Source organism: Streptomyces doebereineriae, assembly GCF_031845645.1.
GTDB classification, from domain to species: Bacteria; Actinomycetota; Actinomycetes; order Streptomycetales; family Streptomycetaceae; genus Streptomyces; species Streptomyces canus.
The window spans coordinates 1-112,008 of sequence record NZ_JAVREZ010000012.1 but is presented as its reverse complement, the minus strand read 5'-3'; the positions used below and the strand labels follow the sequence as shown (position 1 = coordinate 112,008).

111 protein-coding genes, 2 tRNA genes and 12 pseudogenes (1 of these 125 only partly in view) are annotated in these 112,008 nt (G+C 69.0%); 34 read left to right on the top strand and 91 right to left on the bottom strand.

What is annotated here, in order from left to right; all coding sequences use genetic code 11:
* The 10 genes and pseudogenes from RNB18_RS30860 to RNB18_RS30815 all read right to left on the bottom strand — a co-directional run.
* Window positions 1-3,352: the 5' portion of a S8 family peptidase gene (locus tag RNB18_RS30860; protein WP_311717405.1), read on the bottom strand. It extends 35 nt beyond the left edge of the window; only the first 3,352 of its 3,387 coding nucleotides appear in the window; the start codon lies at window positions 3,350-3,352; its stop codon lies off the left edge, out of view.
* Window positions 3,352-4,416, bottom strand: coding sequence for a CU044_5270 family protein (locus RNB18_RS30855; RefSeq protein ID WP_311717404.1), 1,065 nt, complete (start codon window positions 4,414-4,416; stop codon window positions 3,352-3,354). Before RNB18_RS30855 ends, RNB18_RS30860 begins: the two co-directional genes overlap by 1 nt.
* Window positions 4,413-5,045: an RNA polymerase sigma factor gene (locus tag RNB18_RS30850; protein ID WP_394817704.1), complete on the bottom strand. Its 633-nt coding sequence runs from the start codon at window positions 5,043-5,045 to the stop codon at window positions 4,413-4,415. The genes RNB18_RS30855 and RNB18_RS30850 overlap by 4 nt, the downstream gene beginning before the upstream one ends.
* Window positions 5,046-5,516: 471 nt before the next feature.
* Window positions 5,517-5,833, bottom strand: a pseudogene (locus tag RNB18_RS30845) (transposase); the annotation flags it as partial.
* Window positions 5,834-5,924: 91 nt separating this feature from the next.
* A complete protein-coding gene (locus RNB18_RS30840) occupies window positions 5,925-6,824 on the bottom strand; it encodes an alpha/beta fold hydrolase (RefSeq protein WP_311717402.1) in 900 nt (299 codons plus the stop codon).
* Between the two features lie 307 nt (window positions 6,825-7,131).
* Window positions 7,132-8,010 carry an LLM class flavin-dependent oxidoreductase gene (locus RNB18_RS30835; RefSeq protein WP_311717400.1) on the bottom strand — a complete coding sequence of 293 codons (879 nt, stop codon included), beginning with the start codon at window positions 8,008-8,010 and terminating at the stop codon, window positions 7,132-7,134.
* A 381-nt stretch (window positions 8,011-8,391) separates the two neighbouring features.
* On the bottom strand, window positions 8,392-8,892 hold the full coding sequence (locus tag RNB18_RS30830) for a cupin domain-containing protein (RefSeq protein ID WP_311717399.1): 501 nt from the start codon (window positions 8,890-8,892) through the stop codon (window positions 8,392-8,394).
* Between the two features lie 252 nt (window positions 8,893-9,144).
* Window positions 9,145-10,095 carry an alpha/beta hydrolase gene (locus RNB18_RS30825; RefSeq protein ID WP_311717397.1) on the bottom strand — a complete coding sequence of 317 codons (951 nt, stop codon included), beginning with the start codon at window positions 10,093-10,095 and terminating at the stop codon, window positions 9,145-9,147.
* A gap of 35 nt (window positions 10,096-10,130) precedes the next feature.
* Entirely contained in the window at window positions 10,131-11,075 is a 945-nt protein-coding gene (locus RNB18_RS30820) for an NADP-dependent oxidoreductase (protein WP_311717396.1), read from the bottom strand.
* A 97-nt stretch (window positions 11,076-11,172) separates the two neighbouring features.
* Window positions 11,173-11,751: an NAD(P)H-dependent oxidoreductase gene (locus RNB18_RS30815; protein ID WP_311717395.1), complete on the bottom strand. Its 579-nt coding sequence runs from the start codon at window positions 11,749-11,751 to the stop codon at window positions 11,173-11,175.
* A 382-nt stretch (window positions 11,752-12,133) separates the two neighbouring features.
* Between RNB18_RS30815 and RNB18_RS30810 the strand changes: the two genes are divergently transcribed.
* The 3 genes and pseudogenes from RNB18_RS30810 (at window position 12,134) to RNB18_RS30800 (ending at window position 13,492) form a co-directional block, all read left to right on the top strand.
* Window positions 12,134-12,637 (top strand): MarR family winged helix-turn-helix transcriptional regulator, encoded by a 504-nt coding sequence (locus RNB18_RS30810; RefSeq protein WP_311717394.1) that lies wholly within the window; start codon window positions 12,134-12,136, stop codon window positions 12,635-12,637.
* Between the two features lie 90 nt (window positions 12,638-12,727).
* Window positions 12,728-13,180, top strand: a pseudogene (gene tpg, locus RNB18_RS30805) (telomere-protecting terminal protein Tpg); the annotation flags it as partial.
* 3 nt (window positions 13,181-13,183) lie between these two features.
* Entirely contained in the window at window positions 13,184-13,492 is a 309-nt protein-coding gene (locus tag RNB18_RS30800) for a hypothetical protein (protein ID WP_311717560.1), read from the top strand.
* 147 nt (window positions 13,493-13,639) lie between these two features.
* On the opposite strand, the gene RNB18_RS30795 is transcribed toward RNB18_RS30800, so the two are convergent.
* On the bottom strand, window positions 13,640-14,629 hold the full coding sequence (locus tag RNB18_RS30795) for a helix-turn-helix transcriptional regulator (protein WP_311717393.1): 990 nt from the start codon (window positions 14,627-14,629) through the stop codon (window positions 13,640-13,642).
* A 94-nt stretch (window positions 14,630-14,723) separates the two neighbouring features.
* On the opposite strand from RNB18_RS30795, the gene RNB18_RS30790 reads away from it, so the two are divergent.
* Window positions 14,724-15,122, top strand: coding sequence for a VOC family protein (locus tag RNB18_RS30790; protein ID WP_311717392.1), 399 nt, complete (start codon window positions 14,724-14,726; stop codon window positions 15,120-15,122).
* A gap of 233 nt (window positions 15,123-15,355) precedes the next feature.
* Here the strand turns inward: RNB18_RS30790 and RNB18_RS30785 are convergent, their stop codons facing one another.
* The 6 genes and pseudogenes from RNB18_RS30785 to RNB18_RS30760 form a co-directional block, all read right to left on the bottom strand.
* Window positions 15,356-18,337 (bottom strand): hypothetical protein, encoded by a 2,982-nt coding sequence (locus RNB18_RS30785; protein WP_311717391.1) that lies wholly within the window; start codon window positions 18,335-18,337, stop codon window positions 15,356-15,358.
* Between the two features lie 240 nt (window positions 18,338-18,577).
* Window positions 18,578-18,797, bottom strand: a pseudogene (locus RNB18_RS30780) (IS110 family transposase); the annotation flags it as partial.
* Between the two features lie 250 nt (window positions 18,798-19,047).
* Window positions 19,048-19,713 (bottom strand): annotated as a pseudogene (locus RNB18_RS30775) (HNH endonuclease family protein).
* Between the two features lie 226 nt (window positions 19,714-19,939).
* Complete coding sequence (locus RNB18_RS30770) at window positions 19,940-20,086, bottom strand: hypothetical protein (RefSeq protein ID WP_311717390.1); 147 nt, start codon at window positions 20,084-20,086, stop codon at window positions 19,940-19,942.
* 177 nt (window positions 20,087-20,263) lie between these two features.
* On the bottom strand, window positions 20,264-20,416 hold the full coding sequence (locus tag RNB18_RS30765; protein ID WP_311717568.1) for a hypothetical protein: 153 nt from the start codon (window positions 20,414-20,416) through the stop codon (window positions 20,264-20,266).
* An 85-nt stretch (window positions 20,417-20,501) separates the two neighbouring features.
* A pseudogene (locus tag RNB18_RS30760) lies at window positions 20,502-21,034 on the bottom strand (transposase); the annotation flags it as partial.
* 329 nt (window positions 21,035-21,363) lie between these two features.
* Here RNB18_RS30760 and RNB18_RS30755 point away from each other — a divergent pair.
* Together RNB18_RS30755 and RNB18_RS30750 are read left to right on the top strand one after the other, a co-directional pair.
* Window positions 21,364-24,075 carry a ricin-type beta-trefoil lectin domain protein gene (locus tag RNB18_RS30755; RefSeq protein WP_311717389.1) on the top strand — a complete coding sequence of 904 codons (2,712 nt, stop codon included), beginning with the start codon at window positions 21,364-21,366 and terminating at the stop codon, window positions 24,073-24,075.
* On the top strand, window positions 24,075-24,518 hold the full coding sequence (locus tag RNB18_RS30750) for an SUKH-3 domain-containing protein (RefSeq protein WP_311717388.1): 444 nt from the start codon (window positions 24,075-24,077) through the stop codon (window positions 24,516-24,518). The genes RNB18_RS30755 and RNB18_RS30750 overlap by 1 nt, the downstream gene beginning before the upstream one ends.
* A 153-nt stretch (window positions 24,519-24,671) precedes the next feature.
* Here the strand turns inward: RNB18_RS30750 and RNB18_RS30745 are convergent, their stop codons facing one another.
* The gene (locus RNB18_RS30745) at window positions 24,672-24,818 is read right to left on the bottom strand and encodes a hypothetical protein (RefSeq protein ID WP_311717387.1); all 147 of its coding nucleotides are present in this window, start codon (window positions 24,816-24,818) and stop codon (window positions 24,672-24,674) included.
* 834 nt (window positions 24,819-25,652) lie between these two features.
* Between RNB18_RS30745 and RNB18_RS30740 the strand changes: the two are divergent.
* Window positions 25,653-25,757, top strand: a pseudogene (locus tag RNB18_RS30740) (deoxyxylulose-5-phosphate synthase); the annotation flags it as partial.
* A 446-nt stretch (window positions 25,758-26,203) separates the two neighbouring features.
* Here the strand turns inward: RNB18_RS30740 and RNB18_RS30735 are convergent.
* A pseudogene (locus tag RNB18_RS30735) lies at window positions 26,204-26,949 on the bottom strand (vWA domain-containing protein).
* A 211-nt stretch (window positions 26,950-27,160) separates the two neighbouring features.
* Window positions 27,161-27,395: pseudogene (locus tag RNB18_RS30730) on the bottom strand (TerD family protein); the annotation flags it as partial.
* 171 nt (window positions 27,396-27,566) lie between these two features.
* Between RNB18_RS30730 and RNB18_RS30725 the strand changes: the two are divergent.
* The 4 genes and pseudogenes from RNB18_RS30725 (at window position 27,567) to RNB18_RS30710 (ending at window position 29,962) form a co-directional block, all read left to right on the top strand.
* Complete coding sequence (locus tag RNB18_RS30725) at window positions 27,567-28,358, top strand: polymorphic toxin type 28 domain-containing protein (RefSeq protein WP_311717559.1); 792 nt, start codon at window positions 27,567-27,569, stop codon at window positions 28,356-28,358.
* Between the two features lie 7 nt (window positions 28,359-28,365).
* Window positions 28,366-28,968, top strand: a complete 603-nt coding sequence (locus tag RNB18_RS30720) for a hypothetical protein (RefSeq protein WP_311717386.1) — start codon at window positions 28,366-28,368, stop codon at window positions 28,966-28,968.
* 59 nt (window positions 28,969-29,027) lie between these two features.
* Window positions 29,028-29,631: pseudogene (locus RNB18_RS30715) on the top strand (HNH endonuclease family protein).
* Window positions 29,615-29,962 carry a hypothetical protein gene (locus RNB18_RS30710; RefSeq protein ID WP_311717385.1) on the top strand — a complete coding sequence of 116 codons (348 nt, stop codon included), beginning with the start codon at window positions 29,615-29,617 and terminating at the stop codon, window positions 29,960-29,962. Before RNB18_RS30715 ends, RNB18_RS30710 begins: the two are co-directional and overlap by 17 nt.
* 38 nt (window positions 29,963-30,000) lie before the next feature.
* Here the strand turns inward: RNB18_RS30710 and RNB18_RS30705 are convergent.
* From RNB18_RS30705 to RNB18_RS30695, 3 genes and pseudogenes are all read right to left on the bottom strand, one after another.
* Window positions 30,001-30,814, bottom strand: a pseudogene (locus RNB18_RS30705) (IS5 family transposase).
* A 133-nt stretch (window positions 30,815-30,947) separates the two neighbouring features.
* Window positions 30,948-32,192, bottom strand: a complete 1,245-nt coding sequence (locus RNB18_RS30700; protein WP_311717384.1) for an IS701 family transposase — start codon at window positions 32,190-32,192, stop codon at window positions 30,948-30,950.
* A 61-nt stretch (window positions 32,193-32,253) separates the two neighbouring features.
* Window positions 32,254-33,243, bottom strand: coding sequence for an HD domain-containing protein (locus RNB18_RS30695; protein WP_311717382.1), 990 nt, complete (start codon window positions 33,241-33,243; stop codon window positions 32,254-32,256).
* A 1,013-nt stretch (window positions 33,244-34,256) separates the two neighbouring features.
* Between RNB18_RS30695 and RNB18_RS30690 the strand changes: the two genes are divergently transcribed.
* Both RNB18_RS30690 and RNB18_RS30685 read left to right on the top strand, forming a co-directional pair.
* A complete protein-coding gene (locus tag RNB18_RS30690) occupies window positions 34,257-34,787 on the top strand; it encodes a hypothetical protein (RefSeq protein ID WP_311717381.1) in 531 nt (176 codons plus the stop codon).
* A 35-nt stretch (window positions 34,788-34,822) separates the two neighbouring features.
* On the top strand, window positions 34,823-35,020 hold the full coding sequence (locus tag RNB18_RS30685; protein ID WP_311717380.1) for a hypothetical protein: 198 nt from the start codon (window positions 34,823-34,825) through the stop codon (window positions 35,018-35,020).
* Window positions 35,021-35,051: 31 nt separating this feature from the next.
* Here RNB18_RS30685 and RNB18_RS30680 read toward each other — a convergent pair whose 3' ends face one another.
* Both RNB18_RS30680 and RNB18_RS30675 read right to left on the bottom strand, forming a co-directional pair.
* Window positions 35,052-35,612 (bottom strand): GNAT family N-acetyltransferase, encoded by a 561-nt coding sequence (locus RNB18_RS30680; protein ID WP_311717379.1) that lies wholly within the window; start codon window positions 35,610-35,612, stop codon window positions 35,052-35,054.
* Between the two features lie 10 nt (window positions 35,613-35,622).
* Window positions 35,623-36,951, bottom strand: a complete 1,329-nt coding sequence (locus RNB18_RS30675) for a hypothetical protein (RefSeq protein ID WP_311717378.1) — start codon at window positions 36,949-36,951, stop codon at window positions 35,623-35,625.
* A gap of 265 nt (window positions 36,952-37,216) precedes the next feature.
* Between RNB18_RS30675 and RNB18_RS30670 the strand changes: the two genes are divergently transcribed.
* The 8 genes from RNB18_RS30670 to RNB18_RS30635 all read left to right on the top strand — a co-directional run bounded on the left by RNB18_RS30670 (window position 37,217) and on the right by RNB18_RS30635 (window position 44,125).
* Window positions 37,217-37,714 carry an ATP-binding protein gene (locus RNB18_RS30670; protein WP_311717377.1) on the top strand — a complete coding sequence of 166 codons (498 nt, stop codon included), beginning with the start codon at window positions 37,217-37,219 and terminating at the stop codon, window positions 37,712-37,714.
* A 142-nt stretch (window positions 37,715-37,856) separates the two neighbouring features.
* Window positions 37,857-38,858, top strand: a complete 1,002-nt coding sequence (locus RNB18_RS30665; protein WP_311717376.1) for a hypothetical protein — start codon at window positions 37,857-37,859, stop codon at window positions 38,856-38,858.
* 112 nt (window positions 38,859-38,970) lie between these two features.
* Window positions 38,971-40,464 carry an amino acid permease gene (locus RNB18_RS30660; RefSeq protein ID WP_311717374.1) on the top strand — a complete coding sequence of 498 codons (1,494 nt, stop codon included), beginning with the start codon at window positions 38,971-38,973 and terminating at the stop codon, window positions 40,462-40,464.
* Window positions 40,465-40,534: 70 nt separating this feature from the next.
* Window positions 40,535-41,824, top strand: a complete 1,290-nt coding sequence (locus RNB18_RS30655; protein ID WP_311717373.1) for a glutamine synthetase family protein — start codon at window positions 40,535-40,537, stop codon at window positions 41,822-41,824.
* Between the two features lie 153 nt (window positions 41,825-41,977).
* Entirely contained in the window at window positions 41,978-42,454 is a 477-nt protein-coding gene (locus tag RNB18_RS30650; protein ID WP_311717372.1) for a glycine-rich domain-containing protein, read from the top strand.
* An 83-nt stretch (window positions 42,455-42,537) separates the two neighbouring features.
* Window positions 42,538-43,356 carry a phosphotransferase gene (locus tag RNB18_RS30645; RefSeq protein ID WP_311717371.1) on the top strand — a complete coding sequence of 273 codons (819 nt, stop codon included), beginning with the start codon at window positions 42,538-42,540 and terminating at the stop codon, window positions 43,354-43,356.
* Window positions 43,357-43,444: 88 nt separating this feature from the next.
* A complete protein-coding gene (locus RNB18_RS30640) occupies window positions 43,445-43,846 on the top strand; it encodes a hypothetical protein (protein WP_311717370.1) in 402 nt (133 codons plus the stop codon).
* A 138-nt stretch (window positions 43,847-43,984) separates the two neighbouring features.
* Window positions 43,985-44,125: a hypothetical protein gene (locus tag RNB18_RS30635; protein WP_311717369.1), complete on the top strand. Its 141-nt coding sequence runs from the start codon at window positions 43,985-43,987 to the stop codon at window positions 44,123-44,125.
* A gap of 76 nt (window positions 44,126-44,201) precedes the next feature.
* Here RNB18_RS30635 and RNB18_RS30630 read toward each other — a convergent pair whose 3' ends face one another.
* Both RNB18_RS30630 and RNB18_RS30625 read right to left on the bottom strand, forming a co-directional pair.
* Window positions 44,202-44,513 (bottom strand): hypothetical protein, encoded by a 312-nt coding sequence (locus tag RNB18_RS30630; RefSeq protein ID WP_311717368.1) that lies wholly within the window; start codon window positions 44,511-44,513, stop codon window positions 44,202-44,204.
* 49 nt (window positions 44,514-44,562) lie between these two features.
* A pseudogene (locus tag RNB18_RS30625) lies at window positions 44,563-44,991 on the bottom strand (transposase); the annotation flags it as partial.
* 95 nt (window positions 44,992-45,086) lie between these two features.
* On the opposite strand from RNB18_RS30625, the gene RNB18_RS30620 reads away from it, so the two are divergent.
* Entirely contained in the window at window positions 45,087-45,515 is a 429-nt protein-coding gene (locus RNB18_RS30620) for a hypothetical protein (protein WP_266529053.1), read from the top strand.
* A 31-nt stretch (window positions 45,516-45,546) separates the two neighbouring features.
* Here RNB18_RS30620 and RNB18_RS30615 read toward each other — a convergent pair whose 3' ends face one another.
* The gene (locus RNB18_RS30615; RefSeq protein ID WP_311717558.1) at window positions 45,547-46,668 is read right to left on the bottom strand and encodes an IS630 family transposase; all 1,122 of its coding nucleotides are present in this window, start codon (window positions 46,666-46,668) and stop codon (window positions 45,547-45,549) included.
* A gap of 224 nt (window positions 46,669-46,892) precedes the next feature.
* Window positions 46,893-47,606, bottom strand: coding sequence for a TetR/AcrR family transcriptional regulator (locus RNB18_RS30610; RefSeq protein ID WP_311717367.1), 714 nt, complete (start codon window positions 47,604-47,606; stop codon window positions 46,893-46,895).
* Between the two features lie 691 nt (window positions 47,607-48,297).
* On the opposite strand from RNB18_RS30610, the gene RNB18_RS30605 reads away from it, so the two are divergent.
* From RNB18_RS30605 to RNB18_RS53810, 4 genes are all read left to right on the top strand, one after another.
* Complete coding sequence (locus tag RNB18_RS30605; RefSeq protein ID WP_311717366.1) at window positions 48,298-48,540, top strand: hypothetical protein; 243 nt, start codon at window positions 48,298-48,300, stop codon at window positions 48,538-48,540.
* Window positions 48,541-48,902: 362 nt separating this feature from the next.
* Window positions 48,903-50,717 carry a DUF2637 domain-containing protein gene (locus RNB18_RS30600; RefSeq protein ID WP_311717365.1) on the top strand — a complete coding sequence of 605 codons (1,815 nt, stop codon included), beginning with the start codon at window positions 48,903-48,905 and terminating at the stop codon, window positions 50,715-50,717.
* 295 nt (window positions 50,718-51,012) lie between these two features.
* Complete coding sequence (locus tag RNB18_RS30595) at window positions 51,013-51,345, top strand: YybH family protein (RefSeq protein ID WP_311717364.1); 333 nt, start codon at window positions 51,013-51,015, stop codon at window positions 51,343-51,345.
* Window positions 51,345-51,395 (top strand): hypothetical protein, encoded by a 51-nt coding sequence (locus RNB18_RS53810; RefSeq protein WP_394817703.1) that lies wholly within the window; start codon window positions 51,345-51,347, stop codon window positions 51,393-51,395. Before RNB18_RS30595 ends, RNB18_RS53810 begins: the two co-directional genes overlap by 1 nt.
* Window positions 51,396-51,410: 15 nt before the next feature.
* On the opposite strand, the pseudogene RNB18_RS30590 reads toward RNB18_RS53810, so the two are convergent.
* A pseudogene (locus RNB18_RS30590) lies at window positions 51,411-51,618 on the bottom strand (ATP-binding protein); the annotation flags it as partial.
* Between RNB18_RS30590 and RNB18_RS30585 the strand changes: the two are divergent.
* Window positions 51,584-52,012: an Imm53 family immunity protein gene (locus tag RNB18_RS30585; RefSeq protein WP_311717363.1), complete on the top strand. Its 429-nt coding sequence runs from the start codon at window positions 51,584-51,586 to the stop codon at window positions 52,010-52,012. The pseudogene RNB18_RS30590 and the gene RNB18_RS30585 overlap by 35 nt on opposite strands.
* A 37-nt stretch (window positions 52,013-52,049) precedes the next feature.
* Here RNB18_RS30585 and RNB18_RS30580 read toward each other — a convergent pair whose 3' ends face one another.
* A complete protein-coding gene (locus RNB18_RS30580; RefSeq protein ID WP_311717362.1) occupies window positions 52,050-55,511 on the bottom strand; it encodes a LysM peptidoglycan-binding domain-containing protein in 3,462 nt (1,153 codons plus the stop codon).
* Between the two features lie 562 nt (window positions 55,512-56,073).
* Between RNB18_RS30580 and RNB18_RS30575 the strand changes: the two genes are divergently transcribed.
* Window positions 56,074-57,315, top strand: coding sequence for an IS110 family RNA-guided transposase (locus RNB18_RS30575; protein WP_311717557.1), 1,242 nt, complete (start codon window positions 56,074-56,076; stop codon window positions 57,313-57,315).
* A 3-nt stretch (window positions 57,316-57,318) separates the two neighbouring features.
* On the opposite strand, the gene RNB18_RS30570 is transcribed toward RNB18_RS30575, so the two are convergent.
* The 20 genes from RNB18_RS30570 to RNB18_RS30475 form a co-directional block, all read right to left on the bottom strand.
* The gene (locus RNB18_RS30570) at window positions 57,319-57,780 is read right to left on the bottom strand and encodes a pilus assembly protein TadG-related protein (protein WP_311717361.1); all 462 of its coding nucleotides are present in this window, start codon (window positions 57,778-57,780) and stop codon (window positions 57,319-57,321) included.
* Window positions 57,780-58,241: a TadE/TadG family type IV pilus assembly protein gene (locus RNB18_RS30565; protein ID WP_311717360.1), complete on the bottom strand. Its 462-nt coding sequence runs from the start codon at window positions 58,239-58,241 to the stop codon at window positions 57,780-57,782. The genes RNB18_RS30570 and RNB18_RS30565 overlap by 1 nt, the downstream gene beginning before the upstream one ends.
* Complete coding sequence (locus RNB18_RS30560; RefSeq protein ID WP_311717359.1) at window positions 58,238-58,663, bottom strand: TadE family protein; 426 nt, start codon at window positions 58,661-58,663, stop codon at window positions 58,238-58,240. Before RNB18_RS30560 ends, RNB18_RS30565 begins: the two co-directional genes overlap by 4 nt.
* The gene (locus RNB18_RS30555; RefSeq protein ID WP_311717567.1) at window positions 58,663-58,977 is read right to left on the bottom strand and encodes a hypothetical protein; all 315 of its coding nucleotides are present in this window, start codon (window positions 58,975-58,977) and stop codon (window positions 58,663-58,665) included. The genes RNB18_RS30560 and RNB18_RS30555 overlap by 1 nt, the downstream gene beginning before the upstream one ends.
* A 39-nt stretch (window positions 58,978-59,016) precedes the next feature.
* The gene (locus RNB18_RS30550) at window positions 59,017-59,901 is read right to left on the bottom strand and encodes a type II secretion system F family protein (protein ID WP_311717358.1); all 885 of its coding nucleotides are present in this window, start codon (window positions 59,899-59,901) and stop codon (window positions 59,017-59,019) included.
* The gene (locus RNB18_RS30545; RefSeq protein WP_311717357.1) at window positions 59,898-60,839 is read right to left on the bottom strand and encodes a type II secretion system F family protein; all 942 of its coding nucleotides are present in this window, start codon (window positions 60,837-60,839) and stop codon (window positions 59,898-59,900) included. Before RNB18_RS30545 ends, RNB18_RS30550 begins: the two co-directional genes overlap by 4 nt.
* Entirely contained in the window at window positions 60,836-62,203 is a 1,368-nt protein-coding gene (locus RNB18_RS30540; RefSeq protein WP_311717356.1) for a CpaF family protein, read from the bottom strand. Before RNB18_RS30540 ends, RNB18_RS30545 begins: the two co-directional genes overlap by 4 nt.
* A gap of 109 nt (window positions 62,204-62,312) precedes the next feature.
* Complete coding sequence (locus RNB18_RS30535) at window positions 62,313-63,140, bottom strand: hypothetical protein (protein ID WP_311717355.1); 828 nt, start codon at window positions 63,138-63,140, stop codon at window positions 62,313-62,315.
* Window positions 63,140-63,784 (bottom strand): SAF domain-containing protein, encoded by a 645-nt coding sequence (locus RNB18_RS30530; RefSeq protein ID WP_311717556.1) that lies wholly within the window; start codon window positions 63,782-63,784, stop codon window positions 63,140-63,142. The genes RNB18_RS30535 and RNB18_RS30530 overlap by 1 nt, the downstream gene beginning before the upstream one ends.
* A gap of 71 nt (window positions 63,785-63,855) precedes the next feature.
* Window positions 63,856-64,731 (bottom strand): ATP/GTP-binding protein, encoded by an 876-nt coding sequence (locus RNB18_RS30525; RefSeq protein ID WP_311717353.1) that lies wholly within the window; start codon window positions 64,729-64,731, stop codon window positions 63,856-63,858.
* 47 nt (window positions 64,732-64,778) lie between these two features.
* The gene (locus RNB18_RS30520) at window positions 64,779-65,390 is read right to left on the bottom strand and encodes a hypothetical protein (RefSeq protein ID WP_311717352.1); all 612 of its coding nucleotides are present in this window, start codon (window positions 65,388-65,390) and stop codon (window positions 64,779-64,781) included.
* 316 nt (window positions 65,391-65,706) lie between these two features.
* On the bottom strand, window positions 65,707-68,337 hold the full coding sequence (locus RNB18_RS30515; RefSeq protein ID WP_311717351.1) for an ATP/GTP-binding protein: 2,631 nt from the start codon (window positions 68,335-68,337) through the stop codon (window positions 65,707-65,709).
* Window positions 68,313-68,933, bottom strand: coding sequence for a hypothetical protein (locus RNB18_RS30510; protein ID WP_311717350.1), 621 nt, complete (start codon window positions 68,931-68,933; stop codon window positions 68,313-68,315). The genes RNB18_RS30515 and RNB18_RS30510 overlap by 25 nt, the downstream gene beginning before the upstream one ends.
* Window positions 68,934-69,199: 266 nt before the next feature.
* Window positions 69,200-70,351 (bottom strand): C40 family peptidase, encoded by a 1,152-nt coding sequence (locus RNB18_RS30505; protein WP_311717349.1) that lies wholly within the window; start codon window positions 70,349-70,351, stop codon window positions 69,200-69,202.
* Complete coding sequence (locus RNB18_RS30500; protein WP_311717348.1) at window positions 70,348-73,122, bottom strand: hypothetical protein; 2,775 nt, start codon at window positions 73,120-73,122, stop codon at window positions 70,348-70,350. Before RNB18_RS30500 ends, RNB18_RS30505 begins: the two co-directional genes overlap by 4 nt.
* Window positions 73,123-73,503, bottom strand: a complete 381-nt coding sequence (locus RNB18_RS30495; protein ID WP_311717347.1) for a hypothetical protein — start codon at window positions 73,501-73,503, stop codon at window positions 73,123-73,125.
* The gene (locus RNB18_RS30490) at window positions 73,500-76,178 is read right to left on the bottom strand and encodes an ATP-binding protein (RefSeq protein WP_311717346.1); all 2,679 of its coding nucleotides are present in this window, start codon (window positions 76,176-76,178) and stop codon (window positions 73,500-73,502) included. Before RNB18_RS30490 ends, RNB18_RS30495 begins: the two co-directional genes overlap by 4 nt.
* Window positions 76,175-76,717, bottom strand: a complete 543-nt coding sequence (locus tag RNB18_RS30485; protein WP_394817702.1) for a hypothetical protein — start codon at window positions 76,715-76,717, stop codon at window positions 76,175-76,177. The genes RNB18_RS30490 and RNB18_RS30485 overlap by 4 nt, the downstream gene beginning before the upstream one ends.
* Before the next feature lie 26 nt (window positions 76,718-76,743).
* The gene (locus RNB18_RS30480; RefSeq protein ID WP_311717344.1) at window positions 76,744-77,076 is read right to left on the bottom strand and encodes a hypothetical protein; all 333 of its coding nucleotides are present in this window, start codon (window positions 77,074-77,076) and stop codon (window positions 76,744-76,746) included.
* Window positions 77,073-77,993 carry a conjugal transfer protein gene (locus RNB18_RS30475; RefSeq protein WP_311717343.1) on the bottom strand — a complete coding sequence of 307 codons (921 nt, stop codon included), beginning with the start codon at window positions 77,991-77,993 and terminating at the stop codon, window positions 77,073-77,075. Before RNB18_RS30475 ends, RNB18_RS30480 begins: the two co-directional genes overlap by 4 nt.
* Window positions 77,994-78,480: 487 nt before the next feature.
* Here RNB18_RS30475 and RNB18_RS30470 point away from each other — a divergent pair, with 487 nt between their 5' ends.
* The 4 genes from RNB18_RS30470 to RNB18_RS30455 all read left to right on the top strand — a co-directional run bounded on the left by RNB18_RS30470 (window position 78,481) and on the right by RNB18_RS30455 (window position 83,198).
* Complete coding sequence (locus RNB18_RS30470; protein WP_311717342.1) at window positions 78,481-78,609, top strand: hypothetical protein; 129 nt, start codon at window positions 78,481-78,483, stop codon at window positions 78,607-78,609.
* A 253-nt stretch (window positions 78,610-78,862) separates the two neighbouring features.
* Complete coding sequence (locus RNB18_RS30465; RefSeq protein ID WP_311717341.1) at window positions 78,863-80,296, top strand: hypothetical protein; 1,434 nt, start codon at window positions 78,863-78,865, stop codon at window positions 80,294-80,296.
* On the top strand, window positions 80,293-81,765 hold the full coding sequence (locus RNB18_RS30460) for a hypothetical protein (protein WP_311717340.1): 1,473 nt from the start codon (window positions 80,293-80,295) through the stop codon (window positions 81,763-81,765). The genes RNB18_RS30465 and RNB18_RS30460 overlap by 4 nt, the downstream gene beginning before the upstream one ends.
* A gap of 746 nt (window positions 81,766-82,511) precedes the next feature.
* Complete coding sequence (locus tag RNB18_RS30455) at window positions 82,512-83,198, top strand: hypothetical protein (RefSeq protein ID WP_311717339.1); 687 nt, start codon at window positions 82,512-82,514, stop codon at window positions 83,196-83,198.
* Window positions 83,199-83,330: 132 nt separating this feature from the next.
* Here RNB18_RS30455 and RNB18_RS30450 read toward each other — a convergent pair whose 3' ends face one another.
* The 20 genes from RNB18_RS30450 to RNB18_RS30355 form a co-directional block, all read right to left on the bottom strand.
* Entirely contained in the window at window positions 83,331-84,245 is a 915-nt protein-coding gene (locus RNB18_RS30450; protein ID WP_311717338.1) for a replication-relaxation family protein, read from the bottom strand.
* Between the two features lie 347 nt (window positions 84,246-84,592).
* Complete coding sequence (locus tag RNB18_RS30445) at window positions 84,593-85,309, bottom strand: hypothetical protein (RefSeq protein WP_311717337.1); 717 nt, start codon at window positions 85,307-85,309, stop codon at window positions 84,593-84,595.
* Between the two features lie 132 nt (window positions 85,310-85,441).
* A complete protein-coding gene (locus tag RNB18_RS30440; RefSeq protein ID WP_311717336.1) occupies window positions 85,442-85,786 on the bottom strand; it encodes a beta/alpha barrel domain-containing protein in 345 nt (114 codons plus the stop codon).
* A gap of 41 nt (window positions 85,787-85,827) precedes the next feature.
* A complete protein-coding gene (locus tag RNB18_RS30435) occupies window positions 85,828-86,862 on the bottom strand; it encodes a phosphoadenosine phosphosulfate reductase (protein WP_311717335.1) in 1,035 nt (344 codons plus the stop codon).
* Between the two features lie 86 nt (window positions 86,863-86,948).
* Window positions 86,949-87,851, bottom strand: a complete 903-nt coding sequence (locus tag RNB18_RS30430; RefSeq protein WP_311717334.1) for a Mom family adenine methylcarbamoylation protein — start codon at window positions 87,849-87,851, stop codon at window positions 86,949-86,951.
* Window positions 87,848-88,366, bottom strand: coding sequence for a DUF6248 family natural product biosynthesis protein (locus RNB18_RS30425; protein ID WP_311717333.1), 519 nt, complete (start codon window positions 88,364-88,366; stop codon window positions 87,848-87,850). The genes RNB18_RS30430 and RNB18_RS30425 overlap by 4 nt, the downstream gene beginning before the upstream one ends.
* Window positions 88,363-88,770: a hypothetical protein gene (locus tag RNB18_RS30420; protein ID WP_311717332.1), complete on the bottom strand. Its 408-nt coding sequence runs from the start codon at window positions 88,768-88,770 to the stop codon at window positions 88,363-88,365. Before RNB18_RS30420 ends, RNB18_RS30425 begins: the two co-directional genes overlap by 4 nt.
* Before the next feature lie 316 nt (window positions 88,771-89,086).
* Window positions 89,087-90,307 carry a hypothetical protein gene (locus RNB18_RS30415; RefSeq protein WP_311717331.1) on the bottom strand — a complete coding sequence of 407 codons (1,221 nt, stop codon included), beginning with the start codon at window positions 90,305-90,307 and terminating at the stop codon, window positions 89,087-89,089.
* An 8-nt stretch (window positions 90,308-90,315) separates the two neighbouring features.
* Window positions 90,316-91,434 carry a DNA-processing protein DprA gene (locus RNB18_RS30410; RefSeq protein WP_311717330.1) on the bottom strand — a complete coding sequence of 373 codons (1,119 nt, stop codon included), beginning with the start codon at window positions 91,432-91,434 and terminating at the stop codon, window positions 90,316-90,318.
* A 134-nt stretch (window positions 91,435-91,568) separates the two neighbouring features.
* Window positions 91,569-92,036, bottom strand: coding sequence for a single-stranded DNA-binding protein (locus RNB18_RS30405; protein ID WP_311717329.1), 468 nt, complete (start codon window positions 92,034-92,036; stop codon window positions 91,569-91,571).
* Between the two features lie 43 nt (window positions 92,037-92,079).
* Entirely contained in the window at window positions 92,080-92,889 is an 810-nt protein-coding gene (locus tag RNB18_RS30400; RefSeq protein ID WP_311717328.1) for a hypothetical protein, read from the bottom strand.
* Window positions 92,890-92,918: 29 nt separating this feature from the next.
* Window positions 92,919-93,530, bottom strand: coding sequence for a cell envelope biogenesis protein OmpA (locus RNB18_RS30395; RefSeq protein WP_311717327.1), 612 nt, complete (start codon window positions 93,528-93,530; stop codon window positions 92,919-92,921).
* Window positions 93,531-93,585: 55 nt separating this feature from the next.
* Window positions 93,586-93,972 (bottom strand): hypothetical protein, encoded by a 387-nt coding sequence (locus RNB18_RS30390; protein ID WP_311717326.1) that lies wholly within the window; start codon window positions 93,970-93,972, stop codon window positions 93,586-93,588.
* A gap of 162 nt (window positions 93,973-94,134) precedes the next feature.
* Window positions 94,135-94,470 (bottom strand): hypothetical protein, encoded by a 336-nt coding sequence (locus RNB18_RS30385; RefSeq protein ID WP_311717325.1) that lies wholly within the window; start codon window positions 94,468-94,470, stop codon window positions 94,135-94,137.
* A 100-nt stretch (window positions 94,471-94,570) separates the two neighbouring features.
* The gene (locus RNB18_RS30380) at window positions 94,571-94,963 is read right to left on the bottom strand and encodes a hypothetical protein (RefSeq protein WP_311717324.1); all 393 of its coding nucleotides are present in this window, start codon (window positions 94,961-94,963) and stop codon (window positions 94,571-94,573) included.
* A gap of 80 nt (window positions 94,964-95,043) precedes the next feature.
* Window positions 95,044-96,516: a ParB/RepB/Spo0J family partition protein gene (locus tag RNB18_RS30375; protein WP_311717323.1), complete on the bottom strand. Its 1,473-nt coding sequence runs from the start codon at window positions 96,514-96,516 to the stop codon at window positions 95,044-95,046.
* Between the two features lie 171 nt (window positions 96,517-96,687).
* Entirely contained in the window at window positions 96,688-97,017 is a 330-nt protein-coding gene (locus RNB18_RS30370) for a hypothetical protein (RefSeq protein ID WP_311717322.1), read from the bottom strand.
* A gap of 530 nt (window positions 97,018-97,547) precedes the next feature.
* Window positions 97,548-97,886, bottom strand: a complete 339-nt coding sequence (locus RNB18_RS30365; protein WP_311717321.1) for a hypothetical protein — start codon at window positions 97,884-97,886, stop codon at window positions 97,548-97,550.
* A gap of 148 nt (window positions 97,887-98,034) precedes the next feature.
* Entirely contained in the window at window positions 98,035-98,535 is a 501-nt protein-coding gene (locus RNB18_RS30360) for a hypothetical protein (RefSeq protein WP_311717320.1), read from the bottom strand.
* Between the two features lie 83 nt (window positions 98,536-98,618).
* On the bottom strand, window positions 98,619-98,972 hold the full coding sequence (locus tag RNB18_RS30355) for a hypothetical protein (protein ID WP_311717319.1): 354 nt from the start codon (window positions 98,970-98,972) through the stop codon (window positions 98,619-98,621).
* Between the two features lie 6 nt (window positions 98,973-98,978).
* Between RNB18_RS30355 and RNB18_RS30350 the strand changes: the two genes are divergently transcribed.
* Window positions 98,979-99,386 (top strand): hypothetical protein, encoded by a 408-nt coding sequence (locus RNB18_RS30350; protein WP_311717318.1) that lies wholly within the window; start codon window positions 98,979-98,981, stop codon window positions 99,384-99,386.
* Here RNB18_RS30350 and RNB18_RS30345 read toward each other — a convergent pair.
* The 20 genes from RNB18_RS30345 to RNB18_RS30250 form a co-directional block, all read right to left on the bottom strand.
* The gene (locus tag RNB18_RS30345) at window positions 99,372-99,611 is read right to left on the bottom strand and encodes a hypothetical protein (protein ID WP_311717317.1); all 240 of its coding nucleotides are present in this window, start codon (window positions 99,609-99,611) and stop codon (window positions 99,372-99,374) included. The two genes, RNB18_RS30350 and RNB18_RS30345, sit on opposite strands and share 15 nt — an antisense overlap.
* Window positions 99,612-99,672: 61 nt before the next feature.
* Entirely contained in the window at window positions 99,673-100,017 is a 345-nt protein-coding gene (locus tag RNB18_RS30340) for a hypothetical protein (protein WP_311717316.1), read from the bottom strand.
* 164 nt (window positions 100,018-100,181) lie between these two features.
* Window positions 100,182-100,880 carry a hypothetical protein gene (locus RNB18_RS30335; protein WP_311717315.1) on the bottom strand — a complete coding sequence of 233 codons (699 nt, stop codon included), beginning with the start codon at window positions 100,878-100,880 and terminating at the stop codon, window positions 100,182-100,184.
* 82 nt (window positions 100,881-100,962) lie between these two features.
* The gene (locus RNB18_RS30330) at window positions 100,963-101,292 is read right to left on the bottom strand and encodes a hypothetical protein (protein WP_311717314.1); all 330 of its coding nucleotides are present in this window, start codon (window positions 101,290-101,292) and stop codon (window positions 100,963-100,965) included.
* Window positions 101,289-101,588: a hypothetical protein gene (locus RNB18_RS30325; RefSeq protein WP_266569292.1), complete on the bottom strand. Its 300-nt coding sequence runs from the start codon at window positions 101,586-101,588 to the stop codon at window positions 101,289-101,291. Before RNB18_RS30325 ends, RNB18_RS30330 begins: the two co-directional genes overlap by 4 nt.
* A 41-nt stretch (window positions 101,589-101,629) precedes the next feature.
* Window positions 101,630-101,698, bottom strand: a tRNA-OTHER gene (locus RNB18_RS30320).
* Between the two features lie 100 nt (window positions 101,699-101,798).
* A tRNA-Ile gene (locus RNB18_RS30315) sits at window positions 101,799-101,871 on the bottom strand.
* Window positions 101,872-102,045: 174 nt separating this feature from the next.
* A complete protein-coding gene (locus RNB18_RS30310; RefSeq protein WP_311717313.1) occupies window positions 102,046-102,657 on the bottom strand; it encodes a hypothetical protein in 612 nt (203 codons plus the stop codon).
* A 10-nt stretch (window positions 102,658-102,667) separates the two neighbouring features.
* Window positions 102,668-102,868, bottom strand: a complete 201-nt coding sequence (locus tag RNB18_RS30305; protein ID WP_311717312.1) for a hypothetical protein — start codon at window positions 102,866-102,868, stop codon at window positions 102,668-102,670.
* Window positions 102,865-103,575 carry a hypothetical protein gene (locus RNB18_RS30300; protein ID WP_311717311.1) on the bottom strand — a complete coding sequence of 237 codons (711 nt, stop codon included), beginning with the start codon at window positions 103,573-103,575 and terminating at the stop codon, window positions 102,865-102,867. The genes RNB18_RS30305 and RNB18_RS30300 overlap by 4 nt, the downstream gene beginning before the upstream one ends.
* A 52-nt stretch (window positions 103,576-103,627) precedes the next feature.
* The gene (locus RNB18_RS30295) at window positions 103,628-103,999 is read right to left on the bottom strand and encodes a hypothetical protein (protein WP_311717310.1); all 372 of its coding nucleotides are present in this window, start codon (window positions 103,997-103,999) and stop codon (window positions 103,628-103,630) included.
* Window positions 104,000-104,051: 52 nt separating this feature from the next.
* Window positions 104,052-104,297: a hypothetical protein gene (locus RNB18_RS30290; protein WP_311717309.1), complete on the bottom strand. Its 246-nt coding sequence runs from the start codon at window positions 104,295-104,297 to the stop codon at window positions 104,052-104,054.
* 308 nt (window positions 104,298-104,605) lie between these two features.
* Complete coding sequence (locus tag RNB18_RS30285; protein WP_311717308.1) at window positions 104,606-105,271, bottom strand: hypothetical protein; 666 nt, start codon at window positions 105,269-105,271, stop codon at window positions 104,606-104,608.
* A 126-nt stretch (window positions 105,272-105,397) separates the two neighbouring features.
* The gene (locus tag RNB18_RS30280) at window positions 105,398-106,210 is read right to left on the bottom strand and encodes a hypothetical protein (RefSeq protein ID WP_311717307.1); all 813 of its coding nucleotides are present in this window, start codon (window positions 106,208-106,210) and stop codon (window positions 105,398-105,400) included.
* 168 nt (window positions 106,211-106,378) lie between these two features.
* On the bottom strand, window positions 106,379-107,131 hold the full coding sequence (locus RNB18_RS30275) for a hypothetical protein (RefSeq protein ID WP_311717306.1): 753 nt from the start codon (window positions 107,129-107,131) through the stop codon (window positions 106,379-106,381).
* Complete coding sequence (locus tag RNB18_RS30270) at window positions 107,124-107,582, bottom strand: hypothetical protein (protein WP_311717305.1); 459 nt, start codon at window positions 107,580-107,582, stop codon at window positions 107,124-107,126. The genes RNB18_RS30275 and RNB18_RS30270 overlap by 8 nt, the downstream gene beginning before the upstream one ends.
* A 260-nt stretch (window positions 107,583-107,842) precedes the next feature.
* Window positions 107,843-109,048, bottom strand: coding sequence for a DUF932 domain-containing protein (locus RNB18_RS30265; protein WP_266569305.1), 1,206 nt, complete (start codon window positions 109,046-109,048; stop codon window positions 107,843-107,845).
* Window positions 109,049-109,487: 439 nt separating this feature from the next.
* Window positions 109,488-110,090 (bottom strand): hypothetical protein, encoded by a 603-nt coding sequence (locus RNB18_RS30260; protein WP_311717304.1) that lies wholly within the window; start codon window positions 110,088-110,090, stop codon window positions 109,488-109,490.
* 114 nt (window positions 110,091-110,204) lie between these two features.
* On the bottom strand, window positions 110,205-110,723 hold the full coding sequence (locus RNB18_RS30255; protein WP_311717303.1) for a hypothetical protein: 519 nt from the start codon (window positions 110,721-110,723) through the stop codon (window positions 110,205-110,207).
* A 66-nt stretch (window positions 110,724-110,789) separates the two neighbouring features.
* Window positions 110,790-111,167: a hypothetical protein gene (locus tag RNB18_RS30250; protein ID WP_311717302.1), complete on the bottom strand. Its 378-nt coding sequence runs from the start codon at window positions 111,165-111,167 to the stop codon at window positions 110,790-110,792.
* Window positions 111,168-111,781: 614 nt separating this feature from the next.
* Here RNB18_RS30250 and RNB18_RS30245 point away from each other — a divergent pair.
* On the top strand, window positions 111,782-112,008 hold a 227-nt coding region (locus RNB18_RS30245), incomplete at its 3' end, for a hypothetical protein (RefSeq protein ID WP_311717301.1).

Sequence of the window (112,008 nt, the reverse complement as noted above, 5' to 3'; positions counted from 1 at the left end):
AGTAGGTGTTGCCCCCGGTGTCGGTCAGGGTCGTCTTGAAGGAGACGGAGCGGGCCTTGGTCGGATGGGTGATGGCAAGGGTCTTCTTACCGTGGTCGGTGGTCACGCCGACGGCGGACCAGGTTGCTCCGGCGTCGTAGGAGACCTTCACCACCAGGGACTTCAGGTGCTTGGCGGCCGGGCCCTCGATGGAGAGCGGGACCGTTATGCGGCGGCCGGAGGCGGCCGTGCCGGTGGGGGTGAGGGTGGGATGGAAGCGGACGGTGGAGAGAGGGAGGGGGGTGGAGGCGCTCGGCTGCTGTGACGTGTGTTTCGAGGTGAAGGTCCAAGCCGCAGTGAGGCGGCTGGTGGTTGCGGCCACCGTGGCCGGGCGGGTCAGGTCCGTGCGGATCGTGTACCGGGTCGAGCCGGCCGGAAGGTCGTCGACCGTCTGGCAGAGGTCGCCGTCGTTGTCGAGGAGGGTGCTGCCGCCCGCCGTGACCGTCGTGTGCCGTGCGGCCATGGAGGACGCCGGGTGGCCGGCGCCGTCGGCCAGGTCGGGGACGCACAGGTCGAGCGTGTCACCGCTGCGCCACGCGCCGTACGCGCCGCCGACGAGCGGGCTGAAGACGCCCACGTTGTACGTCGACCCGTACGTCCGTCCCGCCCGGTAGGACACGGGGCTCTCCGCGCCGTAGAACACGTCGGTGTCGTCCCCGGAGGCGTTCTGCTGGCCGAGGCCGACCGTCCAGCGAAAGCCCTCCGGCGTGGTGACGTAGGTCTTCGCCGTCGCCGGAAGCGGGAACGGGGCGCTCACCGTGCCCAGCGACAGGGAGGGTCCGTGCCACATGGCGTTGACGATGCCCTTGCGGTGGGCGACGGAGGAGCCGAAGTGCCGCTTCAGCAGGGCGAGTTCGCTCATGCGTGCCGTGTGCCGATAGCCGGTGGGGAAGCGGTCGCGCAGGTTGTAGAGGAGGTTGTAGGTGGTGCTGCCCTTCTGCCACAGGCCGCCGAGCTGCGTGCTGAGCTTCCCGGGCGCGGCGGCCGGCCCCAGCGTCGCGGTGCGCAGATTCGTGAACGGGCCCCAGAACAGGGTCGTGTTGTGCGCCTGGCTTCCGGCGCCCACGCCGAAGTTGAGGAAGCCGTCCAGCATCTTCCCGCCACCCCTCGGCGGAGTGATTTCGACCGGTCTGGCTTTGCGGGCGTCGAAGGTGACCGTCGTGTTTCTGGTGATCGAGAGCTTCGGCCGGACGAGGGCCGTGGTGCCCTCGGCTCCGGTTCCGCCTTCGGCTGCGGACATCACCGTGTCGACGACATAGTCACCACGTGGGACGCGCACCTTGTAGACGCCCTTGGCGATCTGCTGCGAGTCGTTCAGTTCCGTGGTCCAGTAGTCGCCCGAGTGGCCGAAGATCTCGGTCAGCGGCGAGCTGACGGGTTTTCCGCCGCGGTCCAGGAACTTCAGGGTCAGATCGTGTGCCTCGGCCTCGCGTACGACGCCGAAAGCTGTCCGTACGGTCGTGTCGGCGCCCTGTCCGGTGGCGATGACCGCGCCCGAGTACGCGCCGTCCGCCGCCTCGGTGCGGGTGTCCGCGGTGAGGTCGACGCTCGCGGAGCCGCCCGCGGGGACGGTGAGTCGCGGGGCGCTGAGCCTGAACATGCCCTCAGGCGCGGTCTGCCCGGACGGGCCGGTCGCGGTGGCGGCGAGGTCCAGGGTGACCGGACCGTCGCCGTCGTTGCGGTAGGTGACGCGCCGGGTGAGCGGCTGGTCGTCAAAGTGGGGCCACCGCTGCTCGCCGAAGGACACCGAGGTCTGCTCGCTCACCACGGTCTGGGTGAGCGCCGGCGCCACGGCGACCCGGCCGGTTCCCTGCTGGTAGCCGGTCAGGCCGGCCGTCGGGACGGCGGAGGCGGTTAGTGCCTGCTTGATCCGCTGTCCCGTCCAGTCGGGGTGCCGCTGTGCCACGATCGCGGCGGCCCCCGCGACATGCGGCGTCGCCATCGACGTACCGGACATGGAGACGTAGCCGTCAGCCGCCGGGTCGCCCATTTCGCCGTGTGCCGCCTTCGCCGAGACGATGTCCACGCCCGGCGCGGTGAGGTCAGGCTTCAGCGCGCTGTCGGCGGTCGGGCCGGTGCTGGAAAGGCCGGCGATACGGTCCTTGCCGTCGACCGCGCCCACCGCGAGCGCCGACGTGGCCGTGCCCGGGGAGCTGAGAGTCCCGGGCCCTGGACCGTCGTTGCCCGCCGCGGCGACGGTGAGCATGCCGGTGCTCCTAGAGAGGGTGTTCACAGCCGTCTCGACCGGGTCGGCACCCGGGGTGTCGGTCTGGCCGAGGCTGAGGTTGGCCACCTTCGCGCCCTGCGCGGCGGCCCACTCCAGGCCGGCGATGACGCTGGAAGCGCTGCCCTCGCCGCTGTCGTCGAGCACCTTGGCGTTGAGGATCTCGGCGCCGGGCGCGACGCCCCTGTACAGACCGCCGGATCTGGCCCCCGAACCGGCCACGGTCGCCGCGACATGCGTGCCGTGGCCGCTGCGGTCGTCCGTGCTGCCGGTGCCGCTGAAGTCCTTCGACTCCGTGACCAGCGAGGCGAGGTCCGGGTGTGTGGTGTCGATGCCTGTGTCCAGGACGGCGACCTTGACGCCCTTGCCGTCGTACCCGGCGGCCCAGGCGCCGGGCGCGCCGATCTGTGTGACGTTGCCGCTGGCCTCCCCCTGCACCGCCCGTGCCGTGAACCGGCCGTCCAGCCAGACCCGGGCGACTCCCGAGGCGGTGGTAAGGGTCTTCCAGGCGTCGTCGGCCTCGGACTTGGGCACGGTGAGCGCGGCGCCGCCCAGGCTGGGCAGGTTCCGGCGTACGGTGACGTCCGCGTCCGCCACCAGCGACTTCTGCGTGTCCCTGCGCCGGGCGCCCGTCCCGTCGTACGACACGATCAGCGGGAGCGTGCCGCGCCGGGCGTCGTCGTATCCGGCGCGTATCAGGGCGCTGACGTCGAACAGCCGCTTGTCCAGGGTGCCTTGGCCGATGCGGGCGGCGGCGTCGGCCGGCACGACGTACTGCTCGCCGCCGAGGCGCCGGACGGACACCGGGACGGCCTCGCGTCCCGGCGCCTGCTGCACGCTGGTCACCCGGCCCCGGGCGTCCAGTCGGACCCGGTCCCCGGTGACCAGGGTGACGAACCGGGCCGGTGATCCGGCACCCGCCGCTGCGGCGGTTGACGCCCCCGCGGTCCGCGCGCCGAACTCGGAGGCGGTGTCAGTGTCCGCGGTGCGCAACCCGAGCCCCGTACCGGTGTCCGTCACCGAGACGCCCGTCATCACTCCCGCGACCAACAGGGCGGCCAGCGCCGCCGATGAGGATCCGATACGCATCAGCCCACCTGCCCCGGAACCTGCTTGCTGGCGTCGACGATGGCGCGCTGTGTGATCGCGCTGGTGAACGTGACGGTGCCGACCTTGAACGGGCTGTCCGCCACCTTCTTGACCACGACGTTGCGCTCGCCGAGGAACTGCAGGGTCTTCTTGTCGAAGATCCACTCGGTGCGCTCGCCGGCGTCGTCGTTCTGCCGGGCGATCGCCACCCCGTGACGGCCCACGGCGTCGACCGCGTCATCCACCGCCACGACCCCGGGGATCTTGGCCGCGGCCTTGTAGAGGGCGGCAGTGAGGTCGGCCGGCGGGTAGCTCTCGGTCAGCAGATCACCGATGGCGACGAAGGCCGCCTGGTCGCGGGGCACTTCGTGGTCCCGGACGGCGTCCGAGTCCCGGTAGATCCGCTGCAACAGCTGGGCAGGGTCGGTGGGCAGCTTTACCAAGGCGTTGTAGGCCGAGTCGATCGGGGTGTCGCTGGACAGGGTCATGCCCTTGTCGCTCGTCTCGCCCGCTTCGATCAGCCAGCCGTTCTTGCCGTCGGGGGACAACCAGACCCGACGGTCGTGCAGCTCCTGGCTGACGATCGTGGTCTTGTCGTCGACGGTCTTGGGATAGGTGCTCGCCACCTTCGAGGCGATGTAGATGAACTGGCCGTCGTGCACCGTGGGTCCGGAGGTGTCGGCGGCGGCAAGCGAGATGCGGTCGAGCAGTTGGGGGGCGCCCTTGGGATCGGCGGCGCCGATCCGGGTGGTCAGGGCGGGGCCGGTGGCCAGGTCGGCCGTGCCGCCGTCGCCGTTGCCGCCTGACAGGGCGACACCGGCGACGACCGCGCCGGCCAGGGCGAAGGCCCCGGCGGGCAACAGGATCGCGCGCCGCAGGAAGGGGTTGCGGCGCTGCGGGGTGACGGCCGGGGCGGCGGCGCGGAGGTCTTCGTGGATCTGGGCCATCATCTGCTCCTTGTGGAACTGGTGGCGGCCCGCCGGCAGATCCCGCTCGACGGAGGGCAGGAGTCCCTGGGTCTCCGTCCACTCAGCCGGGTGTGGCTGGGAGGGGCTGGCGTTCATCGGTTTCCTTCCTGTGCGGACCGGATCACGTATCCGCGATCACCTGTTATCTGCCGGTTCGCGGTGGTGGGTTCCCGTTTTTTTCTGAGCAGTTCCGCGTCGGCGAGCTTGCGGAGCTTGCCGCGGGCGCGGGAGAGCCGGGAACGGACGGTGCCGACGGGGACGCCGAGGGCGCGGGCGGCCTCGGAGTACTCCATGCCCTCCCACAGGCACAGCGTCAGGACCTCGCGTTCGGGGCGCTTGAGCAGACTGAGCGCGGTGAGCGTGGCGGCGATCCGACGCCGGTCGTCAAGCCGTCCGGCGGTCTCCTCGGCGTGGTCCTCGACCTGCTCCTCGGCGGCGCCCGCGGCTGCCGCCGCCTCGGCCGCGTTCCGGTAGCGCCGGTTGCTGCGGTACTGGGAGCGGGCGACGTTGGTCGCGATGCCCAGCAGCCACGGCCGCAGCGAGCCTCCGTCGGCCTCGACCGACGCACGACGCCGCCACGCCTCCATGAACGTGGTCGACATGACGTCCTCGGCCGCGGACCAGTCGGCGGTCAGCCGGAAAGCATGGTTGTACACCGCACGGGCGTATGCGTCGAAAAGTTCCGCGAAGGCGTCCGGATCTCCAGTTCGCACCCGGGTTCGCATATCTGTGGTCACGTCTTGAACTGACTGCGAGTGCGAGCGAGTTCCCGTGTCCTACGTCACACCGGTCCCGGGAGTCACCTCCGCACCAAGGAAGCGGCCAATCCGCACACCACTATCAAGCCGGGACACCGCGCGGATCAGGACGACGTCTCGGACGACCCGACCCGGCCCGGCCCCGGCAGCCGGCTCGACGGTGACGACACGGTCGTACCCCAGGCCACGCCGCACGACTCGCCGCGCAGGCTGTTCGGCGTGGACCGATCCGGGCCTGATGGCGAATCGCCGCAAACGGAAGAGAGGTTGTCTCACTTGGCGAGACGACGGTAGCCAACCAGGGTGCAGGCGATGGCTGTGAAGGCGGTGAATTCTGTGGCAGCCGCCGAGCCACGCCTTGGTCCGCTCTATCGTCCGAGCAGTGTCGGCCTCCTGCAGAGGGGCCAGGGCCTGTCCGTTCGGCAAGGAGGGAATCGCACGGGGCACCCTCACCTCGACCGGGCCGAAGTCGGTCACACGGTCTTCGCTCGGGTGCCGTTGCGGCTGTTGCCGTTGTTCTTCCCGGTCGGGTCGTGCTTCTCGTAGCCGGCGTGGTCGGTGATCTCGCCCTCCAGGGCGGACTCCAGTACCCGCTTGGTCAGCTGCTGCACCAGCCCGCCCTCGCCGGTCAGCTGCAGGCCCTCGTTCCGGGCCCGGTCCACCAGCATCGCAGCGAGTTGCCCGTCCGACACCGCACTCGACGGTGCCTGAACCACCTGCTCGGCCTGCTCGTTCTCCACGGCGGTCTCCGTCATCAGACGTGTCTCCTTGACCATCGGATCCGCCGTTGATCAGACACTCCTGCAGTCACGGCAAGCACCGTTGCAGTACCGGCGGTGTGTCTCGTCAGACGCGCCCGGCGGGTCGGGGTGGGGCGGACAGGAACGGGAGAAGCTCATGGGCGAAGGCATCGGGACGTTCCTCCGGCACGAAGTGACCACTGGCCGCAATCACCGCCCCGGTCAGCCTCGTCGCGACAGTGTCCAGACTGTCGGCGAGTCGGGCGCCTGTGCCGTACTCACCGCCGACGGCGAGTACAGGCATGGGAAGAATTCCTCCGGCTTCGTGCCAGGCCCGGTTGACGCGGCCGTCCTCAAGGAGGGTGCGGTAGTGCGCGAAACCGGCGCGCAGTGCCTCGTACCCGCGGTAGGAGGAGGCGACGGTGGCGACCTCTTCCTGCGGGAAAGTCCCAGGTACCGCGGACAACCAGTCGAACCACCAGGTAAGGAATTCGCTCTCCCGACCTCCGATGAGCAGCTCGGGCAGTTCTTCGGTCATGAAGAGGCCGAAGTGGAACAGCCCCCCGGAGGCCACGTCCATGGCCTGCTCCAAGCCGAAACCGGGCACGGCGAGTTCGACCAGGACGAGGCGTTCGACCTCCGCGGGGTGGCGGCGGGCGTAGGCGAAGGCCACCATGCCACCGATGTCGTGCCCGACGACGCGCACGCCGCCGTGGATGCCGAGCTGTGCGAGGAGTTCGCGCATGTCCTCGGCCTGTGTGTCCTTGTCGTATCCGCTCGGGGGACGGTCGGAGGCACCCGTGCCGCGCAGATCGGGCGCGACGACGCGGTATCCGTGCGCGGCGAGGGCCGGCATGAGGTGTCGCCAGGCCCGCCATGTCTGGGGCCAGCCGTGCAGCAGGAGTACCGGTGCACCGGACCCGCCGACCACGGCGTGCAGCCGGGTTCCGTTCGCCGTGACGGTGATGCTCTCGAATCCGTCGGGCAGGGGCGTGTCGTCGCTCATGGGATCACCTGGGGCTGGGTCGAAGAGTGAGGGCCGCCGGAGCGGGCGGCGAGCTCGGCCAGTACCTGTACCTGGTCGGTAGAGGTGACGCGGGCTCCGGTGCGCTCGACGACGCGGCGGATGCGGGCATCGTTGGATGGTCGGCGTTGTTGAGGGCGGGGCGGACAGGGGCAGTTCAGCGCGCCGCCCTTGTGGCCAGCGAGAAGCACGACGCTGCTCTGGGGAAGGAAGGACTGTGACGGGTAACAGCCGGCGCCGTTGTGCCAGGGGTGCTGACCGGCCCAAGCGCCCGGAGGGCACGGAGTGGTCAGGTCTTCCGTGCGAGGGCTTCACGGACCGCGGGTACGACTTCGGCGGCGAACGCGCTGATCTGTCGGGTGTGGTCTCGGTCGGGCCAGATGACGAAACCGTTCATCCCGACGGTGCGCACGAGCGCGACAAGGTGCTCGGCCCACTGGGCGGCGGGCCCCTGGAACGGGCCGGCCGACTCCGGTTGGATGACACCGGCGATGTTGTAGACCCGGCGGATCGTGTCCGGATCGCGGCCCGCCGCCAGGGCTGCGTCGTCGATGCGGCGGACAGCCGTGGGCAGTGCGTCGAGTCCGAGGTAGGCATGGGAGGGAAGCCAACCGTCTGCCTTCGCACCGGTCAGAGCCAGCATGCGAGGTCCGTACGAGCCCAGCCACAGCCCCAGACCGGGGCTCGGCGCCGGACCGGGGTGGACGCCGGCGAGCGCGTAGTGCGCGCCGTGCGTCCGCACACTGCGCTCGCCACTCCACATGGCCCGGATGACGGTGATCGCCTCTTCAGGTGCGTCGACGGCCTCTCTTGGCGTGCGACGGGAGCCGCCCATGGCCTCGACGGCTTCCCAGAAGGCGCCGGCACCCAGGCCGAGCTGGACCCGGGAGCCGGTCAGTCTGTCCAAGGTCGCCACAGCCTTCGCCAGCACGGCAGGCGGACGTAACGGAAGGGAGCCGACCGTCGGGACGAGCGTGACATTTCGCGTCCGCGCGGCCAGGAAGGTGAGCAGTGTCCAGGTGTCGTCGAACGCCGCTTGGTACGGGTGGTCCTGGATGGGGAGAAGGTCAAGGCCGAGACTGTCGATGAGTAGTGCCTGCTCGCTGGAGCGGCCGACGGGGAGGGAATATGGCTCTACGTTTGCGCCGAACAGGACAGGGAGGGGCATGGAAGCCTCCTGAGCGACCGGCGCTTGCTCGACGTCGGCCGCCGTCTCGGGAGCGGGAAAGGACACTGGTCCGCCGTCGCCTCGGAGGCAGCGCCTTCGAGACCGGCCGGCAGCCAGGGCCGGCGGCTGTTCGGCAGGGGCGCTCGGGTCCGTGAGCGGTTCACGGCCAAGGCGGATCATGTGGCGCTGCTCTTTGTGGCTGGCGTGGTCGGTGCCGTCGAGTGCGAAGTGGCGCAGGGCGGTGAACTGGGCGTCGATACGGTTGAGCCAGGAACTGTTGGTCGGGTGTAGGCGATGGACCCCGAACCATCTGGTCCTGCTGCTCAGCTCAGCGGGGAACCTCACCCTGCCGACCGGTGCCGGGTTTGCCGGCCCTGCGAGTCACAGGAATTCGCTCCGGTAGGTCGGGGCCAGCTCGGCCGCGCGGCGGCGGCGCTCCGCGAGCTCGTTCTCCGACAGGTGGGGTGGCGGCGCGTCCTTGCCCGCGACGACATCGCCGATGCGCGTGAAGTACTCGTCCTGGCCGGCGGGGGTGCACATGCACAGCATGCGGGCCGGCGCACCCGAAGCGTTGCGGAAGTTGTGCGGGGCGTTGGCCGGGATGTTGACCGTGGACCCGGCCCGTACGGTGTGCTTCTCGCCGCGGAAAGTGAACTCGATCTCGCCCTCGAGGACGGTGAACATCTCCTCGAAGTCGTGCCGGTGCGGCGGCGGGCCGCCGCCGTCGGGGACGCGCATGTCGATCAGGCAGTACCGGCCGTCGGTCTGCTCGCCGGTGACCAGCATGGCGTACGTGTTGCCCACCAGAGAGATGTACGTCGTGCCGGGATCGTCGGGGTCCGCCACGGTCAGTGAGCGGGACAGGTCGTCGTCGGGGATCATCTGGGTCGTCTCCTTCAGAGGTCAGTCAGGTGAGGATCAGGTGCCGGGCGGGTCGAATGGAGTCCGGCAGTCTCCCGGCCGTAGATGCGCATGCTGCGCGAAGTGGGATTCCGGCCCGGCCGCGCGGTGCTTCAGTGTGTTCGTGCCGGTGTCCGAGGGACTCCATCGCGGCGGGCAACGGGGTGCGGGCCACCTGTGTGGAACGCCTGCATACCCCTCCTGCGGCATGGGGTGAGCGCGCTCGGTGGCGGCTCAGATGGATTTGAGGACTCGGATGCGGTCGGCGATGGCGCGGCGGGCGACGTCGGAGGTGAAGGCGATGGAGTCGAACTCGTGCGGGGCGCCGGGGTGCAGGTGGAATTCGACCGGCACGCCGGCGCGACTGAGTTTGGTGGCGTACGCGGTGTCTTCGTCGCGGAAGACGTCGAGCTGTCCGACCTCGATGTAGGCCGGCGGCAGGCCGGTGGCGTCCTCGAGCCTGGCCGGGGCCGCCGTGGCCGGGACGTCGGGCCCGCCGGCGGCCTCGCCGAGCAGGGCGGGCCATGCGGTGAGGCTGTCGTCGTAGGACCACAGCGCATAGGGGGCGATGTGCGGGTCGGGGGTGGTGGTGCGGTCGTCGAGCATCGGCATGATGAGGATCTGGCGGGCGATCTGCGGGCCTCCGCGTTCGCGTGCGAGGATCGTCAGGGCTGCGGCCATGCCGCCGCCGGCGCTGTCGCCCATCACGCCGATCCGGTCGGGGTCGACGCCGAGTTCGGCGGCGTGTGCGTGCAGCCAGCGCAGTGCGGTGTGGGCGTCCTCGAGCGGGGTCGGGAAGGGGTGCTCGGGGGCGCGCCGGTACTCGACCGACAGCATCGGCACGCCGCTGGCGGAGACGTAGCGGGAGACCGGGCCGTCGAACAGGTCGATGTGGCCGAAGATGTATCCGCCGCCGTGGAAGAACAGCACGGCCGGGCCCGGCGCCGCGCCGTCCTTGGTGTACCAGCGCATGGTGATTTGCGCGCCGTCGCCGGCGGTCGTGTGGTGCTCGCTGGCCTTCACGTCGTCCGGGATCGGCTGGGCCGTTCCCGCGGCGCCGATGATCGGCTCCCACATGGCGCGCCGTGCCGCGATGTCGCCTACGGCCGGTGGTGTGGCGTCCGCCATCGCGCCGGCCATCGGGGCCAGCGCCTGGGCGATTTCGGGGTCGAGACTGAGTGCCATGGTCGTTTCCTTTCGGGGGAGGTCGGCGTCAGTCGTCAGGCGGCGGGCGCGACGACGATGACCTTGCCGTGCACCGCCCCTTCGGTGGCCCGGGCGTGGAGCGCCGGGAGTTCGGCCAGCGGTACCCGCTCGGCGACGTCGACGCGCAGCTCGCCGCGGTCGGTCAGCGCTACCAGTTGGGCCAGTTGGTCGGCGTCGCTGCGGACGAACAGGTCGATGCCGCGCACGTCGCGCTCCTCGTCGCTGGGGGCGGGCATCCACACCGTGGTGTTCACGACGACCCCACCGGAACGGACCAGGGTGACCAGCGAGGCCAGTTCGTCCGGGGCGACCGGTGCGAGGTTGAGTGCGAGGTCGACCGGTTCGGTCACCGCTGCGGTCACGCTGATGGTGGTGTGGTCGATGACTTCGTCGGCGCCGGCCGATGTGACCGCCTCGCTGCTGCGCGGGCCGGCTGTGGCGATGACGTGGGCGCCGGCGTTCTTGGCCAGCTGCACGGCGTAGCCGCCGACCGCTCCGCCGGCTCCGTTGATCAGGACGCGTTGCCCGGCCGTGATCTTGGCGTGGTCGAAGAGCGCCTGGTACGCGGTCAGGCCCACCAGCGGCAGCGCGGCGGCGTCGGCCAGGGGGACGCTCTTGGGGGCCGGGGTCAGGACGTCGGCCGGCGCGAGGACGTACTGCGCGGCGGCTCCGGTGCCGTCCATCGGCAGGAAGCCGATGACGTCGTCGCCGACCGCGATGCCCTCGACGCCCTCGCCCACCGCGTCGATGGTGCCGGCGACGTCGATGCCGGGCGTGTGCGGCAGCTGCACCGGTATGGGGCCTTGCATGAAGCCACCGCGGATGTTGCCGTCGACGGGGTTGAACGATGTCGCGGCGACGCGGATGCGGACCTGCCCGGCCCCGGGGACGGGCTGCTCCACGTCCTCGTAACGGAGGACGTCGGGGGCGCCGTACTCGTGGAAACGCACTGCCTTCATTTCGGTTCTCACCTTCACTGCGATCGACGTTGCTTCGAATTCGAAGCAACTGTTGATGACGGTACCTCTACTTCGAATTCGAAGCAAGTGTTGTGGGTTACTGCCGGTGCGAGCGCATCGCCGCGGCGAGTTCGACGGCGGCTCGGCCGATGCAGGCGCGCAGCCGCGCCGCGTCGCTGAGCGCCGTGGCCTGCCAGTCGGCGGGGCCTGCGATGACGACCGTGGGCACGGGGTCGGCGTGCACGTCGGTCAGGCGCCTGCGCATCACCTGTGTGATGTCGGGTGGCTGCTGCCGGTCGGAACTGCTGTTAAGCGCCAGCAGCACCGGCATGCCAGAGAGGACTCCGGGCCCGAGGACGGCGAGGAACGAGTCGAACACCTCACTCGGGCATGCGGCGAGCACCGGGGTCGCCACCACCAGCCCGTCCGCTGTCACGACCGCCGCGATCGCCTCCCGCAGGTCGAGGCTGGCGCGGCCCTGGGCGGAGTGCTGGGCGAGGTCGGCCGTCAGCCGGTGCAGCTCCAGCACCTCCACCTCGGCGCGCGCACCCCCGGCTGCCAGTGACCGGCACACGGCCTCCGCGACCAGGTCCGCGAGCAGGCGGGTCGGGCGCCCGTAGCCGACGCCGGCGCACAGGACGGCCAGGGACACCGGGCTCCACGCGGCGGTGCTCATCCCGGCATCGTGTTCATGGCTTCTGCGCTGCGGCCGGGCTGTCGTGCCGTCACCGGGAGGGCCGAGTGCGACGTTGCGCAAGGTAGGGGATGCTCATGGCGGGTCCTCGGGATACGTGGGCGGCGGCGCCGTCCTTCGACTCGTAACCCTGCGCCGCGCCACTGCCCGATCTCCATGTTCTGCGGTGCTCAGTCGGGCCCAACACCGCCCACACCGTGTGCTCGCGAGGTCACGACACGGGCCGGGAGATCCTCGCGTCCGCCCGACCCACCGGCCCGGGATGGCACCGGAGTTCGAGGAGGAGTTCACTTTCAGCTCCGTCTGCGGTGGTCGGAACGGCACCACGCCACACTCTTCGAATTCGAAGCAGTAGACTTCGGTCATGCCTGATTCACCGCCGTCGCTCGAACCCGTGCAGCTCGGCGCCTACTTCGACCTCATCGAGGTGACCAGCCTGCTCCGGCACGCGGTGGAGCAGCAGCTGCGCGAAGCCGGCGATCTCAGCTATGTGCAGTTCCAGCTGCTGGCCCGCCTCGGAGACTCTCCGTCGGGCAGTCACCGCATGACCGACCTGGCCGACGGCGTCGTCTACAGCCGCAGCGGCCTGACCTACCAGGTGGATCTGCTCCAGAAGGAGGGCCTGGTCGTCCGCGCTCCCTCGCCGGACGACGAACGGAGCATCACCGTCACCCTCACCGACGCCGGACGTGAGCTGCTCGCGAAGGTGCTGCCAGGGCATGTCGAGGTGGTCAGCGGCCTGCTGTTCAAGCCGCTTTCGCGCGACGACGTCGAAGCTCTCGCCGGCCTGCTGGCGCCGGTGCGCGACCACATGCGCTCGATGCCGTCCCGCTCGGCCGCGCCGCGCCGCCGCAAAGGCGGAGCATAAGGACTCGACCCAGACCACGCAGTAGGGACACGACACGTCCCGCTCGACGCCGGGCCAAGGGGAAGCGACGAGCCACGCCGAGGACAAGGGCTGTGGCGTAGCGCCCGGACGACGTCGAGTCGGTGCTACAAGGCGTTCACCCGCCCCATCCCCAAGTCAGCCGGCGCGCAGATGCGTACCCGGTCAAGCAGCTCAAAGGCACCCGCGCCGTCGCCGACGCCCTCGGCATGTCGCAGCCCACCGTGGAGCGGTACGTGAAAGACCAGATCCGCCGGCCCCGCGCCGACCTCGCGCAGCGCCTGGAGGACGCCGTCCGCGCGCGCTGGCAGCTCCGCATCAGGGCCGAAGCCAGGAAGCAGGCCGCCACCAGCACGGCCTGGTCGTCGACACCCGCGCCCGCTTCGGCTTCACCGCGGCCCCCGGCACCACCGATGACGCCCGCATCCGGCACCTGACCATCGCCCTGCCCCGCAATACGCGGCCCGCCTCTTCGACGCCCAGGAAGCCGGCGCGAGCGAGCAGCAGCTGCGCGACATCGCCGCCGCCGTGGTGCCCGGCGCCCGGGCCGTGCTGCGCCGCCTGGTCGAAGTGGGCGGCACCGCCTCCTACGAGGAGATCCAGGACCACTTCGCCGTGCACCCCGAGACACCGATCGACCCGAAGCGGATCGGCGGCACACTCACCAGCATCCGCGCCGTACGGCGCCGGGTCGGCTTCGACAACCGGTCCAACCTCCTGGAGCGGGACGACCGCAGGCGCATCTACTGGATCGAGCCCGCCCTCCTGGAGGGCCTCAAGCGCGCCTTCGACTTTGCCGACGCCCGCCCCGACCTGCTGCGCCAGGAGCCAGCCTGACGCCTGAGCGAGGTTCGAGCCCAGACCGGACCGTCTTTTCCGCGCTGCCGAGCTCCAGGGCGCGCGGCGGCACACCTGCTCAGTGCGGCCTTCGCCGCCGAACGCCGAAGGACTGCTGTGCCATCTCATGACGTTGGTTCCTCGTGGTCAGGCTTGGCGGGCGTAGGACGCAAGGCGATCGGCGAGCGCGGTGACGAGGTCGCGCAGTTCATCGGGGCGCTCGATGACGAACGGCCGGTCGAGTGAGGCGAGTACTGGAGGCAACCAGTCGAGCCGCTCCGCCCGCAGCTCGACGCGCAGCCAGCGCTCGGTCGCCCGGTCCTGGCCGGCCGCGGGCTCGTGCTCCTCCAGGCTCGCGACACTGGCGGGAAGGTGGGCGCGGATCTGCTCAGCTGTCCCGTGGATCCGCAAGATCACCTCATGCCGGTACTCGGCCGTGGCGAACCCTGACAACACGCGCTGTGCCGGACCGGGACCCTCGGGCGCTTCGAATGAGCCGGGCAGGGTCCGCGCGTCTGCGATGCGATCGAGCCGGAAGGTTCGGTCCTCGCCGATCCGGGCGTCCTTGCCCGTGACGTACCACCGGCCCTCATGGGCGACGATCCCGTACGCGTGCAGCGTGCGTTCGCTGCGCCGTCCGTCGCGGTCGGTGTAGCGGATCGAGACCGGTCTGCGGTGGCGCACCGCATCGGCGAGGGTGAGCAGGACCCCAGCGTCCGGGGTGTCGAACTCGCCGAGCTGATCCGTGAAGGCGAGAGCCTCCAGAAGTGTGTCGAGCCGACGGGCGATGTGCTTGGGCAGCACCCGCCGGATCTTCGCCGATGCCGTCTCACTTGCCGTGTGCTCCGTCGTCGTCAGCCCTGCCCGGCGGCCGGCGACCAGGCCGAGCAGCACGGCCAGCGCCTCGTCGTCGCTGAGCATGAGCGGAGGCAAGCGGTACCCGGGAGCGAGCCGGTACCCGCCGTAGCGACCGCGCACCGATTCCACGGGCACATCCAGGTCGATCAGCTGGTCCACATACCGCCGCACGGTGCGCCCTTCGACGCCGAGCCGGTCGGCGAGTTCGGCCACCGTCCGGGTGCCGCCCGACTGCAGCAACTCCAGGAGTGTCAGCACGCGGGCAGTGGGTCGGGACATGTGCACAAACCTAACGCGAATACAGGACCGATTCTGTCCCCTATTTCTCCTAGCCTGCGACGTGCACGCCTCCAGCACAGCCAAGGAGATCCCCATGGACTTCGTCTCGATCCGCATCATCACCAGCGACGTGGCGCGCCTCGTCGAGTTCTATGAGCGAGCCACAGGGGCGCGGGCGACGTGGGCCACCGAAGACTTCGCCGAACTCAACACCGCGGGCGCCACCCTCGCGATCGCCGGCACCCGCACCGTCCCGCTGTTCGCCCCGGGCTCTGCCCGCCCGGCGGACAACCACAGCGTGATCACCGAGTTCCTCGTCGACGACGTGGACCGCGTTCACCAGAACCTGACCGGCTTCGTCACCGACTTCGTCAACGAGCCCACCATGATGCCCTGGGGCAACCGGTCGCTGCTGTTCCGTGACCCCGACGGCAACCTCGTCAACTTCTTCACCCCCGTCACCCCAGCGGCCATCGAGAAGTTCGCACGCTGACGCTACGCAAAGCCGCTCACGCGGGAGCCCTGAGATCCCAGGGCTCCCGATGAACGCGGCCGCCGAGTCCAGGAGCGCCACACCAGCAGGGGACACCGGAACGCACCGCTGACCCCCGAAGGACGCCTGCGCTTGTGCCTGCGGATCGACCCGACCGGCCCGAGCGGATGCTCCGCCGGGGCGCATGGGCTGACCGGGGGAGGGGATCTGCCCCTCCCCAGCCCCCTCGCTCGTCAACTGCTGAAGTAGCCGTTCAGGTCGGCCACGACATGCACATCGCCAGCGTGGTTGGCGAAGGTCACCCTCCCATCGACCACGGGCACGACGACCAGGTTGGAGATCGTCTCGCCGGTGGTGAAGTTGAGGTTCGACACCGCTGGCAGCGGCCTGCCGTGCGGGTAGACGGTCAGGTAGCTCCCGGCCGTGGGTCCGGTCACCGTCACGTTGAGCACCACGGCCGTGACCCCGGAGGACGGCACGCCGTCCACCCCGCCGACCTGCAGGCTGACGATGCCGCCTGGGCCGACCGTGCCGATGCGGGCGCCCAGCCCGCTGCGGGTGTCCAGCAGCCGTACGGGCCCGCTGGAGGTGAACGTCGACCCGGCGGAGGAGAACCAGCCGGTGACGTCGGCGACCAGATCCACCGTGCCGGAGGCGTTGCGCAGGTCGACCGTGCCGTCGATCACCGGGACGATCACCAGGTTGGGGATCGTTTCGCCCGTCGTGAAGTTGAGGTTCGACACCGCGGGCACGGGCTTGCCGTTGGGGTAGACGGTGACGTAGCCACTGGTGCTGGGCTTGACCGCGGTCACGTTCATGACCACCGCGCTGACCCCGGAGGTCGGCACGCCGTGTACACCGGTGACCTTCAGTTTCACCACGCCGCCCGCGCCCACGCGCTGCTTCGGCGCCCCGGTGCCGTTGCGGGTGTCCAGGAACCGCGTCGGCGCGAGGGGGGTCAGGGCAGACCCGGTGCTCCCGGCGGCGTAGTACCCGGAGACGTCGGCGACGAGGTCCACCGTGCCGTGGGCGTTCCGCAGGTCCACCGTGCCGTTCACGACGGGCACGGTCACCAGGTTGGGGATGGTCTCTTTGGCGGCGAAGTTGATGTTGGACACCGACGGCGGTGTCTGCCCGTCGGGGTAGACGGTGACATACCCGCTGGTGGTGGGGGCGACGACGGTGACGTTCATGACCACCGCCGTGACGCCGGAGGTCGGCACGCCGTGTACACCGGTCACCTTCAGCTTCACCACGCCGCCCGCGCCCACGCGCTGCTTCGGCGCCCCGGTGCCGTTGCGGGTGTCCAGGAACCGCGTCGGCGTGATGGGGGCGAGGCGGCCCGGTGTCGCGGCCGGGGCGGCGGTGACGGTGTAGGCGCCGGTCAGGTACGTGCCGGGCGCGTACCCGGTGCCGGGGATCACTACGTCATACGTTCCGGGGGCGACGTCGTATGTGCTGATCCGTACGGTGAGCGACGTCCCGTCGGGGCTGACGGACACCGGCTCGCTCGGGTAGGCGCTCGCCGTCGTGTAGTCGCTGGCGAGTTCCACCTGGGTGCCCAGTGTCAGGTTCGCGCCGTGGAGGACCACCTGGTTCTCGGTCCCGGTCGGTCCGCTCGCCGGACTCACCGATGTCAGAGCGGCCTGCTTCGGCGGGGTGGAGCATCCCTGCTGGCAGACACCCTGCATCGAGTACTCGACGGGCGTGTCCGCCTGGGCCGGGGTCACGACCAGCGCGTACTGGCCCGCGTCGGCGGAGGAGGTGGTCAGGCAGTTGAAGCTGAAGGTTCCGACGTTGTCGCCGTTGCACTGGTACGCGTAGTCGACGTATGTGCCGCTGTAGCGGGTGTTGCTCAGCAGGCTCACCCACGGCGTGGCCGTGGTGGTGCTGCTGTGCGTGCCGTACACCTCGAAGTCCTGCGACGGCTGCATCTGGATCACCGCGCAGTACGCCGTCGCCGACTCGGTGAAGGTGCCGCTGCGCAGCGAGAAACCATCCGGCGACACCACGTGCGCGGTGCACTGCGACGCCCAGCCGGACGATGTGCCGATCCGCCAAGTGTCCACATGCGCGGTGATGGGAGTGCCGGCGAATCCGGAGGCCAGGACGAAGACGACGTACGAGGTCGACCCGGTGGCGCGGCAGGATATGCCGCCCTGGCGGCACACGAGCTTGCCCGAGGCGTCGACCACTCCCAGCATCGCCCCGGCACCGTCGGCGGCTGCCGGGGTGCGTGCGGAGAACCACAGCTTGTCCGTGGTCGCCGCCGTGACCCGCAGGCAGCGGCTGTCCAGAGCGGAGGTGAACGAGTAGGTGGTGGAAGGCCCGCCGACGGTCAGCGAGCTCGGTGCGGCGCAGTTCGCCGTCGGTGAGACGTCCCGCCGGACCACCTTGTACGTGTCGGCGGTGCCGGTCCCCACCAGCAGGGCCGCGTAGGCCGTACCGGGCGTGAACTGGCAGGCGGCCGTGGAGCCCCCGAGCGTGGCGCACACCTTGTCGCCCGCGCGGTCGTACAGCTGCACCGAGGCGTTGAGCTGGTTGGTGGTGTTCGTGAAGTCGAACAGCTCGGCGGTGGAGTGCTGGTCCGCCCCGATGGCCAGGCACGCGGTCTGCTGGTCCGCGGTGAGCGGCACCTGCACGCCCCACGACCCGCCGAACGCCGACTGAGGCCAGGCGGTGCAGCCGGACGTGTCGCCGGTGCGCTGGATGGTCACCCGGTAGGCGCCCGCGTCGGGCGCCGTCAGCACCACCTGGAACGGCGCGGTGCCGGTGAGCTTGCAGACGCTGAAGGCGTAGGTGGTGTCACACTGCTGGGCCCCCTGGGAGTCGAAGACCGTCATCTCCGGGGTCACGCCGCCGGAGGGCGGTTCGTTGACCAGGTACAGGCCGTTGCCGGTGGCCGTCGGGAGGGTCAGACACACCGCGTTGCCAGCGGCGGCGAAGGTGCCCGTCGCGGGGCCCGAGGCGTAGTCGTCGTCGCGCGCCGCCGCGCAGTCCGTCCCTGGCGTCACGGCCGCCGAGACCCGGGGCTTGGCCTTCGGCGAGGCCGTCGCCGCCGGTTTCGTCGTCCCGGGCTTTGACGTCACGGCGGAGGCCGTGCCGTTCAGTCCCAGGACCACGGCCATGACGGTCACGATCAGTACGACGAGCGCGGCGGTTCCCGTCGGTCGGCGTCTCTCCCGACGCGGCCTGCACACGGGCAGCGGTGACATGCGTTCCCCCCTGGTGACATCGCGGAATGGGTTCCCGTGACGATGACGGGTACCGCACAAGGCAGGCGGAGCCTAACGAGCGGTTGATCCCCTACTCGTCAGCTTTGCCACGCCTTGTCATGCTGGGGAACAAAATTGGAACACGCCGACGCCGATGATGGCGCCCCAGATGCGATGTGCTGGTTTGGTGTCAGTGTGTGGATCTGGGGGTGGGTAGTTGGCGTGTGAGTTGCGGGGTTTGAGGAGTTGACGGGTCTCGGGGCGGCACAGGCCGTTGGTCCAGGTGGCGAAGGCGGCCAGGGGCGGCGGGGTAGTACTCGCGCAGCAGGGAACGGAGCTGGTTGGCGAGCTGCTGCCGGTTCCACAGAGTGTCCTGCTGGGCTCGGGCGAGGACGGCGATGGCGCGGCCGAGGTCGGAGTCGTCGGGCAGCTGCCGGTGGGCGTGCATGTCGGTGCGGAGGCGGTCTCGTGTCCGCATGGGAGCTCAATCGCCAGGCTTCAAGGCCGGGTTGGAGGACGCTCGACACACAGGTCGACAGCGGGCCCTCGCGGCGGTGCAGGCCGCGTACGGACGCGGATCACAAGCGTGAGCCAAGCTGAGCCTCTCCGTGGTGGGACCGCTCAGCGAGCGGAGCGGTCCCACCGGGGCCTCGTCCGGGGGCTGATGTGTCGCGCAGGGCCGTCAACTGAGGGCGCGGCCGCGTGGCGATTCAGCGGGCGAGGGTGACTTCCACCGGGGTGTTCGGGCAGCTGTCCAGGATGTCGGTGAGGGCGGTCTGTTCGGTCTGGTCGATGGTGAGGTTCCCAGCGGGTCTTGATGGTGATCCAGTCGGTGGCGTAGGTGCACCGGTGGCCGCCGGCCGGGGCGTCCAGGTGGCCGGGTCCTGGTCGGCCTTGGAGCGGTTGGATGTGGCGGAGACCGCGATCAGGGCTCGCGGGTCGTCGAGGTCGTTGGCTTAGGTCTCGCGTTCCTTCGCTGTCCAGGTGGAGGCGCCGGAGTCCCAGGTCTCGGCGAGTGGGACCAGGTGGTCGATGTCCAGGGCGCGGGCCGCGGTGAAGTAGGCGTCGTCGTACGGCGAGTACCAGCTGCCGCCGGTCAGCCGGCAGCTCGCGTCCTGCTCGGGAGCAGTGACCGCTTCCTCCAGGAGGACCTCGTTGCGGGTGCTGCAGCCGTCGCGGTCGGCGTCGATCCAGTGGAACTTCGTCCGCTCGTACCCGGTGCGGGACTCGGTCTGGACGGGAAGCGCGGCGAGGGCATCGCGGACCGGAAGCGCGATCGTGTCGCCGGGGCTGGAGGCCGTGTGGGCGGTGGGGGTGAGCAGGACGGCGAGTACGGACAGCGCGGCGGCCGCAGTCCGGGCGGTGGTGAAACGCACGGGTGGGACTCCTTCACGAAGACCACAGGAGGGGAAAGGTCCGTGATCTTCGTAGCGGGTCCGGTGTCCGGCACATGGGGTGATCGGCCGTCAGTTCACCTGCGCGGGCGGAAAGTCACACCACCTCGCCACCCGACCGGTGCCCCTGGCCGGGTGTGCCCGGCGCCGTTGGCGACAAGTCCCGGAGTCAGCGCAGGCAGGTGGCGCCTGCCGATTCGCCGCGGAGTCAGGCACAGCCTGTCTGCGGACTGGCGACGGTGCGGTGGGGCAGGAGCATCCAGGTGGTGAGCTGGATGCGTTCGCTGGCGGGGTCGCCGGTGATGCTGTGGGCGGTGGCGACTTGTTGGCGGGCGTAGTCGACGAGTTCCCACACGAGGTGGAGCTCGGCGGGGGTGACGTGCGCAGCGGGCGGGGGAGGAGCGATGTCCTGGACAGTGTCGAGCCACTGTTCAAAGGGCAGCCGCGCCCCGGCTCCGGAAGAACTACTCCGGCTGTGAGGGCGATGGTTGTGTCGTTCCGGCCATCTGCGGTCAGGGTGCCTGTGCCGAAGTCACGCGGCGACGCGATGCAGTGCGAGCTTGGCCAGTATGACCTGGTTGGCTTCCCAGCCGTCGGGGAATTTGGCGGGCACGGACAAATGCACGGGGTCGGTCGAGGGATGGCTGTCCAGGAGGTCGGCGAGCCAGGGCCGCGAGGTCCTCAAAGGCGCGCACTGCGTTTGCTGTGGCGCCTTGTGCCTTGTGCTGAGCGCTACATGCTGTTCCTGCCGTCCCGGTCCTGGTGCCGGGTAGCCGTTTTGATGGCTGTCCGGCCCGAGAACGCGCGGGTTTCCTGGCGGGGTTGCTGACCGCCAACGCCAAGACGATCAGTCCCGTTGCGCTTCCCGGGAGGTCGGCTGTCCGCTTCTGCGGGAACTTCGTTGGGTGATTCGTCTGGTCATAAGGGTGATCGCGGCCCAGGTGATCAGAGATTCGGAGTGCTGGATGAGCCGTTCGTAGTCGCGTGCGTGGCGGCGGGCGTGCATGACCCAGGCGTGGGAGCGTTCGATGACCCAGCGCCGGGGCAGGACGACGAAGCCGGGTGTGTTCTTCGGACGGCTGACGGTTTTGATCGTCAGGTTCAGATATGTCTTGGCCCAGGTCACGAGCTGTCCGGCATAGGCGGAGTCGGCCCAGACGATGATTTCGGGGTGCATCAGCCGCAGCCGGAACAGCACTTCCTTGGCCGCGTCGCGGTCGGTCATGTCGGCCGGGGTGACCATGACGAACAGAGGCAGGCCCTTGGTGTCCACGACCAGGTGCCGCTTGCGGCCGTTGCGCCGCCAGGCCTGAAACGTCCACCACCGCCCTGGACGTCGCCAACTACCGCTACAACCAAGCCGGCGAGATCACCGCGATCGACGACCTGCAGGACAACACCACCCACGACACCCAGTGCTTCACCTACGACTCCTTCCAGCGCCTGACCGCCGCCTGGACAGACACCGCAGGCATCACCAACTCCACCAGCGCCCCGGTCGGGAGCGTCGGCGGCTGCAACACCGGCTCCGTACAGACCACCACCACAGCCCCCGTCACAACCACCACGGTCGGCGGCCCCGCGCCGTACTGGCAGACCTACACCTACGACCTGCTCGGCGACCGCACCGGCATGGTCAACCACGACACCACCGGCACCGCGGCCAACAACACCACGCAGACCACCGCCTACACCGGCACCGACGGCACCACCACCGCGACCCTGCCCGACCAGGCCGGCACCACGACCAGCAGCAACCCCACCACCGGCACCGCAACCTGGACACCGAGCTACACCGACCCGGCCTACAACAACAAGAACGCCGGCAACACCATCAGCCGGAAGACCACCACCACCGGCCCACTCACCACCGGCTTCACCCTCTCCGGCGGCGGCAAGCTCTGCATCGACGACGCAGGCGCCTCCACCACCCCAGGCGCAGTGGTGCGCACCTACACCTGCAACGCCTCCGCCGCCCAGAACTGGACGATCGGCACCGACGGCACCGTCAAGGTCCTCGGCACCATGTGCCTGGACACCACCGGCAACGCCACCACCGCCGGCACCCTCCTGGTGATCGACACCTGCAACAGCGACGCCACCCAGAAGTGGAAGGCCACCAGCACCGGCACCCTGGTCAGCAACGCCAACAGCGCGATGTGCGTGACCGACCCGGGCGCCAGCGCCACCCTCCGCACCCAGCTCACCCTCGCCACCTGCGGCAGCGCCGGCCAGACCTGGACCACCGCCGGCACCGGAGCCCTGCCGCCCGGACAGACCCAGACCCTCACCTACGACGCCGAGGGCGCCACCGCCACCGTCGCCACAGGCTCCGGCACACACACCAACACCAGCAAGTACCTCTACGCCGCCGACGGCAGCCTGCTGGAACAGACCAGCAGCGTCGACGGCACCGACAGAACCCGCATCCTGTACCTCTTCGGCGGCACCGAACAGATCACCCTGAACGTCTCCGCCAAAACCTGGACAGGCCTGCGCAACATCACCGGCCCGGACGGCACCACCATCACCCGCTCCAGCACCGGCACCGTCACCTACCAGGTCGCCAACGCCCAGAGCACCGCCACCACCGCCATCGACGCCGGCACCCTGGCGGTCACCCGCCGCTACTACGACCCCTACGGCAACTCCCGCGGCACCAAGCCCACTTCCTGGGTAGCCGCCGACGAAAACCACGGCTACCTCGGCCAGCCCACCGACGCCACGACCGGCCTCGACCTCCTCGGCGCCCGCAACTACGACCCAGCCCAAGGCCGCTTCCTCACCCCAGACCCCATCTTCCAAGCCGGCGACCCCAATCAGATGGGCGGCTACACCTACGCCGCCGACAATCCCTCCAGCAGCAGCGACCCCACGGGATTCGACCCTGCCAGTTGGGGGGAGTCACCCCAGTGCCAGGCAACCGGCATCGGCTGCGGCACGCAGACAAAGAACAAATCCGGCAACACGGATGAATCCAGTGGCAACACTGGCGGTGGTTCGACCTCGGAAACCCCAGGAAGCCCCTACGCCTGCGGCCGATTCGGACAATGCGGACCAACAGTCAGCTACAAGCACGACCCCGCCAAAATCGTCGCCAAGGTGGCCGTCAAGGTCGTCATCGAGCCCCTCTGGGACGTCGCCAAATGTGAGTTCTGGATAGGCGGTGGCGGAGCCGCCCATGACCAGGCCTGCCAGGTCGCTGGCGGCGTTGTCTCCGGCGGGGGTCTCGAGGACGGCGTCGGAGCAGTCGGCGGTAGCGCGGAGCGTGACCTCGGTGGCGCGGGCGAAGGGGTCCTCGACGGCAACGCAGCAGCCGCATCCGACTCCGTCAACGAAGCTCTCGCAGACGAGGCCGACATCGTCGCGGCAAAGCGTGCCAACGCTCAGGAACATGCCAAGGAAGCGGACGCCGAGGCGGCCAAAGCGAGCGAACCAGAAACCGGCAATTCGAGCACAAAACCGACGGTTGAGCCGAAGACATCAAGCCGCTGCAGCTTCTCCCCCGATACCCCCGTCCTGATGGACAAGGGCAAGACCAAACCGATCGGCAAGATCAAGACCGGTGACAAGGTCGAAGCCGCCAACTCAAAGACCGGCAAACATCAGGGCGCCCGCACCGTCCAACACGTATGGATCAACCACGACCGCGACCTGCTCGACCTTACTCTCCGCACCGAGAGCGGCCGCACCGCCACCCTCCACACCACCGCCAATCACCCGTTCTGGGATGACACCACCCACACCTGGGTCGCCGCCGGTAAACTCCACGACGGCGACGCCCTCAACACCGCCACCAACGGCCACGCCTACGTCGTTAAAACGCAGCCCACACCCGGTACGGCGAATCGCTGGAACCTCACCGTCCAGCAACTCCACACGTACTATGTCGTGGCGGGCGGCGTCTCGATCTTGGTCCACAATTCCAATGGTCCGGATAGTTGCCCGGTACTGGGGGCTGCACGAGCGGCGGCTGATACGGCATCGACAATCAGGCCGGGTAAGGCGAGACCGGCAGTGGCAGAGGCTCTTCAGCTGCCGGAAGGTCAGATCTATTCGAGTCCTAGCATTCGTGGTGTGGCTCCCGAGCTTCACCCCGACGTTCAAGCCAATGTGGATGACATTCCTGAGGGCGAACGAGGCGTTGGTCATGGAAGATGTGGGCTGGCAGTGTGTGTGTCGGATGCTCTGAGTGATGGATTCAACCCAACCGGATCTCGTGCTGCGGCGGTTATCGTGCGAAGTTCGACCGATAATCCAATGCATGGAATGCCTGTCGGGCCATGTGATAGTTGCGTAGCCCTCGAAGACGCATTCGATATCACGTTTGAGGGGATAGGGTAGTGAACGATCTTTCGCCTGAGTCGCGAACAGTCCTCCGCGATGCTGGATGGCACGCAGGAAGGCAGGTAGATACGTCGTCGTGGGTGGCTGCCCTGGGGGTGGCTGGGGTGGTCGCCCACGATGCGGCTCGGGCCTTCTTGGCTGAATTTGGCGGCCTTGTGGTCGACATCTCGGGCCCCGGAGTCAATCGGGCGCGTGAGCCTTTCGAACTTGACCCGCTTCTGTGTTCCGGCGAAGAGGACAGGTTCCTCGAATGGGGGGAAGAGATTGGGAAGTCGCTCTTCCCAGTCGGAGTCCTTGATATGGGTCGATACTTCCTCGGCATTGACGAGCAGAGCGAGATCTATCTGATCGAAACGTGGGTCGCCAGTTTTGGCCGAATGCCACAGGCTATGGACAATCTCATCAGCGGCGTGCGTCCTACGGTTATCAGTGAAGGATGAATTGAATCTCGCTTGGCTTGCGTTCCCTGGTTCGGCCTTGGAGGCCCAGCTGTAGAAGCCAACTCAATCGTCTGGGAAACGGCCAGAGGCCCCGTCGGAGTTTGTTTCCGGTGGGGCCTCTATGGTGTCTGACGGCAGTAGTTGACGGCAACGTCAGCGGACGGCTGCTGCACAAGTCGGCGGATCGTCGCCCTCGCCCTCGGCGGTGGGCTTGGCGAGGTGCCCGAGGGCGTTTCCGAGGAGGTCGATGGCCTGGCGCTGGAGGCGGAGGCGGACGTGTGCATAGACCGTCGCGGTCACCCCGATGTGGGCGTGGCCCAGGAGCTCCTTGATGACGACGAATGCTCAAATCCTGTGGCGCGCAAGCCGGGAACGTCATGCTGCCGATCTGGCCTGAGTGAGCGGTGACGCAGGGCAGGGATCGGGACTTCGGTCGCCTGCCAGCACCTTGCCCGCCTTCCGGTTGACGGGGGCGGGCAAGGTGGTGAGTGATGGTCAGCGTGCGCGCACCGAGGCGCCATAGCCGTCGGTCTGGCGGAGCGCCCGTGCGGCCTGGGCCGGGCCGGCCAGGTCTGGATCAGGTACCACTCGGTGATCTGGTCCGGGGCAAGGTCGATGGCGGTGTCCCGGCCGCGGGCGTGAACGCGCAGCCGGTAGTCGCCGGGACCGTGGAACGACAGGACGGGCAGTTCTTCGTCCAGGTCGTCCATCATGCCGCGGAGATCTCTGCGTCGTCGAGACCCTGGCTCTGCAGCTGCACGACCTTGCCGCGCCTGCTGAGCGGCATAGCCTCGATCGCGGGCCGGACCAGTGTGGCGTGGCTGTTGAGCTTGCTTATTGATCTTGGTTGTGACCTGGTGTTGCTCAGCTGTATTGAGTGGTGTGTTCGTTTTGGGGGGGGAGGCTTATGTGAAGCCGAGTGTCGGGCGCCGGTGGATACGTGGGCTGAGCTGGCTGTTTGGTGCTGCGCAGTGAGCTGGGTGGGGCGGCGGTTTTGCGCAGGGTGGTTGGCGCGCCTATAGGTACCGGTGCCGACTGGTCTTCTGAGGGCTGGGGGTAGAAGGCGGTTGCCTGGCCGGGCTGCGGCCGTATGTGCAGCGGGTCGGGCGCGGGTGGCCGCATGGTGCCGACCGTGGATATCGCCCCCGGACCCTGCGTGAGGTACGCGAACGGATGACGTACGCGCAGCGCAGCGGAGAGCCGATCGCGCACGTACTCGTCCGGCGGGACGTGGGCTGAGGCACGGGCTGGGGACCGAACGCTCAACTGGCCAACCCAAAGCGCTCAGTCACACCGTGCCGCCCTGTCCGAAGGAGGGGGCGCGCTTGCCGATCTTGCATGTCGGCCAGGCCGCCGGGCCGCGCCGCTGTCCGCGGCGGCAGGTTTACCCGGTGGGGGAGTCGGGCGGGGCGACGGCGGCGTCCAAGCCTCCGCGGGCGTGGAACCTTCGGGCGCCGGCGATCTATTGCCCAGCGGAAACCCGGCGAGCGAGGCCGGCCACCCTTCGGCTTCCCCTGCCAGGCGGCCGGAACGGCTGAACCGCTTCCTGGTTGAAGTGGTGGAGGTGTCCGGCCGTGCAGGTCACCTCCGGTTGCCGACGCCCCCTCGGTCGCTGCTCCCGCTGGGCGTACTGGTGGGGCACGGTTGCCGCTGGCGCACGGGTGCTGGAGACAGCGATGGACGTTTCACTGCAGGATGCCAGCGGTGCGGGCGGTGGCCAGCCAGTCCGGGAATTCTTGCAGTAGGTGGTCGTAGAGTTGGTGGTTTGGGATGGTTTGCGGGGTGTGGCCGGCGTGGAAGTAGCCTGCGTTGTCGACGATGCGGCGGGCCGGGACGGCGAGAGTGTCCATCTTGCGTAGGAAGGTGAACTCGTTGTCGTCGGGGTCGCCGAAGCCGATGAACTGCCAGAACAAGGGAAGGCGTGCGGCTTTGCACAGGTAGCGTTCGGCAGCGAACTTGCTGGTGGGGCCGCCGTCGGTTTGAAAGATGACCAGGGCGGGGTAATGGCTGCCGGATTCCATGTAGTGGTCAATGACTTCGTCCATGGCCCAGTGATAGTTGGTGCGCCCCATGTGGCCGAGGTTTTCGTGCAGTTTGTTGATTCGGCCTCGGTATCCGCTGAGCGTCAGGTCCGTGGTCCGTCGACGTCGGTGGAGAAGAACACCACGGGAACGGTGCCGTCGTCATCGAGGTGAGCCGACAGCGACAGAACCTGCTCAGCCAGGTGCTGCATGGTGCCGTTTCGGTAGTAGGGCCGCATCGACCCGGAGCGGTCCAGCACGAGGTATACCGCCGCCTGCACGTCCTGCAGCCCATGCGTGCGCACGCTGGTACCCGCCGCCTTGTACAGATTGACCAGATCAGGTGCCTTCTCCTGCACCTTGGTCAGGCTGATGGCCGGGGCGCGCTCAATGCTGTTCGTCGGGATCACTCCTCCATGGTGGTGCCCTGAGCTTCCGAGCGTCTGGCAATGGGGCTGCCGAGAGTTGGTTTGGTCTGTTTGACCGGGGAGTAACGGGGCGGCGTGGCACGGAGGTGCTCGAGCGTCCCCTTGCTGAACTCAGGCCGGGTGTGGGCCTGGGCAAGAGGACGGTCTCGCGTTAGGGCGGGGAATGGGAGTTGCTGCCGTTTGTCCCCAGGCATCATCCCGCCGCCGCGCGCTCCTTGGACGGTGCTCGCCGTGGTGTCGGAGCGTCCAGGTGGACCACGACGGTGGTGTAGAAACGGTGCACGGCGTCGTCGACGCTGCGGATGAAGCCGGACTCGGCGTTGCCCCGGCCGCTTCCCATGCTCTTGAGCAGGGACAGGCGGAAAACCCGTGATCCGGGCGCCGTTGTCCTTGGGGAGGAGGTCCGCCGGTTCAGGGCGGAGCCGCTCTTCCTGTCTGCGGACCCGGTGCTGGCTGCGGACGACCACGAATCGATCAACGGCTACGCGTACGCGAATAACACCCCGGTCACCTTGGCCGACCCCACGGGTCTCAAGCCGGCGCCGCTATTCGGGAACAGCGGCTGTGGCACGAACTGCAGCGTCCAAGAGCACTTCACCATGAAGTCCAACGGTCACGGCGGATTCATATGGGTGCACCACGCGACGCAAACCTACAACTACAGCTACCCCGACGGCTCGTCGCTGACCCTCACCGTGAGATCCAGTGGCAGCCACGTCTCCTACAAAGTCAGGTTCAAAACCGGCCCGAGCCCACTGCCCGCAGTGAAGTACGGCAGTGACGACTCGTTCACCGGGACGCCGAACCCTAGCCCGGGCATGGCTCCAGACCCCGACTACAAGGGAACCGCGACAGGGTCGTGGGGCGTGGCCGGCGAGGTCGCCCTGATGGTCTGCGGCTGGGTGCCGGTGGCCGGCGCCGCATGCGACGCCGCGGACCTGGGGAGGTCCGTCGCGGAAGAGGACAAGGCCGGGGTTGTCCTTGGTGCGGCCGGATTCATTCCACTGGCAGGCGATGTAGCCAAGTTCCCCAAGCAGGCCCTCCGCATCGCCGATCACATTGCCGACACGATCAGGCTCACGGACAAGCTTGCCTCCCCGTTCTCCACCAAGATTGACTCAATCGCCGAACATGTGCAGATGAAGGACCTCACCGCAGCGGCGCGGGAACTGAAGGGAGAGGTCGTCAAGAGGAAGGCGGACGGCACCCCGTGGGATCATGTGCACGAGGTTCGAGACGCCCAGAACGGCCTGCTCAAAACGATCGCGGCCATCAACAAGAAGTTGGCCCATCCCAATACGGGCGGTGCCGAGCGGGAACTGTACGTCGCCGACCTGGCTCGGGCCAGCAGAATGCTGGACTTCTCCGAGCAGTTCGTTCCCAGGGGGTGAGTGGAGCATGACAGTGACAGATGGCGAATACGTAAAGCAGCTGATCTCGCGGGCGAAGGACGGCACCATCCCTCCGCGAGAGGTGGCGGAGATCGCCCAGGCCGTCTCCGAGGGGCGTGCTGGCCAGAGCCTGTACCGGATGCTGTATGCGGTGGTCCGGGCGGGTGGTCCGGCCTACGAGCCACTGGTCGCTAATTATCTGGTCCACCCTGAGGACCCCGAGGTGTCGGCGCTTGCCATACAGGTGCTCTCTGGCCACTGGAGAGTCGGGGCGAAGTACCGGGAACAGATCCTGGAACTGCTGGGTTCGCCCGAGTGGGACGAGAACGACGATGCGTTCATGGCTGCAGTCTCAGGAGTAGGGGAGATCCTGCACGACGAGTTCAATGCTGATCTCCTGAAGGCGCTTGTGAAGATCGCCGAGGAAGGCCGCGGTGAGTACAACGACGAGCTCATGCAGGGTTTTGCGGTGGAAGCGATTGCCCGTGCACTGGGTGCCAGCCACGCCGAATCGATGAAACCGCCCGAGGGCGTCGCGCGCTCCACGTGGTCCGAGGGTCTGCTACAGGCCGCCAGGGAACGTCTGCGCGAGGCGGCACGGCAGACCTGAGGCCGTTCGTACTCAAGGAGCCCCTGGCCGGAACGACATTCGGCCAGGGGCTTTCGTTAATGCGTCGAGGAGATGTCGTAGGGCCTGCTCCTGCCTTTGCTGTCGCCCCTGACAGTGGTGGTCATCGGGAACGTCTTCCTCTGGCAACAGGTATTGACTGGCTGGTGTCGGCGTCCGAATCCCGCGAGGGTTATCAGCGCACCAGTTTCAGGCACTGGGTGGATGCCGATCGCGACGGCTGCAGTACGCGCTGAGGTGCTGATCGCGGAGTCTGTCGTAGTGCCGACGGTCGAGGCCAGCTGCAAGGTGACTGCCGGAGAGTGGCGTTCCTACTACGACGGCGTCACGGTGACGGCTCCCGGCGGCCTCGACATCGACCATATGCTCCCTCTCGCTGAAGCCTGGGATTCGGGCGCGTCGTCCTGGACTGCGCAGCGGCGTCAGGACTATGCCAACGACTTGGAAGTGGAACGCTCCCTTGTGGCGGTGACCGCGCGCACCAATCGCTCGAAAGCCGATCAGGACCTGGCCGAGTGGCTTCCGCCGCTGGAGGACGTCCGCTGCACCTACGCCACCGACTGGGTGGCCACCAAGCTCCGCTGGAATCTGACCGTCGACGACACCGAACGCGCCGCCCTGATCCGCCTTGCTGACGGATCCTGACTCCGAGTACTACAAGGCGGCGGAAGCCAATGGCGAGCAGGCCCCCCTGCTGGCACTCGGAGGCGGAAGGTTCCCCGAAGGCGAGTACGAAGTCGTTGCAGCGACCGAGATCGATGTCGCGAGCCTCAAGATGACCAAAACCGTCGAAAAGCACACATGGGAGATAATTACGAAGAAGCCTCCCCAGCGCCCCGAACCCTACGGCAAACCTTCCGCTGGAGAGGCACCTTTCATAGGCAAGAATGGTAGCTATGCGCGCCGTTTCATGAGCAGCAGTAACGGTCAGCTGCTTCGCGAAATCATTGTGGCCCGCACATACCGACGGATGTAGCGGGCCACGCGCGTTACAGGGCGCATTTAGACCGTGTCCTACGTGGTGAGGCGGACGAGCCGTTTGTAGCAACACAGGGCGGCTGCCAGTCCGAGAAAGGCCAGTTGCGGGGATCGCGCTCGTAGCGAGGGCTGAGACGTCGGTAGCCGGACAGCCAGGACATCGTGCGCTCGATCACCCATCTCCGACGCCCTAAGCGTTCGCTGGATTCGATGCCCTTGCGGGCGATGCGTACTCCGATCCGTTTGCCGCGTAGCCATTTTCGCAGGTCGGCCCGGTCGTACGCCTTGTCGGCGTGAAGGCGCTGGGGCTTGAAGTGGCGGCCGCGGTGGGGGTCGTGTCTCGTTTGCTGACCCTCGATCATGGGCTTGAGCCCCTCGCTGTCGTGGGTGTTGCCGGCCGAGACGCCGACGAGGATGGGCAGTCCGTTCGCGTCCGACAAGATGTGCATCTTGGAACCCGGCTTGCCCCGGTCCACGGGGCTCGGACCTGTGTGTTCGCCCCCTTTTTAGCCCGGACGTGGGCGGTGTCGAGGACCCCGCGGGTGACGTCGATGAGGCCGGCGTCGTCGAGGTGGTGCAGCACGGCCTCGTGCAGGCGGCCCCAGACGCCGGCTCTCGACCAGATCAGGAACCGGCGGTGGGCGGTCGACTTCGATATGCCGAAGCAGGGCGGCAGTTGGCGCCAGGCGCAGCCACTGACCAGGACGTAGACGATGGCCGCGAACAGCGTCTCATCAGGTGTGTCCTGCGTCCCGCTACCCTGCGGCCGCACCCTCGACGGCGGGATCAGCGGCTTCGCAATCTCCCACAGCCCGTCCGGAACAATCCAACTCCACGTACCCCGCCCCATACCGAGGTCAACGACGCCTCACCACGTAGGACACGGTCTTAGTACTCCAGCAGCGGTTCGTGTCTTGAGCTGCGCTTTTGGTAGTGGCAGCGGCGGGCGATGGCTTGGCGGTGTCTTCTCCAGGCCGACCAGTTCAGTGCGTGGATGATGGGATCGCGGTCGGCTCGTGGGCGGGGCAGGAGAGCGTCCAGGAGTCGCCGGATCTCTGCCACGGTGAGTGGGACGGGGGGTGATCCGTTTCTGCAGCCCCCTTTGCCTCGCCGCCGGCCTGGGCTTGTGCTGCGAGTGCGGTCAGGACGGCGTGGGCGAGCATGGACAGGGTGATGTGCCGGTACCAGCCGATGTAGCGGCCGTCCAGGCCGCACTCGTTCTTCGCGGCCTGGAAGCACTCCTCGATCGCCCAGGGGGAGCCGGCGACCCGCACGAGTTCGGCAAGCTCGATGCCGATGGGTGCGTAGGCGAGGTAGTAGGCGATTTCGCCGGGGTCGGAGAGGCTGCGGCGGGCCATCACCCAGCGGTGATGGGTCGGCGGATCCGGATCGAAGATCAGGTTGGTGGGCAGCTTGGCTGCCGCCCAGTCGTAGACCCGTGGACCCTTGGCCCCCTCACCGCAGGACAGCCGCTGCCAGGCATCAAGGGGTGCTTCCTCGATGAGCTGGTCGATGCGCCAGATCCCGGCCAGGGATTTGATCTGCTGGGACTTGGGCACCGCGACCACGTAGCCGACGTCGAGCTGTTCGAGCAGGCGACGGAAGTGCCAGTCCTGCCCGTAAGCCTCGTCGGCGGTGACCCATCTGGCGGGCAGGCCGGCGGCTATGCAGCGGCGGACGATGTCCCGGGCCAGTTCGCCCTTGGTCGCGAAGCCTCGTTCATCTGGGATTTTCGCCGCCCTGCAGCGGTCACGGTCAGACGTCCATGCTTTCGGCAGGTAGAGCTCGCGGTCCACCAGAGCCCGGCCCAAGCTGGTGGCGTAGGCGGCGAACACTCCGATCTGACAGTTGTCGATCTTTCCCGAAGTGCCGGTGTACTGGCGGCCGACCCCGGCCGAGGTGGTGCCCTTCTTGATGAACCCGGTGTCGTCCAGAATCAGCACACCACCTGGTCCGAGCCGTTCAGCTACGTAGTCACGGACATCGTCGCGCACGGCGTCCGCATCCCAGACGCTGCTGTTCAACAGCCGCTGGAAGCCGTCAGGAGTGCGGTGACCCGCCCATTCCGCGAGTTGCCAGCCGTTCTTGCGTGTCGCACGCCCCAGCAGACCGCGGACGTAGTCCCGCATCCGCCACCGCAGATCTGCCCGAGCGAACCTTCCCGCCAACCGAGTAAACGCCGACTCCAACTCAGCTGCCCAGAAAGCGACTTCAGTCATCCCCTCCATACCAGGACAACGACAACCGCCAGCTCAAGACACGAACCGCTGCTGGAGTACTAGTCGGCGCTCAGGCCCACCAGACGCGAAATCTGGTGGGCAGCAGTCTGAGATGGTCCAGTTCGGCGGCCAGTTCAGGGGCTGAGACCTCAAGGCGCTCGCCATCGATCAGCGGGGCAGAGCTGTAGATCTTGCGCAGCGCGTAGTCCCAGGCCGACGGGTCATCGGGAACTCCACCAGATACGACCTTCAACCGGTGCAGTTCGTATCGCAGCATGGTGCCCTCGGCACGTGTGGCTTCGAGAGAGTCGAAGGCGGACCACAGTTGCGGATCAGTCATCCGGGCCAGCCGGTATGGATCGGCTGCCCCGCCGTCGAGCAGTCGGCAGACCAGCCGTCGCACGACGGAGACTGGGCCCACGTTGTCCCACGAGGTGTGCAGTCGTGCTTCTGCGCAGACGAGGTCGACAAGCGTTCCTGCCGTTTCGCGATCGGTTGAGACCGCAGCGTCCTTGATTTCGAGCCGATCCAGCAGAACGGCCGGATCGGCGTTGAGCCGCCCAGAAAACCGCCCGCTGCGGACGTAGGAGTCAAGGTGGTCGAGGTTGAGCAGGCTGGAGTGACTGCTCAGCGGGGAGGCGGACCGTTTGTCCAGTGTGGTTACGACCGCATCAGTGCTGATGCCGTGCCTTGCGAGTACAGCGCGGACCGGGTCGGCCTGGAGCAGATCGGTGCCAATGGCGTGGTGGTTGAGGTCGGCGACGCCTTCGAAAGTGTGGCTGAGCGGCAGATGGCCGATGTCGTGCACCAGCGCCGCGACCCGCAGCACCTGGTCGTCGCGGCGGAAATGCGAGACCAGGGCCAGGACCCCCAGGCTGTGCTCAAGCCTTGAGTACGACTGCAGGGTGCTGATCGTCGAGGCCCCGCCGTGCGCTATGAAGTGCAGGCGCCGCAGCGGCTCACTGCGCAGTAGGTCGACTTCCACCGGGGTGAGATGGACGGAGATGCGCCAGAGCGGATCAGTGAACACCTCGCACAGGCCCACCACATTGGTCGGCACGGACCCTACGGCGACTGCCCCGCGGTCTTCCCCTAAGACTTGATCATTCCGGCTACTCATCGGGGCACCTTAATCCGCGGGCCCTGGCCATGCAGGTGAGATTTTCCATCCCCGCCTGCGATGGCCACAAGCAGCGAGACACCCCGAAGACCAGCGTCTCACCACATCTGTCCAACCCCAGGTCAGCGCCTTACCTCAGGCCACGATCCCGGAGACGGGTCACTCGACGCGCTGATCGCGCGACTGCCGAAGAAGTCGGCGCGGGAGACGTACGAGGAGCTCGACGCCGCGCGCCGCACCACCGCTTCCCTGCTAGCCGCTGCCTGTCTGGCCTTGGCCGGGTGCTCGTCTGGCGGGGAGCCAGAGAAGAAGACCGTCACCGTCACGGCAACCACCAGGCCCACCACGCCCGCCGCGACACCCGCGCTCAGCCGGGCCGATACCAAGCGCCAATGCAGCGCCGCGGTCGCCGAGGCGGCCCCGGGGTGGGATGACTGGAACTTCGACCCCGGCGGTTGGGCGGACGATCCGGGGACACCGGCTGTATGCCGGGGGTTGACGGATGAGGATGATCCGACCCGGGGGAACCGGGATTTCATGGGGGCGCTGCTTGACGGTTTGGGAATGGCGAATGATCCGCGTGCAGGATCGTAGGGCGGCAGTTCGGATGTGAAGAGGCCCCGCTCCGGGTTGGTCCGTCCGGGCGGGGCCTTCGTCATGCAGCGGGCGTGGCGACCGCGGTGGCGATGGCGCGGCGCGCCGAGTCGGCGGCCCTCTTAACACCGTTCGCCTCGATCACCTCAGCGACGGCAACGAGCAGCGCCCGCGACACCAACGCCCGACGTTCCCCGGCGGCGGCTTCTGTCCTGCCGCACAGCAGCGGGCCCGCTCCCAGCGTCGCCACCGACCCGGGAGCGGGCCCTTCGCGCGCCTGGCCCGAACTCCGCCGAACGCCCATCACAACTCAGCCACAGCCGTACCAAAGTGCCCGCGCAGACGCCATGATCACGTTCATGAAGCGAACCCTCACCAGCACGGCAGCCACCGCCCTCCTCCTCGCCGCCCTCGCAGCCTGCAGCAACAGCAAAGCGGACACCAGCGAGCCGGCCGCCAGCCCTGACACCGCGAAGCACGCAACGCCCGCGAGTAAGCCGCTGACAGCGAGCGCCGCGTTCGACAAGATCTCCACCAGCGTGCAGACGGCAAAGCAGAACGGCACCGTCACTGCCGCCAACGACCCGAACCACCTCCTCGGCCGGCCGAACCAGTACACGTCGAAGGTGACTTTCTCGGACTCGCGGATCGCAGCGGCCGATGTCAGCGGCACGGAGAAGGGCGACGTTGAACGCGGTGGCGCCATCGAGGTGTTCGGGAATGGGGCGGGGGCGAAGGCACGCGCAAAGTACATCCAGACCATCGTGAAAGGCATGCCTGCGCTCACCGAGTACGACTACGTCCGCGGGACGGTCCTCGTCCGGGTTTCGCACTATCTGACCCCGTCGCAGGCTGACGAGTACAAGGCCGCCGTCAACGGCCTTGGCTGAGAGGCTGCTGGCCGTGAGCAGAACGGACGCGCACCGTGGCCACACCCGCAGAGGCAGCACTGAAGGACTACCCGATGCCGGTGTGGGACTCCTCCGAAGAGGGCCTGTGCTGCAAGTGCTACGCCAAGTGGACGCGCTACGGCATCGGCGCCAACCCGCTGTGCCGCTCCTGCTTCCCGGAGGTCGCAGCCAGGTGGGGGCCGGGAGTGCGACAGAAGGGCTACAACGCCTGAGTGGCGCGGGCACTACATGATCCCTTTTCTGCTACACGGTCGGGACGCGCTCGACCCATTCGTGATCGAGGATGGCGTGCACTACCGAGTCGCGCCACTGACCGGCCTTGAGGACGTGCTCTCTAATGGTGCCCTCTTCGACCATGCCCGCCGCTTGCATCGTCTTGGCGGAGGCTTCGTTGAGGGGTGAGCGCGCGCCCCACAGGCGGTGGAGATCCAGCTCGTCGAATCCCAGGCTCAGGAGGAGCCGTACGGTCTCGAGGCCGTATCCGCGGCCCCAGGAGGCCGGACGCAGCGCGAAGCCCAGAGTGGCCGCGCGCTGCTGGTGCGGGTCCAGGGCCAGCCGCCCGAACCCGATCACCTCGTCCGAGGCGCGTTCGACGACAGCGAGCGCGTATTCACTGCGAGGCTGCGCCGTAGCGGAAGCGATGGACCGGGCGACGATGTCACCCACTTCGTCCCGCGTGCGCGGCTCGAACGACAAGTGCTCTGTCGCCGCCGAACTGCCGTAGATGGCGAGCACCGCGTCCACGTCATCAAGGTCGAGTTCGCGTAGGACGAGGCGGGGACTTGAGGACTTGACCGGGTACATGCTGCGGACCCTATCCCGCCGTCAGTGCGGGCCGGTCCACCGGGAAGACGTCGATCTCCGCGCACAGGTCGCGGGCGGTCGTGCCGGTTACAGCGGGGCTCTGGGCCAGAGCCTCACGCACGCGCATCGCGGACACGATGATCCCGTTGTTGCGGTGTGTATGAGGCAGGTCGAGGACCGGCCGGAGAGCTTCCGCGGTTCCGTCCGCGTCACCGCCGTTCAGGCGGACGATCGCCAGGTCGCACTGTGCGCCGGCGAGATCACCGAACGCCCAGTCCGGGGAGGTGCGGTCGCTGAACGCCGCGACAGCCGCCTCCGCCTGCGTGGCGAGTTCCGCACTTCCGCGGCCAAGGAGCGCCTCGGATTCCACCGTGTAGTAGAGCTGCTTCGCCGGTGAGTAGGTGAACAGGCCGCCAAGCGCATCGAGGCCATCGGGGGTGACATGGTCGCGCTGTTCAGTGGCACGCCGGTTGAGCTCGCTGACTGTTTCGGCATCGCCGAGGACGGCGGCCGCACGCGCCTGCAGGCCCAGCAGCCACAGCCCCACTGTGCCGCGGTCGGGGCTGGTTAGCGCCGCGCCCTTTCTGGCGAAGTGGTACGCGTCATCGGGCTTGTGCGCCCAGTACGAGATGAGCGACTTGAGTCCGTCGGTCAGTGCGATGAGGCCGTCGTGCTCGGCATCACGGGCACAGGCCTGCGCGACCCGGGTCATGGTCATCGCCTGGAAGGGGGACTGCATGTCGTTGAAGCCCTTGGCGACCATGAAAGCCAGCACGGCGCCCTTGTAGTTCAGGTCTCGCAGTTGCGATGGCTTCAGCCGACCGCCCTCGAGGAGACGGAAGACCTGTTCCTGGGTAGCGAGCAGGTCGTTCCAGATTACGGAGAGGGGTTCGCGTGGATATGCGAGGACGAGGCGGGTGACCTCGTCGTCGAGCAGGCCAAGGGTGTCTTCGCCCACCGTTCCACGGTCCTTTCCCATGAGGAATTCCTTCGCGCGTTGCACAGCCATCGCGCCAGTCCTTTGCATCTCGAGCAGGCCCGCGTCGGCTACGCCGCGGGAATCGTCTAGTGACCTGCCGGACGGAGGGATGTAGTCGGGGCCGGCATCAGCGGGCACCTCGGACCACAGGGTCTCGATGCGGTACCCAGTCATCTCTTCGACGACGTTCCGGAACGCCCGTTGGGGCTTCCGGTCCCGGTATAACCATCCGTCCACAGTCTTGAGAGCCGGGTCCCCGTTGGGGTCACCGAGTCTCTTGGCGGTCTTCTGATAGAGCGCCAGGAGGCCCTCCGGTGTGCGTACGCCGAGCTGCTCGAGCCTGAGCCTGAAGAACAACACGGTGTCCGCCTCTCGCTGTCATGTCCGGCATGTCACTGTGCTGACGGCAAAAACCGTCCTCCATCAAGTTGCCCTCTGCAGACGCTACTTACCAGTCCGCAGAAAGTCCGCGGAGCTTCAGCGGTCGGTCAGCGGTTGACCGTCAGTTTGCGAAGCCACTTAGCGGCGGCTTTGGGGCTAGCTCCGTCCTCTTGGCGTTGCCACGCTCGTACCAGCTCTTAGCAGAGCGTGTCCGAACGAGCACAGCTGCAATCCGGGAGTCCCCGTGAGCCAGAGCACCGCGTCCCACACGTTCCTTGAGGTCGTTAGCCCCAACGAGGAGCTGAGGTTCATGTGGGAGGACTGGATGATGGCCGAGCAGTTCATCGGCCCTAATACCCGTCTCCGCATCCGTCCACGCCTCACCGCAGCCCGCTGGAGCGGAAACATCGATGCCGCTGCACGCGTCGGCGCCATGCTCACGGACAACGCTGTCCGGCACGGTCGACCGCTCTACGGCAATCGCGTGTGGTTACGGCTGATGTGCCTGAAGAAGACCGACGACCTGATCGTTGAAGTCGACGACGCCCGCCCCGACTTCCCCCGGTTCGATGAGGCGGCGTCCACGCCGGTCGAAGGTGGGAAGCCCACCGGACTGTGTTGGGTTCAGCACTACCGCGGACGCCTTGCGTGGCAGGTCAAACGAGATACCGAGGGCCAGGTCATCGGGAAGACCGTCCAGGTCGTGCTCCCTGAGCGCTGGTCGGTGGACGCGGCGGACTAGCGTCCGCCCGCCCCTGACGCCGCACGCGGCCCAGCATCACTACTACCCCCCACCCTCAACGACGAGGCCTTCCATGCCCGATCCGTTAGCCACCCGTGCCGCCTTCCCCCGCGGTGGAGAGCGAGCAGCAACCCCCGATGGCATGCCCCTGATCGTCAGTCCCGTCGGCGCCGATTCCGATCTGCGGGACGCTCTCGAAGACCTGAAACTGGGGCGCCACTCGGCCACCCGTGACCTGTTGTCCCGGACGGGTTCGCACTGGGCCTTACGTACGAGCCGCAGCCAGCTCCTCGCCGCCGGCGCGGGGGAGGCCGGTGTCTTCAAGGCCTGGCGGGATGAGGAGCCGGACAGTCCGCATGCCTGCATGATGTGGGCGCGGGCCCTGACCCGGGCGGCAGTGGAGGCCTACCGCAAGAGCGAGCGCCAGGAGGTAGTGGGGCGCGCCGCGGCCCTGGCGCAGCAGGAGTGGCGGAGGCTGGACCATCTGTGGCCGGAGTGTCCGGTGCGGTGGATCGGCCGCCTGTATCTCGCCCAACTCCCGTACCACGCAAACTACTTCGACCCTTATGCGCAGCGGCGCCGGGTTCCGTGGGATCAGCTGGACGATCCGGCGATGCACTACCGGGGGCCGTGGCCGCTGCTGGACGAGGTCAACTGGCTCCACCCCGGTAACCGGGAGGGCCATCACCGCATGCGGGAGTACTTCCTGCACCGCGGCGGCGGGGCAGCGGCCGCCATGCAGTTCTCGGCCTGGCTCGTGTCCGGCAGGCTGTCGAATCCTGATCTGCTCATGCTGCCGGTGTACTCGCTGCTGGACCTCTACCGGGAGCGGCACGGCGACGGCCGGGGCGGAGCGCTGCAGTTCTGGCAGACCGCGCAGGTGCGGCACTTCGCCTGCCGGGCCTACGACGAATGGTTCGCGCCTCTTCCGGCCACCGAATACCCGTGGCTGTCGATCTTTGATCTGGGCCATCTGGCGCATGCCCTGGTGGCCTGCGGAGAGGACGAGCGGGCCGCGTGGGTGTTCAAGGCGATGGGCCCCTACGCCATGCCGCAGCCCTGGAAAGACGTCAACGCCAGCCTCGGCCGCTCCCGGGACTGGACCGACGCATTCCTGCGCATCCGCTCGTCTCTCCTGCGATAGCAGCGCCGTGGCGAACAGCCGGGCACCGCCAGGTCGCCAACGCGCCCCCGGCCCATCCGTCTCCCCCTGCTCACCTGAAAGTGGATCTCTGGTGTCTCACAGAAGCGCTGCCATGACTGCACCAGCCAGCGACGATGACGTCCTGGCCGCCCTCGGGATCAAACCCGAGCTCTCCAGAAAGATGGGCGTTTTCGGTAATTTCGCGATCAGCTTCTCGGTCATCTGCATCCTGGCCGGCGGCATGAGCTTGTTCGGGTTCGGCCTGGGCCACGGCGGCCCGGTGGTCATGCTCGGCACGTGGATCGTCATCGGCTTCATGACGCTGCTGGTCGGCCTGTCCCTGGCCGATGTCGTCTCTGCCTACCCCACCAGCGGCGGCCCGTACTTCATGGCCGACAAGCTCGGCGGGGCCGGCTGGGGCTGGGTGACCGGGTGGCTGAACTTGCTCGGCCTGCTCGGTGCGATCGCCGGTATCGACTACGGGGCCGCCACCTTCGTCGGAGCCTTCGCGCAGATGCAGTGGGGCATCACCCCCACGGACGGCACCACCATGACCATCTTCGGTTGCATCCTGCTGGTGCACGGGCTGCTGAACTCGGCGGGGGTGCGCCTGGTCACCGTGCTGAACTCGATATCCGTGTGGTGGCAGCTGGGCGGCGTCGCCGTCATCGTCGGCGCCCTCACCATCACTCCGGCCCAGCATCAGTCGGTGAGCTTCGTGTTCACGCACTTCCACAACGACACCGGCTTCTCCAGCTCCTTCTACGTGCTTCTCATTGGCTCGTTGCTGGCCGGGTACACGTTCTGCGGCTACGACGCCTCCGCCCACGTTGCCGAGGAGACCAACGACGCCCAGACCTCCGCACCCAAGGGCATCGTCCGCGCCATCTGGGTCTCCTGGGCGGCCGGGTTCGTGCTCCTGGCCGGGCTGCTGTTCGCCATGCAGGACTACACGGCCACGCAGAACTCCGCGACCGGGGTGCCGCCCGCGCAGATCTTCCTCGACGTCCTCGGCGCGAGCGGCGCCAAGGCGCTGCTCCTGGTCGTCATCGTCGCGATGCTGTTCTGCGGCAACGCGGAGGTCGCCGCGGCCAGCCGCATGGTCTACGCCTTCTCCCGCAGCCGAGCCCTGCCCGGCTGGCAGAACTGGCGGATCGTCAACGACCGTACGAAGACCCCCACAAGGGCGGTGTGGTTCGTCATCCTCGTGCCGTTCGTGCTTGCCCTGCCGGCCCTGTGGTCGCCCGCCGCCTACGGCGCGATCACCGCGATCAACGCGGTCGGCATGACGCCGGCCTACGGCATCCCCGTTCTCCTCGCCCTGCGCAAGGGCCGCGACTACCGGCCCGGCCCGTGGAGCCTGGGCCGCTGGCGACGGCCCATCGGGTACGTCGCGGTCGTCTACGTCGTGGGCATCACCCTCGTGTTCTGCCTGCCGCAGTCCTCGCCGATCACCACGGAGTCCTTCAACTACGCCGGGGTGACCCTGCTGGCCGCGCTGCTGCTGGCCTGGGCCACCTGGCTGACCCGCGGCAAGCAGCAGTACCAGCTCACCGCCGCCCACACCGCCCGGCCCGGCGAAGCCATGATCAGCGAGGGCTTCTGAGATGAACGCAGAGACCAACTCCACGACGCCCTGGCCCGCAGGACCAGTGAACCGAGAGGCGCTTCAGCGTTTGCTGCAGGACAGGGACGTCACCGACATCATGCTGGCCGTGCCGGACCTCCAGGGGCGGCTCCTGGGCAAGACGTTCAACGCCCCGGTGTTCCTGGAACGGATGACCGACGGGGCGGAGATGTGCTCCTACGTCCTGGCGACCGACGTCGACATGACCCCTCTCGACGGCTTCGACTTCACCGGCTGGGAGCAGGGGTTCGGTGACTTCCTCGTCACCCCGGACCTGGACAACGTGCGGATGCTGCCGTACCGGCCCGGTACCGCCCTGGTGTTCGGTACGCCGGTCCACGACGACGGCACACCCGTCGAGGTGGCGCCCCGCCGCATGCTGGAAACCCAGATCGAGCGGCTCCACGAACTGGGCTACGTGGTGAAGGCGGGGGTCGAGAGCGAGTTCGTGCTCTACACGGACGGGCCATCAGGCCGGACACCGGTGTGGGGCGAGAACCTCGACTACGGCCTTCAGCATCCGCCAAAAGTCAGCGACATCTTTCGCCACTTGGCCGATGGGATGCGCGACGTCGGCCTCGTACACGAGGCGATCAAAACGGAAAGCGCAGCCGGCCAGACCGAGGTGACGTTCGCCTACGGTGAGGCGCTGAAAGCCTGCGACGACTACGCGGTCTTCCGTCACCTCATCCGCGACATCGCCGGACGGCACAGCATGGTCCCCGTGTTCATGGCCGCCCCCGAGACCGGTGTCGGCAGCGGACTGCACCTGCACGTGTCGCTGTGGACCGAGCGCGACGAGCCGGGATTCGCCCACCACCGGGGACAAGAGCTGCCGCCGCTGATGCTGCGGGCCGTTGCGGGACTGCTCTCCGCGCTTCCGCACATGGCCCCGCTGTATGCGCCCACCCCCAACTCCTACAAGCGCTACCAGCCGCACTCCTTCGCCCCCACCCGCTACAGCTGGGGATTCGATCACCGCGGCTGCGCGATCCGCGTCACCGGCCACGGCAACGGCACCCACCTGGAGGTCCGTCTCGCCGGCGCCGACGCCAACGCCTACCTCGCCCTGGCCGCCTACCTCGCCGCGATGGCCCACGGCCTCGAGGAGGAACTGTCGCCGCGGCCGGCCTGCGACGGCGACGCCTACCAGGACCGCAACTCCGTCCCCCTCTACGCCGATCTCGCCGAGGCGCTCCAGCACTTCGAGCACAGCACCATCGCCCAGTGCCTGCTCGGCAAGGACGTCGTGCTGCACTACGCCCACGCAGCCCGGGCCGAGCTCGCCTGGTACCGCACACACGTCACGGACATGGAGCGGCAGCGCGGCACCCGCTGAGACTCCCTGCCGCCGGGTGTAACTCCCCCCTCGGCGGCAGGGGCAAGATCCTCGTTCTCCGATCGGACGGTGGTCGGGGAACGAGGGCCAGACCCTGCGCCTGTGCAGCGTAGGGATCAGACCATGCGCCACCAACTCGAGGAGGCACGAATCGTGACTGAGACCCAGCAGCGCGCACTCATAGACGCGCGGGGCCGCCTGATCAGCTCCGAGATGAGGGAGACCCTCGTCGCCAACATGTGCGACAAGTTCCCTCAACTGACCGAGGAGAAGGCGGACCGCGGGGTCGGCCAGATGCTCGCCTTCCTGGCGGCCTGCGACTACAGCGGCAGGCCGCTCAGCCCCTCGCCACTGGTGGACGACTTCTGGCACGCATTCCTGCTCCACACCAAGGCCTACCGGGAGTTCTGCCAGGAGAACTTCAGCAGGTTCCTCGATCACCAGCCCGGCTTCCTCGACCGTGAGGAGCACGGGGGCGGCAAGGCACTCCGGGCCCGGACCGTGGACGCGATCACTCTCGCGGGGTACGAGATCGACATGGAGTTCTGGCCCGCGCTGGATCTCGCGGAATGCTCGCAATGCCACGCCAACTGCTCGGACAGCCCGAACCATCCCCCGAGCCGTTCGTAACGGCTCTGCACGCCCCTCCGGCCTGTGCCACGCTGTGGCAAGGCCGGAGGCCTTCTATCCTCGATCAACGCAGGAGACCGTGGGTGCATCGCATCGAATGGCATGATCTACCGGCAGCGGCCAGGGCCGCCGTGGAGCGCCACACGGGCCCGGTCGAACGGGCCGAGACCGCGCCGCATGGCGTCATGTCCCGGCTCGCCTGCACCATCTACACGCGAGCGGGCCAAGCATTCGTCAAGGGTGTTCCCGAGGACGACCCACAGGCCTGGGTGTACCGGCACGAGGCGCAGGTGACGCGGATCGCGCCCCGCGCGCCCCGCGTGTTGTGGGACGTCGACTCTGGCGGATGGCGGCTGTACGGGTACGAGTATGTGCAGGGCCGTTACCCGAACCTGGCCCCAGGGTCTGACGATCTCCCGCCACTGGTGGATACGCTCACCGTCCTGTCCGAGGCGGCTTGGCCCGAGACGAAGCGCAAGAAGCCGCTGCACGAACGATGGGCGGGGTTCCTACCCGACGATGTGCCCGCCGGGATGCAAGGGCGGGTTCTGGCGCACACGGACATGTCACCGCACAACATGCTCGTCACCCTCGGCGGCGAACTGCTGCTGCTGGACTGGGCTCTCGCCTGCCCCGCCCCGACATGGGCTGACACGGCCCTCACCATTCCCCGGCTCATCTCGGCGGGCCACACTCCCGCCCAGGGCGAGGAGATCGCGCGACTGGTTCCCGCCTACAGCGCGGCAGACGGGGATACCGTCACCATCTTCGCGCGCACCATCTTCGCCGCATGGCAGGAGTGGGAGCACACGCGGCCACTTCCTCACCGGGCAATCCTCACCGACGCGGCCCGGAAGTGGGCAGGGTGGCGTGAGTCCAGCTCAACCGTCCGCACTCGCTGAACTCCCATCCAATACCCCGGCGACCTGGGGATGCCAATCGAGCGAGCCTCGTCCGCCTGCTCCTTTACAAGCCTCCTGGAGCGCATCCGTGCCGACGCACCGCCTGACCGAAGTCCCCGTCGACGCGCTCAAAGAGATCGAGTCCCTCGCCGGGCCCGTGCTGGACATCGAGATGTTGTCGGCTGGCCACAACAGTGAGATCGCTGCCCGCTCGCACTTCACCGAGGGCACGGCCTTCGTGAAGGGACTCAGACAAGACCATCCCCGCGTGTGGACGCAGCAGCGCGAGGCCGATATCAACCCGCACACCTACGGCTTCGCCCCGGCCATGCGTGGCACATCCAGAAGCAGCAGCGACTGGCCGGATGGGGTAAGCCCGGCATATGACTCGCCGTGCTTCCTCGTGAGGACGGCGAGGGGCTCGGGCCCTTGCTCCGTAAGCAGGCCACCGGAGCCGCCGAGCGAGTCCGGCACCCTCGCACTGCCATGATGCGCCGGACTGGTGGGGCGGGCCCGACGGAGCTGCTGTCTGGCCCGCCGTCTTTTTTGATGCCCAGTAGGTGTACACCGCGCCGAATGAGCCAAGATTCCTCCGCGCGCCGACAACCGGTCGCCCACCCTCATCCTCGTGTCCACCAGCACGCTCGGGCGTTTCGTGCTCGGTCGCGGACCGCACGTGTGCCCGGGCGCTCCGTCGGCCCGGCGCGACGTGGGCATCGCCGTGTCCTACTGGCTGGAACGGTTTCCCGATGCCCGGCTAGTGCTGTGACCGCATAGACACCTCAGGCGTCTAGGCCGTCAAGGGGCACAGGGGCGTGGTGCGCTCCGGTCGAACAAGCCTGTGGTCAGACGCTGGCGAAGGCGGACAGGAGTGTGTCCGTGCGGAGCCGAAGCTCAGGTGTTTCGGCTCCTGTGACGCTGACGGTCACTTCCTGGCCGCCGACGGATTGAGCGAGGGTGACCTTCAAGGTCGCGTTCGTGCCAACCAGGGGATACGAGTACCAGCTGTCGGGTGCTTCGTCGTCGGTGTCCTGGACGCCGGCTTCGATGGTTTCCCAGTCGGTTTCGTCCAAGGCGTATCCGGCGTAGCGGGACAGCAACTCGAGGAAGGCACGCAGGTTGCGGCCCCAGATCCATCCGGCGATCGGCTCGGTCACGCGTCTCCCGTCTCTGCGAGAGGGACAGCATGGCAGACGCGGTCCGCCGTCAGGCTGCGGCGGTGACCTGGAGGGGGAAGGCGGTGTGTTCGTGGAACAGCTTGCGGTGCTGGAGGCAGTGGTAGAGCTGTCCGAGCATGCGGTTGAAGAGGTTCCTCTGGGCGGCGGCGTGCCAGTCTCCGTGGCCGTCGCGGCGCCTTCGGTAGTGGGCCTTGGCGCCTGGTGAGGCGGTGATGGCCGAACAGGCCCAGAGGTAGCCGGCGTGGTTGAGACGGTCGTTTTTCACCCACCGGCGGGTGATGCTCGGCTTCTTGCCGGAGGCCCGAGTGATGGGTGAGGCGCCGGCATACGCCTTCAGGCCGCGGGCATCGGCGAAGCGGGTGCGGTCGTCTCCGATCTCGGCGAACAGCCGGGCACCGAGCTGGATACCGAGCCCGGGGAAGCTGAGGATGATCTCAGCGTCCGGGTGCTGAGGAAAAACTCCTCGCCGATCCAGTGCTGATGATGCGTGGAGATCGGCGCAAGGTGACACCTTCGTGATCCATACTCTGTGGCGGCAGCTTCGGGGAGGGCATGTCCTTGCAGCACAGCAGTGGGATTACACGAGCAGTCGGGCGAGCAGCGGTCGTTGTCGTTGCCGCTGTCCTGATGAGCAGTTGTTCGTCGGACGATCCAGCGCAGGCCAAGGAGCGACAACGGGATTACTGCACCAAGCTGGGGTCCTGGCAGGACACGGCGCACGCCACGACAACCGGCGAGCCAGACGCCGATGCCGGTGACGGACAGAGTGTCCAGTCGCCCGAGTTCGACAACACCGAATCGGCAGGGCATGCGGTCATTGAGGCCTCGAAAAGGCTTGACCGGGCGGGCCTGGAACACGGTGGCACCGACATCCTCGATGACACCGTCAACGCGGTCGGCGGCGACATCGGGGCTGAGGGTCGTGCAGTGTCTTACTGCGACAGCTCAGGCTTCGAGACCTTGGTCAGTTCGGCTGGCTAGTGCTGTGAGCGCATGGGGTTCGCCGGGTCGTTCAGGCCGCGGCGGCGAGGGAGCGTCCGCCCCAGCGGATGCCCTTCTCGCTGCGGATGCGGGCGCGTTCCTTGCGTTCGGCGGCCAGGACGCCCGGGTGGCGGGCGTTGGCGTTGCGCCAGCGCAGGTAGGCGTGCAGGGCCCGGGTCTGCACGCTGTGGTTACGGTGGTGGGAGTTGGCGATCGTGAACTGCCGCAGAGGCCCGAAATGGGCTTCGATCGGGTTGGCCCAGGAGGCGTAGGTCGGGGTGAAGCACAGCTCGACGCGGTTCTTCTTCGCCCAGCGACGGATCTTGTCGCCCTTGTGGGCGGACAGATTGTCCAGGATGACATAGATCGGGGCGCCGTCCGGGCGCGCGGCCCGGATCGACCTCAGTGCGGCCAGGGTGTTCACCGCACCCTTCTTACGGCGGTTGACACCCCACAGCCGGTCGTCGCCGACGGAGTAGCAGCCGTGGAAGTACCGCACCCCGTGTGTGCGGTGATAGGTCGCGGGATGGCGCTCGGGGTGACCGGCGGGAGCCCAGCCGGCTCCGGCGGTGGGGCGGATGCCGAGCGGCCCGAACTCGTCGAACGCGAACACGCGGTCCGGGAAGCCTTCCAGCACCTCCTCGATGCGGTCCAGCTTGGCGTCACGCTCGGGGTCGGGCGTCTCCTTCCAGGTTTTGGTGCGCTGGAAGGTGACGCCGCGGCGGGCGAGCAGGCACCGTAATGCCTCGCGGCCGACCCGGATCACACGGCCGTGCACTTTCCGCAGGTAGGCGGCGAGTTTGCGGATGGACCAGCGGGTGAAGGGCTGGCCGAGCTTGGTCGGGCGGGTGGTGGCCGTCTGGACGACGAAGTCCTCGTCGTCAGGACTGAGCAGGCGGGGACGGCCTCCCGCCCAGCGAGTGTCCAGGCAGGCCAGGCCGATCTCGTTGAACCGATGGATCACGTCGCGGACGGTGTCCTCGTCGGCCTGGACCAGCTTGGCGATCACCGGGACCCGGTTTCCGCCAGCCGAGGCCAGGAGCATCATCGCGCGCCGGTATCGCACCGAGCTGGTGCTGCCCCGGCGCACGATCTGCTGCAGCTTCTGCCCCTCCTGGTCGGTCAACCTGCGCACACGGACAGGCTCAGCCACCACACCCCCAACGGTCCGATCGCACGTCTCCGGACATCCAACCGCTGGAACCGCCGATCCGGCGAACCTTCCCGGTCAGAGCACTAGCGGTCGATGCCGCATGGCTGCCCCAGCCGCACTCCTTCATCGCCAATGGGTTCACGAAGGTCCCCGTCCGGCTGGGCTGACGCACCGCGGGGCGTGAAGGGAGCGTCGATCGTGACCGTCCACTCGCGCCCTGCCGTTCAGCCTGCGGCAGTGGGCTTGGGTGCGGAACCCCGTTTCTCCTTCAAGTGCTCCTGGAGGGAGGTGTAATAGGCGTCAGCGTGCTGGGAGGTGTGGATCAACTCATGGCCGCGTCCGATGGAGACCTGGAGTTTTGCCGTCGTCTCCGGGGTGGCGACGGAGTTCACGATCTGCTGGTTGAGCCGGTCGACTGCGACGGCCAGCTCGTCGTAATTCTCCCTGAAGCGCAGGTCCAGGCCGACCCACGCGTCGACCCACAGCGCTGCCCAGTCGGCGGGCTCCACGCCCGGCTGCAGTTCTCCCAGATCTCGGGCCTGTGTCATCAGCTCGGCAATCAACGGGGTGTAGGTCCGCCAGAGGTATCCGAAGAATGCCTTGCCCTGTTCGGTGGCCAGCCGGTTCGCGGCTTTGATCACTGTGACGTGGGGTGTCAGCACCGCCAGGAGGATCGATGCGTCGACGACGCCCTGCAAACGGGGAGAGGTCGGCGTGATCGAATCCATGATCAGTGACTCTTGGACCACGGTGTAGGCAAGCTCGTCCTTGTCCTTCCACAGGTTGTACAAGGAGCCACGGGAGAGACTGCCGGCCCGCTCCAGGATCTGGTCAACGGTCGTCTGGGCGAAGCCCTGCTCGGCGAACAACTCGGCGGCAGCTTTGAAGATCGCGTCGTACTTCGCCCGAGCTCGAGCCTGAACTGGCTGCCGTGCCACCGTGCCTCCTGATATACAAACCGGTTACTGCCCAGCGCCGGACCCCAAGGGCCCGGACCGACGCAGGACCACTCACGGCGAGTGCTGGTCTTCTGCGCGCGGACAGTAAGCGATGAGGTTAGTCGCATCATCACTGCGCCCACTACGCCGACGTTGATTCTCTTGCACCGCACATGGTTGAGTCCCTGTAGCCAAACCAGGTGCCCGACCTTGTTTTGCGGGCGGGTGGCGGACGTCGTGGGGAACGCACGAGTTCCAGAGGTGTGTGGCCCGGACCTCCCTCGGCCGCGAGGCCCGTGCGCCGCACATCTGGATGGCTGGCAGGGACATGCCTTTCCTGTTGTCGCGGGAGTACCACGCCCCGGCCCTCGGTACTGGCTCTGGCGACCGCCTGGCCGGCTGGCGGCGGGCCCCGGCATCCCGGGTCGGGGGCCGCTTGCCGGGCCGGCTGAGCGCCGGACCCTGCGGCGGACAAGCCGCGGATCACGCGCGAACGCTGCGCGTGCTGTCTGCGGAAATCAGGAAGTCGAACAGTGTTTGACAGGAGGATCGATATGGCCGACGTGTGGGTGGCGACCAACCTGGCGGACAACCGCGACACGGTGTACGCGTTGATCCACGCCGACGATATGCGGCACCAGCGACTCGTCGGTGACCGCCCGCGTCTGCTGGCCAGGGGCCCCGCGTCGAGGTGGCGCTCGTCGACAGCCCCGAGCCGCCAATCTGCCTGGCCGGGGTGATGACCGGTGCCGGTACGCCGCCGTTGCCGGAGCACTTCCACCGTGCACTCGTGCGCGAGCTGGACGCTGCCCGCCTCCAGGTGTCCAAGGACGGCTGTTCGGTGATTGTGCGCCCGGTCCTGGACAGCGGCGGATGGCGTTGGCGAACGGAGGTCTGCGGTGGCGCGATGAAGGAGGACAGCAGCAGCCAGTAGGCGTGCGAACCGCTTTCGCGGTCGTCCCAGTGGTCGCCCACCGCGGAATGCGAGTCCCAGCGCTCGTTTGGCCACTGGCCGCGGCTACGAGCAGGGCCTTCCCGGTCGGTTCCCTCCTATGCCCGCTCAGGACGACTGGTTCGTTCGCGAGAGGCGTCGAAGCGATCCCTGTGAAGGCCACGAGATCACGCTCACAAGTCTTTGACGATCTTCGACGAAGGGACCCGAGACGGCCGATCCCGGAACGGGGGAGGGGAAAGCTCTTCCGTTGTGCAACTCGAATAGTCAGGGGGGGAGCGGAGGTGCCTGCAGGGCGAGGCGAGATTCCCCGGCTGACTCGGGCACAGGGGGTTCTCATCGGTGTGGTGGTCACCGGAGCGGTCGTTATCGCTGGTATCGGCTTCGCAGGCTCGTACGCGGCGGTCCGGGAACTGGCGGTGAAGAAGGGCTTCGGGACGTTCGCCTACGTCTTCCCAATCGGGATCGACGCGGGCATCTGTGTGCTGCTCGCCCTGGACCTCTTGCTCACCTGGATCCGCATCACCTTCCCCCTCCTGCGGCAGACGGCTTGGCTCCTGACGGCAGCGACGATCGCCTTCAACGGTGCGGCCAGTTGGGGCGATCCGCTCGGCGTCGCGATGCACGCGGCGCTCCCGGTGCTGTTCGTGGTCGCCGTTGAGGCCGCTCGGCATGCGACAGGCAGGATCACCGACATCACCGCCGACACGCACATAGAGGGGGTGCGCCTCAGCCGCTGGATTCTCTCCCCGGCGCCGACGTTCCTGCTCTGGCGACGGATGAAGCTGTGGGAATTGCGCTCCTATGAGCAGGTCATCCGGCTCGAAAGGGACCGCCTGGTCTACCAGAGCAGCCTGCGCTCCCGGTTCGGCCGCGCCTGGCGGCGCAAGGCACCGGTCGAGTCCCTGATGCCGTTGCGCCTGGCCCGCTACGGTGTGCCGCTCGCCGAGACGGCTCCCGCCGGCCTGGCCGCTGCCGGAATCGACGAGCTACCGATCGCATTCACCTTCACCGCCGGACGGCCACCCGCCCACCTCCAGTCGGAGGATGCCGCGCTTGAGGCGGCGGCCGATCGGGAAGACGAGCCGGGCCAACTGCGCACTGAAGCAGGCCCACCCGAGACGCAGGACCGGCCCGCCGAGCCGGAGCCGTCCCCCACAGAGCCGGCGGAGAAGGATGCGGCCGAGGGCTTCGCCGACGCCTACCAAGCCTGGATCGCGCGCTTCCAGACCGAGCCCACCGCCGCCCAGTTCGTGTACTGGCTTCAGGAGCACGGCATTACCACCACCGCGGCCGGTGGCGTACTCACCGACGAGCAGGTGCTGCCTCTCCTGCAGGTCCTCCAGCAGCGTTATGGTCCGCCGCCCGAACCTGCCCCCGAAGGGCAGCAGACGGACGTGGCCTGGCACGACTACTTCTCCAACTCCTGGTTCATGTACGCGCAGGAGAACGGGCCTTACCCAGCCGCGAACGCCTACGAGCGCGACACCATCACCGGCCCGGGCGGGCGTCCCCTCACCGGCGAGGACCTGACGGCGTTCGCCGGCGCCTTCCAGCAGACTGAGTCCGACGAGACGGACCAGCCTGCCGACCAAGAAGCCCACGAGCCCGACGAGGACCAGGCCGGCGAGCCTGTGCCGCGCGAAGAGGAGCCCGAGGCGGACACCGGCGTGGGCGCGCAGCCGGCCAAGGACCAGCGCGGGCCCTGCGTGAACACCGCTATCGGCACCCCGCTGCCCGACGAAGAGACGGCCCTCGTCTCTGCTCAACTCACCACCGTCGACCGGTACTACCTGGCGTGGTCGCAGTTGCAGACACAGCGCGGCGATGAACTGCAATCCTCGACGCAGGAGGCCGAGCAACTGTCAGCCTTCCTGGCGCAGGAGAAGGGCATGAAGGGCCGCGGGGGAAAGCAGCCGGTCAGTCCTTCCAATCTGCGCCGCTACCTTCTGCCGTTCCGGATCTACCGCCTCTGGGCAGAGCAGCGGGCGCGCAGCGGCCCTCCATCGCTCGAAGCCATTGCGCAGGACTGCGCAGCTCAGGGGATCACTGCGCAGCACAACAAGCCCATTACCATCGCCTACCTCGCTGCACAGGTCGATGGCTTCGAACGACGCTGGCAGGCTCTCACCCACCACCATGCGCGAACCCCACCGTGAGACCTACGGCACCGGTGCAATGGCCGACCCTGCCCGCCCTCACCGGCGGCGCAATCACAAGGCGTATCTGCTCAGCCCAGTATTGCGCTGCCTCGACCTCCCGGAGGCCGACGCGCGCTGCGCGGCCCGTGCCTGTCCAGGGCGTCCGTTTTCGGCCCCCACCAGGGTGACTCCAACTGGCCCCGGTTGAGGATGATTCGTGAAGATCAGGCGTCGTGTGGTGGCCCGGAGGGCGGCTTGATCTGGGACTACCGGTGGTGGTGACGCCGTGCGTGAGCGTCGGCATGATGGCTGTGTGACGGATCGGGAATCCTTGGAAGCAGAACTCGCCTCTTTCCTGGGCGAATACGAGCGGGCCAACAACAGCCACGACATCTCGCGCGTCGTGCCGTTAATCGCGGAGGAGGCGACGTACTGGTTCTCGGACGGATCGTTTCGGCGTGTCGAGGAGATTCGGTCCGCGATCGAGAGGACGTTCGCGACGATTCTCGATGAGGTGTATGAGGTCAGGGATCTGGAGTGGCCCGTTGCCACAGTGGATGTCACCGTGTGCCGTTATCGGTTCGCCTGGACGGGCGTCGTGGGAGGTAAACCGCGCTCTGGACAGGGGCGGGCACGAACGTCATAGTGCGGCGGGACGGCGGGTGGAAGATTCTGCATGAGCATCTGAGCACGTGATCTGTGCGGGAGCAGTCACTTTGTCCGGTTGGTCTCGTTGGCTTTGGTGCGGTCCAGGCGGTAGGACTGGGTTCCGGTCTCGATGAGAGTGGCGTTGAAGGTGAGCCGGGTCGACGATCGCCGCGCAGAGCCGCGGGTCGGTGAAGGTCTTGGACCGGCCGGTGAACGCCTCGTTGGAGGCGATTTCGATGCTGTTCTCCTCCTCCAGCTCGGTCAGAACGATGACGACTCGCCGAGCACGACGCGGTCGCCTCGACCGAGATCCTTGGACCAGGCGCGCCGTGCGGGATTCGCCTGGCATCCCCTGGCATGAACGATTCGGGGAAGCCCTTGGCTGGCTGCAGCACTGGTACGCCGCGCAGTGCAACGAGGAATGGGAGCACCATTGGGGCCTGAAGATCGCTACGCTCGACGACCGCGGGCGGACCGTCACCATCGACTTGGAGGAGACGGACCTGCAAGGACACGAGTACCCCCGCCAAGACGTCAACCGCAGCCCTTATGGCTGGGTCTGGGCGTGGACTCCCGAGAAGACTTTTCACGCCAGGTGCGGCCCCGGCAACCTCACCGAAGCCCTTGCCTTGTTCCGCTCTTGGGCGACCGGCAACACTCTCTGAGTACTCCCACAGCCGCGGGAGCTCTGCGGTCAGAGCACTAATGGGCCTTGCGCAGCGCCGATCCGCTCCCGTGGAGAAGATCGTTGATGAGCTGTTCCGTCTCCGTCTCAAGACCGCAGTCCAGTGACCGGTTGACCTGTTGCACGCGGGTGATGGCAGTGTGCAGGCCGGAGCGGTTCCCGGCCGCATGCTCGATCCGCAGCCAGTCCCGATACAGCAGCTCTGCTGTGTGGTCGGCGTCGAGGCCGGTCGTGATGGCCTGCCGGGCCGCGGTGAGGTTGTGGTGCGGGCCTGGGGGCGTGCGGTAAGTGGCCACGGTGTGCGCGACGTCGATGATGCGCGTGATCATTTCCTGCTGGTACGGCTCGGCCCACGGCAGGGGCTTGCCGCCGAACGGCCGGCCTCGCACCAAAGTGAGCGCTCTCTCCAGATCGGTCAGGCCAGCCGGTCCCAGCGGCAGGGCCCGCTCGACGAGCTGAAGGAAGCGGGTCCAGTCGCAGCGCACGCCGGCGGAGAGCCGGTAGGGACTCTCGCCGGTCGTGCGGCGCGGCACGTAGGGGGCGCCGGTCGGGTCGTTCCCCAAGGAGCGACGCAGGCCCTGCATCCGGGCGTTGAGGGTGCTGAGCGACCAAGGGCTTACGGGATCCATGTCCGAACACAAGTCATCGGCACTCCGCCCGGGCCGGAAAAGCAACAGGGCCGCGAGTTGCGCCATTCTGGGGCCGTGGCCGGTGCTGTCCACGCCGGTCACCTCGACCGGGCCTAGGACCCGGATCTCCGGCGCGTGCAGGTCGTGCGCCTCGCCCTCCTGCGTCTCTGGCTTGCCTTCCTCGGTGGGCTCCTTGTGGCCGTCAGTTTTGGCAGCCCCTTTTCCAGCGGTGTCCGCGGCCGCCACAGGGTCGGGACCCGAGAGCGCTGTCCCGGTGTCTGGGTTTGGCCGGGCGCCGGCCTGAGCTGGCGTCGTGGGCAGGAGCCGAAGCCCGGAGGGATCGGAGGTGGCGGCGAGCAGAGCTGGGAACGCCTCGCCGACCACATCCCCTGCCAGCGAAGGGTTCGGGGTAGCAGGCGTCGGCGCAATGGGGTCCACTGATAGAGGAGCGTCCGGTTGCTGCACTGCGCCGGGCTCGTCCGGGACGTCCTGCCAGGGACCCTCGGCCGGGTGCGACGGTTGCCCGGACACCTTCAGCGCGGTGGTGATCTGCACATAGGCGGCGTGCTCCAGGCGCTGCACCGTGATGCCGGTGCCGGCGTAGTCGAGGTTCTGCGGCCCACTGAGTGAGGCGTTGAGGATCTCCGCGTCAGGGAAGTGTGCGGCCGCCGAACTCGCCGGGGCGACCAGAGTGACGGGAACCGTGCCGGACTTGTCGATGACATCGGCGAGCTGCCAGGCCGTGTCCGCGGCCAGAGACGACGCGCACAGCAGCAGATACGGCTGATGCCGCGTCTCGGGCATCTGGTGCGCTTCCAGTAGCCGCTCGGACAAATCGCGCAGTGCGTGGGCGGCCTGCCGCATGTGGGCGATCCGCGTAGTGGGCAGCAGCTGCGGCAGGTCCTCACCGAACCCGGTCGTCACGACCTCGACGTCACTCGCCCACGGGCTCATTCCCAGCTCCAGAGCGAGCGAGGTGCACACTTCGGAGATGTGGACCGGATTGCCGTCCAGCAGCAACGCAGGCAGCTGCGCAAGGTTGAGCAGCAGAAGTTCATCCGCTTCGGTGCTGCCGACCGTGACCAGCCCCGGATAAGGTGCCGACACCTCGCGGGCGGCCTCCTCGTCCAGGAGGACCGCATCGGGGGGCAGGATCCACCAACCGCCCCGTCCGGAGACGAAGGGCGTCTGCGCCTCCTGGGAGAAGTCCTCGGGCAGCACCTCCACCGTGCGGGCCCCGATCCGCGCGGCCCGCAGCGCCGGCATGACCGCGGCGCCTTCCTCCTGAGCCGCGCTGTGGGCCAGCGTCCGCAGCGCCACGTCCAGGCGGGCAGCTCCGCTCGGCTCGGCGGCCGCCGCCAACTGGGCCTCTGCGAGGGATGCCTCCGACGAGATAGCGATCTTCTCGCCTGGCTTGCGGCGGCGGCGCTGGAGGATCCTGCGCAGGGTGAGGGCCCCGGTGATGGCGGCGGCCAAGAGCGCGCCGGCGCCGAAAGCGGTGCGCAGGCTCAGCGGGCCGCTGGCCGGGGCTGGCACTGGGGCATCGGACGCCGTGGTAGCGGCTGCCGAGGCAGCGGAGCCGGTTGATGCAGCCGATGGCGAGGCGGCAGAGGGCGAAGCGCTGGTGCTGGGCCCTGGCGTCGCGGAGGCCGACGCAGATGGAGAGGCCTGGTCCTGCCTTCCCTCCTGGGCAGGGCGGCTCACTTCAGTGCTGGGAGCCGACGCTTGAGGCGCAGGCGCGGCGGTGTTGCTGGGAGCGGGCGCCTGTTCATCCCCTGCATCCCCGCCCGCCGTTGGTTCCCCCTCAGGCTTCTGCGTGGTTGGGGGAGTGGCCTCTTGGCTCTCCGACTCGTCACCGTGGTCCTGGTCCTGGTCTTGGCGCGGCTGGTCGGGCTGGTTGCCGGGCACAGTGACCTGCTGTCCTGCGTAGATGACATCCGGGTGGGAGATAGCGGGCAGCCCGCGCGGCTGCGGTTTGTCCCGGCTGGCCTCGAACAGGCGAGGCCACTGGTCACCGTCGCCGAGCTCTTCCTCCGCGATCTTCGACAGGTAGTCGCCGGAGTGGACCGTGACGACGCGCTCGCCCTTCTCGACGGAATCCGGGGCGCCGTCACCCAGCTGCGTACGGACGGCTCCTGCGGTGTCGGCGGCATCGGGCATCTGCAGTTGCCAGCCGGGTTGCAGAAAGCTAGTCGCGCGGAAAATGTGGCCAACGGCCATGGTTCGGCCCTCGTTCAGGTCGGCGATCTCGCGCCACCGTTCGCCGTCTCCCAACTCCCGTTCGGCGATGCCCCACAGGCTTTCCGCGGGCCGCATCTCGCGCACCGTGTACAACGACGGGCTGCTCGAGGTGCTCGCCGCGGACGCGGGGGCGTGATCGGCTTCGGCGGCCGTTGCGGCCTGCGTTGCCTGGCCGGGGGTGAGGGTTGCGGTCGTGGCTGGTGCTGCCTGCGCGTCGGAGGCCAGAGCCGAACTCGTGGGCAGCAGGACCAGAATGCTGCCGATCAGAAGAGTGGCGGCCCGCTGCGAGGAACCCAGACCGCGCGGGGCGCGCCAGGTGCGGCCACGCAACTGCGCGATCAGTTCGCGGACAGTGCAGAACGCGAACTGTGCCCACCCGATCCAGCCCACCGCGACGAGCAGCAGCAGGAACACCGCCCCGGTGTCCTGCCGGTCCAGCAAGTGCGTGAGGTCGTCGTGGGTGGCACCCCAGATGGCCGGCGTAGCCCAGGCCAGCAGCAGCGGCAGCCCGGCAACCGCGGCAGCCAGGACGATCAAGCTGAGCACGGCCTTGAGGACCCGAGCCAGGGTGCGGCCGGCCGTCGCGGCCGGGGAGAGGGCGGTGCGCATCAGTTTCCTAATTCTTCTCGTGTGGTTACTTCGGACGGATCTCCGCTGGTGGACTGTTCGATTTTTGGGAGTGTGATGCGCTGGCCGGCTCAGATAAGGCAGGGGCGTCGCGCCAGGTACGGGGCGTGGTTATGGGTGGTGGCTGCGTGGGTGTCGAGTAGATACCTGGGTCGCTCCTGGCCCGGCGAGGCCTTCTGAGAGAGCGGTGCTGCTCGGCACCCACGCAGCCACCGTCCCAGGCATCGCGTGGTGGCGACTCGTGGGCGCCGGGTGCAGACCTTTCAGTTTCCCGGCAGCGCAGGCCTTCCTGAAGGCTGGCCGTGCCTGGCGCTCTCGTGTGGTCACCACTCAATGCGACGGCCATTCTTTGGTGTTGGTGGTGCGAGCCCGCTTCACGGTGACTTCTTGAACGTCCCGAACTGGTGAGTTCTGGGCAAGACCGAGGCCCGTGAGGCGCGCTGGTGTCGCGAACGGCTTGTGCGATGTCGGCCCGATCTTGAGGCCTGGAATTAGGGAGCCGCGTGACCCGCATGCGCTCGTGGCCAGCGCAGTTGCCAGAACGATGGGGAGGGGCACCTTGATCTACTGCGGAATCGACTGGGCTGAGCGCCATCACGATGTTGCTCTGGTCGACGACACCGGCCAGCTGCTCGCCAAGCGCCGCATCACTGATGACGCCGCTGGCTACCAACTCCTGCTGAACCTGCTCGCCGAGCACGGCGACACCGAAGCCGACCCCATTCCGGTGGCGATCGAGACGAGCCGCGGCCTGCTGGTGGCTGTGCTGCGCAGTGGCCAGCGCAAGGTCTTCGCGATCAACCCGATGGCTGCTGCCCGCTACCGCGACCGGCACGGCGTGAGCCGGAAGAAGTCCGATCCCGGCGACGCCTTGGTCCTGGCGAACATTCTGCGTACCGACATGGCGATGCACCGCCCCCTGCCCGCCGATACCGATCTGGCCCGCGCTATCGCCGTACTCGCCCGGGCCCAGCAGGATGCGACCTGGAACCGGCAACAGCTGGCCAATCAGCTTCGCTCCCTGCTCCGGGAGTACTACCCAGCCGCCCTGAACGCCTTCACCGCGTGGCAGAACGGTCTGTGCCGTCCCGAGGCCCGCGAGCTTCTGAAACTTGCTCCCACCTCCACTCAAGCCGCCCGACTGACGCGCGCCCAGCTCCGCTCGGCTCTTAAGCGTGCCGGTCGCACACGAGGCATTGAGGCCGAGGCCGACAGGCTTCGGGAAGTCTTCCGCGGCGACTACGCCCACCAGCCGACCCGAGTCGAGGAGGCGCTCGGCAAGCAGATGCTCGCTCTGATCAGGCAGTTGGACGCCGCTTGCGTAGCAACCGATGAGTTGGCCAAGGCCGTGGAAGAGGAGTTCGCGCAGCACCCGGATGCTGAGATCATCTGCAGCTTTCCCGGGCTCGGCGTCCAGCTCGGTGCCCGGGTGCTCGCCGAGGTCGGTGACGACCGCCGACGATTCACCGACGCCAGGGGCCTGAAGGCCTACGCGGGCTCTGCTCCGGTCACTAGATCTTCTGGGAAGAAGCACTACGTCGGGCGTCGCGTGGTCAAGAACGACCGTCTCAACCATGCCGGCTACCTGTGGGCTTTCTCCGCCATCAAGGCCTCCGAGGGCGCGGGCGCCCACTACCGCCGCCGACGTGCGCACGGAGACTGGCACGCGCAGGCCCAACGGCACCTGTTCAATCACATGCTCGGACAGCTCTACCACTGCCTTCAGACCCGCTCGTTGTTCGAAGAGCACCTGGCGTTTCCCTCCTCTCTAGCGGCTGCTGCTTGACGTCTAGTTCCGTGCGATGTCTTCAGGAGCAGTGACGCCATGCAGGAGGGTGGCTGTGCCGTGGCCGGTCACCGACAACGAGCCGATCCCGACCGCCGACAGGAACTTCGTGTCGTAGGAGCCGGTGACGCTGACGGTGAGGGTCTTGCCGTCGCCGGACACACTGACCGTTCCGGTGGCGCCGGCGGAGCCCAAGTAGGCCTGGGCGGCGGCCACTGCGTCCTGTGGATCCACGACGATTGCGGTTCCGTTGATGGCCTCTGTGGGATCGATGGCCTGCCCGCCCGCCCGGGCGGCTTCGCCGGCGAGGTAGTCGGCGCGTTCCGTGGCACGCATCTTGCTGCCGCCGTCGACGGCGATGCCGATGATCCCGATCAGCGCGATGACGCACACGGCGACGAAAACGGTGATGCCTCCGGCGTCGTCCCGCCGCCTTCGCCGTAGTCCTGAAGGACGGAAGTTCATCAGTCACCCCGCTGCCGGTACTGGTCCACGACCGAGGTGGCGGTCGACGTGAGCGTCTTCGCTCCGGGCACCCCGGGAAGCAGCAGATCGGAGAGCTTGACCGTGCAGGTCACGGTCGCGGTGACCGTCCCTACCTGTCCCACCGGTACGTTCAGACCGCCCGTGTTGATGTTGACGCTGGTGTTGGCGCACTTGATGCCCTGGTCGGTCAGGGACTCGGCGGCTGCCGCCTGTGCGGCGCCTAGCGCGGCCCCTGCTGTGCGGTGAATGGAGGCCTCCCGCGCCGCGTCCTCAGCGGCTGCGTCGATCTTCGCTCCGGAGGTGACGATGCGGCCCCCGGCAATCGCCATGCAGAGGAACATGATCAGCGCAGGGAGGATGATGGCAGCCTCGATCGCGGCGCTGCCCTCATCGCTGCGGAGCCTGCCAGCCCATCGGTCCGTGTATCGCACGTGGTTCACCCTCCCGGGACGGTCCAGCGCTCAACGGGGCCGGACGCCGACTGGGTGATCTGCAAGCCCGACAGGCCGGGAATCATCGACAGGGCCGTGCCGGAGACCTGAACCCGCACCCGCTGCCCGTCGCTGCTGGCAAAGACGCTGTAGCCGCGCAGGCTGTCGCCAGCGGTCCGGCCCAGGACCTCCCGGGCCCGGGTCGCACCGTCGGCCGGGTTCGACTCGTATGAGCGGGCCGCGGTGAGGCCCTCGCGGGCAGCGGTCAGGGCGATCTGCCGTGCATAGTACCACATGGAGGCCTGGATGACGGCCACGGTGGCGAGTAGCACGAAGGGAAAGATGATCGCCATCTGGATGGAGGTGTCACCACGGTCGTGGCGCCATCTTCGCCCCTGCCACCAGCTCTTCAGCTGCTCCGGAGCTGGCATCACAGGCCGTTGAGCTCGCCGTTGTACTTTGCGATCACTATGGCGATGGTCCCGGCGATCAGGACGGCACCGGTGACGGCGGCCACCCAGATGATGACGGTGGTGGTGCTGATGTCGCCGCGGTCCGGTCGGCGGGCGGCCTCCTCAAGGCCTTCCTGTACTCGGGTCGTCAGCCGGAGGACCGCACGATTCACGCGGGCTTGCGCGCCCTGGCGGCCACGGCCCGGCCAACGGGACACGGTGCGGAAGCCGGTGTGCGGGGTCGTGGTCGCCTGGAGCACCGCGCGGCGGGTGCGGGCTGCGGTGTGCTTCATGTTCCTTACCTCTCTGGGGCGTTGAATGAGGTGCTGGTCTCAGACGGTCAGCATGCGGATCACCGCGGGGAAAGCCATCAGCAGCATGACCAAGACGGCCAACAAGGCTCCAGGCGCGGTCATCTTCTCGCTGGCCGCGTTCGCCTCGGCGGCCTGATCGGCCAGCAGTTCGGCGTTGAGGGCTGCGGTGCGGGCCCGCAGCGCCTTGTAGACGGCGGCGCCGTCGGTCGCGCTGCCACGCATGATGTCGGCGACGTCGTCCAGGACGGGCAGGTGGTACTCATGGGCGAGCTGCGTGAGCGCCTCATAGGGCGGGATCTTCTCCAGCCGGGCCCGTCGCAGCGCGCCCTGCAGATACAAAAACGGCCAGCCCTCGCCGGCTTCGGCGGCCTTCTCCAGGGCCTCGGCAGGGCCGGCGTCGGCGGCCCGCTTGAGTGCGACCAGGTCGAGGTAGGCGGACAGGGCGTGCGCGAATTCCTCCCGTGCCCGCTTGGCTTGGTCCCGTACCGCGAGATCGGGGGTGATGAACAGCAGCCCCGCGATGAGGAGTCCGACGGCGGCGGGCACGTAGAACGGCAGGGAGACGCCCGCGATGATCCACGGAATCGTCGCGATCACCGGGCAGAGCAGGCCGAGACCAGCGAGCGCGGTCTTCTTCAGCATGAACTGGCCCGGTCCCTGCCCGAGGAGGGCCAGGTTGGTGGTGGGGATGCGGACGCCGGGCAGACGCTCGAGGCGGGCCAGCAGCCACCGGCCCCACTTCTCCTCGCGGTCCAGTTCCGGCTCGGGCATGGTCAACGTCGCTGGGGCGCTGCGCGCGAGAGCCGGTCCCAAGGCGGGCTGGGGGCGCAGGAGTTCCCGTACCAGCAGGGCGAGACCGGCACCGACCGTGCCGCCGGTCACCACGACGTGAAGCAGGTTCATGAGGTGGCTCCTTGCGGCTCACGGCCGGCGACCGGCTCCGCCGCAGGCGCGGGCAGGCGGACGGCGCTGGACGGGTCGGTGATCAGGAAGCGCGGGATGCGGCGGAAGGACCCCAGCTGCCGCATCAGGGCGAGCACCCCGATGAACCCGGCCGTCAGGAACGCCAGCACCAACTGTCCGAGCAGCGTGGAGTAGGGCTTGGTGTAGGAGGGCACGAAGAACCCGGCCACCACGATGCCCACGGTGATGACGGTCATCCACCGCACGGTGGTGCGGGGCTTGGCCCGGTCCGCCTCGATTGCGCGCTTCTTGGCGACCTCCTCGCGGACGGTGCCCGCCAGATCCTCCAGCGCCTGGGCCAGGCCCGGGCCGCGGTCGTTGACGGACAGGATGAGCGCGGCGACCACCTTGTCCGAGGTGACGTCGTCGAGTTCGTCGGCGAACGCGCGGAGCGCTCCGTCCGGGCGCCAGCCCAGACGCAGCCGGTCGGACAGGTTGACGATCTGCGGGGCGAGCTCCTCCGGTGCCCCCTGTCGGCTGGTGATCATCGCCTGTTCCAGGCCCATGCCCAGCCGGAGCAGGCCCGCCAGACGCTGGGTCCACACGCTGAGCGCCTCCAGCTGCCCGATGCGCTCCTGCGCCATCTGCGCTGGGGTGATCAGCCACGGCACACCGATGACGGCCGCGCCGAGCAGCGCCCCGCCCACGAAGTTCCCCGAGACCAGCCACACGGCGACGAAGACCGCGGCCGCCACGCCCACCAGGGTCCGGCGCCGCAGCCGGACGTCCACGCTCTGCTCCTTTCCTGCGCCCAGGACCTTTAAGCGCTGCCGTAGAGGAGCCCGGCGGGGCGCGGTGGTGCCAACGGCACCGGCTACCACGCCGATCAGCCCGCCGATGACGGCCATGCCGCACAGCAGCCCCCACAACAGGATCATCGGCGCACCTCCACCTTCAAGGGGAGCGGCGCCTGCCAGGCCCCGTAGGGCTGCTGCAGCAGGGTGGAGTCGAAGCCGACGCGGCGCAAGTCGTCGATGCAGCCGGGATCCATGCGCGGCACTGCCCGAAGGTCCCCGAATTCGGTGCCGGGGGAGAAGATGGTGTTCGTGGCTGGGCGGCCGTTCTCGCCGATCCCGGTGAGCTCCAGGACGTGGGAGACGTAGCGGTGGCGGCGGCCGCCGATCTGCGTCTCGTCGGTCATGTCGACGTAGACGATGAAGTCCAGGCCGTTGGCGGTCTGCCGGTAGGCGAGTTGCTCGGACAGGTTCTGCTGGGCGAGCGCGTACAGCTCGGCGATCCGGTCGAAGATGATGTCCGGGCGGCGGGCGTGGATCGTGCACAGGTTGCCGCCCGATCCGTTCGTCAACGCCTGCATCATCGCGACGACCTCGGGTCCGCGGACCTCGCCGACCACGATCCGTTCCAGCGACATTCGCAGTGCCGGGTGCATCAGGTCCAGGAGGGTCACCTCGCCGGCGCCGCGCCCGGTGACGTCCTTCTCCCCGTTGGACTCGCGGCCGATCAGGGAGACGACCTGGCGGTGGTAGCCGTTGGCGTGGGCGAACAGCTCATCCTCGGTCTGGATGGTGGCGAACCGGCACTCCGGGTCGAACTCCTTGAGCATCGCCCGCATCAAAGTGGTCTTTCCGGCCTTCTGTTTCCCCGCGATCATGATGTTCTTCTCTGCGCGCACGCACGCCCCGAGGAACTCGCGCAGGATCGGGTCGATCGTGCCCAGCCGTACGAGGTCGTCAAGATCGGCGTGGGAGACCCGGTGCCGGCGGATGACCGCATAGGTCATCGGACCCAGCCCGGTGATGGCCTGCAGACGGGAGCCGTCCTGCAAAGACAGCGCGAGGGTGGGGTTTGCCGTGGAGATGGTGCGCTCGTTGTGCCCGGAACCCCTCGCCAACTCCCTCATCAGCTCCAGCAGTTCCTCTTCAGACTCGGCGATCGGCCCCACCTTGCGGCGTTCGCCGTCGCCGTAGTCGAGCCACACCTCGTGCGGGCCCTGGATGATGATGTCCTCGACCCGGTCATCGTCCAGATACGGCTGCAACCTCCCGGCCCTGAAGAGCTGGTCGTAGACGGCGCGCCGCAGCGCCTCGTCCTCCTGCGGCGTCATGGCCTGGGCGTCCGACCACAGCGCCACCGCCTCGGCGATCCAGTTCAGGCAGCGCTGCTCCTCGCTGGCCAGGTCCATATCGGGCTTGGTCTTCAGTAGTTCCTCGCGCTGCTTGGCGACCTGGGAGGCGATGTCCCGGGCTACCTTGTAGTCGACGGTGACCTGAGGAACTGCCATGCCGAGCGTGTGCGTACTCGAGGCAGCACCGGCAGACGAGGGTGTGCCATTGCTGTGGGGCACCCACGTTGGAGGCGGTGGTGCCACGCTCGGGTCGGGATGCAGCGGCCTACCGTGCACGGCCCACCTCCCCGCCCGCGGTGCGCAGGCCCCGGGGATCGAGACGGGCCCGGCGCATGGCCGCCCGCTGCATCAGGGGAGTGCTGGCCATGCGGGCGGCCTTCATGAGCGGCGACCTGGTGAACTGGCGCGGCTGCTCGACGCCGTCGGACAGCACCCGGGCGTAATTCGGCGCGTACGGCAGCGTGGCCACCACCGGCACCTGCAGAACCCGCTGCACCTCGCCCGCCGGATACGGGCCCTCGTCAATCATCACGACACCGACGTCGCCGACGCGCTCTTCGAGCGTGCGCACCCTGCCCTCGGCCGCCTGCAGACAGCGCAGCGTGTTGCGGACCACGACGAACACGGCGTCGGCCTGCTCCGCCAGGACGCCGGACGGCCCGTACGCTCCGCGGCGGCCGAGATCGATCAGGACGTCGTGCTGGGTCTGGGCGTCGATGCCGCGGAACATCTGCGCCAGGATCTTCCAGACCGAGCCCAGGCTCGCCGTCTGCGCGGGGTCGGTGATGCCGGGCAGCAGCAGCCGGTCGCGCGGGGACTCCCTCTTGCCGTCCTCGCTGCTGAGGTCGATCAGCTGACGCCAGAAGGCGTCACTGAACTCGTTCTTGCGGGCGGCGACCGAGAGGTTGCGCAGACCGTACCGGTCGCCGAGTGAGCCCTGCAGCAGACCGTGCGGCACGGCTCCGCCGTCCGGGTCGCACTCTGCGAGGATCATCCGTCGGCCGGGGGCAAGGGGCCAGGACAGCAGCAGGGCCAGAGCGCTCGTGGTCACGCCGGGCGCGCCGCTGCACCCGGCGAGCGCGATCACCGCCATCAGGTGCCGTCCGGAGCAGCGAGGACCAGGCGCAGCCTGCCGGCGGACACCCACGCGGCGGCGGTCGGGCCGTCCTCCGTGGTGGTGGCGACGTCGACGACCACGGTCCCGGTGCCGGGAGCGGCGGTGGAGGCCTTCACCACCCGGCCGTCGATGGTCTCCGGCGGGGTGCTCGAGGGTTTGCCGCTGTCCGCCTGCCCCTGGGCCGGGACGTGGACCAGCTGCACCTTCTGGCCCGGTACAAGCGCCGTTGCCGGTAGCTGCTCGGGTTTGAGCCCGATCGGCACCAGTTGCTCGCCGGCCTTCACCAGCGAGCCCTTCGTCACCTGGGAGGGGGCTAGCAGAGAGCCGGGCTTGAGTTCGACCGCGGCACGCTTGCCCACGACCGAGCCCATGTCGGTGCCGTGCACCGCCTTGACGGACGGATCCAGGGCAAGGGAGGCCTTGCCCAGGTCGTCTTCGGTCACCACTTGGCCGACCTGGACGTCGCGGACGACGGTCACCACCTCGGTGCGGTTGCCGACCTGGAGCAGCAGGACGGCAACGCCGGCCCCTCCGGCGGCGATCAGCGCCAGGGACAGGGCGATGACACCTGGTCGGCGACGGCGGGCCGATACCCGCGGGGGCGCCACCGGACCGGCCATCTGACCCTGCGCGGTCACGTGCGGAGCCGTGCGCTCTTCCGTCTTGCTCAACGCTTCATCCTTCCGGTGCCTTACCTGACGACCTGAACTTCACCGATCGCTACTTGCATCTGCGACTGCTGGATCTGGGTGAGCTGGCCGGTCTGCCCGCCTCCGCCAGCAGTGACCTCCCAGTCGATCGCCCACGTTGAGGTCGCGGTCACCGGGTACTTGCTGCCCTGGGCGTCAGCCGACCCCTTGGTGTAGACGTGGCCGCAGGTCGGGGATTCCGCCATGCCGGCGGACGCCTGGTAGATCGTGCCCGGGCCCCGGCATGTCACCGTGGCACCGTCGCCCATCTGCCAGACGATCTGAGAGACCTTCGCCGTGGCCGTGACGTTCACTCCGCCGGCAGACGCCGACGCGGACTGCGGACCGTAAGTTGTCGCGCTCTGGTTGACCCACATCCACAGCGGCACGCCCACGGTGTATCGCCCGGCGGCCCGCGGGCTGGCGATGTCCGGACCGAGCAGTCTCATCTTCTTGACCGCCTGTTGCGCCAGTACCTCCGGGTCAACACCCGCGCCGCCGTTGGGCGGCTGGGCGAACCACTGGGAGTTCTTGTTCGGGTTGTCGGGGCAGTACGCGTCATATACCGCGCCATCCGCGGGGTCGTGGCCCTCCCATCGGGGATCGCCCGCTGGTGGCTGGGGATCGGCCTCCTGGAAGTAGCAATTGCTGCCGTTGACCCAGTAGCCGAAGCCCTTCAGGTAGCAGGGGACGTCCGTCTCGGCGTCCATGTTGCTGTCGTAGCACTTGGGCTTGCCGGTGCTGGCGTCTGAGGCCTGCTGGCCGTCACCTTCCTTGCCCGGCGTCGTGGTGGTGTCGTCCGCCACGACTCGGCAGAAGCCCTTCTCGTCACAGACGACCTTGCCGCCATCGGCATACGCGGTGACTTCTCCCGACACCAGGGCGACTAATGCGGCTAACACGGCGCCGACAAGGGCGCGGCGACTTAGCACTTCTTCTCCTTGTCCGCCTTCTCCTCAGTGACCAGCCACCGGGACCCTTGTTCTTGCAGTTGGACGGCGATGGTGTACCGCCTTATCTGCTCGGGCGGAGCGACGCTCTTGCCAGTCTTCTTGTCAATCGGCTCCCAGGTGTTCATGTCGAAACACACCTGCAGGGACGCACGTTGAGGCTTGCTAGCGGTGTCGAGTGTCACGTCGTCCTCGTCCGCTGTCACCTCGGGCTCCCCTTGGACGACGATGCCGTTCTGCAGGTTGACGAAGACCGCGTTCTTCACATCTCGCAGAGCCTTGCCAGTGGCGTACTTGGTGATGTTGCTGCTGGCGAGGGAAGACTTCGCGTAAGCCTTGACCTGCTCATCGGTCATGCCTTGGTAGGCGGCGATGACGGCCTTGCGGGCCTGCGCCTCGTCAGCGGATACGGTCTTCGTGGGAGCCGTACTGCTGGGGGCGGGCGATTGATCGCTCTCGTCCTTATCGCCGGAGGAACAGCCAGCAGCCGTGGCCATCGCCGCAAGGGCCACGAGTGCCGTCGACACCGTGCGCCGATTCCGGATGCGAACAACCGTGGTCATTGAGCTGTTGTGGTCGTGTGTCACGTGGTCTCCCCGTGCGGCGCGGTGTGACCTGACCGCTGTCTGAGCCGCCGGCGGACTCAGTCCAGCTCCGCGGCCTGGTCCAGCTGCGGTGATCCGTTTGCGTAGCGACAAGATTACGCATGAGCCAGTCAAATTCCCAGCGCGTAAATTGAATTCACCCGTACATCTCGGGACGTGCACGGCCACAATAGAAAGCGGATTTCGAGTTATTCGATCCGTCGCTTCTACCATCACTTCTGCTAACGACCCTGCTGCGGATTGCACGTTGAAAGGGCCGCGGAAGGGGGGCGTCCATTGAGGGTGGTCGCTGGGTGGGTCAGGTATAACGCTTCTCGGGCTTGCTCAGCTGGACGTCGGCCGTGGCGGCTGGGGCGCGTTCGGTGAGGAAGGCGCGGACGCGTTCCTGCTGTGCAGCGGCCCGGGCAAGGAGGTCGGTGAGCGGTTGTGCTTCGGCGGTGGCGCGGGCGGCCCGTTCCAGGGCATCGACCATGCGGGGACGGGCATAGTCGGCGAACACCTCGTCCAGGTGCGGGCCGGTGATCCGGACGGGGCCGACGCGGCGGCCGTTGACGGTGAGCGAGATGTAGTGCTCGTACCGGTCGAGGGTGGCCACCTCGCCGGGGGTGGGCTTGTCTCCCCACTCGGCGGTGATCGGGGCGATCGCGCTCTGGGATCCCGCCGTGGACGCGAGCGTGGAGGCGTTCTGCGTCAGCGACATCCGCACCGGGGCAGGCAGGCGGCCCAGGAGCTGGGTCATACCGTGCACGGTGGCCCGGTACTTGCGGAAGTCCTCGAACATCGACGCAATGGTCTCCGGGGCTGCACCGGTCAGGGTGATCAGCTCGTCGAAGTACAGCTTGAACAGGCGCCGTTGGTCCTCGGGGGTGTCCCGTCGCGAGCGCACTGCCCGCAGTAGGTCCCGGGCGAGCAACGCGGTCAGCAGCCGGTCGGTGGGGCCGTTGCCGCCCGGACACACCCACACGATCATCCCTTGGTCCATGGCTGCCCGGCTGTTGTAGACGCCGATCGGCTGACCGAGGAAGGCGCGGGTGACCGGGTGGGCTGCGAGCCGGGCGAGCGGATTGAGGACCACGGCGAACGCGTCCGAGAGGAACGTCGGGAACACCTTCCGCCACCACTGCCGGGTCTCCTCGTCCAGCCGGTCCGCCACGGCGGCCAGTGCCGCGCCCCGGAATTCGTCATCGGAGATCAGGGCCCGGATGTGGAAGAGGGTGGCCTGGTCTTCGCTCCGGCGCGCCTGGCAGGCGGCCTGGTTGACGGCCACCAGCACGGCCACGCACGAGGTGAGGATGGTCAGTGCCCGCGGTGCGGTTGCATCGTCCCAGCCCAGGACGGCGGCGAACGCGTCGGTGACGGCCTCCACCACCTCGTGCGGGGCCTGCCCGTGGTGCATGGCGATCGGGTTCCACGAGCTCAACATCGGAGACGGCCCCGCGGTGCTGAGATCAATCAGCGCGATCCTTTCCATCAGGTGGTCGTGGGCGAGGAACGTGGCGGCGCGCGCCCAGGAGTCACGGTGCGGGTCGACGAACATCAACCCGCCGCCGCTGTGGGCCCAGGCGATCGCCTGCGCGAGGGCGCGTTCCGTCTTTCCGCCGCCGGCCTTGCCCACCCCGCACTCGAAGAGCGTTTCCGCCGTATGGGTGGCGACCAGACGCTTCCGGCCGTCGCTCTCCCGGTAGATGCCCTGGAACAGCAGGTCGGGATTTCCGTGTTCGAACGTCGGCAGGTCACCGGCGAGCAGGGGAAGCCGGCAAAATATGGTGGGTGGCTTGAGCAGCCCGACCAGTTCATCCAGCCGGACCCAATTCGCGCGGGGCGGCTGGCACTGGCCCAGCTGCCAGCGGCGCTCGAAGCCGCGCCGGGTGGGCCATTGATCGGCACCCACCCGCCACGGCCCCAACCGCCAGCCGCGCATCGACCACCGCGAACTGCCCCCGAAGATGTCGAAGGCGGCCTGAAGCTGCGCCAGGCGGGCCTCGGCGCGCCCGCCGGTGTTGGATGCGCACATCACCAGCAGCTGCACCCGGACGAGGTGGTCGTCGTCGGCGAGCTTGCCGAGCGCCTCGCCCGGATCCACCCGGCGCGGCACGGGGGGCATCACCAGCCGCCGCCCCCCGGATCCGTCCTTGCCGGTGACCAACGCCTGCAGATTCCACAGCAGTGAGTCCTCGATCCCGGTGGCGTCCTGGCGCACCCACCGGCCCACGCGCTGGGTGTCCCGGCGCTCCCGGCGGCGCGCGGCGCTCATGAGCTGCAGACGGCGGGCGCGCAAGGCCCACTTGGGGGCGCGCTGGATGTCGAGGCGGACCTCGGCGAGGTCACCGAGCTCGGCGCGCAGGTCGGACACGGCGTCGACCAGAGGCTGGAGCGGGTCGGGATCCAGCGGCACCTCCCGCAACGGTGCGGTGAGCTTGCCGCGCAGGATGAACTCCGCCCGCACCACGTGCTCGCGCGGCTTGTCCGCAATCGGTTGGGCCCGCTCGACCGTGACGTTCGGCCCGAACGGGGTGATGGACAGCAGCCGCTGCGCACCCGCGGGACCTTCGACTCGGTAGCGCAGCGCACTGGAGCCGTCCGCGCGGAGCCTGATCTGCACCGTCTTCGACCGGCGCGGCGCCCACCACGGCATGCTCGTCGAGGCACGCGCCAACTGCACCCCGCGGCGGAAGATCTCCTCCAGGCCGGGGTCGAAGTGCCGGCTGGGCGTGAGCTCCAGGGCCATCCGCTCGGCACTGGCGCGCCTGGCCAGGCGCCGTACCACCATCTCGCCCGCCCCCCAACACACGCAGACGGCCAGGACCAGGAAGTACCAGTGGCTATACAGCCAGTCGACGGCTCCGACGAGCCAGGCGGTCGCGCCAAGGACCTGACCGGAAGCGTTCTGGGGAGCCGGGTTCGTCAGGTGCGGGACTGCGGAGTCCACGTGCCTGCTCCTTTCGTCGTGGTGCGGGTGAAGAACCAGTCGGTGATGCGCAGGTCGGTGAAGGTGCCGCTGCGGTCCATGCCCGCCCACACCAGATGGACCACCGCCTTGTCCGGGCTGCCGTCGCGGCGGGCGATCGCGGCCTGGATGCGGAAACGGCCGGTGGCGAAGGCCGGGGCCAGCGCCTGGCCCGAGCCGGAGAAGAGGTGCGGCCACGGCGCACGGCCGACACCGGTGGCGTCCGCGCGCAGCAGCGCGCGCCCGGTTGCGAGCAACTCCCGCTCGTCGGCGGCGGGAAGGTCGGCGGGCCACGCTGACTCCAGTGCCTCCTGGATGGCCCGGTCGCCGGCGATGCCCTCACCGTGCGGCGGGAGAGCAGGCGCGGGGGCCGACCGTGCCGGTGTGGCCAAGCGCGTGGAAGCAGCCGGGTTGACGGTCGGCCGGCCGCCCGCAGGCGCAGAGGCTGCCGTGGTCCGAGCGGACGTGGCGGGTGGAGTGGTGGCCATCGACGGCGCCGTGAGCGCCGGTGGCGCCGGCCTGTGCGGCACAGCCAGCAGGGCGATGCCCAGGAGGGCGAGGGTGAGGGTGCTCAGCATGAGCAGCCGCGGCGAGGTCGGGGGTCGGGCTGCCGCCTGGCTCCCCTTCCGCCGACGCTCGTCCGGCCCGCGGCTCCGGCGTACCTCCCCGATACGTCGCCGCTCCCTGGCCCGGCGCCGTCCGCTCTCTCGGGGAGAACGGGCATCTTGCCCATCGGGCCTGGTCGTTGGGATGCGCGGCCTGCGGTTTCCCGCAGGCACCGACGTGAGCCCGGTCCCCTCACGTGAGAGCGGCAGGTCCGCGGTACGGTCATACACAGGCGTGGTCACAGCAGCCGTTCCCCTCCCGCGTAGCCGGACATGGCGCTGACGGCGTCGAGGCGCACGACGGTCCCCGGGCGCGGCGCGTTGATCATTTTCCCGCTGCCCACGTAGATCCCGACGTGGTAGATCGTCGCGTCGTATCCGGGAGCGGTGGCGTAGAAGATGAGGTCGCCGGGCTTGAGCGCACCCGTGCCGAGAGAGGCGGGGATGCGCCGGCCGACGCCGGCCTGGGAGGCCGCCGTGCGCGGCAGGCTGATCCCGGCCTTCGCGTAGGCATACACGGTCAAGCCCGAGCAGTCGAGGCCCTTGATGTTCGTGCCGCTCTTTCCGCTGGGGGTGCAGCAGATTCCGTAGGACTTGCCGCTGGCGTTGCCGCCGCCCCACGAATAGGGGACACCGCGCTGGGAGAGTGCGGCGTCGATGACGGTGCGGATGGTCCCGGTCACGTTCTTCAGGTCCGGGTCGGAGGCGGCCGCCGTGTACTGGTCGATCCAGCCCAGCACGTTGTCCGTGTACGCCGCCGACTGGTTGTACTGCCAGATCGCGGCCTTCAGCTGCGTCCTCTTCGTCAGATCGCGGCCGTCGCCGCACAGGTAGATCGCGGCGCCGAGCGCGGCGTCATCGGCGTTGTGAGGGTCGGCGATGCCGTCGCCGCCTGCGTCCTTGCCCACCGAGGACCAGGTGGAGGGCAAGAACTGGAACGGCCCCACCGCGCGCTCGCCCCGGGACGTGCCATCCCACCTCCCGCCGTCCGTGTCCCGGACGGCGGTGGTATTGCCGCCCTGGCCAGAGCCGTTGAGGAGGACCCCATAGATCTTCGGGGTGATGTCGCCGCCTGCGGCGATGGTGCGGCCGATGGCGTGATTGGACTCGACCTTCGCGATCCCGGCGAGGACAGGCCAGCGCATGCCCCGGCACGCGGGTACGTAATGTGCGGCCAACTGCACGGCCTTCTTGTAGGCGGCCAGCATCCGCGGCGGGATGTCCGCGGCGCTGCCGCCCTCGGCGATCCCGCCGTCCTCCTGCGCACCCGTCCTGAGCGCGACGTATGCGCTGATCGCGCTGCTGACCGGCGCGGCACAGCACACGGCGGCCAGCAGCAACAGCACCACCACGCACCCCCACCGGCCGAGCCGGCGCCGGGACGCGCTCACTCCTCCTCACCGCCCTCGTTGGCCCACCGCTGTCGCATCTGCCGCAAGGCCTCGGCCTGGCGCCGGCGTTCTGCATCTGCTGCGTCCCGCATAACCTCCCGCCCCCGGTCAGGCCCATCTCCACGGCCGGGGCCACTGGTTGCTCCGCCTGCGGAAGACAACGTCCTGGGCCCGCCCGTCGCCGGGGGCGGCCGCAGGGGCGAGCCGCCTTCGAACCGCGCTGGGGGCTCCGGCGTAGCCGGCCCGGTGCGGTCGGGGGAGGTGGAGGACCTGCTCGGCGGCGAAGCCGGGGCCGGACGGGCCGGCAGACGACGACTGGTGAAGGGGCCCATCCCGCCGCTGTCACCGTTGTCCCGGTTGGCGCGGGCCACCTGACGGCCCGTCTCGGCCCACACCCGGCCGTCCTCGCGGACAGTGTTGCCCCACACCCGTACCTGCTGGCGGGCGTCGAACGCGTAGCGCGAGCCTGCGACCTTGGCCCGGCGGGCATCGGCGGGCAGGCCAAGGGTTGTTCCATACGCCGTGCGCCCCCCGCGGTTGAGGATGCGGTAGCCGCGGAAGCGGACCAGACGGTTGTGGGCGCGGGTGGACAGCAGGGTGCGGTCGCTGTGCTGGTCGTGCAGTACCTGGCCGGAGTCCCGGTCGACGACCTGGCCGTCTTCGTCGCGGTAGCGGTCGGGGGGCCCACCGGGCCGGCGCGGCCCCGTCCCGCCCGAGCCGGGCCCGCCGCCCACGGGGCCGCCCGAGCCGGACCCGCCCGTGTCCGGGTCACCGTCGGCGGTGGCCTTGCGCCACTTGGCCAGCTGTTCCGCCTCTGGCCGTCTGCCGATCAGCAGCCAGTGCGCGCCCTTGGAGCCGAGTCGCCCGCCCAGCCCGCCCGCGACTGCGGCTGCGGTGAGCGGGGCGAGTCCCCGCCCGGCTTCAGCGGTGGCATCGGCGAGCATGCGACCGGTGTCCACCGGCATGCCCGATCCGTCGAACAGGGAGGTGAGCGCCCCCATGAGCCGCTGGCGGGTGCCGAGCATCCCGAACCGGCCCCCGCCGCCGGTGAAGGCCCGCAGCCCGCCGCCGTAACCGCCCCATCCCATCGGTGAGTTCATGGCGAGGGCGGCGCCGAGCTCGGAGGTGTCGCCGGGCAGGTGGGTGCCGCCGACCTTGGCGTAGCGCATCCGCATCGCCATCCGCCGGCCGAAGGAGGCGAGCCCGGTCAGCAGGCGGCGGTGCCCCGACGCACCGGCGATCGCCAGCACGTCGATCAGCAGGATCCGTTCCACCATCAGGTCGGGCCCGTTGGTGATGGTGGCGTCAACGGCGATGCCGAAGAACGGCACGAACGCGCAGATCCCGACCATAGTCATGATCGCGATGCCCCAGATCGACAGCCACTTCCACACCGACTGGCGGGCGGGGCCGGGCAGCATGCCCGCGACGAAGGTGACGCCCCCGCCCGCCGCCGCCGCGGCGCACACGCCCTGGGTGCCGAGCAGGACGATCGCGCTGGACAGGAGCATGCCGCAGATGAACAGGGCGGCGATCAGCAACAGGAAGGCGCCGCCGACCCGCCACCAGGTGGGTTCCTCTGCGTAGGCGGCGCACGCCTTGCCGACGTCTCCGGCCTTCTTCATGTCGGCCAGGAACGCGGCGAACTCCTGATCCTCTTCGGACACCACCGGGCTGGCGGAGTCCAGCAGTTCACCCCCCGGGGTCAGCTCGGGCAGCGAGCCGGTGAGATCCCGGGCGGTTTTGTCCTCCTCGCAGACCTTCTTGGCCTGGCCGTCGAGCAGCGAGCAGGCGTCATGCGCCTTCTTCTGCGCCTGGTTCTGCTCCTCGCAGTACTTCCGCGCCGGCGGGGCGATCAGAGAACAGTCCGCACCCCCGTCCCCGTCGTCGCCGGTGGATGCCTTGTATCCGCCGGAAACCCATTTCAGATGAACGGCGTAGGCCTTGCGGTCGGACTTCTTGGCGGGGTCGAGGACGCGCCCGTATTCGAGCAGCATGAACGGCTTGACGATCAGCGCGTTGGTGATCGAATCCTGCAGGGGGCGGGCCACGTCCGCCGCGGAGACGGGCGCTTCCTCTTCACGTTCCAGGCATTTGATCTCGGCGTTGCCGGCCATGCCCGCGCATGGGTCGGTGCTGGCGATTTTGCCGCCCCAGTCGTAGGAGTTGACGCTCTCCTGGGCGACCTCGGCGGCGACCTGCTGGGTCTGTCCCAGCGGCCCGTCCTGGGTGAGCAGGTAGTCGGGGCGGACGAAGGTGGAGGCGGCGAACGCCGCGATCAGCAGGGTCAGGAAGATCTCGCCGAGACCGCGGCTGACCCGGCCGCGCACGATCATGAACCCGGCAAAGACGAACGCCCAGGCGAGCAGGAGCCCCTTGATGCCGAGGGTGTCGACGACCACGTTGTTGTAGGCGTCGGCGACCTTCTGCGCCGGGGCGGTGAGGATCTTCAGCAGCGGGAACCGGAGTGCGACCTCGATGGACCAGCCGGCCAGTCCGACCAGGAGCCGGATGAGCGTGAACAGGCCGGCCAGCATGAAGGCGAGGAATTGCGTCTTGAAGCTGACGATGGAGCCCCCGTCCGCGCCCAGCTCGTAGCCGTTGATCGGCAGCCCCTCGGAGGAGGAGATGTTCAGCGGCGCCAGAAGGTCACCGGTCTCGCTGCTGCTGCTCGCCGCGTACACGACCTGGCTGTTGACCAGAACGAACACGACGGAGAGAAGGACGACGACACCGGCCGAGCGGAGCGTGCCGGGCTCTGGGCGCCACATTCAGCGCCGCCCGTGTCCGGCAGCGCCCCGGCGCCGCCACACAACGAAGGCCGCCAGTCCCGACGCGGCCGGAATCAGCATCCATGCCGCACCGGCGCCCTCGTGGGGGGCCTCGCCGACAGCGGAGGACGTGGAGTGCTGGCCGCGCGCGCAGTACTCCTTGGCCGGGCCCACGATCAGATCACACGGATTGCGGTGCGCCGATTCAGCGTGAGTCTGGTCGGCGGCGAAGGCCTGCCCGGTCCGCGGCCACCACGACTCCGGCACGCCCGCCCCCATGACCAGCGCGAACAAAACGGCCGGGAGGACGATCACGATCAGCGTGCTCGCCGCGCAGACGATGCGCCGACTGCGGGATGAGCTGAAAGACGACGTGGTCATGCGAAGTACACCTTCTGTCGGCCTGTATCGGCGCCGTCGGCTGCTTGCCTGGTGCTCGCGCTCGTACGTCGGCCCGGCGTGGTGGCGATTGACGTGGAGATCCGCTCGATGCGCGGGATCACGGCCTTGATGCGACCGGTGTTCTGCCGCGGACAGGCCAGCAGGAACTCCCCTTCGCGGCCGCGCTGCCCGACGGGGGACAGGCCGGTGGTAACCAGCCGCAGCAGCTCGCCGTCGTTCGGGTCGAGCCCGACGAACTCCAGGCCGCGGCGGGCGCGTTCGCGGTCGGCCGTGCGGGCGAGCGCACGGTAGGCCATCAGCCCGCGGTCGGGGCCGAGTTCTTCGGCGTCGTGACTGGCGGCGAGCAGGCCGGCGCCGTGTTTGCGGCCGTCGTGGAGGATCTCGTGGATCAGCGCGGTGCCCTCGGCTGAGGAGGTGAGCCAGTACAGCTCGTCCGCGACCACCGCGGTGAACCGCTCGGGGTCCTCGAACGCGGTCTGCCGGGCGAGTGCCGCGATCAGGTAGAGCACGGCCCGCCCGATCAGGGCCTCCAGTGGCTGCTGGTGCAGGACCTCCGGGTTGGCGAAGGCCGCCTTGGGTGGCAGCTTCAGGCCCGCGGTCGTGATCACGATCATGTCGGAGGTGCTGGAGGCGTCGAGGCGCACCGGCGGCAAGCTGGGGTCGAAGACCATCCGGGCCAGGGAGTTGGTGGCCACCACACGGACGAGGCCGGCGAGAGTAGCGGCCGCGTCCTGCCGCTTGCCCACCTCCGACGTGGCCATCTCCTCCAGGACCTGCAGCACGCGGCTCATGGACGGCTGGTCGCTGTCGGCGGCCTTCTCGACGGCGTGGTGCAGGACCTCGCCGCCTGTGCTCATCGGGCCGATGCCGAGCTGCAGGGTCAGGTAGGACAGGGCGTAGTGGCGGCCCTCGGGCCCGTCGAACATGCGCAGCGGGTCGATGGACACCTCGGCCTGGGCGGCGTCGATGATCTGAACGCGTCCCTTGGCGGCGGTGCGGGCGAAGGCCGCCCACTCGCGTACGGGGGTGCGGTCGATGCAGATCGCGCAGCCGCCGCGCGCCCACACCGCTTCCGCGATCAGCTTCTGCATCACCGACTTGCCCGCACCGAGATCGCCGACGATGCCCATCGAAGCGGACGCGTCGACCTTGGGCGCATCCGCCACGTTGATCATGACGGGACGGGTGGTGCCGCAGTCCAGGTCGATGCCGAGGAACATGCCGTTGGGGTCACCGACCTCACCGATGCTGAAGGCACCGCCCAACGCCCAGTCCTCGGAGACCTGGTGCTGCGTGAACTCCCGCACGACGCCTGGCCTGGCGGTGCCCGGCAGGCCGAGCAGGAACAGTGCCTCCTGCAGGCCGGCTGGGCGTATGGCCCGGTAGTCGGCGCCGCCGAGCAGCGAGGCCAGGGCCCGGGCCCGCGCGTCACAGATCGCGGCGGTCGGCCCCCACACCGTGAGGACGGTCACGGACTGCACCTCGACTTCGACCGACGTGCGCGACAGGCGGGCGTCCAGCTCGCCCAGGTCGCGGGCGGCGTCCGTGAGTGAGGAGGGCATGCCGGTCGGCCGGGCGTCGTACTGGTCGGCCTGGTCGACGAGTTCGTTGCGCTTGCGCCGCACCTGGTCCCGGGCCTTCTCTGCGGGTACGAGGGTGAGGTCGACGGTGTAGTCGACGGGGAAAGCGAGCGTTTCCAGCTGCGCGAACAGGTCGGCGGCATCCTGGCTGACGGCGGGCGGGCACTCGGCCAGTGCCAACTGCGCCTGGTAGCCGGTGCCGGCGTCGGACTCGATCTGCAGCCACCGCCTGCGCAGCGGCGACGCCGTCTTCACCCGCCACCACGCCTTGCGTCCGGAGCGGGTGAGTTGGTCGGCGCTCCCCAGCTCGTCGACGTCGTCCAGGTCCAGGTCGATGCCGCCCTCCTGCAGTCGGACCTGCCCGAGATCGGCGTAGCTGGGGGAGTGCAGCACCCCTTCGCGTACCTGCCCGCCGTACAGCTCACTGCTCTCGGCCTCGGCCAGCAGCGGCTCGTCCAGCCCGCGGTGCAGCGCGTGCTGGATCATCCACACGATCTCCGCCGGGCGGGCGGGCCGGAACGCGGCGCCACCGGCGAGCGCGGCCTCCACCCGCAAGGCCTGCTCCTGGTAGGCGGTCACTTCCCGCCGCGCCACCGGCGCCGGCCGCAGGCCCAGCGCCGGGGCGATCTCCGCCCACAGCGCACCGAACTGAGTGGTCATCTGCAGGCCGGTGCCCTCGGACTGGAGCGGGACGGCCAGCCACAGGGTGCGGCGGTGCATCTCCTGCCCGTCCAGCAGATCAAGGGTGGCCTCGACGTTCTCCACCCACGGGTGGGTCTGGCCCGGCGGGGTGTCGGAGGGCTCGATGCCCTCGATCATGCGCAGCGCGACTTCCCCCGGATCAAGGCGGGCGCACAGGCCGAACAGCCTCGGCGCCCCCGTCAGGGACCGCACCAGATGCGTGATCTTGGCGAGCTGCTCTTCCCGTACGGCGGCCGGAACGTACGTGCCCTGCACCGTCTCCTCGTGGCGGCCCTGCTCGTCCGGGCCCGGGTGCAGCCGGTAGACGGCCCATACGCTGCCGTGCGTCGACCACACCAGGTGCCCGGCGATGTGACGGATCGGCACCCTCACCGCACACCCCCCTGTTCGGCGAGCGCGAGCAGCTGCTGCACACCCGACACCGGCCCCACCGGCTGGGCGGCGACGGACGCCGGGCGACCGCCCGGATCCGACGGCTTCGGCTTCTGGCGTGGCGTATGGACGGCGGCGGGACGACGCGGCTGCGGAGCCGACGTGCTCGGCGCTGCAGGGGCGTTGCTCTCGATGACGAAACCCCCGGTGTAGGGGCGGGCGGCATGGTCGCGGGCCGCGCGGCCACCGATCCGCCCCCCGCGCGGCTGCCAGAGCAGCAACAGCCAGCCCAGGGCGGCCGGGAAGGGGGCACGCCCCTTGATCTTCGGACGTCGCACCGCCCATATGCCCAGCAGCCAGGCAGCGGGCGGGATGGGCCCCATCCACGACCACAAGGGGATCGTCTTGACCAGAACGAAGCCGCCGGCGACGGCGAGGAGGATCTGCGCGGGCGTGAACGGCCCGAGCGGGATGCGCCAGTCGGCGACCTTGCCCAGCACCCACGGGTGGCGGCGGGCAGCGGTGTAGAAGCGGCTCATCCGCACGGAGGCTGTGGTGGCGGCGCTCACAGCCAACCCCCCACGCCTGCGGAGTGATCGACAGCGGCCGGAGATTCGCCCTGCACGATGCCCGGAACGGCGGGCGCGCCCTTTGAAGGGTTCTTGACCTCGTCCTCGAACATGTCGGCAAGATCGTTACGCGAGTTGTAAAGGCCCAGCGCGATCACCATCAGGATCAGCGCACCGATCCCGGCCTTCAACGAGAACTTTTGGATCATGATCACGACGACCAGCACGAGCAGACCGGCCTGCAGGCCCTTCGTCGCCCAGTTCTCGAACATCGTGATCCACGAGTCGCCAAGGTCGCCCAGCTCCCCGGCGAGCAGCACACCGGTCATGACCGGGCACCTTCCGCCTGCGCGGTGCCGGACTCCAGAGAGGCGACTTCCCAACGGCCCGAGCGGACCTTGAGGGTCAGCTCGTACGCCAGTGGCCACCGCCCCGAACTGTCGCGGGCCTCGACCTCGGCCATCACGCGCACCCGGGTCCCCTCCGCGGGGACGGACTCGGCGGCCGCTTCCTGGTCGGCGGCGAGCATCTGCTGGACCGTGACGGTCCGGTAGGGGGCGGGGGAGACCGGCGACAGACGCACGCCGGGTGCGAGGTAGCGGTCGACCTCACCGGCTCCCGCCAGATAGGCGGCCAGGAACTCTCCAGCCGCGGACGACACTTCGCTGTCCGTCGGCACGGTCACCGTGTACGGCGACGTAACCCCTGCGGCGTGGGCCGGGCCGGCCACCACCCCAGGGGCACCGGACACGGTGAACGAGGTGCCGCCCGCGTCGGCGACAACCGGCACCGCGAAGTAGCGCACCGACCCGTCGGCGTACTGCGCAGCCACCGTCACCGACCACGCCGTGCCGGTCTGCTGCACACTGCGCACCGCCACGACCGACTCCGGCTCGGGCTGCGCATCCGCCGTCCCGGGAAGATCAACGTCCGGGGCCATCGACTGCGCAAGCCGGGACTGCGCAGTGCTCTCGGCGCCTGCGTGGCTGCGCAGCCACGCACCGAGGAACACCGTGGCGTACCCGGACGGGTTGGCCCCCGCGGTCGTCTTCACCGTGGCCGGCTTCGTCGCGGGGGCGACACGGACCACGGTCGCGGGCGTGGCCACGGCGACGGCCAGCGCGATGGGGCCGGCCGCCACCGCAGCCCACACGCCCCAGCGGCCCAGACGGACCCGGCGCCGCATCTGCTGCAACCGGACCCCCGCAGCGGTCGCAGGAGCAGCGTGCTCCTCCGCTGCCTGCATAGCAGGAGACATTCCAAACTCCCAGGTCAGAGCGAGTTGTTGCTTCTGACCCGAGGCAACCGGTCGCCCCCGACCCGACCACCGACCACGAAGGCCCGACCACGATCACGAAGGGGACACAAACCTGTGGTCGGGGCCATGGTCGCCCCGACCACAGACCCGACCACGACATTTCGCACCCCGCGGAGTTCCGCTCCGATACGCCGGAGCAGACCGTGATCGGGGCGGCTCGCGATGCTGCGCAGCGTGCGTTGTGGAGCCTGCTGGTGAGCAGTCAGCAGTCGCCCACGCGGGGGACTGCGCAGCGGCAGGCGGTTGCGCAGCCGCCTCCGGGAGACCCCGGGGTGGGGCTGCGCAGCCACACGCGCATGTCGATTGCGCACGACCTGCGCCCGGTGCGCAAACGCCCGTGTGCGGCTGCAGTGCCGGCGGTGCGCACCGATTGCGCAGCCGGATCCGAAGACGTGGACCCCCTCCGCTGGAGCCCTTGGCCAAGGGCGATGAAGGCCGCGGGGGTTCACGTCGCCACGTTCGGCTTCATCGCCACAGCGAGTGCCGCGCCAAGCCCGAAGGCGGCATGAAGGCCATCCTGCTCGCCAACCAGACGAAGATCTGAACGCGCTGCGCCGTGCGCGTTGGTCGTGCCGGAGCCCATGGCCGCCCGACCATGGGCCCGACCATGGCAGCCGAGCGCGCATGTTGCCGGATCGTGATCGATGGTCGGGGGTTGTGGCCGCCGCCGTGGTCGGCCTCGCCGGGTGAGCTGCCTGTATGGATTTCACGCACGTCCCCGCAACCGCCGGCCCCGGCTGTCTCGCTCAGCCGGGCGGTGTGGGATGCCCCGGCTACCGCGCACTTGCGGACGTGCGATGACCGGAGGACGGATCCGTCGCGGCTCGATGGCCGGGGACCAGTTCACCCAGATCGCCAACGCCTTGTTCCGCGACAGCCGCGTCACCTTCAAGGCGAAAGGCATCTTCGGATACATCAGCACCCACCAGGACGGCTGGCAGGTGACCGTCGCCGCCCTCGTCCGCTCCGGCCCCGACGGACGGGACGCGGTGCGCACCGGCCTGAAGGAACTGGAGACCCACGGCTATCTGATCCGCGAACGCCTGCGCCGTCCGAACGGCTCCCTCGGCGAGATCGTCTACTCAATCACGGACCAACCCGCCTTCGTTGACGCCCTCATGGCGGACGCCTCCACAGCGCGTCACGCGCCGTCGGCACCCGCAGACGGGCGGGGCGGCTACGGCATGGGCATCCGCCGCGGCGTGATGGCCGGGGACCAGTTCACGCAGATCGCCAACGGCCTGTTCCGCGACGGTCGCATGTCCTTCAAGGCGAAAGGCGTGTTCGGACTGATCAGCACGCATCGCGAGGGCTGGCACATGACGGTCGCGGACCTGGTCCGGCGGGGTCGCGAGGGCGTGGACGCGGTGACGACCGGATTGCAGGAGCTTGAGCGCTACGGCTTCCTGCAGCGGGAGCGCGACCGTAATCCCGATGGCACCCTCGGCTCGGCCACGTATGTCATCACCGACCTGCCTGCCCTGCAAAACACGAGGTTGCATCCAGAGTCGGGAATTCCAGGACTGGATAGCCCTACGTTGGCTGACCGCCGAACAAAGAACACCATCAGTAAGAAGACCAACCAGCAGAAGACCAGTTCCCTCCCTCCGTGCGCTGGCGGCAAGCGCACGAGCGGCCGCCTGGCTGTGCCTCCGCAGCGGGCGGTCACGCCGGCGCCGCAGGATCTGGATCCGGGCACCCGGCTGCTGCTGTCGATCGGGTCGGCCCACCCCGAACTGCTGCTGCAGGAGAAGGTCCTGTACGACCAGGGCCGCGTCGTGGCCGCGATGCTGGACGCCGGCTGGAGCGTGGAGCAGCTGCGCCACGTCATCACCAGCCGCCCGCTGCCGAGCCAGATCCGCACCTCCGTCGGCGCGATCGTCGCGGCCCGACTGCGCTCCGCTCAGCTCTACCCGCCTCCCGCTGCCCGCTTCGACGACGCCGGACCGGTCGGGGCGTCGTGGACAGCGCAGCCCTCCACGCCGTCCGCTACCGCCCGCACGGTCGACCAGGCACTCACCTACCGGGCCCTCATCGAATGCGCCGGCTGCGGCCGACCCGGCACCGCACCCGGTGAAGACCTCTGCCCGGCCTGCCTCGACTGGCCCCTGTGCCGCACCTGCCCAGGCCCCACTCCCCGTCGCGCGCACCCCGATGGCGATGGCCGATGCGCCACCTGCGCCTCTGCCCTGACTGCGACCGACCTTCTTCTGGAAGCGAGCACCTCATGACACACCCCCTTCACTCACTCGGGACGGGACCTCAGCAGCCGCTGCGCCCCTTCGCCCGCGACCCGCAACGATGGAACGAAGAACGCATCCGCGCCCTGCGCTCCGGCCATGTCTGCCGCGAGAGGGTATGCACCGGCACTTGCGAACCGGCGCTCGTGTACGAGCGCACGGGATGGGGCTGGCTGGGCTGGAGCGTTCCCAGCGACGCCACCGTGCCCAAAGTCCCCTCGCAGATCGGTGTCTTCACCCCGGGCGCGACGCTTCCGCAGCGGCTGGCCGTGCGCTGGCTGACCCGGCGCCCCGCCTACCGCATCGCTCTGACCGCCACGAGCCCCGCCTCCCTGCGGTTCTCCGCCGCCGCCATGGGGGCCGTCAGTTTCTTCGCCGCCCTGTTCGCCCTCAGGCGCGGTATGCCCGCCGACGTTGTGCTGCCGGCGATGTTGCTCGCCCCGCTGCTCACGGAGCACCTGCCCGACCGGCTCGACGAACGGGCCCGCGCACGCGTGCGCAGCGTCGAAGACCACGCCGCCTGCCAGTACCTGCAGCGCCTCGCCGTCCTGCACACCTACATCGTCCTGGCCGTCGCCGACAGCGATCGCTACGAATTGCGCCGGTCGGTTGAGATCGGCCACAACCTGCTGTGGGGGGCTGCTGACCTGCTCCAGAACCGGGACACCCACGCTGCCTCGACGCGCCTCGCGCACCGTGAGCGGCTGATGGCCCAACTCGCCGACCAGGTCGCCCAGATACTCGAGCGCACCCGCGCCGCGCCGACCGGCGACGAGGCCAGCCAGCCCCGCCGTGCCGAAAGCTCCCTGGGACCGCTTCCGCCCGGCTTCGAACCAGCGCTGCGGCCAACATCTTCGCCCACCAACGACCTTTCACCGCTGAAGGGATACCCGCCCATGACGCAGACCCAGCCCGGCGACGCAGCCCGCACCGCGGACGTCTATCTGCTCTTCGCGCACGAGCCGTACTACCCGGGCGACGGCACCCAGGAGATCAACACCACGCTGGTCGCTGCCGACACCCTGCTCCACCCCCGGGTGCAACAGCCCGACGGCGCTCGGATCCACGACCGCCTCACCCAGCAGCGCCAGCCGGGCGAGATCGTCCCGCTGTCCACCCTCACCCACGAACTGGGCGGCGGCGCCGACTGGCCGGCGGTCGGCGACTGGGAGAAAGTCACCACCGACCTTGTGCAGCTCGTCCATGCAGGGGAGTGCGATGCCCTCAGTCTGGGCCTTCCCGCCATCGCACGCGCCCTCATCACCGCTGGCCCTCAGAGCCACGTGCGCGCCTTCGACGCCGGAGCCGACGAAGTCCTCACATACGGGCCCACGGAGCGTGCGGCGGTTCTGGCCGAGATCGACGCGTTCCTGACGTGCCTTGTAGCCGAACAGGATCTCTGGCCGGGCGATGGCCTGCTACGCCCTCCCTTCCAACGCGCTACTGACGAAATTCGCTGACCTGCGAGAATCTTCGGCCTACCTGGGTGCCGATCCCGTGATGGTGTTACCGGATTCCCAGCCTGTCCCGACGCGGGACCGGCCAGCTGGCACACCGCACGGACGCCTGTGCCGCACCCGCTCCGTGCGAATCATCGACTTGGCCACCATGCAGCGCCCGCCGCTGCGCCCGCTGCCGTGGAGGATCGCAGTGATCATCCACAGGGGGATGCGCTGCACGGTCACGCGCACCGGACCGCAACGGATGTCGAGTACAGGGGGCTTCTTGGAAGAGGGGCGGTGCTTGTCTGACATCGCATGGTCCTTTAGACGATTCGGTCTAGGCGAACCAGAAGGTAAACAGCTGAGTCCCCCAATTTCAGAGATGATCAGGGCTTTTGAGATCTATCTGCCATGATCCCCAAAGCGAACAAAAGCCACATATTGGCGATCAATCGTTTCGCTGGTCCAGGGGCAACTGGCCTGCTACCAGCGGCTCAAGCCACTCCTCGATGCCTGGGCCTACCGGCTCCCCGGCGATCACTCGGCTCGCTGGCTCTACCCGGTTCATTCCAACAGGCATGAGGGCCACCCGCCCCTGCTGCGCCGACCGTGCACGCACTGCGAAGCGCCCACACGAGACGTGAGCTCGCTCCGCAGCCTTCATGGAGGCTTAGAAGCTGTGTCCTCTCCCTTGGTCGGAGGGCGGGGAACAGCGGATCCGCTGCCACCTGTACGGGCCCGCCTTTCGCTGATCTACTTGCGGAATGCGCTGGCGATACGGCAGTTCATGGTGTGTCGCCAACATCGTGTTCGGGTTGGTTCTCGTGGGTCTGGGCGCCTGGCGCATCGGGCCGGCGTACCACCGTGAGCACCAGCAACGGGTTGTGTCGGTGTGTATTGCCGAGCGTGGTGTCGAGCAGTGCCTGCCGGTGCGGACCGCCGCCATCACCAAAACAGTCAGGCTGAAGCAGACGTTCGGCGGGGACATGCTGGACGTGTATCTCGACGGGGCCTCGGAGCCGGCGTTCGAGATCTCGCCGCGCTGGAGCGAGCGGGACAGCTCGACAGTGACCGTCGCCGACTTGCAGGGCGAGGTGTGGGCCTGGCAGGAGAGCGAGCACCATCGGTGGGAAGAACTGTACGAACCATGGCCGTGGTGGACACTCATCTATCTCACACTGATCCTGATCGGCGGCTGGTTCGTACTGAACTTCGCAAGCGAGCTGCTCATCGAGGGGCACAGCCGGTACAGAGAACTGGCCGAGAGGTTGGTCGCGCTGTACAGCGGGGGGAGCTTTGCGGGGATGGCGATCCTCGCCGGGTTCTCCCTCTCCTGGATCTTCGGGCTGGGCTCCATCGCCGTCGTGGCGTTGGCGGTCGGTGTCAACGGCGCCGACCTCTGGCGCCACTGGCGAAGCGCCTGGCGCCGCGCCCGCCGAGTACCGCGCTGACCGCACCCGCACCCGGACCCGCTTTGGTGCAGGACGGCAGCCACTTCGGCCCGGCGCACGGCTGCGGCGAGCAGGCGTCAAGTTCAGCGAGATGAACGAAGCCAACGGACGATCAAGGCGTGGGCGGAGTCATCACAAGGAGGTCCAGGGGCGAGATTCACCCCCAGCCAGAGGTGACCACACCGGTCCGCTGGCTCCCTGTTCCTCGATGTCTTCCAGGATGGCGGCTCCGAGCGGGACCTCGCGGGCGAGTGCTGCCACGAGCGGGTGCTGCGCGACCATGGCCTGCAGATCGCTGATCCGGTCACCCAGTCTGGCCGGAGAGGCGCCGGTGAGCACAAGGAGCACGCGTGGGTAAACGGGGTACCAGCGCAGCCACGTCGGGCCGGTGGATACGGGCCTGCGGCGGCCGACGGGCTGGGCTTCGTAGTGGTAGAGCCTTGCGTATTCGATCAGCTTCACGGCGAGGCGCTCGCTGCTCATGGTGGTGCGGTCGACCTCCACGAAGGCGCGCAGCATCCGGCGGTGTTCGCCGTTGATGACGGTGTAGCGCATGACTGCGTCGGCCACGAGCCGCTCGCTCTCGCCGATGGGGTGGGATACCTCAGGTGTCCAGTCCCACGGGCTGTGTTCGTGCCCGAGGCGGCGGGCGTCTGCTGCAAAGGGCAGGTGGGATCGTACGACGGTCAGTGTGTGCGCGGTTTTCAGCGAGGCCGCGGTGCTTGAGGTGATGGGGTATGGCGGGCGTCCCCGCAGGACGGGGAGATCGCGGGTCAGGCGTGCCCCTTCAGCGGTGAGATACCAGGCGTGCGTGCGCGATCGCTGTGAGTCGGGCAGCGGGGTGAGGTCGACGAAGCCCGTGGCGCGCAGCTTGTTCAGCACGCGGGAGAACAACTGGCGGGAGCTGTCCGGGCGCAGCATCTGGCGCAACTGGCCGGTCGTGGCCATGCGGTGCAGGGCGAGCGCGCTCAGGATCTGCAGGCGCAGCGGTTCGGTGGGGCTGGGGGCCAGCTCGACGGCCGGGACACGTGATGTGGAACGGGTCATGGAGTGGAGGAAACCTTCAGCGCCCGACCCGATCCCCGACCATGAAGCCCCGACCAAGGTCACAACCCAGAAACGCTCTTGTGGTCGGGGCTGTGGTCGGGGGGCGTGGGGTCCCGACCACGCGCCGTGCGGACCTCGACAACGCCGGCGATGAGGCGGAGGGGTTCTAGGAAAGCGGTGCTGTACGAGGCGATGGCCGGTCCGCAGCAGCAGTTTCTGCTGCGGGGCGTGGTGGCGAGCCACGCTATGCCGGCCATCGTGCGGCTCCCGGCCCGCAAGGGACCAACTCCCAAGACCGGGGGTCGCGTTCAGGGGGCGGTGGGCGGAGGTCCGCGCACCGCCGGGTTTTACCTCGTGGACCGCTGGGCGGCCTGCTCGAGGATGCGGCGGCGCGTCCACCGCCGGCGCCCGTTCTGGCGTCCGGCGTTCTGGGCGAGGCTGTCCGTTTCTTTCAGCAGCGGCAGGTTGCCCTGGGACAGGCTGCTGGAGAAGGAGTTGATGCTCTTGAACCCCAGCAGTGCGGCCGCCTGGCTCGCCCCCAGGAGCTCCTCGGGATCGCCGTCGACGGGAACCTGGGGCAGGGGCGGTGCCTTCCGTGCTCCGGCTCGTCTCCCGCTGCCGGGCCGGGTGGCCATCCACTCTTGCAGGGTCTGCACCTTCCACAGCTGCCGGCGATAGGGGTTCTCGGCGGTGCCCATCTCTTCGACGACGTCCGGCTCGGGGAAGTAGCCGGGGTGGTCGCGCACGAAAGTGGTGACCTGGTTGGAGTTCTTGTAGCCGAGGTACCTCGAGGCGTCCGCGGCGTTCAGCAACGTCTCTGGGGGGAGGGCGGGCGGAGTGTGTTCGGCGAGCCTCGCCGGCGCGCGGTGGGCGAACCACTCGTCGACCTCCGCGCGGTCCCACAGCCGGGCGCGGCCACGCTTGTCGACAGGCTCGGGGAACGTCTTGCTGGCAGTGTTCTGCACGCGCCCGGTGTAGAGCCCGGTGATCCTTGCGGGGGTCAGACCATGGTCAGCCGCGATCTCGGCAGCGTCGGCCAGGCGAGGCTCACGGCGCGAGGTCATGGCAGAACCGTCCGTCCTGTCAGTTGCGGGCCGGCCTGCCCGGCCCGCAACGCAAATAATGGCAGGAGTTTCGGTCGGAGGTCCAGCCCGCGGTGCAAGATTCCCCCGTCCGCTGCGCTCGCGGCTCCTGGCCTACTCCTCAGGGATCAAGCAGACACCGCGGCGTGCGGCGTCCTGGGCCATCTCCGTGTACGCCATGGCGGCCGGCGTCATTTCCCACTCGACCAGGGCCAGCAGCAGGATTACTTCGTTGCGGTCCTGCGACGCTTCACAGGGCATCCCGGCCGTTTCGGCGGCGAACATCAGATCCGCGATGGCCACTCCGCTGAGGCGCTCTGCCATCTCCCGGCGCAGGTTCTGCAGACCCTGCTGGTACAGCTCGTTCGCCTCGCTCAGGAGCAGCACCAGGTCCTCGCCGTGGCTGGCGGGTGCCGCCGCCGCGAGGTCGAGGATGCGCTGGGTCGTTGTCATCGTCATTGAGTATCCCTCCCGAGTGGGGGTGGGCGCCGGTGCCGTGGTCAGCTGCAGCCATCGCACCCGGCGGCGCTGTGCAGGAGCTCGCCCGGCCCGGTGCGGGCCTTGGAGTCCCAGGTGGGCGGCTTGCGCAAGGCGGCGTGGACGTCGCGTTCCATCCGCTCGAAGTCCTCGGTCTCCTCGACCTCGAGGCCAGGGTCCGGGGCGTCGCGCCGGCGGGACAGTGCGATGAGCTCGCTCATGGTGATGTTCGGGTTGAACGGCACCTGGCGGACGCGTTCGACCAGCGCGCACAGTTCGGCGAGCCGCGGGCGGCGCCCGGCGGTCAGCAGCAGATCGCGGTGGTTGGCCAGGGTGCAGGCCGAGCACGAACAGCGACTGGAACCACGGCGGTCCTTGGCGCCGGGGTAGGAGTCGTAGCACCAGTGGTAGGGCAGCCCCGCACTGATCGTGCGGTCCCAGACCTCCTCGGTGGTCACCTGGTGGGCGGGCAACCACTCGTCGACGACCCGGGCCGAGTTGTCGGTCGTGCGGCGCCACACCTCACGGTTGCGGCGGTCCGGTCTCTCCTCGGCGCGCATCCCGAGTACGTTCGCGAACATCAGCGGGCCGTCGGTTTCCCTCCTGAGCGCGCGGACCTGGGGGGTGAACGCCTGGTAGACCATCTTTGTCTTCCACGGGCCCGTGCAGGTGCGGGCCCGGCCGAGCCAGGGCCAGTCGCCCCGCTCCGCGATGAAGGTCAGCAGGTCGAACGGCACCCGCTCGCCGTCGACTTCACGGCTGCGCCGGACCTCGATATGCCGCTCGGGCGGCACGCCGAGGGCCTGGCTGTGCTGTGCGGCGAGTTCGCTGGCACTGGGCCAGCGGACCCCGTCCACGGTGACGGAGGGCCATTCCATCGGGCCCAGACTTGCGTGGGCGGTCCAGACACGGTCGTCGACACCGGCCTGTCGGGCAGCGTCCATCGCTATGGTTCCGGCCACGAGTCCGTCCTTACCGCCGGACAGGTTGATCACAATGCGGTGCCGGGTCGCGGCGAACTCGACCGGGTCGCCGTAGAGGGGGCTGGGATTCGACATGGATCGGTTCCTTCCAGGGAGGGGGTGATGGGCCGTCCCTGACAGGTCGGCCGGGGCGGCAGCGCGTACCGCGCGGCCACGTGCGTTCAGACCAGGAGTCGTTCGGGGTCGGCCTGCTTGGGATAGGGCCGTTGAGCGGGGAGGCCGAGCTTGATCTGCTCTCGCTCGCGGCGGTTTCTGCCGAGCCGGAACACGTAGCGGTGTGCTCCGCGGTGGCGTACGTTGCGGGCGCCGACCGCGGCCAGAGCCTCCCTCAGCCAGAGCGCCGGGGTGCAGCCGGCCCGTGGCACCGGTGCTCCGAGTGCGATCAGCTGTGCTTCGGCGTACTGGTGGCCTTGCTCCTGGCGGCGGATCTTCTGTGCCGTCCGGTCGTGGAAGACCGTGCCGTCCGGCAGGAGCTTCACGGTCCGCGCGGTGGCGCGTCCGGCGTAGACGGCGTTCGTGGCGGCGTAGATGGTGCCGACGTGTCCGGGCATGACCAGACTTCCGGCGGCGGTCCGGCGCGGGACCGGGTCCGCGAAGGAGACGACCCCGCGTACACCCCTGGCGAGCAGGTGGTTTAGGCAGTTCGCGAGGAACCACGACTCGGAGTTTCCGGGGCACTCGTCGAGCAGGACGAACCGCGAGGCCACGAGCGACTCGGTGTAGGGCCGCAGTTCCGGTAGTGGCTTGGTGAGGACGGCGGTGCTGACCGGAACCCCGAAGACGGCCACTCCGCACAGCCGCCGTTCGCCCTCGAGGACGTCGTACAAGCCGAACTGCACCGTCACCGCCGGGTACGAGCCGGAGTAGTGGTGGGTGCGCACGAACTCCTTGGCGGGCTCTTCGTCGGGGATGACGTCCACGGTGTAGCGGCGGGCGTCGAAGCCTCCGTCCCGGACGTGCGCCCAAGAGTGCCTTCCTTTGCGCCACCGCTGGCACCAGGGCGAGGCGGTCGGGATCTCCGGCAGGTCCTCGAAGGGCAGGGTCTCCTGCAGCGGGGACGTCACGGTGCCTCACCGTCCGTGCCGTCTTCCGAGCTGTCAGCGAAGAGGCTGAGCTGGTCCTCGGTGTCCGGAGCAGGCCTGGATGTGGGCAGGGCCTGGCGGGCGGCGGTGGGTTCCCCGGGGCCGCCGGTGTCGGCAGTCTCCTCGGCGTCGGCTTTGTGAGGGCAGGGGCAGAGCCACCGGCAGGGCCGCTGGCCCGGTCTGTAGCGGATCACGGCGACGACGAACCCTTGGGCGTCGGTGACGGTGTCGGCGTGCTCGTCGACGCGGGGGCCGCCGGCGCTGACGCACCGGTCGTGGTGCCCGGAGGCGCAGCCGGGGCAGATGCCGCGCTCGCAGGAGCACCAGCGGTGGAAGCCGTGGGGGTAGGCGTCGTCGATTTTGCGCAGTCCCTTGGTCCAGGCGTGCGCGCGGACCCAGGCGCCTTCCTCCTCGGTCATCGGGGAGGGCGTGGTGGAGGCAATGGGGTCGAGGATGCCCATGATCGCGGCGCCGATATGGCGCAGGCGGGTCGTCATGTTTCGTCTCCGAACAGCGTTGGGGCGGCGTGGAGTTCGTTCATCCAGGCCAGAAGGCGGGGGAGGTTGGTGCCGGGCCCGTAGGCGAGGTAGGTGCCGTCGCCACTGGTGCAGCCGAAGGCCTGCGCGATGCGCAGCCGTCGGCGGGAGTTGACGCGGCCCATGTGGACGCTCAGGCCGCGCTCGCGGGCCTCAACGGCGAGTCGGTGGGCGGCCGGTGAGGTCTTCCACGCGGTGCTGCCGGCGAGGAACAGCACGTCGATCGAGTCCCAGGGGATGAGGCCGTGTTCGCTGCCGTCCTGGGCGGCGAACGCGCCCGGGATGCCCAGGGCGCGGATGGGTGCCAGCCAGGGCATCGACTCGGTGAGGGTGGCCGCGGCGTCCAGCGGGACGTCGGGGGCCACGGCCCACAGGCAGCGGTCGGGGCCGTAGCGGTCGACGGTTGCCGTCAGCCAGGCGAACCAGGCGTGCGCGCCGGGCCATCCCTTGCCGAAAACTTGCCGTTGTCGCAGGCGTACAGGGCGCCGGGCGGGATCACGTTGCCCTGGGCCGGGGTCGTCATGCAGGCCAGAGTCCGGCCTGCATGGCGGCCCGTACGTCAGCTCCGGAAGGCGTGGCCAGGTACAGCACGACGGTGAAGCGGAGGAGGAGCAGGGGCTGAGGGCATGGCTGCGCGCACGGGAAGTCCTTCCGAGGGGCGGTGGGGGTGGTGGGGGCGGTTCAGGCGAGGGGGAGTTGGGCGGCGGTACCCGAGAGGAGGGCGTCCCAGGACTCCTCGAAGTTCTTGTCCTGCTTGTTGATCACGCGGGCGGGGGCGGTGGCGAAGAGTTCCTCCGCCATCGGCCAGCCCTCGGCGCGGGGGCGGACCCACGCCCGGGTGCGCCCGTACACCGGGTCGTGCTCGACGTCGACGCCGTGCCGCTCGGAGATGGATAGGAGACGCCTGGCGAGCTGGTGCGGGCGGCCGAGGTCGACGCGCTCGGTGGAGCGCTTCACCGGCCGGCGCCTGCCGTCCTCGGACAGCAGGAACAGGCGGCGCACGTGGTACAGCGCCCACGGCATGTCGAGCTCGCGCTCGAAGGCCTCCAGGCACGCCCGGTCCCGAGGCCGCGTCGGGTCGAAGAGCTCCAGGAGGGTCTTGCGGCCGTAGAGCTTCGCGTTCGGGTTGAGGCTCATCGCCGTGTACTCCAGGCGCAGCACCTCACCGGCGATGTCCGGGTGGGAGCGCATGCGCTCCATGTGGGCGGGCAGCGAGCCCATGGAGGCGGGGAAGCAGCAGAACGTGCAGTACGACTTCGGCCAGTGCACGCCGAACCGCTTCAGCAGGTAGGTCTCGCACTGCTGCCGGTCCCAGCCCCAGTCGATGAGCGGGAACTCCCCGGTACGTCCGGGCATCTTCGAGGTGACCTGGTCGCCGAAGCGGCGGCCCTCCTCGTCGGCGTTGAAGCCCATGATCTGCCTAAACGGCCGCCCGCCGAAGACCTGCTTGAGCCACCAGTCGCCGACGTCTCCCTTCGCCCACAGGCTGCATTTGCGGGTGCCGGCCACCTGGGGCACCGTGCCGACGGACTCCTGGTCGTCCCACAGCGTCCACGGCCCGCACGGGACGAGCTGCTCGGGGTGGCGGGAGTCGTCCAGGATCGTGAACCCGTCGGCCTGGAGGTGCCCGTTGCGCGCCAGCTGGACGAAGCGCACGCCGTTCTCGCGCAGCAGCGGGATCATGAACTCGTCGGCCAGGAGACGGGTTTCGGGCCACTCGCTGCCGGTGGCCATGTAGAGGACGGCGGTGCGATCGAGGTCGATCCCGTGCGCGCGGGGGGCGGTGAGCATCTTGGCGAGGTACGCCGTGGAGTCGGCGCCGGCACCCCAGTTGATGATGGTGTCCAGGTTGCCGTCGGCGGTGAGGCCGGGCAGCGGCGGCGTGTACGTCGTAGGGGACATGGCGGCTCTCACTCCTCGAGGGGCCGGTCGGTCAGCGGCTGGGCGGAGACGATGAGCAGGAGGTCGTCAGCGGGCCACGGATCGCAGGACTCCCAGGGATCGCCCTGCGACAGCACCACCACGTCGCCGGGCGCCGTAATGAGGCAGCACACGCCGCAGCCGCACGACGGGTTGAACGGCTCGGGGTGGGCGATGTAGGGGGTGGTGAAGTAGTCGGCTCCCTGCTTCCCGACCGCGGCCAGGAGCAGGTCGCCGTCCGCGACGTCGCCGGCGCGGGCCACGCGCGCGTGCGGCAGAGCAACCGCGAGACGGGGATCCGGGCTGTTCACGGCGAGCTGCCCGTCGATGAGGCGGGCGTTGCCGCTGGAGCGGACATCGCCGGTGGCGGGCGCGGCGAGCAGGGGCCGGCGCAGGTCGACGGCCGTCTCGGCCGCGTACATCGCCCCGGCGTGGTCCAAGGCCTCGACGAGGATCACCGCCCGGGCGAGCGCTGCCATCAGGACGGCGCTGGCCTTCAGCGTCGCGCCGCTGGCCGCTGTGCCGGTCCGGTAGAGGCTGAGGGCCGCGCCGCCGTTGCCGAGGACGGAGCGCAGCAGCGGTGCGTGAGCGTGGGGGTGGGCGCCGTCCAGGCCGCGCGGCAGGACGGCGAGGGAGGCCCGGCCTGCCTCGGCGGCCGCCTGGTGGGCGGTGGAGTCGATGCCGTAGGCGAGCGTGGCGGTGACCGTGTGACCGGCCTGGGCAAGGGCGGTGGCGAAGTCGTGCGCGCGGGTGACAGCTAGCTCGGTGGGCGCCCGGTTGCCGGTCACGGTGACGGCATTGCTGGTCAGCCGCGGCAGTCGCTCGCGGCCGCTGACCCACAGGCCCAGCGGGCAAGCCGGCCCCAGGTCGGCGAGGGCGGTGGGCCACTCCTCGTCCGAGGGGATGACGAACGAGCAGGTCAGCTCTGCTTGGGCGAGTTCCTCACGCGGCCGGTAGGAGGAAAGGAGCCCGCTGGCGTCGTCGCGTACGCGCCGCTCCCACACCTCGGCCGGGGTGTACTCGGCGAGCTCAGCGGTGAGGTGGCCGGGGGTGAAGTGGGCGGCGAGCGCGGCGCGTGCGGCTCGTTCGGACAGGGTGTGTGCGGGCATGGACGGCGGGCCTTTCGGGCGGGGCGCGGCACCGGCAGGCGAACCGGTGCCGAGCCGGGGCGGGCGAAGGGGTGACGTGAGCAGCGGCCGACGGGAAGGGGAGTGCCGTCGGCGGCTGCGGTCAAGGGGCCGGGCTAGGACCAGTTGGCGGCCCGCTTCTGCTCCCACCAGGCGGGCGGGCTGCCCGGTCCGGTGGCTGGCCGGGACGCGGCGGCGGGCTGTGGCGCCGGGGGAGCGGCGATCGGGCGGGCGGCGATCGGGCTGGGCAGGCTGGTCTCGGTGTAGGCGATGCGCCTGCGCAGGCTGATGCCGAGGTCGTCGACGCTCAGGTAGATGGAGTTGTCCCTGATCTCGGTGATGCGCCCCTTGACCAGGATGTTGACCCCGTCGACGAGGGATTCGGCGGCGTTGCTGGCCAGGTCCCGCCAGGCGGTGCAGATGTAGGGAATCGGGTCCAGGTCACGCCACTTCTGTGCGGAGGCGTCCCACTGCGTGGGGGTCTGGGTGAGGCGGAACCGGCAGACGGCGATGCCGTCCTGGGTGAAGCGGACTTCGACGTCACCGGCGACGGTGCCGGTCACGTGTGTGACGGACGGGGCCATGCGAACACCTCCTATTCAAATAATAGTGTTTCTTGGAGTGTGGTCAATCCCCCTGTCGGCACGTCCCGCCGGAGAGTGCGGTACGGCGGGTGAGACGCCGTAAGCGTGCTTTCCACCCGGTGGTCTGCGCCGGGGCCGGCGGCGGGGTGAGGTTGTCGAACACAGTGGCGTCCTCGATCTCCACCAGCACGGGGACTGTGCCGTCGGCGCGGAGTAACTGCTCGTGCGTGGTGTCCAGATGAACGGAGACCCGTACGGCCCCGCGGTCGGCGTCGAGGTAGGCGAAGACGAGGATGCCCGCGATCTCGATGCAGGGCAGGCCTTCGTCGTCGGGGTGTGCCTGCGGGTAGAAGACCGCCGAGCTGTTCGCCTGCGCGCAGGCCTCGGTGTCCGAGAGGCTGAGGCTGAAGGGCGCTCGCAGATGACGGGAGATGCCGGCGGGGTACAGCGTGTATCCCGCGTCGCCGCGGTTGTTCTCCGGGCCGTAGTAGAGGTCCACGGCCGTCTGGTCGTCGGTGGGAGGCCGGTACGGGACACCGTCGGTGCCCGCCACGTCGTCCCAGGAACTGCGCACCTCCTGCGCGAGCGCGGCCAGGGCGGAGGCCTCGTCGGACCAGAGGGTCACATCGTCGGCGTGCCGGTCCCACTGGCGCAGCACCCACGCCTGGCCGGCCACCTGCGGGGTGAGGTTCGCGTCGACGGCGAAGCTGAAGCGGCTCAGCCACTCGCCGAGGATGTCGACGGTGTCCGCCCCCGGCCATTCGCCGGTGCGCTCCTGGAGGCCGTCCAGCCGGTCGGCCAGTTCGATGATGGCGCCGCCTGCGGGCGTGGCCGGGTCCGGTGTGATCGGCATGGTGGTTTCCTTCCGTGTGGAACGGGCGGTCAGGACCCGTTCATGAGGCTGTTGAAGAGGTCCATCAGGTGTTGCTGGTCGGGGGTGAGGGTCGCGGTGCGCAGCACGCGTCGACGCAGGACGGGCACGTTGAGGCTGATGCCGGAGGGCACCTCGGGCCTCTCGGGCAGCGAGACCACCTGGTAGTTCCGGGTGTGGATCATCCAGGCCTCGTACCGGTCTGCGGGGCTGCCGCTGCGGGCGGCGTTCCCCTCGTCTGCCGTGCGCGACGGGCAGGGGCAGGACGGATCGGTGCAGCGCCGTCCGGCGGGGTGGCTGGCCAGGACCGGGCTGCGGCGGTAGTGGGTGGCGGTGCCGTTGAGCATCGGGCAGTGGTCGGCGGTGTACGGCAGGCACTCGGGGTGCAGCGCCGGTTCCGGGGAGCAGCCTTTGAGGACGTCGGCCGGGCGTACGAGCAGGAAGCACCGTTCGTCCAGCGGGTGTTCGCAGATCTGGCACAGGCGTTGCCGGAAGGCGGTGACGGTCTTGTCGGCGTCGAGGACGCCGAAGGCGGCGTGTCCGTCGTGGATCAGGGTCACGTACGGCACCACCAGCCCGCCCGCCAGCGGCCGGTGAGCGCAGCGTTGGGGTATCGCGTGCATGGGGTGAGTTCCTTCCGATCGCAGGGCGAGCGACGGGCGCCGGTGCTGCCGGATGTCAGCTGCTGGCCGGTGGGGGAGGGTCGGCGGGGCCGCCGGCCAGGAGCGCTTCCCAGTGGGCGTAGCGGCATTCGGTGGCGTCGTGCAGGCGCAGGTGCAGCCAGTTGAGGTTGTCTCCGGCCCGGATGACGGCCTCGGCGCCGATGGCGACGGCCCGGGGGTAGATGGTGCCGTCGTCGGGGTCGACCAGGACGACGATCAGTCCCTGGCGGCGGGGCACGTGGCGGAGTGTGAAGCCGGTATAGCTGCGGTCGTCCAGGATCACGAGCGGAGCGCGCTGGTACTCCTCGGCGCTGAAGAGGGGCGATGGCAGGTGCAGGAGGGGGACCGGGCTCGTCCGCAGGCCGACCGGATCGTTGTCGGGGCTGTCGCTGATGACCAGCACGGGGGCCCGCGGTCCTTCCCGACCGGCTTGTGGTGGGGCGGACATGGCGGTGACACGTCGCTTTCGTGAGGGCCGTGGCCAGGAAGAGGCCTCGGTAAAGGGGGAATTGGCGTTCTGTGGGCGGGACGGCTGACGGGAGCCGCCCCGCCCACAGGCGTTCGCTCAGCCGAGCGGGTAGAGCACCAGCGCGGGCAGAGCGGTGTCGGGGATGCCGTCCGCGTACAGCTCGCGCAGGGACTGGTCTGCCTTGAGCTCCTCCGGCAGCGGGAAGACGTCGCCGACGAGCTCGCTGTGGGTCGGCGCGTACCGCGCGTGGCTGTAGGTGGAGAACGGCGAGTAGAGGTTGCCCTCGGCGTCGCGGGACAGCACGACGAGCGTGTCTCCGGGCAAGCCTTTCCAGTCCTTACGGACCAGTTGGCGCAGTACGGCGAGGGTCAGGGGGCGGTCGGGGGCCTCGCCGTCCGGGTCGGGGGACGGGGCCTGCTGCTGGTCGGTCATGACGTCCTTTCACGTGCAGGCCGGGCAGGGAAGGGCCCGGCCGGTTGGTCGGCGGGGGCGGGCGCCGCCCCGGCAAACGGGGCGGCGCCGTCAGGCCCGGTCAGTCGTCCTCGATCTCTTCCAGGCAGGCGACAGGGACACCGTTGCCGGGGAGCCGGAAGCGCGTCATGTCCTCGGGGATGCGGTACTTGGGCTTGCCCGGCTCGCCGTTTCGCGGGTCGGTGCGCAGCCGCCGGGTGGACTTCTCGTCGAGGATGAAGCCCGCGCGGCTGCCGGTGCGGTTGCGCTCCTGCACGGTGCCGGTGAGGCCGCGCAGGAGGACCGGGCGCAGCGAGTCGTTGAGGCGGGCCCTGCGTCCGGCCACGAGTCCCGCGAACGCTTCCTCGTCGATCTCGCGGAGCCGCCGTGCGGACGCCTCCTGGACCTTCGAGACCTTGATCGCGTCCGGCAGCTGGCTGATGAAGTCGAGGACTTCGTCCATGGTGACGGTCATGCTGATTCGCCTCTCTGTGACGCTGGGTGGGGAACCGGCCGGGCACTGGAGTGCCCGGCCGGAGATCTGCGGGAGTGCGGTCAGGCGGCGGGTTCGGGCCGGTGGCGGGCGACCGCCTGGTCCTCGACCTCGGACAGCTGGTAGCTGCCGTTGTCGTCCTGGCCGAGCGCTTCGAGGAGCAGCAGGTAGTGGGCCTGCCGCACGGTGAGGTTCGACCACGTCTTGGGCTCGCGGATGTCGTACTCGCAGGCAGCGGCGACGTGCGCGAACAGCGCGTTGACAACGCGTGCCTTGGGCAGCTGCGCCGCTGTCTCCGCCAGGTCCGCGTGCTCGGGCTCCTTGATGCCCAGGAAGCGGGCGACGGTCTCGGACTCGTGCTTGTCGGTCCACGAGCTGTAGAAGTACGGGAGGGTGAGCACGACCTCCTGCGCGAAGACGCGGGCCGCATCCGGCAGGGTCTTCTGGCGCACGAGCCGGGCGACGAAGTCCTGACGGGGACCGGCGGCGGCCTTCCAGGCCCGGTTGCAGGCGATGACCTTACGGCGCTCCTCCGCCCTGGCCTCGTCCTCCTCCGTCCTGGGCTTCTTCGGCTGCGGGCGGACCTTGTGGCCGTACGCGGACGGGTCGGAGCAGTGCCATACGGGCTGGTGCTCGTCGTCGAGGCGGGCGCTGTGGCCGGGGCAGTTCCTGTGGTTGTCCTCGGTGAGCGGATTGCCCAGCCCGCTGGTCAGCTCGGCCAGCGGCTTGGACGGGTCCTTCTGCCCCCACCCCGGCTGCCGCAGCAACGGGATGTCCGCCGCCTTGAGGTCTTCCTCGGCCTTTGTCCGGGCATCGGCGTCGTCCTGCTCGGCCTTGAGCAGCGCCATCTCCTGGTCCCAGTGACCGCGTCCGCCGTTGCCCTCCTCGTGGTCGCGCTCCAGCGCTCGCAGCAGACGGCGCTCCGCGCCGGGCACGTGCTCGACCTCGGCGAGCTGGGCGGTCTGCTCCAGGTCCATGCCTCCGGCGGCTGCCCGGCGAAGGGTGGCGTCGTCGAGCTTCTGCGCAGCCTTGGCCTGCTTGGCGGCGTTGCGGCTGACGCCGAGAGCCTTGGCGGCCTGGCGTCGCTCGACGTCGTCCATGCCGATCAGGGCCAGCTCCTGCGACTTCAGGATGTCGCGCTCGCTCATCCCCTCGCGGTGCTTGTTCTCGACCAGGGACAGGAACCGGGTCCAGCCGTCGCGGCCGACCAGGTCTTCCCGCACGTGTGCCTTGATCCTGCGTACCGGGCGGCCGTCCTCTTCGGCGGTCTCGTTGGCGATCTGCTGAGCCTGCGCGCGCCGCCAGCCCTTGAAAGCGCCGTACGTGCCGTCGGGCCGGGGCCGGACACTGATGGTCTCCTCGACGCCGATCTCCTTGACGGAGGCGATCAGCTCCTCGTCCGGTTCGGTGTCGGTTTCGCGGGCGTTCTGCTCGTCACGCACCACCTGCGCCGGGTCGAGCAGGACGATCTGCGGTGCTTCTTCCTCCTCGTGCGTGACGGATTCGGTGGGTTGGGTCGAGACGGCGGTGGCCATAGGGCTCTCCTTCTCCTTGCCTGTTCGGCGAATTTGGGCGCTTGGGGGTGTCCCCCTCGCTTCAAATTCAATAATAGTGTCTTTTGGGGTAGTGGCTAGACGCCCACTGACCTGCAAAAACGCTGACCTGGGGCGAGGTTGGAGCGTTCTGGGGGAACGCTCGGTCAGGCTTTAGCTCAGGTCATGTACGAAAAACCAGCACGGACCGGAATGGACGAGGAGTCCCAGGTTGTCCACGTACTCACGCAAAGTGGCGCCCCACCGTGCACCGATCGTCAGGGACGGCGCTGCCCTGTACTCGTTGGGCTCCAGCTTCACGTAGCCGGTCGCAAGGATGACGTGCTCTTCGTCGCCTACCGTGAACAACTGGACGCGCGCATCGTCCGGGTTTCCGCTGCCGGGCCGCTGGCTCTGGGTGTCCAGTGCCGAGTCCAGTGCAGCCGCGCCGGGCGGTGCGACCACCACCCCGTAGACGGCGTACACGGAATGGGATACGGGCATGGGGCAGCTCCTTGGGGTCGGTGCCGAATCGGTGGCGTGGCGGTGAGGGCCTGTACGGCGGGGCCGCCGCCCCGCCGTACAGGCTGTTCCGCAGGGCCAACAACATTCATAATAGTGTGTTTATGGGATAGGTGAACCCACCCCTGACCTGCGGATTTACCGCGATTCATGCTCTCGGTGGGGCGGCGACGGGACGGTGCGCCCAGCGTGCATGCGCACTCAGCGCTCGCAGCAGGCAGTGACGCATTTGGCGCTGCACTCGCCCTACTGGCAGGCGCGCGGTGTGCCGAGTTGCCGGCCTTGCCTGGGAACCGGGAGAACGATGCCGGAGGGCGGCTGCCGCCGGCGCACAGGTACTGCTCCCAGCTGCGCGAGGGCGGCGCGCGGGCGACCGTTGTCGGTGCCGGGCCGGACGGCACAGGTCTCGGGTGGCGGCATGTCCTCGGCCTGGGCTTGCCGATGATCTGGCCTGGGCAGCCGGGACACGGAGTGCTGTCACGCATCCCGCGCAGGGCCGAGTGCCCGGGCGGTCACGCCGTCAGGCTCTCCAACTCCTGGCGGCGCTTGTCGCAGTCCTCCGGACTCCAGCCCGCGATGTACACGTCGGACCGCTGCACGGTGTACTCCAGGTGCGCGCTGATGCGCCCCTGGGACCACGGGAAGTCGTCCTCGAGGAAGCTCACCGAATTGCGGTCGTAGCTGGTGCTGCCGGGCCAGCGCCCGCACCACATCGCCCCGACGCGCACCGGAGCCTGATGCGCGTACTGGTACAGGTAGTCACCAGGCTGCACCTCCGACCCCTTCACGGTGAAGGCCTTCAAGCGGGGCACCAGCCGGTGCATCTCCGTTTCCTCTGCTGCGGTCCTCATGGTCAGGCTCCTGGGCGGTGTGCGTGGATGGTGCCGGGCGTCCGGTTCGGTTGAGCCCGCAGGCCAGTGCCGGGTCGGCATCCAGTGATGGCGTTTGGGTGTGGTGCATCCCGGTGCGGGCGCCGTGGCGCCCGCACCGAGTGGGCGGTCAGTGCGCCGCGCGGAACCCGATCCGGTAGGCGCGCTGGGTTGGCAGGTGAACACGGAGGACGTCCTCGTGGTTGGGAGGGTCCAGGAGGGCGAGCCGGTCAAGCGCTGTGACCAGCTCCGGGTCGACGATCTCCTGGGCCAGCGCCGTCTCCGGCGGGCGCACCACGCGCACCGTGGTGCGGGTGTTCCTGAGGTCGGGGATGTCCTCGTTGGTCGTGAGCGCCGCCATAAACGGGTTCCACTCGATGGACATGCCGTCCGTGCTCATGCGCTCGATCGTTGTGAAGTAGGCCGCCACGGGCGTGCGACCGCCGCGAGGCTGGGCGGCCGCAAACGCTGCGACCCGGCTGACCACGACCTGGCGCCAGGCTTCCTCGGTGGCCTCCACAACTTCGACGGCCAGCGCGTCCAGAGCTGCTGGTGTGAGGCTGCGCAGCGCGTCGCGCACCGTCGCCGCGGTCGGCGTCGCCAGGGATGCGGCCAGTTCCTCGGTGTTCATCGCGGGAGTCCTCCTCGGGCAGGCGTTGTAAGGCAAATAATAGTGTCTCTTGATGGAAAGTAAACCCCTTCTGACCTGATGCTTTACGGCCAGTCGTGCTCTCGGCGGGGCGGTAGTGCGAAGGTGCGCCGGGGATCGATGCGCACACAGCGCTCGCAGTAGGCCGTGACGCGGTTGGCGGTGCACTCGCCCCACTGGCACTCGAAGCGCTCACGCGGCCCGCAGATGAGGCACCGCCACAGCGTGATCCCGTGCATCTCGCACGGCTTGTAGCGCGTACGGGCGGGCAGCAACTCCAGTGCGGGGCGGGGGCGTTCGAGGCGCGCGACGTCGGCGGCCGGGAATGACTTGGCGTCGTCGCGTATCCAGCGGGGCGACAGCTGGGCGTACCGCTCGGGCGTGGTGTAGTACGGCAGACCGGCCGGGCTGAAGACCATGGCCAGATGGCCGCCGGAGACCAGGGTTTCCAGCCGGTCATGGCTGAACTCCCCGCACAGGGACAGCATTTCGTCCTGGCGCAGGCTGAAGCCGTACCCGTACCGGCGCAGGACCGGCGCTCGGTGGCGGCCGGGCCCCTCTGGGCGGCGTCGAGCTCTTCGACGGCTTCGATCGCGGCCGTCGGGTTGGCGGTCAGCTCGCGTGCCGAGTCCTCGGCGGCCGCACGGGTGGCGTGGCTGCTGAGCGCGTACCCGTGGAGCTGGTCCGCGACCTGGTGGCGTCCCTCGTGCTCGGTGGCGGCGTACCGGACGGGCCGCTGCTGGGTGCGGCGCCGGGGCATGGCGGAACTCCATCTGCGCAAGGGGCGGGAGGCGGCGGGGCGGCCGGCCGGGCGGGGGTCACCGCCTGGGTAGCGGCCTGTAGGCGGAGAAGACGAAGTGGCCCAGCTCGCGCAGCAGGCCGGCGGTGCCGTCCACGGCCGCGGGGTCGTGGTCGGCCTGACGGGTGTACGCCTCGATTTCGTTGTTCCAGGCGAAGCCCTGGGCGGCAAGGGACTGTTCGGTGGCGGGCGTGAGGTCGTCGGAGGACTGCGGAGCGGCCACGAGTCCGTGAGCGGGGTCGGGTACGACGAGGAACACCGGGCTCCTTCCGCGTGGGCCGCCCTGGGCGGGGCGGCCCACGGCCGGGGCGGATGGCTGGTCAGCGGGTGACGGTGACGGTGTAGTCGGCGTCCAGAACGGCGAGCGCGGCACGGATGGACGCGCGGGTCTCCGCGCTCGGGACCGAGTAGGGGAAGTCCAGGGCGAGCACCGCGTCGTCCAGGTCGTCGTCGGACAGCGGCAGCGTGTGCCCGCTGCGGTAGAGGGCGACTGCGGTCGCCGTGGCGACACGGACGCGGTTGTAGGCGATGGCCTCCCCGGCTGTGACGTCGGTGCCGAGTGCTTCGCGCGCGGTGGGCGGCAGTTCCGCGATCCCGGCGGCGAACCGGCGGGCGGGAATGCGCAGACGTGCCGGTCGCAGGGCGCGGCGCAGCGTTCCAAGCATGGCAACTCCTGGGACTGAAGGGGGAAGGGGGCTGTCAGCCGGTTAATGAAGGGGGGAGGTGGCGGCGCCCCCTCGACTCACTACTAATAATAGTGTGAATCGGGAGGGTGTGAACCCACCCTTGACCTGCGCAAACGGTCAGGTGTGCGCGTCCGTTCGGTAGGTCACAGCTGTGGCGCGTGCGCGGCCAGGGACTTCGGTGCTGCCCTGGTGTAGATGCCTTCCAGGCCGGATGGGGCGATCAGGCCCCAGGTGAAGGTGGCGGTGTCGGCGTGGAACTGCCCGCGCCGGGGGTGGGGTGGGACGAAGGCGCGCAGGACGCCGATGCCGTAGGCCTCCAGCGTGCCGTCGAGGATCGCGTCGCGCTGCTCCTCGGTCACGTCAGGCCCGTACTTGTCGAACTGCTCGTCGGCGACGACGGCGAGGACGGGGCTGAGGTCGTCCTCGATGGGGCCGAACATGCTGCGCCAGTGGGCGAGGTCGGCCATCGCCTCCGCGCGGCTGGCGCGGGTGCTGCGGTAGCGCACGCCGTCGCCGCGGTCGGCGAACCCGTCCATGTCGTACAGCCACGCCTCGAACTGATGCTCCGTGTACATCCCGATGCCGTTGTGGCGGCGGCGCCGAAAACCGAAGGGCTCGCCGTCGACGAGTACAGGGTGGCGCTCCGTGCAGAACTCGCAGGTGACGCCGACGTGGCGCAGGAAGCGCTGGAGGCGGGGGAAGCGGGCGAAGCGGGTGGCGCAGTTGCAGCAGGTGTACACCTCCCAGCGGGACGGGCTCGCGACCGTGTCGTGGTGGCACTGCGGGCACTGATAGGTCTTGTTGCTGAACCAGTCGATGACCGGCGTTAAGTTGGCTTGCACGGCAGGCTCCTGGGTGGGATCGAGAGAGGGGCGGCCTGACGGCCGGAGTAGGGGAAGCCGGCGAGGCGATGGGCCGGACGCCCTACCTGTAAGAGTGCGAAACGCGGCGGTGTGAACCTGTACCTGACCTGCGGTTTCGCTGTCGCATCTGCACGGCCGTCTCCACGGCCTCGCGGCGCGCCGTCGCCTCTGCCTCGGCGGCGCTTGCTGCGAAGACGACATTGGCGCTGCCGAACGCGTCATCGGTGTCCAGGAGGATTTCCTCCAGGGCGTCCGACCGCTCCAGGGCGTCGATCGGCGCCTCCAACACGGCCCAGACATGAACGTTGGAGCCGGACCATTGCCCGACGACGAAGAACGGGCGCTCCCACGCTGGCTCGCCGGGGATGGCTTCAGGCTCGGGGCCGCTCATCGCGCGCCCCGGGTGTCGTCGGGGACCGGGCTCCAGCGCATCCCATCGGTGGCCAGCGCAGCGTCCGCGGGCACGATCCCCTGAAAGTGGCGGTTGTCCGGCTCGTCGTCCTGCGCGTGGGCGGCGATCCACTCGTCGGCGGACTGGTCGGCATTCAAGGCACGGAGGAGGTCGGCGAGCGTGTCGACTTCGGTACATCCGAGGCTGGCGGCGATGTCGGACGTGATGACGGTGTCGCACCAGGCGTCGGTGAATGCCTCGGCGACAGCGGACGGGATGCTGACGGTGTCGGGCATCGTGGCCTCCGGTGGGCGGTCAGGTGGTTACGTTGTGCGCGTGCCTGCGAGGGGAATTGCACCCCTGTCCACCCTCAAGTGGGGCCGCTCTACTGCTGAGCTACGCAGGCGTGGGACCACCGGACGGCGGCCGAGTGATGGCGGGTCAGTATCTGGCGGTCTCGTGAACTCGATTCAGAGCAACTCCTCTCGTGGACAACGGTGTTGGGGTGGTGCTGGTGGGAATCGAACCCACGACCCAGGACTTATAAGATCCGCGCTCTGCCGACTGAGCTACAGCACCTCGGTGGTTGTGCGGGCCGCGCCCGCGGCCGACCGGAGACGCGGCCCTGGTCGGCGGCGGGCGGGAGGGGGTGCCGCAGCCGCCGGTGAGCGTGCTGCGGAGGCGCCTCCCCCTCACTCCATAAATAATAGTGTCTTTCTGTGGAGTGTGAACCCGCCCCTGACCTGCTCTTTTTCACTCCCGTGACGCCTGGGCGAATGCGGCCAGCATGGCGATCACGGAGCTGGGGCGCCCGGACACTTCAGCCTGCACCCCCTCACCGGAGGCGCCGACGAGCACGGTGACGCTGTCGACCTGGACGGGGCCGTGCTCGCCGGGTGGCCTGGTGTCGTGCTGCCAGATGACCCGGGTCCGCCGGTACTGCTCCTCGATCCGGGCCCCGGGCAGTGCGCCGGCCACGGCTTCGGTGACGGCGCGGCGGCCGCTCTCCTCCGCCTCCTGCCGTGCGGCGAGTTCGGCGGCCTGCTGTGCGGCCTCGGCGTGCAGGGGATACAGCCGCCGGGTGATCTCGCGTGCCACATGGCGGGGGCTGCTGGCTGTGACTCCGATCGACGGAGCGATCATCTTGGTCTCGTCCGGCAGTGCGGCGTGGATCTTCAGGCGATCGGGGCGGCGGTCGTCGGGCTGGCACAAGCGCAGGGCGCGGCCGTCTCCGTCAATGACGAGCCGTCCCAAACCGCGTCCGTAGTCGGTGAGTTCGGCCGTGCGGCAGTGCGTCCCCAGCTCCCGCGCGACTTCCTCCGCGAAGGCGTCGAAGTGCTCCTGTGTGGTCAACTCGCTTGTCATGGCGCTCTGTTCACTCCTCCGGATGGCTGATGGGGGTGCTGGGCGCGGGGCTCCTCGCGCCCTGGTCGCGGAGCTCGGCCTCCCGGCGGGCGTCCTCGGCGGTGTATCCGGTGTCGCACACTGGGCGGCACAGCTGGCCTGGGGGTGCGCCGCACGTCTCGCACCGGTCGTCGAAGTCCTCGGGGCGCCACGGGCGGAGCTGGCCGCTCATGCGGAACGCTCCCGGATGTGGTCGGCCAGGGCTCGGGCGGACATGACGGGGCTCTGGTAGGGCGGGGTGGCACGGACGGCCCGCCACAGATTCGAGGGCTGCCACGGGTCGAAGTCGATTCCGGGGACGGGCCAAATGGACCACTGGAGGCCGTGGGGGTCGACGACGGTGTACGTCAGACGCCGTGGGGTGTCCTGGCGCCCGTTGTCGGTCCAGGAGAGGCCGGCGGCCGTGAGTGCGCTGCCCAGTTCGTTGCAGCGCGACCGGGTGATGTGCTCGAACGCGGCCGGAATCAGGTGGAAGTCGATCATGTCGTGGCCCCGCCACTCCTCCTCGTGACCGTCTTCACGGGTGACGACATACACGTAGGCCTGCTGCTGGAGGCGGAGCCCTCCCCACGTCCAGACCCGCCGGAGGCTGGTGACTTCCCACACGCCCTGCGGGCTGCGCAACTGCTCACCCACCCTGAGCGGACGGGACGGCTGGGTGTGGAAACTGCGGGGGCCGGGCGTCAGACCGTTGTCCTTCAGGTCGGTGCACCCCGAGCACATCCACACGGTCTCGCCGCGAAGCCGGTAGATGCCCCAGCAGTCCGAGTAGCAGGTCGAGCATACGAACCGGCAGTCCTCCGCGGCGCGGACCGTTGCCGCATAGGTCAGGCGGGGCATGCGGCTGATGACCATGCCGAAGTGGCGTCCGACGGACACGGTTTCTCCTTCCAAGGGGGTGGTAAGCAGTGCGGGCGGCCTGCCGGACGGGTCAGGGGGCGGCGGTCCACAGAGGGAGACCGGTGGTGGTGCGGGCGCTGATGCCCGGGCGCTCGGAGACCTCGCGGTAGTCGGACACCTTCACGTAGCCGCCCCGTTGGGTGTCGAGGCGGACCGGGGCGCCCTCCCATTCCCACTGCTCGATGAGCTCGGCGGGGAGGTTCTCGACGTCGTCGGCCTCGACCTGCACGGCCCACGCGGTCAGCTCCTCGCCGTACTCCTGCCGCCACTCCTGCAGGACGGTGAAGAGGTGGGCGAAGTCGTCGACCAGGGCGAGGGCGCGCGCCTGGTGGGGGGCGGGGTCCTCGGCGTAGGTCGGTGCGTCGGGGCGGGTGCGCTCACCGAGGCTCATTAGCCAACGCATGATCAGAACGTCTCCCTCGTCGGGCGGGCGGTACGTGTGGGGGCGGCGGGGTTCAGGGGCGCCGGGACGGTTCGGGCTTGCGGTAGCGGTAGAGGAAGCGCGCGGCCCATTCGCGGCTGGCGAAGCCGGGGATGCCGCCGCCGCTGCCGGGGTGGTTGCCGGGATACTCGGCCACCCATCCGCAGACGCCGTTCGGGTCGTGCCAGACGACCCCGTAGCAGGTGCTGTGATCATGGCGGTCCAGCACTCGGCGGCCGATCGAGCCGGTGTTGGCGGCGAAGGTGAACTCCTTGGGCACGGTGGCTCCTTCGGCCGGTTCGGGTGCGAGAGGGGGCGCGGCGGACCGAGTCATCCTCTCCCGCAACAACAATAATAGTGTCTTCTGGCGTAGAGTGAACCCGCCCCTGACCTGCGCTTTCTGTGGACTGTCAGGGGGGCGGCGACCAGGGCCGGGCGGCGGCCGCGCTGCTGGGCACGCAGGGAGCCGGCTTCCGTCTGGGTGAGGCGGGCGCGCTCGCACTCTTCGAGTGAGGGTTGAACGTGAACTTCTCAGGCGCGGTGGCTCCTTCGGCCGACCCGGTACGCCGCCTTGCGGGGTTGCCTCCCTCAGCACTCCGTCGGAGCCGGGTTGGCCCGGATCACGGCCGTGATGGCCTTGATGGACGGGGTGTCGTGCTGACCCCTGCGGTCCGGCGTGACGCACAGCCCGGACCGGGTCCGGCGCGCGACGCCTGAAGCGACGAAATAGGGCAGGTCGTACTGCCACTTCCGGCCCCCGTCGGCCGGTCGACCCACACGGAGGTTCAGGAGGAAACCCCCGTCACGGGGCGCCCACGCCTGCTGTGTGTGCCAGCCGTGAGCCTCAGCGAGCGCGAACAGGACAGCAACCGGCTTCGGCAGGGCGTAGCCCTCGGGAGCAGTAGCCGTGATGCCTGCCTCCAGTCGGCCCTGTGTGACTTCACGGACGTGCCGCTCGGCTGGGGTCAGAACGCTGTCGCGCTCCAGGGCGGCGGCCAGGGTGACGGTCCGTCCGCTGTAGCGGCAGGTGATCCCGACGCCGTACGCGTCACGGATCACTGCACGCCGCATGCCGTTCAGGTCCCACGTCGACATCGGCTCGTGCGTGGTCAGGACGCCGTTGCGGACGCTCGTCGTATTGCCGCACGGGCACACCGTCTCCACGGTACGCAGCAGGTCGTACCAGACGTTCGGCAGGAGGATCGTCGGATCGTGCTTCTCCCCAGTAGCGAGCAGTTCGCGCATGGTCGGCACGATGTTCTCCTCAATCCCTGGTCTCGATCAGTTCGGGGGCCTGTCGCGCCCCCTCCTCACACTTCTAATAATAGTGTCTTCCGAGGTGGTGTGAACCCGCCCCTGACCTGCGCTTTCCTTCGTCTGTCAGGGAGCGGCGACCATGGCCGGGCGGCGGCCGCGCGGGCGCCTGTGCTGCTGGGCACGGAGGGAGTTGGTTTCCGTCTGGGCGTGGCGAGCGCGCTCGCGCTCTTCGGCGGCCGCGCTGACACAGTAGGGGGCCCACCACTGCAATCCCCTGATCTTCTGGGTCAGTGAGTCGGGGCGGTCGGCCAGCATCAGCAGCAGGACCGGGTGCGGGCAGAGGGCGAGCCATCGTGCGGCGGTACGCCATGCGGCTTCGGCGGCCTTCAGCGCGGGGAGGGCTGTACGGGCTTCGCGCTCCAGGCGGACGGCTTCGGCCTCGTGGTAGGAGGCGGACCAGGTGAGGAAGCGCAGCAGGCCCGGGGTGTCGCGCTGCCGTGAGGCCTCCAGGATCGCGGGCAGGTCGGCGCGCTGCGTGACGTGCTCGGCGCACCCGCGCAGGACGGCGGTGAGTACCGCAGCTGTCTTCTCCGACGGCGGGTGATCCGCGGCGGACAACAGCGGGTGCACCGAGACCTCGGGGCGGCCGGTGTTGTCGCGGTAGAGGGTCAGGCTGCCCCGGTAGCCGGTGCGGCTGCGGGCGAGCCGCGGGAGGTCCTCGTCGGGGGCGGTGGACGTGAAGGCGTTCACGGGGCCGAGACAGGCGCGTACGGCGGTGAACTGGTCCCAGCGGTGGGGGTCGGTGGTGCCGGTGACGTGCACGCTGCCGCGCATCGCCCCGCCCAGCTCGAACACGACGGCGTTGTCCTCGCGGGTGCCGGCGGTGGCGCGCACGGGGCCGGCGGGCGTCTCGATGGTCAGGCTCGGACTGGTCACGGCTGGGGTCTCCTCGGGGGGGACTGGGCGGGCGGGGGCCTGCCGCCCCGCGCTCGCCGAAGGGGGGTGCGGGCGTCGGGGCGGCAGGTCTTCGGCCAGTGGCGCGCTGGCCGGGTTGGCCGTCCGTCCTCCCCGGGGGCGGGGGAGGACGGGAACGGCGTCTGTGGGTTACTCCTGGGCGCTGTGAGCCCAACAGGTGCAGCCCGTGCCGTCGGTCCGGGATCGGCCCCACAGGCGCACCGGGTCGTGTTCGGATTCCGGGTACCGGCACTCGGCGCATGGCGGGCCCCAAGAGGCAGGCTCGGCGGCTGGCTCGGCGGTGTAGATCTCCTCAGAACTCCACGGGAACCCGCCGGGCCCGAACGTGACCGTTGCGTCGGGCATGAGGTGTGCCCACCCTGCGGGCCAACCGACCGGGGGCTTTCGACGGCACCTGGCGATGGCATCGCGGACGGCTCGCCCCCGCCACAGCTGCGTGACGCCGGTCGGGCCGGTCACGCGGTAGGCGGCGGCCGTCACTTGCTCGTCCGGACGGTTGATCAGAACTCCGGATGCCGTGTCCGGCACGAACGTGACGACCGAGTGATTACGGGTCTGGCGGTACCGGATCACTCCGTCCTCCGCCATACGCGCTTCGCTGGACAACCAGAAAATGAGGCTCCCGCGTAGCCAGCTGTTGACGTCGCGGCCGCCTACGGTGCGCAGGCCGTAGCCAACCCCCTGGGCTGGAAACTGCCCCGCGCGGCCAACGACTTGGGCGTAGGTCACATGGATGTCCGCGTGATCCATGTGGATGTACGAACCTGCGATCCCACAGGCGGGCAGGCGGTAGGCGATAAGCCGCGTGCCAGGAAGGGGCTGCCGGGCGGGGATGTCGTCGTGGCCCGTGGGCGCGGGGGTGACGGCGGGCGTGTCAGGCACGGGGGCCCTCCTCGTCGGCGTCGAGGAGCAGCAGGACCGGGGCGTCGTAGACCTCGCGCTCGACGGCCAGGACGTCGGGGCACGGAATGACGGCGGCCTGGAGGTCGTGCGAGTCCATGGGGTGCAGCCAGCCGTCCCGCACGGACCAGCCGCACGCGCGGGGGTGGGGCTCGGCGGCCGTGGTGGCGATCAGGACGGCACTGCGTATCGTGCTGCCCTCCAGCGCGAACACGAGCAGCATGCGCAGGGCGCAGAACTCGTCTTCGTCGCCGACGGAGAGATCAGTTCGGCCCGTGACGAACGCGTCGTCGGTGCGCTCGGCCACGAGGTTCAGCGTGTGCTCGCCGTCTCCGAGTGCCTGGACCACGGCGGACAGGGCGGTCAGAGTGCGGCTCATGGCGGCCGCAATGGCTTCGTCTCCGGGGTGGGCGAGCTCCGGGCGTGCAGGCATGAGTACTCCTTGCGGGGCGGTGGGCGGTGGGAGCCGGAGGCCGGCCTCACCGCATCCCTGGGCACAGATGGCTTATTGGCGCGCGGTCGGCTCCGCGGACGCGTCGCTCTACCGCTACGCAGCAGGGGCCGGGCGAGCGCGCTTCGTGCTCCCCGCGGGGCGGGGTCACGCGCTCGGCGCGCTCGGGTCGGTTTGTTGGGCCCGTGCGGGCCGGGCCGGGGGAGGTACCCGACCCGCACGGGGGCTTGGTGCTGGTCCGCTCAGCGCGTACGGAGCTGGAGAAGGCGCTTGTGCGCCTTGCTCTTCAACTCGTCGTCGGCACCTTCCAGGACGGCGGTCGCGCGGGCGACTTCCTCCGTCATGGACTTGCCCGGGCGGCGCGGGGCGACGTGGTCGAGGTAGTCGGTGATCGCGCGTTCGGCGGCGTACGCGGTCCGCCCGACCCGCTCGGTCTCGGTGCGGAACACATCGCTGAGGGCGCCCAGCCGCGCGGCGTGGTTGGTCTTCGTCCGGTTGGGCGCGTCGTCGTCCAGCGGCCACAGATCGGCGATCACCTGGTGGAAGTCGGCGATGGCGATGTCGGTGCGGGCCAGCGCGGTTTCCTCGGCGGCGAACTGCTCGAAGTACTGCGAGGCAAGCGACAGGGTGCGGCGGGCCTCCTTGATCTGGCTGGTGGCTCCGGCCGTGTGCCGGACGGCCCAGCGGGTGACCGCGTCCCGGACGGCGAACCGCTCGGTGTTGGCGCAGACAGGCCGCCACGGCGTGACGACGCACTGGAACTGGCCGCGCCCGGAGTGGTCGTTCATGATCGCGACGTACGGGACCACGATGTCGTTGATGCCTTCGGCGTCCACGGTGACGCTCTCCGGGAGGCGGATGGAAATGAACACCCGCTTCCCGCCCCGAAGGAGTCCAGCGGACTCCCACACGACGTCGTAGCGGCCTACGAGTTCCTGGAGGAACACGAACCCGGTGCGGTTCTGGATCGGGATGTAGCGCGCCCCGACGGCGCCGAGAGCGGCCCCGGTGTCGGCGCGCACGGTGTGCCGCTGGTCGGCGTGCTCGCGCATCTCGCCCTGCCACTCGTACAGGGCGGGCACGGTGGTGACCTCGAAGTCCAGCCCGGACAGGCGCAGCACCGTGTCAATGTCCGTCGTGCCGCCGGGGATGACCTGGCCCAGACCGTGCCAGGCGGGGGAAGAGGCATAGAGGGCGATCGTGCCGTCGGCCTGCTCGTCCATGCCGTGGTTGGCGATGATCCGTTCGATCTCGCCCTGGGTGTTGCGGGAGACGGTGAAGGTCTCGCCGCTGTCCCAGCCGGTGAGGACCTCGTACCTGTCCGCTCCGATCATGCGGATCTCGCCCCGGTCGATGCGGGCCTGGAACCCGCGTTCGCGCTCACGGACGGATTCGATCTGCGCGGCCTTCTCGGCGGTGAAGGCGGTGTTCACGTCGGTGATGGTCACGATTCCCCTTCGCGGTTGGTTTCTGCGGGCCGGGGGCGGAGCCACCACCCCCGGCAACAACTTCAATAATAGTGTGTTTGGGGTGGGTGTGAACCCACCCCTGAGCTGGCGGCCAGGCGTCCAACTGACGCTCTGGCCTGGGGGCGGTGGGGCCTGCCCGTTGCGGCCTCGGTGCCCTGTCCGCCCGCGCGGGCGGACAGGGGGCGGTGGGCGTCGGTCTGCTCGGATACCCGTGTGCCCTGCTAGTCGACGCTCGGCCGGTGGCATTCAACGGCGAATGCGTCCCGCCTGTTCGCCGCGTGTCCCGCTGCCCGGCGCCCACCGAGGGGGAGTGTGCGCGCCGGGCAGCGGGGGCCGCGCCCTGCTGAGGAGAGGGAGCAGGGCGCGGCGGCTCGGAGGCGCTGTTACTCGGACGTCGGCGGCTTGGGGTCTGCCTCGGTCACGCCGGTGCCTCGGCGGTCTTCGCCTCGGTGGCGCTGGCCGTGGTTGACACGGCCTCCTGGATCAGGGCGTCGAGGGCCTTGCCGACGCGCTGCTTCGTCCTCGTCCCCATGGGGCAGCAGCTCTCTCGGTCGATGAGATCGAACACTGCCTGCCTGGCCGGGCTGGGGGGAGTGACGCCGGGCATGACTGCGGCATCGATCGCCCGCTGCCGGAACGTGTCCCAGACTCCGCACCAGTCCTTTCGGTCGGCCAGATCGTCAAGCTCGCTGACCGTGGCCGGAAGGGCGGAGAGGACGCTGTGAGCCTCTGCCTTGTAAGAGGCACAGTTCTCGGCGATCCACTTGACCAGCGGGTCGCTGGATGCCTTGAGAGCCTCCCAGGCGGTCGCGCGGATGCTCTCGCATTCGGCGTAAGCCGTGTCGACGGTGTTGTCGTAGGCGAGGGCCTGGCGCCGGTTGTCCTCGCTGTACCCGAAACGCTGCGGGTACTTCTCTCCTGCCGCCTTCACGGCTGCCTCGCGGGCGGTGACGGCCGCGTCAAGGCTCTCGATGTACTTCTGTACGTCCGGCAGCATCTGCCGGGCTTCCTGCTCTGCCACTGTCGTTCCCCTTCGGCGTTGGCTTCTGCGGGTCCGGGGGAGGGGCCGCCTCCCCCGGACAACTGCAATAATAGTGTCTTTCAGGGGTGAGTGAACCCACCCCTGACCTGCACGTCAGTCCGTGAACCGGTACTCAGGCAACGGCGTTACGCTCCTGCGCCTCACGTTCGTGACAACGGGTGCCAACGCAGAGCCGCGCGTCTCGCACAAGTCGTAACGCATCTCGGGGATCGAACTGAACGGGCGGGCGTTCACGTGGATCGCGCACACCCAGAACGCGCCATGACGGACCGTCACGCTTCCGTGATAGTCAACCTTCTGCCATAGGACGGGCGCGCCGTACTGCAACGACGCTTCCCGCTCAGACAGCTGCCTGAAGGCGCGCGCGACCGCCTCCCGCGCGATGGGAACCCCGGCCATTGCCGGGCCTGTGTGACCGGTGCGTACGCCCATCGCCCAACCCAACTCGAAGATCGGACGTGCAGCGTTCACCTGCTCCTGCGGCAGCCACAACGCGCACCCCTCCGGGTCGTTCTCGCTGCGGGCCAGACTCGCCAGGGCGTAAGCGGCCTGCTCCTGCTCCGCGTCGGTGAGCGGCGCTCCGGTCGGTCCTGCGATCCGTGTGCTCTCCATGACTTCCCCTCGCTTGGTGGTGCCGGATGAAAGGGGGGCGCCCTTGCCGGGGCGCCCCCTGCGGATTCAGGAAGCCCGGAGGAATCCATTCACCCGGAGAAACTCGGCCGTGATGTGCGCGATTCCCTGGGGCTTGTAGATCTGCGGGAATCGCCGCAACTCAACTTCCGTGCGCCCATACTTGTCGGGGTCGATAAACTCCTGAACCAGACGGTAGGGCTGCCCGTCCGTCGGCATTTCCAGCACGACCGGTCCGGCGGCTTTCGTCTCGAACCGAATACCGATGTAATTCCGGTCCGAGTTGTGCACGATCTTCACCCCGGATCGCGCACAAAGCAGGGGCAGGAAGTTTGCGATCGTGCGGGCCTGAACTGCAAGCCCGGTCATGGGCGCGTCCGCGCCGCGCACGCCGCGCACGATCCCGTCACTGATCTGAAGTTCCACGTCTTTCCCCTTCGTTGGTCCCTTGCGGTTCCCGGGGGTCGCCTCCCCCAGGACTTCAAATAATAGTGTGTGTGCTCTCTGGATGGAACCCCTGTTGCGCTGGATGTTGCGCTGGATGTTGCGCCATGACGTTGCGCTGGAGGTTGCGCTGGAGGTTGCGCGGCCTAGCGGCCGGCCTCCGCATCACCCCAGGTCAGCCCAACAATTGGGCATGGTCGGCCTGCTGACATCCCCTCTGCGGCCGCTGCTCCCTGCCCAGGAAGAAGAGAAGGGGGGTAGGGCGGGGGCGTGGTCGGCGCGGCGGCGTCGGGGATCGGGCGGGGGTTCTTGTGTGTTGCGCGTCGGCCTGGGGCCGTCGCGCGGGTCGGGGGTGGGTCTGGTGGGTGTCGGGTCTGAGGGGCGCTCTGAGTGGCTGTCTGTCTCTTCCTGTCTCCAGCTGCCTGCCGGAGGCAGGTCTCCTCTCTCGCTCCTGTCGGGTCAACGGGGCCCCGGAGGGGACCCGTTGTGGTCTTCTGGTATTCCGTGATTTACTTTTCTTCACGGAATACCATTCAACTCCCGTCGATTTCAAGGGAATCGGAGATTCCCTCCAACCCCCGCCCCAGGTAAAACACATGACGAACCCTCAATTCATCCCTCAACCCATACCCAAACTCTCCACCCACACAACACAATTCAGCATCACCCAATTTTGTGCCGGAGGCACAAAACCTCTCCGCGTCTTTTCCGTTCCGGAGGAACGCAGGTTTATGGAAATGGCCGGAGGCCAATTCCATAAACCGCCGCTGGAAGCGGCCTGCTTTTCGCGCGGGGACGCGCGAAACGAGCGAAGCGAGTATTC

What these genes read in the sequence shown, in the direction of transcription:
- RNB18_RS30330 (WP_311717314.1), bottom strand. Translation starts at nt 101,292, where the DNA reads ATGAGCGGCCCCGAGCCTGAAGCCATCCCCGGCGAGCCAGCGTGGGAG.
- RNB18_RS30535 (WP_311717355.1), bottom strand. Translation starts at nt 63,140, where the DNA reads ATGGCGGTGATCGCGCTCGCCGGGTGCAGCGGCGCGCCCGGCGTGACC.
- RNB18_RS30580 (WP_311717362.1), bottom strand. Translation starts at nt 55,511, where the DNA reads ATGCGCACCGCCCTCTCCCCGGCCGCGACGGCCGGCCGCACCCTGGCT.
- RNB18_RS30325 (WP_266569292.1), bottom strand. Translation starts at nt 101,588, where the DNA reads ATGCCCGACACCGTCAGCATCCCGTCCGCTGTCGCCGAGGCATTCACC.
- RNB18_RS30375 (WP_311717323.1), bottom strand. Translation starts at nt 96,516, where the DNA reads ATGGCCACCGCCGTCTCGACCCAACCCACCGAATCCGTCACGCACGAG.
- RNB18_RS30680 (WP_311717379.1), bottom strand. Translation starts at nt 35,612, where the DNA reads ATGTACCCGGTCAAGTCCTCAAGTCCCCGCCTCGTCCTACGCGAACTC.
- RNB18_RS30435 (WP_311717335.1), bottom strand. Translation starts at nt 86,862, where the DNA reads ATGTCGAATCCCAGCCCCCTCTACGGCGACCCGGTCGAGTTCGCCGCG.
- RNB18_RS30440 (WP_311717336.1), bottom strand. Translation starts at nt 85,786, where the DNA reads ATGACGATGACAACGACCCAGCGCATCCTCGACCTCGCGGCGGCGGCA.
- RNB18_RS30485 (WP_394817702.1), bottom strand. Translation starts at nt 76,717, where the DNA reads ATGAGCCGCTTCTACACCGCTGCCCGCCGCCACCCGTGGGTGCTGGGC.
- RNB18_RS30255 (WP_311717303.1), bottom strand. Translation starts at nt 110,723, where the DNA reads ATGGAGAGCACACGGATCGCAGGACCGACCGGAGCGCCGCTCACCGAC.
- RNB18_RS30305 (WP_311717312.1), bottom strand. Translation starts at nt 102,868, where the DNA reads ATGAGCGGCCAGCTCCGCCCGTGGCGCCCCGAGGACTTCGACGACCGG.
- RNB18_RS30370 (WP_311717322.1), bottom strand. Translation starts at nt 97,017, where the DNA reads ATGCCCGTATCCCATTCCGTGTACGCCGTCTACGGGGTGGTGGTCGCA.
- RNB18_RS30835 (WP_311717400.1), bottom strand. Translation starts at nt 8,010, where the DNA reads ATGCCCCTCCCTGTCCTGTTCGGCGCAAACGTAGAGCCATATTCCCTC.
- RNB18_RS30480 (WP_311717344.1), bottom strand. Translation starts at nt 77,076, where the DNA reads ATGACCGGTGTGCTGCTCGCCGGGGAGCTGGGCGACCTTGGCGACTCG.
- RNB18_RS30340 (WP_311717316.1), bottom strand. Translation starts at nt 100,017, where the DNA reads ATGCTTGGAACGCTGCGCCGCGCCCTGCGACCGGCACGTCTGCGCATT.
- RNB18_RS30360 (WP_311717320.1), bottom strand. Translation starts at nt 98,535, where the DNA reads ATGAACACCGAGGAACTGGCCGCATCCCTGGCGACGCCGACCGCGGCG.
- RNB18_RS30850 (WP_394817704.1), bottom strand. Translation starts at nt 5,045, where the DNA reads ATGCGAACCCGGGTGCGAACTGGAGATCCGGACGCCTTCGCGGAACTT.
- RNB18_RS30465 (WP_311717341.1), top strand. Translation starts at nt 78,863, where the DNA reads ATGACCGGAGGACGGATCCGTCGCGGCTCGATGGCCGGGGACCAGTTC.
- RNB18_RS30855 (WP_311717404.1), bottom strand. Translation starts at nt 4,416, where the DNA reads ATGAACGCCAGCCCCTCCCAGCCACACCCGGCTGAGTGGACGGAGACC.
- RNB18_RS30570 (WP_311717361.1), bottom strand. Translation starts at nt 57,780, where the DNA reads ATGAACTTCCGTCCTTCAGGACTACGGCGAAGGCGGCGGGACGACGCC.
- RNB18_RS30530 (WP_311717556.1), bottom strand. Translation starts at nt 63,784, where the DNA reads ATGGCCGGTCCGGTGGCGCCCCCGCGGGTATCGGCCCGCCGTCGCCGA.
- RNB18_RS30425 (WP_311717333.1), bottom strand. Translation starts at nt 88,366, where the DNA reads ATGACGACCCGCCTGCGCCATATCGGCGCCGCGATCATGGGCATCCTC.
- RNB18_RS30295 (WP_311717310.1), bottom strand. Translation starts at nt 103,999, where the DNA reads ATGCGTTGGCTAATGAGCCTCGGTGAGCGCACCCGCCCCGACGCACCG.
- RNB18_RS30405 (WP_311717329.1), bottom strand. Translation starts at nt 92,036, where the DNA reads ATGGCCCCGTCCGTCACACACGTGACCGGCACCGTCGCCGGTGACGTC.
- RNB18_RS30720 (WP_311717386.1), top strand. Translation starts at nt 28,366, where the DNA reads ATGACAGTGACAGATGGCGAATACGTAAAGCAGCTGATCTCGCGGGCG.
- RNB18_RS30415 (WP_311717331.1), bottom strand. Translation starts at nt 90,307, where the DNA reads ATGTCCCCTACGACGTACACGCCGCCGCTGCCCGGCCTCACCGCCGAC.
- RNB18_RS30475 (WP_311717343.1), bottom strand. Translation starts at nt 77,993, where the DNA reads ATGCAGGCAGCGGAGGAGCACGCTGCTCCTGCGACCGCTGCGGGGGTC.
- RNB18_RS30660 (WP_311717374.1), top strand. Translation starts at nt 38,971, where the DNA reads ATGACTGCACCAGCCAGCGACGATGACGTCCTGGCCGCCCTCGGGATC.
- RNB18_RS30385 (WP_311717325.1), bottom strand. Translation starts at nt 94,470, where the DNA reads ATGACCGACCAGCAGCAGGCCCCGTCCCCCGACCCGGACGGCGAGGCC.
- RNB18_RS30840 (WP_311717402.1), bottom strand. Translation starts at nt 6,824, where the DNA reads ATGAGCGACGACACGCCCCTGCCCGACGGATTCGAGAGCATCACCGTC.
- RNB18_RS30555 (WP_311717567.1), bottom strand. Translation starts at nt 58,977, where the DNA reads ATGAAGCACACCGCAGCCCGCACCCGCCGCGCGGTGCTCCAGGCGACC.
- RNB18_RS30550 (WP_311717358.1), bottom strand. Translation starts at nt 59,901, where the DNA reads ATGAACCTGCTTCACGTCGTGGTGACCGGCGGCACGGTCGGTGCCGGT.
- RNB18_RS30725 (WP_311717559.1), top strand. Translation starts at nt 27,567, where the DNA reads ATGAAGTCCAACGGTCACGGCGGATTCATATGGGTGCACCACGCGACG.
- RNB18_RS30500 (WP_311717348.1), bottom strand. Translation starts at nt 73,122, where the DNA reads ATGTGGCGCCCAGAGCCCGGCACGCTCCGCTCGGCCGGTGTCGTCGTC.
- RNB18_RS30410 (WP_311717330.1), bottom strand. Translation starts at nt 91,434, where the DNA reads ATGCCCGCACACACCCTGTCCGAACGAGCCGCACGCGCCGCGCTCGCC.
- RNB18_RS30620 (WP_266529053.1), top strand. Translation starts at nt 45,087, where the DNA reads ATGTCCTTGCAGCACAGCAGTGGGATTACACGAGCAGTCGGGCGAGCA.
- RNB18_RS30810 (WP_311717394.1), top strand. Translation starts at nt 12,134, where the DNA reads ATGCCTGATTCACCGCCGTCGCTCGAACCCGTGCAGCTCGGCGCCTAC.
- RNB18_RS30755 (WP_311717389.1), top strand. Translation starts at nt 21,364, where the DNA reads ATGGTCAACCACGACACCACCGGCACCGCGGCCAACAACACCACGCAG.
- RNB18_RS30575 (WP_311717557.1), top strand. Translation starts at nt 56,074, where the DNA reads ATGGGGAGGGGCACCTTGATCTACTGCGGAATCGACTGGGCTGAGCGC.
- RNB18_RS30785 (WP_311717391.1), bottom strand. Translation starts at nt 18,337, where the DNA reads ATGTCACCGCTGCCCGTGTGCAGGCCGCGTCGGGAGAGACGCCGACCG.
- RNB18_RS30380 (WP_311717324.1), bottom strand. Translation starts at nt 94,963, where the DNA reads ATGACCGTCACCATGGACGAAGTCCTCGACTTCATCAGCCAGCTGCCG.
- RNB18_RS30460 (WP_311717340.1), top strand. Translation starts at nt 80,293, where the DNA reads ATGACACACCCCCTTCACTCACTCGGGACGGGACCTCAGCAGCCGCTG.
- RNB18_RS30445 (WP_311717337.1), bottom strand. Translation starts at nt 85,309, where the DNA reads ATGACCTCGCGCCGTGAGCCTCGCCTGGCCGACGCTGCCGAGATCGCG.
- RNB18_RS30795 (WP_311717393.1), bottom strand. Translation starts at nt 14,629, where the DNA reads ATGTCCCGACCCACTGCCCGCGTGCTGACACTCCTGGAGTTGCTGCAG.
- RNB18_RS30815 (WP_311717395.1), bottom strand. Translation starts at nt 11,751, where the DNA reads ATGAGCACCGCCGCGTGGAGCCCGGTGTCCCTGGCCGTCCTGTGCGCC.
- RNB18_RS30585 (WP_311717363.1), top strand. Translation starts at nt 51,584, where the DNA reads ATGCTGTTCTCCTCCTCCAGCTCGGTCAGAACGATGACGACTCGCCGA.
- RNB18_RS30820 (WP_311717396.1), bottom strand. Translation starts at nt 11,075, where the DNA reads ATGAAGGCAGTGCGTTTCCACGAGTACGGCGCCCCCGACGTCCTCCGT.
- RNB18_RS30270 (WP_311717305.1), bottom strand. Translation starts at nt 107,582, where the DNA reads ATGCCTGCACGCCCGGAGCTCGCCCACCCCGGAGACGAAGCCATTGCG.
- RNB18_RS30395 (WP_311717327.1), bottom strand. Translation starts at nt 93,530, where the DNA reads ATGCACGCGATACCCCAACGCTGCGCTCACCGGCCGCTGGCGGGCGGG.
- RNB18_RS30540 (WP_311717356.1), bottom strand. Translation starts at nt 62,203, where the DNA reads ATGGCAGTTCCTCAGGTCACCGTCGACTACAAGGTAGCCCGGGACATC.
- RNB18_RS30400 (WP_311717328.1), bottom strand. Translation starts at nt 92,889, where the DNA reads ATGCCGATCACACCGGACCCGGCCACGCCCGCAGGCGGCGCCATCATC.
- RNB18_RS30690 (WP_311717381.1), top strand. Translation starts at nt 34,257, where the DNA reads ATGAAGCGAACCCTCACCAGCACGGCAGCCACCGCCCTCCTCCTCGCC.
- RNB18_RS30825 (WP_311717397.1), bottom strand. Translation starts at nt 10,095, where the DNA reads ATGGCACTCAGTCTCGACCCCGAAATCGCCCAGGCGCTGGCCCCGATG.
- RNB18_RS30495 (WP_311717347.1), bottom strand. Translation starts at nt 73,503, where the DNA reads ATGACCACGTCGTCTTTCAGCTCATCCCGCAGTCGGCGCATCGTCTGC.
- RNB18_RS30350 (WP_311717318.1), top strand. Translation starts at nt 98,979, where the DNA reads ATGGCCGCCGGAGACCAGGGTTTCCAGCCGGTCATGGCTGAACTCCCC.
- RNB18_RS30365 (WP_311717321.1), bottom strand. Translation starts at nt 97,886, where the DNA reads ATGAGGACCGCAGCAGAGGAAACGGAGATGCACCGGCTGGTGCCCCGC.
- RNB18_RS30790 (WP_311717392.1), top strand. Translation starts at nt 14,724, where the DNA reads ATGGACTTCGTCTCGATCCGCATCATCACCAGCGACGTGGCGCGCCTC.
- RNB18_RS30510 (WP_311717350.1), bottom strand. Translation starts at nt 68,933, where the DNA reads ATGCTGAGCACCCTCACCCTCGCCCTCCTGGGCATCGCCCTGCTGGCT.
- RNB18_RS30830 (WP_311717399.1), bottom strand. Translation starts at nt 8,892, where the DNA reads ATGATCCCCGACGACGACCTGTCCCGCTCACTGACCGTGGCGGACCCC.
- RNB18_RS30665 (WP_311717376.1), top strand. Translation starts at nt 37,857, where the DNA reads ATGCCCCTGATCGTCAGTCCCGTCGGCGCCGATTCCGATCTGCGGGAC.
- RNB18_RS30455 (WP_311717339.1), top strand. Translation starts at nt 82,512, where the DNA reads ATGCGCTGGCGATACGGCAGTTCATGGTGTGTCGCCAACATCGTGTTC.
- RNB18_RS30560 (WP_311717359.1), bottom strand. Translation starts at nt 58,663, where the DNA reads ATGCCAGCTCCGGAGCAGCTGAAGAGCTGGTGGCAGGGGCGAAGATGG.
- RNB18_RS30545 (WP_311717357.1), bottom strand. Translation starts at nt 60,839, where the DNA reads ATGATCCTGTTGTGGGGGCTGCTGTGCGGCATGGCCGTCATCGGCGGG.
- RNB18_RS30310 (WP_311717313.1), bottom strand. Translation starts at nt 102,657, where the DNA reads ATGACAAGCGAGTTGACCACACAGGAGCACTTCGACGCCTTCGCGGAG.
- RNB18_RS30355 (WP_311717319.1), bottom strand. Translation starts at nt 98,972, where the DNA reads ATGGTCTTCAGCCCGGCCGGTCTGCCGTACTACACCACGCCCGAGCGG.
- RNB18_RS30450 (WP_311717338.1), bottom strand. Translation starts at nt 84,245, where the DNA reads ATGACCCGTTCCACATCACGTGTCCCGGCCGTCGAGCTGGCCCCCAGC.
- RNB18_RS30700 (WP_311717384.1), bottom strand. Translation starts at nt 32,192, where the DNA reads ATGGAGGGGATGACTGAAGTCGCTTTCTGGGCAGCTGAGTTGGAGTCG.